Genomic DNA, 115,343 nt, shown 5'->3' with positions numbered 1-115,343 from the left:
GCAAACATTTTGCCAAACAAAGGCATAATGTATTTGAAATACAAAATATACATCTGGCGAAAACCAATCATCGTTGGTTGAGATGTTTCTAAACAAATCACTTTCCCGCCTGGCTTTACTACTCGCGTCATTTCTTTTAATACATGCATATAATCAGGAACATTACGTAATCCAAACCCAATTGTTACATAATCAAATGTATTATCTTCAAATGGAAGTTCCATTGCATTTCCATGCAGAAGCTCCACTTGCGTCAATCCTAATGCCTTTACCTTTTCTTTACCGACAGATAGCATATTTTCACTGAAGTCTAAACCATGTACCTCTCCGTTTGGACCAACAGCATTAGCAAGTGCAATTGTCCAATCAGCAGTTCCACAACACACATCTAACGCCTTATTTCCAGGTTGTACATCCATAATTCGCATCGTTTCTTTTCGCCATGCTTTATGCCTTTGAAAACTTATAACTGAATTCATTACATCGTATTTATCAGAGATTTTTTCAAATACGTCATGTACTCTTTCTTCCTTTGATTGTTGCATGCGCTTACCCTTCTTCCAATATAAAATTGCTTATGTTTTCAATTTATCTTTTAAAGCGGAAACTATCTCATCAATTTCTTTATGGCTTTGAAGAAATGATTTTTCTTGTTCATCCATTTTTTTCAACCACTCTGTAAAGACCGCTTCCACATTTCTGTCATCATCATTTGATAGAGTTGCTTGAACCGCTTGAAAAACAGGTGCAGTTTTTCTTTTAACATGCAATTGATACTCTTTTTGAAGACGCTTATTCCCTAGCATATATGCTATAAACGGTTTCCAATGTGATAAATGAAAATGATCACATGTTTTTTGTAAAAGTGCCGATTCGATTGTCATAACACTTTTGACTACTTCATCAGCTGTTTCATATGCCCTCTGATATAACATAATTTTATGTTCATTAATTTCTTTAATCCCTTCGGCAAGTGCACGAATTAATACAATATCACAATTCATTGAAAGTAAATAATAATACAGTCCACTATAGTAATCACCTGCAAGTACTGTAAGCTGACGACGCTTATGAAATCCACTTGTTTCTTCATCTGCTTTGTTTGATACTTTTTCATGTGTATCAAGAGCGATTTGTACAAGCATAATCGTTAAAACATAGTGATCAATTTGTTCTTTATGTAAATTTGCATTTTTTAAAGCAGCGTATAAAAGCACTACCTTTTCTTCATCAATAAATGGTTCTTCAATATAGTTTATAAAATAAGGATGGCGCAGTTTTGATAGCAACTGCTCCTTTATATCCGCATACCCTCCGTAGATGTCACACACAAAAAATCACCCTTGTTTTCTAATTCATAAAACCTATTATAACACATACATTCTATTTTCTATAACCAAAACTTGGGGAATCAAGATAAACTATACGTTAGATTTCTATTCATACAATACGCATAAAAAACAAAAACTCATTCACCTATAAGTTTATGGACAGCTATCAAAATATATGTAATTTTTTAAAGACTATATCTCTCACTCCATAAACACACATTAAAATGGAATTCTCATTTCTCCTTGCCATTATAAGAATTTAGATTTCACAGGCAGTAATCCCCACCTAGTTTTGTTGGATACAGACAGTATTTCCTACAAACAACCGGAATCAAAAGTAAAATAATATAAATAAAAAAGAAAAGCAGTTTCCCGCTTTCCTTTACTTTGCCTTAATAAAAGACAAAATTTCGCTACGTGCCGCTGCATCATTTTCTAACACACCGCGCACTGCTGTAGTTACCGTTTTTGCACCAGGCTTTTTCACACCGCGCATTGTCATACACATATGCTCCGCTTCAACAACTACCATAACACCATGTGGTTCTAGCACTTCCATAATAGAATTAGCCACTGTTGACGTAATACGTTCTTGAAGTTGTGGACGACGTGCAATTGTATCTACAGTACGAGCTAATTTACTTAAACCTGTTACTTTTCCACCACGTGGAATATATGCAACATGAGCAACTCCGTAAAACGGAACAAGATGGTGCTCACACATCGAATAAAATGGAATATCTTTTACTAATACAAGCTCCTCGTGCTCTTCTCCAAACACTTTATGCAAATGCTCCTTTGGATCTTCATGCATACCTGAAAATACTTCTGCATACATTTTCGCAACACGTTTCGGTGTATCAAGTACTCCCTCACGATTTGGATCGTCTCCAATTGCCTCTAGAATAAGACGCACTGCTTGCTCGATTTGTTCTAAGTTAACTTTTGCCATCCGCTTAACCCTCCCGAAAAACCTAAAAGTGATACGAACACATTCTAGCATATTTATGATTTTAAAAGCAAAAAGAAGAGTTTCCAAAAAGGAAACTCTTCTTCCCTGTTAATATGTAAGGATTATTTAACCGCATCTTTTAACGCTTTACCAGGTTTGAATGCAGGTACTTTACTTGCAGCGATTTCAATTTCCTCACCAGTTTGTGGGTTGCGTCCTTTACGAGCCGCACGCTCACGAACTTCGAAGTTACCGAATCCGATCAATTGTACTTTATCACCTTGTTTTAAAGCTTCTAAGATAGAATCAAAAACAGCGTCAACTGCTTTTGTTGCGTCCTTTTTAGAAAGGGAACTTGCTTCTGCAACAGCATTGATTAAATCTGTCTTGTTCATGCCATTCACCTCCTCCCAAAGATAAGACTGTATAATGATCATAAAATGAGTCTTACTTTCATTTGTAGGCAATTTTTACAAATTCTATACTACAAAGATGTAGATAAATCATTATCAACGCCTATATTATACGATTCTCCTGTATAATTCAATATTTTTAAAGAAATTGTTACCTCGAAAATGTGAAAAAACGATGAAACTTGACAATATGCTACAAAGTATTAGATAATGGCTATTTCTTTTCTCCTCTCCACCTATCTTCCTCACTTTTCTCTGAATCTTGAGACTGGAGTCTTACAGCCTGCAAATAGCGGGATAAAAAAGCAAAAACCCCCTGCTCGCAGGGGGGGCCTTATAAAATAATGGCAATCAATCCGCCAGATCCTTCGTTAATAATTCTTTCTAGCGTTTCTTTTAATTTGTAACGAGCATTTTCAGGCATTAAAGACAATTTTGCTTGAATTCCTTCTCGAACAATTGAACTAAGCGAGCGTCCAAAGATATCAGAATTCCATATAGAAAGCGGATCATCCTCAAAATCTTGCATTAAGTAGCGGACAAGCTCTTCACTTTGCTTTTCAGTACCAATAATTGGCTCAAATGTAGATTCAACATCAACTTTAATCATATGAATAGACGGTGCAACCGCCTTTAATTTCACACCGAATCGCGATCCATGACGAATAATTTCTGGCTCATCTAGGCTCATATCAGCTAAGGCCGGCGCAGCTACGCCATATCCTGTTTGTTTGACCATTCTTAAAGCCTCTGAAACTTGATCATACTCCGTTTTTGCATGAGAAAAATCAAGCATAAGCTTTAATAAATGATCTTTCCCTCTAATTTCTACACCTACAACTTCTTTTAATATTTGATCGTACAATTCATCTGGTGCATATAAATCAATCTCTGCAACGCCTTGCCCCATATCAATCCCAGCTAAACTCGCTCGATCAATAAACTCATATTGACTAAATTGCCAAACAACACGATCTACATCACGAAGCCTTTTTATATCTTTAACTGTCTCTTGAACAGCTTCTTGATAACTTTGACGTAACCAATGTCCCTCATTTAATACCATAACCCAGCTTGGTAGATTCACATTCACTTCCAAAACAGGGAATTCAAATAAAGCTTCACGAAGTACATTGTAAACATCTGTTTCTCTTAAACTCTCCACACTCATTGCTAATACAGGAATATCATGCTCCTCTGATAAACTTTGACGTAACTGTTCTGTATCTGGATGATACGGCTGTACTGTATTAATAATCATGATAAACGGTTTACCCACTTCTTTTAACTCATTGATAACACGTTCTTCTGCTTCTATATAATCTCGTCTTGGAATTTCTCCAATCGTTCCATCAGTTGTAATGACAACCCCAATAGTAGAATGTTCTTGAATCACCTTACGCGTTCCAATTTCAGCAGCCTCATGAAACGGGATGGGTTCTTCATACCAAGGTGTATTAATCATGCGTGGGCCATTCTCATCTTCATATCCTTTCGCTCCAGGAACCGTATAACCAACACAATCTACTAATCGAATATTTACTTCAAGACCGTCATCAACATGGATGGAAACCGCTTGGTTTGGAACAAATTTCGGTTCTGTTGTCATAATTGTACGTCCAGCAGCACTTTGAGGTAATTCATCTTGTGCTCGCTGACGATCTGAATCATTTTCGATATTTGGAATAACAACAAGCTCCATAAATTTTTTAATAAACGTTGATTTCCCTGTTCGAACAGCTCCTACAACCCCTAAATAAATATCACCGCCTGTGCGCTCAGCAATATCTTTAAAAATATCGACCTTTTCCAAGTGATTCCCTCCCTCAAAATTTTTGGGAATAATCCAATTTGTATTCACATACAATATCCTTCACTGATGTCTCCTATCATATGAAATAACATAAAAATATTCTAGAAGTGTGGACAATATATCATATGATTTTGTCCTAAATTCATATGACTATTTAAAAAAAACTTTTTGTTTGCATCATAAGTTGTAATACATGAAAAAACCTTTCTTCTAGAACTTATTCGCTAGAAGAAAGGTTCATGACTTATCATTTAAAAAAAATTGGTTCTCCGTTTCTTACTGTATACGGTAAAGAGTATGCGGGCACAAATGGTGTATCTTTTAAAAGCATATTACGAATATCTTCCCCCTCTTTCAACTTTTCTCCGTTTTTTTGTAACATTTCATATAAATCCATTCGATAATCAACAAAAATTTCCCCTTTTTCATTAATTACAAGCGGTAATCCTTTTCCAGAATATGGACTTGTCACTTGAGGCACATCTTTATATCCCATCTTTTTGAAATCTAGCTCATAAACACCATCTGCAATAACCTTTTTAAAAGGAGGATATTGATGTTCATCACGATACATTTGCAATTTCAACTTAACATCCCGAATTTGTTCTGCCATTCTTACATCGATTAATTTTACCGTTGGATTTGTTTCTACATCTACTAATACATATTGATATACACCACCACTTTCATATGCATTTCCAGGTGCTTCTTGTATATAACGTGGTGCAATTTTTTGGAAATCAATTGGATATTTTTGATAAATCGGTGTGCTCATATCACGCGTTTTAATTGGCAATAAACCATTATTTTGTTCCTTATATGTATTGACTGCCTTTTGTACAGCTTGCAGCTGATCTTCATAAGGGACAGCATTCTGTTTCATATTTTCTCTAGGATACATACATCCTGACAAAAGGCTTATACAACAAAATATTAAAATAATATAGTTTTTTTTCACAGACAATCCATCCTTTATTTTCTCGCTCACATCTATTAAATCTTGTTTATTCATTTCCACCTACCTCTCCACAATCTATTTGAAAACAAAGAGTGGCGATTATTCATTCTTATTGTTCGACTGGCCCACTAAATACAACGAGGAAAATAACAATCCCAGATACAACCATAAGTGTATAAGCAACCAGCGCTGTAATACCTTTCAAAATTTTATTCTTTATTTTATGCCTACTTAATAAAATAAAAGCTACTGCAATAAACATGAATCCCATTGCTCCTAAAGAAAACCACATTTTTATAAGTCCTTCAGACATATACACACCCCTTAATTATCAATCTATTTTTATACTATTTTAACAAATTAAAAATTTTAAACAAATAGAAAAATAATATATGACCATTCTTTTTAGCTGGTAAAGAGCATCCGACCATACATAGAAGCGGTTAGATCCTTTTTCTGCCCCATGCCAAGTAAAAACAAAAGGAGAAAGCGGGTGGAGACTCCCTTTTATTTTCACAGCTGAGACTTATATGTTGGAGAATATTTATGTATACGTACAAATTGAAAAAACGGCAGAAAGCGTTTCTTTTCTGGTGGAAGAGAGCATCCGACCATGCATAGAAGCGGTCCGACCCTCTTCCTGTCCATGCCAAGTGAAAACAAATAAATAAAATGAGTGTAGGTCACCTTTCGTTCTTCATAATGGCGAATTATATATTGGAAAATCAAAATGGATAAATGTAAATAAAAAACAAAAATAAAACCGAAGCGAATGTATCATCTTCGCTTCGGTTGACCAAATACGCCCACAAACAGCTCCAATCCCATTTCTTCATAGCTATCGTATGCAATCCTCGAACCCTTTGTTTCTCATGCTTTATTTTTTAAACATTTTACTTAACGAGCTAAAGTCTGTTGGCATATTATTATTAATAATCGCTTTTACAATTTGATCTTCTTGCTCTTTTGGTACCTCTCGCCCTGCCATTACTGCGACCTGATGGATTAATTGGCGTAGTACTTTCTCATCGCGTAAATTTGCATTTTGTACAGATGATGCTAATTTAAAAATATCGTCTTTATTTACTTTCGCTTCTTTTTCAATATTATTGAAAATGTTATTATCCATTTTCTTCACCCTCTCTTCAAGTTACAATCCATCGTATGCAAAAAGAAATAAATGGTGAAAAAACCCAGAAAAACAAAAAGCTGTATACGTGTTTTTTCACGCATACAGCTTTTATTTACAATAAATCAGGTATCGCTTCAACTTCATGTTTACGAACACGCCCCATCAATGACCCTACTGCATCTTTCACATTATTTCCATTGAATAGTACATCATATAAGGCTGCCGTAATTGGCATTTCAACTTTCATTTTCTCAGCCATCTCATATGCAGCTTTCGTTGTTCGTACACCTTCAACTACCATACCCATACTATCTAATACTTCTTCTAATGAATATCCTTTTCCAAGCATATTTCCCGCACGCCAATTTCGGCTATGGACACTTGTACAAGTTACAATCAAGTCACCCATTCCCGTTAAACCAGCAAATGTTAACGGATTACCACCCATCTTTCTTCCTAAACGAGCAATTTCCGTTAAACCACGTGTCATAAGAGCTGCTTTTGCATTATCACCTAATCCAAGGCCATCCGTTATACCCGCGGCTAGTGCAATAATATTTTTTAATGCCCCACCGAGCTCTACTCCGACAATATCAGGATTCGTATATACTCGGAAATAACTATTCATAAACAAGTCTTGTACTTCTTCAGCTGCTTCCATACGTTTAGCAGCTGAAGTAACAGTTGTCGCTTGACGAAGCCCTACCTCTTCCGCATGGCTTGGTCCTGATAGGACAACAACATCCCGAATAAGATGCACTGGAATTTCTTCTTCAATCATTTCTGAAATACGTTTTGAAGTTCCCGGTTCAATCCCTTTACTTGCATGAATCCAAGTAATTGGCTGTGAAACAATATCTTTCATATTTTTCAATACTTCTCGATACGCTTTCGTTGGCACGACTAAAAGTACTGTATCTACATCTACTAATGCCTCTTCTAAAGAAGAGTAGGCTACGATTGTGCTTGGCAATGTAATTCCTGGGAGATACCGGCTGTTCTCATGTTTCATATTGATTTCATCCATGAGCTCCGAACGATTTCCCCAAATACGTACATCATGACCATTGTCAGCTAATACCATCGCTAACGCTGTGCCCCAGCTACCTGCTCCTACTACTGTGATTTTTTTCATAAAATCACATCCTCTCCATTAGTCTCTTGCTCTAGAAATAATTCGAATTGGCGTTCCTACGAAGCCAAACGACTCACGCAAACGATTCTTTAAGAAGCGCTCATATGAAAAGTGCATTAATTCTGGATCATTTACAAATACAACAAATGTTGGTGGTTTCACCGCGACTTGCGTTGCGTAGAAGATTTTCAAACGTTGTCCATTATGCGTTGGTGTTGGATTCATTGCAACAGCATCCATAATCACGTCGTTTAATACGTTTGTTTGTACACGAATACTATGACTTTCATTAACTTCATTAATAACTGGTAATAATGTCTGTGTACGTTTTTTCGTTTTCGCAGATAAGAATACAATCGGTGCATAATCCAAGAATTGGAAATGCGCACGGATATTTTCTTCAAATGCTTTCATTGTCTTTTCATCTTTTTTAACTGCATCCCATTTATTCACAACAATAATTACTGCTCTTCCTGAGTCATGTGCATAACCAGCAATTTTTTTATCTTGTTCAATAATTCCTTCTTCACCATCTAAAACGACTAAAACAACGTCAGATCGTTCAATCGCTCTCAATGCACGAAGTACACTATACTTTTCAGTACTCTCGTATACTTTCCCTTTTTTACGCATCCCCGCTGTATCAATAATAACGTAATCTTGACCATCTTTACTATATGGTGTATCAACAGCATCACGGGTCGTTCCTGCTACGTTACTTACAATTACACGCTCTTGACCAAGCAATGCATTTACAAGTGATGATTTTCCTACATTTGGACGCCCAATTAATGAGAAACGAATTGTTTCGTCATCATATGCCTCTTCTTCAATCTTAGGGAAATGCTTTGCTGCTTCGTCTAATAAATCACCTAAACCTAATCCGTGTGTACCTGAAATTGGGAATGGCTCACCAAATCCTAATGCATAGAAATCATAAATATCATTACGCATCTCTGGATTATCAACCTTATTCACCGCTAGTACAACCGGCTTTTTAGAACGATATAAAATCTTTGCTACTTCTTCATCTGCAGCTGTTACACCATCACGGCCATTTGTCATAAAAATGATAACATCCGCTTCATCAATCGCAACTTCTGCTTGTTGACGAATTTGTGTCAAAAACGGCTCGTCTCCAATATCAATTCCACCTGTATCAATAATGTTAAATTCATGATTTAACCATTCTCCCGCACTATAAATACGATCTCGCGTTACGCCTGGGATATCTTCTACAATTGAAACTCTCTCTCCAACAATTCTATTGAAAATAGTAGATTTCCCTACGTTCGGGCGTCCTACTATTGCCACTACTGGTTTCGGCATATAATTTCATCCTTTCAACTTGCTTCTGTTTATTATGTAAAAAACCCTTCTTTGTGCAAGAAGGGATTTGCATTCCAGAATATTTCTCATCGTATCAAAACATCTCATATTATAGCACACGTTACTAATGTTTCACAATAATATATACATTCTCTTGTAAGCGGTGTGCGATACCGTCTAAAATCGCTTCTAAATTATTTGCTACAAATTCCATTTCTTCTTTTGAGTCACAAGTAAATAAAGGTGCCCCCCCAGCAAACTTTTCTGGCGTCGTTGTAATTACAGCAAGAATATAACTTTCTAACATCATCGTATATCTCCCCTTCCTTTTGGGGCCTCTGATGACATATGAACCGCACTTTCTAATGTTGGTACATTCCCTATTACTGCAATCGCTTTTTTTACATCTTGATCTTGCGGGAGTACAAATACCCCTACTCTTCCATCTTCTAAATCGCGCTTAGCTAAGGGGACTAACGCCGGGGTTCCAGAATCTCTAAATATGCCTAATGCAACCGATACATCATGTAAGATTGCTTGTCGTTGTCCAAGATTGGAAATTGTTATTCTTGCGTCAATAGACTTAGGCTTTAAAATAAAGCCCATTCCATACTTCATAATTTCTTCTTGCCTTGCGGGCAATCCAATATTCATAATATAAATATTATCAATATATAGTCCTGCTCCCTCAAAGCGGAGAGGGACATGCTCAATGTCTACAAGATCACGTAACCTTTTACCAGACATCAATATTTTGGCAATAAAGAATCCCGCTGTGCCAGCAACTACACCAGCTATCCACGAATGAAACCCTATATATGTAAATGTTGTCACAAATGCTGTTAACATCGCTAAATAGTTGCGACTTTCAAATACAAGAGCTATCCCCTCAATATATGTGTTTCCACGCGGTACAAGCTCATACCCATCTAATTGCTGCAGTGTATTCCTTTCCATATTTCGAACATCTCGAAATTGAGACGCAGCTAATGTTAAGAAAGTAATCGCTGAAAAATCCTTCTTCAAAATGGATGGAATAGCAATTGCTCCTAAAGCTGCTGCAATTAATCCCATAGCAATGTGAATGATTTTTCCATGTAAACGTGTCGGATACTGCCTCGTATCTGTACGAAGCATCAAAATTCGCGTTACTGTTCCAGCAATGACGCCACATAAAATGGCTGGTGTATATTCAGTCATGTATTACCCTTGCCTTTCTTTTACATGTTTTTTTCTAAATTGTCCTCTATACGCCGATAATTTTGCGATATAAGACATCATCATAACCAGTAGTGTAGAAACAGCAATGATATCAAAGAATGTCAAACCACCAAATTCGTATGGAAAATGAAGCCTGCGAAAAATAAATGTTACCAATATTTCTCCTTGTAGTGCTCCGGCATATAAAGAACATAGACGCAATAAACGATCTCGATGTAATAAAATTGATGCATATACAAGAGTACCGCTTAACATAAAAATCCGATCAATAACAATCCAAATCGGATCATACACCTCTAATAAATGAAAGCTTGTATATAGCATAGCAATGATAAGTGCCGACAATAAGGCATACATTTTTTTCCACACAGAATATAGAGCAATCCCCAAAAAGGAAATAATACCGAGTATAAGAGCGTTTATTGATACAGTGAAAGAAGCAATAGATACCGTTATCTGTGAACAAATAATAAATATTAATATAGCAGCACTAACTTTCCAACGAATTTCATCTTTTTTCAAAAAAAACGTTGTAACAACCCAGCCCACCCACGCTAAAAAATAAAAATAACTTCCATCCATATTTTCTCCTCCTATCATTTCCATTATGGGAACTTTTTATGAAAACTAATCCTTTTCTTCTTTTTGCATAGTTTTTCTTATAACAGCAACACTTTCTATTAAGGAGGTGTAGATAACGATGGGAAAAGACCGCCAAGAAAAGAAACTAAAACAATCGCGCCGTGTCGAGTCTGACCGCGACCAATCGCTGCAATATCCTGGAGCAACTGGGCTTGATACACCAGAGCAAGCTCGCAAGCAAAATCAGCATTAAACAAAATGAAAAAACAGCCGACATCGGCTGTTTTTTCATTTTCCCACAATTCATTATGTTATTAATCCATGCTCCAACGCTTTCTTTATTGCTTCTACACGATTAGAAACTTGGAGCTTAGTATATATATTGATAATGTGTGTTTTAACCGTTGAAATTGAAATAAAGAGTTTCTCACCAATCTCTTTATTTGTCGCTCCAGTAGCTAGAACAATTAACACCTCTAATTCTCTCTGACTTAGCACTGTATTTGTTACTTCTTCACTTTTAAAGATAGTGCTTTAAAAGTTTCATAGCACTTCGTTACTTTATCCACTTCAATAATCTTATTCATTTCATCTTCCCCTTTCCTCTTCATTGTACGAGGCGGGTACATAAAAAAAATCAACCGAACGGTTGATTCTTGCGGTTGATTTTTTTATTATTATCTTATTCTGATTTATAAATAACCTGCAAAAAAACTTAAAAAACATTACCTATTGCTATAGCACGTCGTATCAATCCCACGTTGCGATAACCAATGATACGTGTCACCCTTCACAATAAGCGGCACTCGCTGAAGCTCAGAGAGTGTTCTCGCTCCAAGAGCCGTCATTATAAATTGTAAATCCGTATGTAAAAGTTCTATTTCATCCATTAATTTCTGGGTACCATCATTCATCAATATACGTAAAAAATACCCAGCAAAAGCAGTCGCCCGTGCCCCTAATGCAATTGCTTTTGCTACATCAAGCGCAGTTTGTATACCGCCAGATGCAATAAGAGAGAGGTTTTTATTTGTAGAGGATGCTTCTATGATCGAAGCTACCGTCTGAATGCCCCAATCATTAAAATAAGAAAGCATTCGCTTCCTTCGCTCATTTTCAACTGCAGCAAAATTTGTGCCACCATAACCACCAACATCTACAGCCGTAACACCAACATTAGTTAGCTGCTGTACCGTTTCTTTACTCATACCAAAACCTACTTCTTTTACTATAACTGGAACCGGAGAACTTGTAACAATTTGTTCAATCCGCTCTAATACGCCTGTAAAATCCCGATCACCTTCTGGCATCGTTAGTTCTTGAATGACATTCAAATGAATTTGCAAAGCATTCGCTTCAATCATATCAACCGCTCGTTTTGCCTGTTCAACGCTCGCTTCACTACCCAAATTTGCAAAAACGATTCCATTTGGATTTACCTTTCGAACAATTCGATAAGAAGATGCTTCTTTTTCATCTTTTAACGCAGCCATTTGAGAACCGACAGCCATCGCAAGGTTATGATGCTTAGCCACGTGTGCTAACTGTTCATTAATATGTAATGTGTGATCTCCACCACCACCAGTCATCGCATTGATAAAAATCGGCGAACTTAATGAAAGTTCGCCGATTTCCGTTTCAAATGTAATGCTTTCATAACTTGAATTTGGCAAGCTTTGATGGACAAAAGCAATATCATGAAAGCCATGTATACGAGACTGTCCGGTGGAAAGAGCGTATTCAATATGTTCTAATTTTCGTTTTGCCCTTACCACTTGTACCCCTCTTTATTTCTTTAATTTTTTCAGTTGTTCACCAATAATATCACTAAATTGGAAAGTTGCAGACTCAGAAGTCGGCTCATATTTGCTATAATCTTCTGTTTCATTATTTTCTTCAACAGCTTCTTTTATACTTAAAGAAATACGTTTTTCTGCTGCATGTACTTCAAGTACTTTCACTTTCACTTCTTGTCCCATTTCTAATACTTCATTTGGATTTTTCACGTGACGATTTGCAATTTGTGATACATGCACAAGTCCTTCTACACCTGGTAAAATTTCAACGAAAGCACCAAATGTAACAATTCGTTTCACTATACCTTCTCGAATATCACCCGCTTTAACTTCAGCAGAAACGTTTTCCCAAGGTCCTGGCTGAGCCGCTTTAATCGATAAAGAAATACGCTGCGTATCTGCATCAACCGATAATACTTTGACTTTTACACTTTGTCCTTGTGTTAACACATCAGAAGGCTGTTCAACGCGGTCATGAGAAATTTGTGAAATGTGTACTAAACCATCTACATCACCAACATTCACAAAAGCACCAAAGTCAGTTAATCGTTGAACTGTACCTTCCACAACGTCTCCTTCTTTTAAAGAAGAAATCGCTTCTTTTTTCTTTGATTCTAATTCCTGTTCTACAACTGCTTTATGTGAAAGAATAACACGATTTTTTTCACGATCTAATTCAACAATTTTCACCGCTAATGTTTTTCCTTTATAATCAGTAAAATCTTCTACATAGTGCATTTCTACAAGTGAAGCTGGAATAAATCCACGGACACCAAGATCCACAACTAAACCACCATTCACAATATCTTTTACAGTAACATCAAAAACTTCACCTGAAGTGAATTTTTCTTGCAACTCTACCCATGCTTTTTCTGCATCAACAGCACGTTTCGATAATACAAGATCATCATCTTCTAATTTAATAACTTTTAATTCAAGATTTTGATCTAATTTTACAACATCGCTCGCTTTTTCAATATGAACGTTAGCTAATTCACTAATCGGAATAACGCCATCTGTTTTGTATCCAACATTTACAAGAACTTGTTTTTCTTCAACCTTTGTTACAGAACCTGTAACAACGTCACCCACTTGTAATGCTTTTGAATCCACAACTTCTTCATTCATTTTTTCTACCATGGAAATACCTCCCTACAGAATTGACAAAGCTTTTTTATGTATATACGAAATGAAAACAAATGTTTTCATTTGCATGTTATAAGAAATTTTTAGCATATACTCGCTTCCAATACATACAACAACCTATTTTTTGCTATACACTTCATAGAAGATATAGAAGCCTATATAAATAGTATACAGCAAAATCTCCTTGAATAAAGTATGTTTTAAAATATAATAGCGAATATATTCTGACAGTTTCTCTTCTTTTACTAACTTCTTACAAATTGACTTATTTGTCAAGGAAAGTGTTTCACTATTCTCTGTTATACTAATATTTTTAAAATAAAAAAAGAAAGAGGATTCCCTCTTTCTTTATTTTGCAAACGCTCCAGAAACAATATCCATGATTTTTTGGACAACTTCTTCAATTGATAACGAAGTTGTGTCTAACTCCAATGCATCATCCGCTTTTTTTAACGGAGAAACTTCGCGCTCTGAATCTAATTTATCACGCTTGGCAATTTCTTTTTTCAATTGCTCCAAACTAGAAGCGAAGCCTTTCTTCGTATTTTCAAGGTGTCTACGCTCCGCTCTCTCTTGAACAGAAGCAAGCATAAAAATCTTCACTTCCGCATTAGGTAGCACATGCGTACCAATATCACGACCATCCATTACCACCCCGCCCTTTTCTGCTAGAGCTTGTTGGCGGCGCACCATCTCTTCGCGAACAAGACGATGCTTGGCAACAATTGATACGCGATTTGTTACATTCGGTGTACGAATCGCTTCAGATACATCCTTGCCGTTTAAGAAAACTAGTTGTGTATTTTCACCTTGCTGAAAATCAATATTCACATTTTTTAAAACTTCCATTAAACTTTCTTCATTTTCAATATCTACATTTTGTTCCAGAGCAGCGTATGTAAGCGTACGATACATTGCACCTGTGTCAATATAGACATAAGAAAGTTCTTTCGCAACAACCTTTGCAACTGTGCTTTTTCCAGCAGCTGCTGGACCATCTATCGCAATTGAAATTCGTTTATCCACTGTAACACCTCATTTTTTTCACTTATAAAACAAAATGAAAAGCAGGTACAAATCCCCTGCTTCTCTACACTTGTTTCATACCGATTAAATCCTAAATTATTGTAGCACAATCCTTACTAGAAGAAAATGAAAACTACTTATTGACTTGTAAAATATCAGTTATATTTTCACTTGTAACGCCTTCATAATAAACGATTTTTGATAAATATTTCACTGTGGATTCTTGCATGAAAAGCAATTGAATAATGCAGAGACAAATAAATTGAATCAATAATATACGAATTAAAGCTCCCTCAATTTTTTTCAAAGAAATATCCTCTTTTCATTTTTCTCACTCATTCTAACAACTCACGATAAAAAAATTAAGGATCCATTCCCTTCAATTATTTCCAAAATAAAGTAGTCAACTTTATTTTCATTTCTAATACAAACTTTTATACATTTCCATTGTCGAATCTAGTAAAAACATGGTATGTTCTAAATGTATTTTTTGACTAGAAAGGGGTATAAGCATTGAAAAAAATCCTAGTTTTACACACAGGTGGAACAATCGCAATGGAGGAAGATAAAGAAACTGGGGTTGTACAACCAGGGGAACAAAATCCTCTTTTAAAATTCATTCCAAATTTAGCGGATGATATTGATTTAATCGTTGAAGATGTCTTTCATCTTCCATCTCCTCATATGACTCCTAGCGAGATGTTACAATTACAAATCATCATTGACGAAAGAGTAAAACATGAAGATATCCATGGCGTTGTCATTACACATGGTACAGATACATTAGAGGAAACTGCATACTTTTTAGATTTAACTGTACAAACGAACATTCCAATCGTTGTAACAGGTGCAATGCGCTCTAGCAATGAATTGGGTGCTGACGGTTTATATAACTTTTTATCAGCTGTAAAGGTTGCAAGTAGCAGCGAAGCGCTTGGAAAAGGTGTTCTTGTCGTGTTAAACGACGAAATTCACTGTGCAACAAATGTAACAAAAACACATACAAGTAATGTTGCAACATTCCAAAGCCCTCAATACGGACCAATCGGTATGGTGACAAAACGCGGCGTTGTCTTCCATCACGCTCTCGTAAATCATGAAACATACATGATTGGGCAAATTTCTAAAAATGTTGTTGTGTTAAAGGCATACGCTGGTATGGATGATACATTATTAGCAGCAATTGAAAACCTACCGGTCGATGGGATTGTAATCGAAGCACTTGGTCAAGGTAATTTACCACCACGAACGCTTTCTAGTTTACAACGCTTAATAATTAAAGGGATTCCAATTGTTCTCGTTTCTCGCTGCTTTAATGGAATTGTCCAAGACGTATATTCCTATGAGGGTGGAGGAAAACAATTAAAAGATATGGGAATTGTTTTCACATACGGTTTAAATGCCCAAAAAGCTCGTATTAAACTACTTGTTGCTTTAGAATGTACTCATTCTCAAGATAAAATCCAACAAATGTTTATGCACGATTAAAAAATAAGCTGTCGAAAAATTCGACAGCTTATTTTTGTTCTCTTGATACAACTGTTTGTGTAATTGCTCCACCATGAAATCTTCCATTCTCAATAAAAATTTCATTCGCATTATTTCCAGCTGCAATAACACCCGCAATAAAGATATTCTCCACATTCGTTTCCATTGTTTCTTCTGTAAATATCGGACGTCCTGTTTCTTTATCAATTTCTACTCCCATTTTTGTTAGGAAACTATGATCCGGGTGGTATCCCGTCATCGCAAATACAAAGTCATTTTGAATTGTAAATAACTCTCCGTTACTTGTATACGTAAGCGTATGTTCGGTAATTTCTTTTACGTGAGCATGAAACTGCATTTGAATCGTACCATTACGTACTAACGCTTCAAATTCAGGTAAAATCCACGGCTTAATACTCTGCGAATATTCTCCCCCGCGATATAACACCGTTACACGTGCTCCAGCTTTTACAAGTTCTAGCGCAGCATCTACACTTGAATTTTTCCCTCCTATTACAACTACATCTCTGTCAAAATAAGGATGTCCCTCTTTAAAATAATGAGATACTTTCTCCAATTTTTCTCCAGGAACGTTCATATAGTTTGGATTATCATAATATCCCGTTGCCACTACGATATATTTCGCAGCGTATGTTTCCGTATTTCCATCACGCTTCGTCGTACTTACTCTAAAGAAATTCCCATCTTTTTGCACTTGTTCTACGCGTTCAAATGCATTTACTCGCACACCTTTACGCTTTACCACTTCACGATAATACGCAAGCGCTTGATTACGAACTGGTTTGCGGTTTTCTGTAATAAAAGCAACATCACCAATCTCTAACTTTTCACTAGAGGAAAAAAACGTTTGATGAGTCGGATAATGATAAATCGCATTCACAATATTTCCTTTTTCAATTACTAGTGGATTGATTCCCTGTTGCTGCAGTGAAATCGCTGCTGCTAATCCACACGGTCCGCCCCCGATTATAATAGCTGTTTCTTTTTGCATACTCGGTTCACTCCTAGTCTTCTGCCTCAATCTCTATTTATTACAAAACAAGAAAAAACCTACTTTCAGCAGTAGGCACCTATCTTTATTGTATTCATTTTTCATATATTTGTCATCTAAACGATACGTACATTCGATAGACGTCCGCTAAAAATTGTCTAAATCGTATTCCTTGTTGTCCCAATACATTTTCTGGATCAATCTTCCTCGTAGGATCAAGTGTTTTATGAGATACAATATCCTTTTTAGGATTTAAATTGAATGTATGACATAAATAAGCATGGTACCATGTAAACCGCGTGTAAGAATCCCAAAAGTTAACATTACCTCCATAACACATTTCAACACCAATTGCTGCTTTGTTCGCATCATAACCAAACAAATCATTGTCTGTTGGTACATTATATCTTACATGATACGCTACCTCATCAATTGGGATAATTTCTAAAATGGTTGTATCATCTACAAAGGTATGCGCCGATGCTTTCGGTTGTATTTCGTTAAAGTAATCTCGATTTCCTATCGCATTGCTGCCAGGATTCCCCGTATCATGGCTTACAATGAACCTCACCTTCGAAAGGCGGATTCCTGGTCGGGAGCTTCCGTACCCAATATAATTTCGCTCTATAGGGAACATCACCATGTCTATCAACTCCGCTCTAGAAAATTACCTTTCTTCTTTATATATGTATTCAACCTCGATATCTATATAGCACATTTCTTACACAAAGAGAAAATCAAAAATATTCGAAGTAAATACCATAAATAATAAAATACTTACAGCCGTTCCATAAAACCCATAAAACCAAACACAGTCTTCTTTTGTATCTAAACCGAAAAATTTATTTACGGATTGTAACAAAGAGGAACGTTTTACATGTTTTTTTCGTAAAACCTCTACCCGTTCCATAACATCTGTTGGCATCATAAATCTTTGGTCTGCTGTCATTTTCATTATTAATCTCTCCTTATCTTGTTTCCGTTTTGTTTATCTAAAGAGAGCATAGCACAAACGTTCTGTTGGAACAAGTGTTCTTTTTTATTTTTTGTAATCGATCATCCATTTTTAACAATATTACACCTATTAACAGTAATTATTTAACCGAACCACTTTAAAAGTAATATTATAATTCCCCAGACGATAGCTATCACTGGCCCAACAATACATACTCCAAACAACAAAGACATAATTCCTTCTCCAAATATTTGCAGTACACTCGCCCTTTCACTAGAATTCCTTTTCTTTAACCTTTCTTCTAAATATACGATTCTCTTTTCCAATTCATCCACTCGCTCACTCACATCAATCTTCGTTTGCAATTTTATCTCCACCTTTTCTATGATCCTTATTATGTACTTCAATAAAAAAACGTGGTTTCCTTGAAGGAAACCACGTTCTCTCTAAACTCTTTATTCTATTATACCCAGCCTCTAAAGCGGCTAGCTTCTGCCATTTTACGTACACCAACCATATAGGCTGCTAAACGCATGTTCACTTTACGAACTTGTGATGTTTCGTAAATAGAATCGAATGATCTTACCATTACTTTTTCTAAACGTTGTTCTACTTCTTCTTCTGACCAGTAGTAACCTTGGTTATTTTGTACCCATTCGAAGTAAGATACAGTAACACCACCAGCACTTGCTAATACATCAGGAACAAGTAAAATACCGCGTTCTGTTAAAATTTTAGTTGCTTCTAATGTAGTTGGACCATTTGCTGCTTCTACAACAATTTTCGCTTTAATATCCGCAGCATTCTCTTCTGTAATTTGGTTCTCGATTGCAGCTGGAACTAAAATATCACAATCAAGTTCTAATAGCTCTTTGTTTGAAATTGTATTGTTGAACAATTTCGTTACTGTTCCGAAGCTGTCACGACGATCTAGTAAGTAGTCGATATCCAATCCATTTGGATCATGTAGTGCACCGTAAGCATCAGAAATCGCAATTACTTTTGCACCAGCATCATGCATAAATTTAGCTAAGAAGCTACCAGCGTTCCCAAACCCTTGGACAACAACGCGAGCGCCTTTAATATCGATACCGCGTTTTTTCGCAGCTTCGCGAATACAGATTGTTACACCTTTTGCAGTTGCTGTTTCACGCCCATGAGATCCACCTAATACAAGCGGTTTACCTGTAATAAATCCAGGCGAATTAAATTCATCGATGCGGCTATATTCATCCATCATCCATGCCATAATTTGTGAGTTTGTAAATACATCTGGAGCAGGAATATCTTTTGTTGGACCAACAATCTGGCTAATTGCTCGTACATATCCACGGCTTAATCTTTCTAATTCACGGAAAGACATTTCACGTGGATCACAAATGATACCACCTTTACCTCCACCATATGGTAAATCAACAATACCACATTTTAAACTCATCCAAATAGAAAGTGCTTTCACTTCGTTTTCTGTTACGTTTGGATGGAAGCGAATTCCACCTTTCGTTGGACCAACAGCATCATTGTGCTGTGCGCGATATCCTGTAAATATTTTAACAGTCCCGTCATCCATACGAACTGGAATTTTCACTGTCATCATACGAATTGGTTCTTTCAGTAATTCATATACCTCGTTTGGATAACCCAACTTTTCTAGGGCTTCGTTAATAACAATTTGTGTTGAATTCAACAATTCAAAATGTTGCTCCCTTTGTTGTGTTTGTGTTTGAGCTCCCTTTTCGGCTACCATAGTAAGTAAACCCCCTGTAATTTCACTTGTTTAGTAAACCTTCATTGCCTAGTATACACCGTTAAATTTGGAATGCAATAGAAAACGCTAACAAATGTATACAAACTATTCTTTATTGCAAGCGTTTTCACTATTATTATAGTCCTTTTATCGCTTTTAGAAAAGTAAAATACTTAAATATTTAAATGTTTTTTATATCACAATGTATTTTAGTCTATCTAATATCGCAAAATACTAACAAAACCTCAAGCTATTTCTACTAGCTGAGGTTTTGTTTTAAGACAAAATACTTGTATATTTGCTGAATTGCTTGAGAATCCATTAATTCTTTTCCATATTCCATAATACGATAAATTGTTGCTGTAGAAGAATTACCGTATTCTGCTAAAATCGCAATAATATCTGCCTTTAATAATGGTGTTTCTTCTTCCATCCAAAGATAAAAACGCCCATCCCATGTGTAGAGTTTCCCTCCGGTTACACCGAGATTATACAAACGATTTGCCAACGTAATCACATCTTCAAACGTTGCAAATTCATACAATATATGTTCACTCTCATCTAGAGTTACTTGCATCTCGATAAACTCATCACGAAACTCATCTTCTGTATCGGTTTCGTGATTTTCTTTTGTGACAATTACAACCATTCCTTGTGCTTGTAAAGAAAAAACTTCAACCGCAATTGGACCATCCGCTTCAAATCCAAGTTCTTTATTTGCTTCTTGCATCATATCGCGAAATAACTGTTGCACTTTCGGAGCATTTTTCCATAAATCCTCCTTCGTCAATCCTCGCTCAGATAAATCGTCAAACGTTAGGAAAATTTTGATTTTATTATAATTTAAACGTTCCAGCCTCATCTTGTAACCTCCCTACGTAACCGTTGTATCTAATTTTTATTATATGAAATAGAAAATAGATGGTTCTTTTCGAACAACTATTCCGACGTATTTAACCATTTATCCCATTCTTTTTTTGTATCACCAATGAACACATTTTGAAGTCCAATCTTGTCTTCATCTGAAACAAACTGACTTGCAAATCCAACAAGCCCTATGCAGATCTTTGAATTCTGACTTTGCAACTTCTTAATCAAATTTAGTGCGCCTTTCAAATATCGCTCTTTTGAACATGATATAAACACATATTTGGGTGCAAATTGCTTAATAACTGTATGAATCTCATCTTCCTCTAGGCCTGTCCCAAAATATGTTGCTTGATAGCCTTTCAAACGTAAATATATTGTGAAAACAAAAAGGTTTAATGTATTCAATTCTCCTGGTGCGCATATAGCCAAAGCTTTTGGCAAAATAAAATTAGTATGCGTATTATGATAAATCATTCCAATGCGTGAACATAAAAATGAATCTATATACCGCTCTTGTACAGCTGTTATCTCATCATTTCTCCGCATAGTCTCCAATTTATCAATAATCTTAACAAATATATGAGTGATTACTTTTTCTGTTGTATAAATAACAAATGCCTCGTTTAATAATTCACGGGCATGCTTTTCATCAAATTTTAACAAATAATGAAGGATATCGTCTACTAAAAACACTTCTGTACTGTACGCTACTTCAACTAAATTGTGATTTTGCAATCGATTGCTCTCTAATAACTGGACTGCTTGACCAATCGTAAATCCTTCATTCACTTTATACATTAACCATTTTAAAATTCTCACATGCTCTTCTGTATATAGGCGATGCCCAGCATCATTGCGCTTTGGAGCAATAATATGATATCGTCTCTCCCAAGCCCGCAGCGTACTCGGCTGAATTCCAAGCATATTCGAAACAGCTTTTATATTATATTTCCCTTTTAAAGTTGGCATGTTTTTCCCACCTTTAAACCGAACATCTTTTATTTTTTTCCTTGCAACGTAATTAAGTGCGTTTGGGCTGGAGCTCGAAAACGTAGTGGTATCAATGTCGTTCCATACCCATTACTCACAAATAAAGTTGTATTCGGATACTTATATACGCCGCCTTTTAGATATCGTTTAAAATGAAATAGACGAATTTGTCCCCCATGGGTATGACCACTTAATACGAGGGAAATTTGTTCTTGTCCAGACATTTTGTTTACAATAACAGGATTGTGACTAATAAGAATACGAAAGCCATTTTCTTGACAATCTGCTAGTGCCAAGTCTAAACGATCCCGTTCTAATCCAGCATCATCCACCCCTAATAAGCAAAGCTTGTCGCCAGAATCTGATTCAAACAGCACTCTTGTATTATCTAAAATTTTCACACCATGTTCTAGTAATAACGCATCTAGTTCATGATAGTCAATTTCATAATCATTATTTCCCCATACAAAATATATAGGACCAATTTTACTTAATGTTTGAACATTAGCAGCAATTTGTGATAACGATACACCTTTCTCAGCTAAATCACCGCCAATAATAACAAAATCAGCTTTTCCTTTTACATTTTCAATTAAAGAAGGCGAAACAATTCTCCTATGAATATCTGAAATGAAAAATATCCTGACCTTTCCAAAGCTTTCCGGGAAATTTACAAATGATAAAGTGTGTTCTAGCAATGTATTACGCAATGCTTCTCTATACATCATAAAAAGACAAATAAAGCCAATACATATGAACGTACCACCTAAAATCCACAACATATATTTTTCTCAACTTCCCTCTCAACAAAATGTAATTTTATCAAGCTATATTGCAATAAAGATGAATAAAATCTCATCCGATACAAAAGACTTCATTCACCTTTTCAACCACTCATATAACCATTATTTTACAGATACTATTCCTTCTCCGTTTTCTTTTTGACAGGAATTTTCAATTCTTTTCCCACTTCTAACTGATTGTCTTGTAAATTGTTATAGCGTTTAATGATTGTAGCCCCATCTTCATTGGGAAAATACTGTTTCCCAATACTTTCAAATGTCTCACCTGCTTTTACAATATGCGTTTCAAATTTTTCTGGCTGCTTCTTTTTTCCTTCACCATGTTTATTTGAATCGAAAAAAATCACTTCAAACGCATTTGTTCCAGGGACATCATTCTCTTTTGCACTTTTTACTTCGATATACTTATCCGTATACCATAAAATACTAAGTGGTAACAAAATAAATAAAAATGTTAAAACTCGAACAAAAAAGTGGTTAATCTTAAATTTAGATTTTTTCTTTTCTTTATTTCTATGAACCTCACTTCGCGGCGGTAAACCTTCTTCTGTTTGCTCTTCTTCCAATTCTTCTTCAAAATCGGGAATTTGTTTCCTCATGCTGTTCACCACCACCTTTCATTTATTTTCTTAATTGAAGTCCCATTATAAAATCAACAAGAAAGTGTGCAAAAATTGTTATAAACAAATTTCCTGTCCATTGAAACACATATCCAAATACAAAACTAATCATACATACAAAGCAAAATAAGAATGGCTTCATCACATATCGAATATGTAAAACAGCAAAAATAAGGCTAGCAATTACAAGTCCGAAATGCGTCTGTAACACACCCCGAAATAAAAATTCTTCAGCAAATCCAATAACAAACGTAATAGCTAATAATTGTATGACAGAAATCCCTTGGAACATCCGCTCATTAATTCCACCATCATCAAACCACGATTCTGGGAACACTTGCATTGCAATATAATCAAATAAGATGACACCACCCGCAACTCCACTACCTATTATAAGGATGGAAACAGGTTCCCATTTCCACAAATCATAAAATTCATTTCTATTTGGAAATAATATATAGGCTAATGCGCAGCCAACACCTATAATTATTAATTGTGTTATATAGAGGTTAAGCCGTATTTCTTTCGGACCTATGTCTTCAATACTACGCCTTTGAATGTCCATCATTCCTCCGTTCTCTCATACCAAAGAGCAATTGTAACTCCGCTTCCCAATTATAGTCGAAAATTGATTGTCTTGCTCGTCTTTTTTTATAATCTTCTTTGGAAATACCGCAGTAGTCACAGCAGTTTTTTACCTCAGCTTCCTTCTTATATCCAAATTGATGTAGCATTTGTTCCCGTCTACACCCTTTAAACTGGAGCCACGATTTCATATTTTCTAATTGCCTATATTTATTCCGAAGACGCCCGTCCACTTCTAACATCAATTTTTTCATTTTCTCATCTGACAAGGATTCCATAATGAGCTTCTTCTGTTGTATGATTTTCATCTTTTCTAAATGATAACGTACAAAACGCCAATGCTGCTCACTAAACCTTGCGGCATTATAACAAATTTCTTCCACATCTTCCATTGGCAATACTTTCGTTTGGAACATCTTCTCTTGTAGTAAGGAAAATAAAAATTGAATTTGCTGTTTATTTGGTAATTCATCCTCAATGATAGAAACTGGTAGATCATGATCCAATGGACTACAAAGTAGAATCGCAATACTCATCTCTCCATCTCTTCCCGCTCTACCGATTTCTTGTAAATAAGAAGCAATATTTGCAGGATAATGAAAATGAATAATATATCTTGTATTCGGCTTGTTTACCCCCATACCAAATGCACTTGTACATATAACAAGCTGCAGTTGATCATTCATAAATTGTTGCTGAATTAACATCCGCTCTTCATGTTCCATTCCACCATGATAAAATGCAACATCTGCTATACCTTTACTCCTTAAATATTCTGTCAGGCGCTCCGTCCAAGCCCTGCTAGAACAATAAATAATTCCTGGTCCTTGTAAATAAGTAACTTGCGTGAGAAGCGCTTCCTTTTTTTCTTCTATTGTTTGTACAAATTGTACTTCCATTGCAATATTTGGACGATCAATCGAATACACATGCTCTGCTACATTCGTAAGTTTTAAACTTTTTATAATATCTTGTAATACTTCTTTTGTTGCAGTAGCTGTTAATGCTAATACCGGAGGATGTCCAATAGCCGCTATAACTTGATCTAATTTTTTATAGTCTGTTCGAAAATCGTAACCCCATTGCGAAATACAATGTGCTTCATCAACGACAAATAGCGAAATATGAATCTTTTTTAGTTCTCTTATTATTGCTTCAGTTTGCAGCATTTCAGGCGAGACAAAGACAAATTTATAAGAAGATAATCTTTTTATCGCTTCTTTTTTCTCAGTTAATGTACGGAAACTATTAAACGCAATCACACGATCCTTTACTATATATTTAAGCTGCGCTACCTGATCTTCCATTAAGGATAGTAATGGAGAAACAATCAGTACTGTTCCATCTTGCATAAGACCTGGAAGTTGATAGCACATTGATTTTCCTCTTCCAGTTGGAAGCATCGCCACAACATCTTTTCCTTGCAACAAATCCACAATAACCTCTTTCTGTCCTTGACGAAATTCGTTATAACCAAACCACTTATACAGATAATCCTCAAGTCTCATTTACACCCTCCATCTGTGCTAACACAAGACGAATTTCAAAATAAGAAACTGTTTCTCCTACCGCTTGCTTTAATACACGCAACTTACGTGTTTGTAATGTTTCAATAATGCGCTGCACATGCTTAATTTTATTTTTCCCAATGAACATTTCAATAGAAAAATCTCGTTCTCGTAATGCAATTTCAACAAAATGATCCTCTATTGTTGCAACCTTTAAATTTCTAATCGTTGCAATTTCATCTAAAGAGAGCCCTTGTCTCCAAAGCTGATATGTTTTCTGCGTGGATAAACTAAACAAATCTGCCCTTTCATTCGGATAAGAAATAATTTTTGTTAATAACGGAAACTCTTTTTCATCCTCTCGAACAGATTGAATAAAGAAATGAATGGTACCCCAAAATAAGAGATAGATGCGAAATACATCTTGGTTTGTAATTTCTGCAAGTTGTTTTAATGTATATCCAATCCGTTCATACCCAGTTAGTCGATATGTAAAAATCGTTGCTTCTATTGGCAAAGTATCTTTCAACAGCATATGTATCTCTTTCCACAAACCTGCCGCAAGTTCACTTCTTGTATACGGTATCCCGATGAGGAACTGCTTGACCCACATCATGATCTCTGTATCTTGTTGAATAGGAATAAATTTCGCATTTTGCTGTTGTAAATTTGACACAGTTTGAATAATTAATGAAAGTCGTTTCCAAAAAAGCTCGCCAAGATCACCATAGTGTAAACCATGTAAATACTGTGGAAAAGAAAGTGTTTTTTTCCAAGTTTCCAGTTGTTCCTTTCCAGCATCAGTTAAAATGTACGTATTTTCATGTACATTCTGAATCCATTCTTTATGCAATACATGTTCAATTTCCTGATCATAATCAGAACGTTGTAATGATTTGTATATTCCAAACAGAAAAGAAATGTGAAATATATTTCCGTCTTGTAGTGTTTGTGAAGAACGTTTTCCTTTTAAAAGGTGATAAATGGAAGAAACAGTTCGTTCACCATTTAATTGTTTTATGCAATATAGTAAAGTATATTGTAACTGCATCACCGCTTCCACCTTTCAATTACATTTATCCCGCTATTTGCTGGCAGTAAAAGCCCGATTGGTGAAAGCTTTCTATCGATAGGGATGAAGAGAACCCCACTGATAGAAGTTTCACTTTATATTTTCTATTGTATCAAACTGTACAGCATTTAGGCATTTTGAAAATCTTGTGAAATAAATCAAAAATAAGTTGACACTCTAATTGATAAGCATTATCATTATAATTTTATGTTGAAAAGTTTGAAAAACCGTTTTACAATAAGGTTATAATTTTTATAGCGAATATTTTCACATACATATTATCAGGAGGGAAAAGAATATGGCAAAATATACAATTGTTGATAAAGACACTTGCATCGCATGCGGAGCTTGCGGAGCTGCTGCACCAGACATTTATGATTACGATGATGAAGGTATTGCATTTGTAACATTAGATGATAACCAAGGTATCGTTGAAATTCCAGATGTATTAATTGACGACATGATGGACGCATTTGAAGGTTGTCCAACTGACTCAATTAAAGTTGCTGACGAATCATTCGATGGCGACGCTTTAAAATTCGAATAGTCTTTTTATTAACTTCAAAAAATCCCCCTCATTTTATGAGGGGGATTTTTTGTTATTCATCTAACTTACAATTTAAAAAGCCATCAGCGATATTCTTTCCTCTGATGGCCAAAATTTCTATGCATTTTTCATTTTTGCAAATACCCATACTTTTAAACGTGAAAACAGCGCTACAAACACAACTGTTACAACAATTCCTTTAATTAAATTAAATGGTAGAATTGCCGCTACAATCATTTGTCGCATACCACTGCTAGACATAGCAGGCTGATTTAAAAACCAAGTGTACGCTGGTAAAATAATGAAATAATTTAACACACTCATAATGATAGACATAGCAACCGTTCCTAACATTAACCCTGTTGTTAAACTTTTTACTGTGCGATGCTTACGAAATAAGAATGCCGCTGGACCAATAAATAGACATCCCGCAATGAAATTAGCTACCTCTCCAACCGGAACTCCGGTTAAACTTCCTTGAATCCCATAGTGAAGGATATTTTTTATCCCTTCTACAACTACACCTGCAATCGGACTAAAAATAATCGCTGCAATTAAAGCTGGCACATCACTAAAGTCAATTTTTAAAAATGGCGGAAGTCCTGGAAATGGAAAATCCAACATCATAAGCAAATACGCAATACTACTAAGCATCGCTACACTCACCATTTGTACTACACTGTTTTTTTGTTTCATCATTCTCTCTCCTTTTCCATCGATCATCTCATGGAAAGTGGAAAGGTTCTGCTATGCCTATTTTTTCATGATACGAAAAAACCCTTTGTGGTTTACACAAAGGGAGAATTTTTAGGCACATCAAACAGACGTTCAAAGAGCTATCTTTTTTGAACGCTTGAACCTCCATCTTCTCCCATCCAGACTGTACTGTCGGCTTTGGAATCTCACCAAATCCTGCCTTAACGGCTCGCGGGCTTAGAACGAAAAGCAACTGTTCATCACCGCCGGTCGGGATTTTCACCCTGCCCCGAAGATAGACCGATATTCTATTTTCTTCACCATTATACAACAACATCATACAGTTGTGAATAAAAATGTTTATAACTTACGAATAGTAAGCATCGTTCTATATAAGATTTGTCTTATTAATACTCAATAAAAAAGCTATCGAATTATTTGACAACACAATCCATATTTTTTACAATCTGACTTTTTCCTGCGTAATTCCCTAGTCATTCATACAGAAAAGTGATAAGATGTTGAATTGTTAAGATAAGAGCATTTTCTTAATACGGAGGAAATGTCATGAAGAAAGAAAAAAGACACTCTATTCAAGAAACGATGAAAAAAAACTTAAGAAAAGAATACTTTTATTTAAAAAAGGAATTACTTTTCTACTGTCCAATTGATTTAGGCACATTTTCAAGAGAAACATACTATGCTACTTTTGACAAAGAAGGAATTAGTGTATATCAGTATGATAAAACAACAGAAAGTAAACTAAAGCTACGCGAGCGTCATCTGTGGAAAAGTTGGGATAAAGTGAAAATTGATCACTATTTAACAACATCACAATTTGTTTTCCAAGGAAAACGAAATTGGATTCTCTCTCTCTTTCATAAAGGGAAAGAGGCCCAAAAAATAATTAAAGAACATACTTCTTTACAAACAGAAGTTGTTTCCCGATCCTTTTTGAAAAAGCTTCCTGGTTTTCGTTCCAATACAACTTTAAACAAATATATAGGCAGCATTTGTTATACAGCACTTATTGCATTTTTATTAAAGTGGATAATTCCATTTCAAGTACAAGTTGCCTTGTATTCGTTTTCTATCGGCTGTATGCTCCTTGGTCTACTTTGCTTTACAATTGGACTAATCGAACCAACCATTGTATTATTTCGAACGAAGGAAAAAACAAGGACAAAGGTCTTTTATTATTATAGCTATTTAGCCATTTCTGGATTTATATGTGTCTTTATTTTTTGGTAAAAAAAGAGCTAGTCCTACTAGCCCTTTTTTTAATTCATATATAATTTTTGATTTGGATAAATTCGATCTTGTTGTAATGCATTTTTTACTTTTATCTCATGAACAGTCATGCCAAACTTACGGGCAATACTGACCAATGTATCCCCTTTTTGCACAATATACATCGATGATGAAACCACTTGATCCCTTTCTTCATTTAAAACAAACAATGGATTCATTGCATTTCTTTTCCCAAATGTCCAAGCACCTTTATGAACTTCTAAGTGCAGATGTGCACCTCGTGATTCACCTGTGTTTCCCACTTCACCAATTACCTCACCTCTTGTAATATGATTCCCTTGAAATACATATCTCTTATTTAGATGGGCGTAAACGGCCTCATATTCTCCATGCTTAATAAACACTACATTTCCATAACTATTTGAAAAATAGGATTTTGTCACCGTTCCACCTCGAATAGCTGCAATCGGTGTTCCGATTGCAGCAGCTATATCAATACCATAGTGTTTTCCATTTCTTGTTCCAAAATAGTCACTAATTCTTCCATCTACCGGCCATGTCCATCGTCCGTCCTCAGCATAAGCATATAATTGAGAACTAAAAAACAATCCAAAGACAAGTATCCCGACTTTTAAGCCTTTCATATACATCCTCCGTTTTTTAATAACCGCCACACTTTCTCTATTGTGGTATATTACGGAAAAAAGTATACAAAAAAGAAAGTGAATTACTCCACTTCCTTTTTACGAAAAACAATTGCACTTCGTTTATATTCAACATCTTTCACCATAAGGCGAGCATTTATCACCCTAGCTATTGCGAATAAATAATCAGATAATCGATTGACATATCGTAATACAACTTCATTTATTTCCTCTTGCTTTCCTAATGATACAATATAGCGCTCAGCTCTCCGCGTTACCGTACGTGCAACATGGGTCACCGCAGATGCTGGGCTCCCGCCAGGTAAAATAAAACACTCTAATGGTGGCGCTTCTTCTATGTAGTGATCAATTCGTCCTTCTAAATATATGACCATTTCTTCTGTTACTTTATAAGGTAATTTTTGCTGCACAATTGCTAAATCTCCACCGCAATCAAACAATTCATGCTGAATCTTTTCAAGCTCCTCATGTATGTCTTGAAAGCATTCTTCTTGAAGCATAGTCATCGCATATCCAATATGAGAATTCGCCTCATCAATTGTTCCATATGCTTCTACACGAATATGATCTTTATCAACTCGTCCACCTATAATACTCGTTTGTCCTTTATCTCCTGTTTTCGTATATAGTTTCAAATATTCTACACCTCTCTTTTAAATTTTTATTCATTACACGATCCATCAAATGTAAGTATACATTGAAAAAACGACTTAAACCTTTCTTTTTTTGATGGGAGAGAGCATCCGACCATGCGTAGAAACGGTCAGTACCTTTTAGCCCCATGCCATGTGAGAACAGAAGGAGAAAATGAGCGGAGACCTTCTTTTATTTTCATAGCCGTGACTTATATGCCAGCAAATCAACATGGATTTATTCTTTCCTTAGTCTAAGCTTCTTGTCTTTCAATCAACTTTCATAGAGAGACTACCATCTACAAATAGTACAATAAAACAAAAAGCTCTAATATTCTTCATTCCATTGAGAAAATATTATAAACTCAAAAAGAATAAAAAATACTAGAACTTCAGTATTGACTCACAACAATATCACTTATATTGATTGACCTGGTAAATATACAGAGAATATTGTTCCTTCTCCAACGACACTTGATATAGAAACTTTACCATTATGCCCTTGTACAATGTTTTTAGCAATTGCAAGCCCTAAACCAGTACCACCTGTTTTCCCACGTGTTCTTGCTTTATCAGCTTTATAAAAACGATCAAACAAGAACGGAATGTCTTCTTCAGGAATACCAGCACCTGAATCTTGCACTTCAAACATGAGTCCATTATTTTTCGTATCAATAATAAGCTCAACATGACCACCTGCATTTGTATGCCTGATTGCATTGTCAATTAAGTTCGTTAATACTTGCTCCATACGATCTGGATCAAACGAATGTTGCTCAATTGGATTACGGAAATCAACTGTTAACCGCACATTTTTTTCTTTTGCAATCCCTTGAAATTTGCGTCCAATCTTCTCAACAAATGGATGAATATCCACTTCAGATATATGCAATTCAACATGACCACTTTCCATACGCGCTAAATCTAAAAGCTCATTCACAAGGCGACCTAAACGAACTGACTCATCATAAATAATTTGTACAAATTCATTTATTTCTTCTTTTGTTTGAACAATATCATCCAAGATTGCCTCACTATACCCTTGGAGCATAACCATCGGTGTGCGCAATTCATGAGACACATTCGCAATAAAATCTTGACGCATTTTTTCAAGGCGACGTTCTTCTGTCATATCACGAAGCACCGCCACAGCACCGCGAATTTTTGTTTGATTATATAGCGGCGTCATAAGGACAACGTAGTTACCCTTTTGTAAATTAATTTCAATGACTTGCTGTTGCTCACTTTCTACTACAAGATGAAACAACTCAACAAGTTCCGGCGGTAAATTCCTACTTAATTCCAACTCTTTTTCTTCTTGCCAAACTTGTAAAAAATGCTCCGCCGGTGGATTGATAACAACAACCTCACACTCTTGATTTAGCGTTACAACCCCATCTGCCATACTGCTTAAAATACTAGAAAGTTGTTCTTTTTCTTGCTGTAGTGCATTAATATTAAACTTTAATTGTTTTCCCATTTGATTTAACGCCGTTGCTAGCTCTCCTATTTCGTCTTGCGAAACCATAGGTGCTTTCGTATCAAATTTCCCGCGCGCTACTTCAAAGGCCACTTCACGCATTTTACGAAGTGGAGCTGTAATTCGTGTCGATAAGAAAAATGCAAAGAACGTTGTTAAAATAATCGCAATTCCCGCTGATAAAAAAATAAAATCTGTCGCTTTTTCCATACCTTGTTTTGGAACTTGCAATGATTGATACACAAACACCGCACTATGATTTGATGATTGCAGCGGCTTGCCAACAATCATAATATCATTTTCAGAGTTCTTCTTCGTTTTGTCATCAGACACTTTTTTTATTTTTTCTTTATTTTCTTTTTTATCTATAAAAACAGCTGCTAAATCTTTATCCTTTTTCAGATCTTCTATTGTAAGATCTACCAATCCTTCTTGTTTCGGTGAAGAAGAAACTTCATGATCCCCTTTTACAATAATAATTCGTGAGAGCGGATCAGCAAACTTATACGCGATATTCTCAATCGTTTTTTCGTCTGCACCTTCTTCAATTAATTCCGAAACACTTGTCGCTACTTTTGTAAGCCTGTTTTCACTCATTTCAATATAGTAATTATCAAAAAACTGCGAAAGCAAAATGGCAACAAAGCCAAGAACAAATGAAACAAGAAGCAATATGGTCATCCATAGCTTTCCTACTACACTTCTCCAAAGCATCAGTCGTTCACAACCTCAAACTTATAACCAACACCCCATACAGTTACGATCATCTTCGCTGCATCAGCTGATTTTTTACTTAATTTTTCACGTAAACGCTTTACGTGCGTATCTACTGTACGCAGGTCTCCAAAGAATTCATATTGCCATACCTCTTTTAATAATTGCTCACGATCAAATACTTTATCAGGAGCCTTTGCTAAAAATAGTAACAATTCATATTCCTTTGGTGTTAAATTGACTTCATCACCATCAGCAGTAACGCGATGCGCATCGTTATCAATTGTTAAATGCGGGAATACAATAATATCTTTTGTTGTTGTATCTTGTGTAAAGAATGTTGTTGTCACAGAACGTCGCAAGACCGCTTTTACACGAAGGACTACTTCACGTGGACTAAACGGCTTTACGATATAATCATCCGAGCCAACTTCAAATCCTTGCACCCTGTTTACTTCTTCACCTTTAGCTGTCAGCATAATAATTGGTGTTGCTTTTTTCTCACGAATTCCTTTACATACTTCAATCCCATCTTTTCCAGGCATCATGATGTCTAATAAGATTAAATCATAATCATTTTGCAATGCTTTTTCTAAAGCTGTATCACCATTATCAGCCTCATCAATCGTATATTGTTCTCTTTCTAAATACATTTTTAATAAACGGCGAATACGATCTTCATCATCTACAATTAAAATTCTTGGTTCATTTTCCATTGCTTCCCGCTGCCCGTAAAAAAACATGACAACGGTTCACACCTACCTTTCTATGATGTAATACGATTTTTACTCTTATCTCATAATAGATAATTCTAAAATGTTAGTCTTCCACCTTAGACATTATACTTCACAAGAATAATAAAATTTGTTCATTTCTTTTCCAAAAATATGTATTTTTCTTGAACAGGACATTTAGGCCCCGACATCATTTTACAAAATCAGCCTTTATTTTGCCATGTTTTTCTCAAAAAAGAAAAGAAATTGACAAAAATAAAATAGGAAAGTGACAACCACTTTCCTATTTTATTACGCTTAACTGAACGGTATGTCCCCTCTAAAATAGAGAAAAAACCTTACGCATATGAGTGTAAACCAGCAATAATTAAGTTTACAGCTATAAAGTTAAACATTATAATGGCAAATCCAATTACCGCAAGCCATGCCGACTTCTCACCATGCCAACCTTTAGATAGACGTAAATGTAAAACTGCAGCATAAAAGAGCCATGTAATGAGTGCCCATACCTCTTTTGGATCCCACCCCCAAAAGCGCGTCCATGCAATTTGTGCCCAAATCATCGCAAAAATTAACGCTCCTAACGTAAAGACTGGGAATCCAATTGCAATAGATCGATATCCAATTTCATCAAGTAAATCACTGTTAACATTTTTCACTACTGGCTGAAGGGCCGCTGATACTCTTTTTCGTAAAATTAATCTTAATACAAGATATAGTCCCGTTCCAACAAGCAGTGACCAAATTACTGTATTTAATTTCTTTGCATTTATTATAGCAGGCATTTCTGCAATCGGTTCAAGTTTTCCAGTTGTTATTAACTTCCCTTCATGGGGTCCAACTAGTGCAGGCAGATTATATTTCATCTCGACTTTTTGTTCATTTTTATCCACCCATTGAAACTTTGCTTCATATTTCGTTGCCGAATAAACTGTTGTTACCGCTATGAATCCGACAGCGCAAATGAGTGTAAACACAACTGTTTCTAACCAAAATGTCCGTTTCGTCCTTTTTGACTGATCTACATTTTTAAGCAAATATATGACACCTGTAATAAAACTAATTGCTAAAATAGCTTGCCCAGCTGCGGCCGTTGTTACATGAATATGTAGCCAATTACTTTTCAACGATGGAATAAGCGGTGAAATTTCTCTCGGAAACATACTTGCATATGCAATTAACAAAAGGGCTACTGGTAAAGCGAATAATCCGACTATGCTTACACGATACATGAAATACATAACAATAAAAGCACCAACAAGCATCATGCCGAAGAATGTACCAAACTCAAAGAAATTACTTACTGGTGCATGCCCTGAAGCGATCCACCTTGTTACAAAGTATACAGTTTGAGCGACAAATCCTAAAATTGTTATGGTTATACCTATATTTGCCCACTTCCGACCTTTTTCTTTAATCGCCCCCCCGAAGAACAGTGTTGCAATTAAATAGAAGATGAAAGCGGCAAATAAGAAATTACTGCTGATTTGCACCATATATTCTCCCCACCTTAACTAATTTTTTGATCATTTACTTTGTCGTATGGTTGTGGAATTGTTGTTCCTTCAAGCACTTTCTCAATATCTTTCCGCAAGCCAAACCAGTTTTTATTTGTATGGCCAGCAATCCACCATTCATCTTTAACACGTTGTATCCAGATACGACGATGATTCCAATACATCCCTTGAATCACACCAACCATGAAGATAAATCCTCCGATTCCAAGAATCCATAGTGTCAAATCTTTTCTCACAATAAGCCCCGTTGCATTTCGCATTTCTACTCCTGCAAAGGTCATTTTATATTGATTATTTCCTTCTGGTTCTATGTTTTGTTGTATACCTACAAAACTCACTTCTCCTTCTGGCGTCTCTGGTGTAAACATTTTAAAAACGAAAGCTGGGTTGTTCGGAATCTTTGTTTTTGTATTGGGCTGACCATTCTCATCAAAATAAAAATCAGGAAAATAACTTAATAATTTTATAGAATACCCATCTCCTAAATCGTATGTTTCTTTTGGATTTTCTAAGTTAACTTTAATGGGTTTCCATTTTTTCTGATTGTCTTTTTTCTGTAAAGAAAAAGACATACTACCAAATTCATTTTCTTTAAAATCTAGTTGATATAGAGCAAACTGATCAAATTTTAACGGTTCATTCACTTTAATTTTAGATTCCTTTACCTTTTCTAACTTTGGTTTTTGTCCAGCTATATTTTCTTCTACAGCTTTATACAATACAGCATTTGTTTGGTAGTTTTTAGCGATCATTTTATCGCCTACACGCTCAATCGCATCATTAAATACTTTATCATCTTTACTCTTGTCATAAACTTCTTTTATAAACTTTTCATTCTTCAAATAATATTTCCCATCAGTTCCTGGGATCTCTTTTGTTTCCCCATCACGTAGCCACAGTGCTTCATCCACATACATACTCGGAAGAAAACGTAGCATTGCTCCGAATAGAAAAATGATAAGACCGATATGATTCACATATGGACCCCAGCGAGAAAATCTTCCTTTTTCCGCTAAAATATTTTCGCCTTCGACTCTTACATTGTAATTTTTTTTCTTTAAATTGGCTTGAATCTGTTCTAAATCCCCCTCTTTTGGAGAACCTGTCCCATACAATCGTTGTCTCTTTAAAAAACTTGGGTGTCTTTTTACACCCTGCTTTTTTAAAGCCTTATAAAGCGGAATTACACGATCTAAACTACATATCACAAGTGACACACCAATCGACGCAATTAAAATTATATACCACCATGAGCTATATAATTTATTAAAACCCAATTGGTAATATAGTTGTCCAAGAAAACCATATTCCTGTTCATAATATTCACTTGGTGTAACACCTGGAGGTATATACATTTCTTGCGGAAATATGGTTCCAACTGCTGATGCTAATAGAGTGATAACAATGAGCCATACCCCCACCTTTACGGAAGAAAAAAAACTCCAAACTTTATCTACTATCGTTCTCGTATGAATAAGAGAGCGCCGGGCACTCCCCTCATATCGCATATCTAATAACCTCGTATCTTCCTTGTTTTCAAAAGGTTTCCCGCAAGCTTCACAAAAAATTGTGCCTATTGGATTTACATGTCCACATTCACACTTTATCTGTTCCAATATTCTCACCGCCTCTTGTTTCTATTTATCATTGTATCTTCCAAACACAAGTTACCTAAATACTCAGAATTTTCAAGATAGGTACTAAGACGAAGCAAAGCACCTTCATCTATCAAACTCTTTTACTATTCGTTATGTAAAGGCTTTCTTTACTAAGGAGTAATTTTCTTTAAATATTCCTCCATTTGTTCCTTTGTTTGTGTACCAGTAATTTTCTCGATTACATTTCCTTCTTTATCAATTAAAAATGTTGTTGGCAGTGGACCAACGCCATATGTACCAATTATTTCTTGCCCTTTATCAATCGCAACAGGGAACTTTAATCCATATTGATTCACAAAATTTTTCACCGCAATATTCGTTTCATCTGCATCTAATGCGATGATTTCAACGCCTTTTTCTTTATATTTAGGATATAATTCATTCATATAAGGCATCTCTTTTTCACACGGTTTGCACCACGTTCCCCAAAAATTTAAAAATATCCCTTTTCCTTTCAGGTCATTTAGCTCGATTTTTTTTCCTTCTAAATCTGAAACAACAAAGTTAGGTGCTTTTTTCCCGATTTGCATTTTTTCCTTATCAACAAAAAAACCTTGATAAAGTGTGAATCCTACTGCCACGCTTAAAATAAGCAAAATGAGAATGCGAAATAGTAAGCGATTCTTCTTCATACTCTCTCCCCTCTCTTTGATGAATTTATATGTAAAAAATTTCTGTAACTACTAACTTGTCCTTTACTTCAAGCATTTGTTTATTTTAATATATATGCCTCCATAATCACTCACCAAAACGATCGGTTCAACTAATCATCCATAGGGGATAAAACTCCCCCCACGGATGGAAGTTTCACTTTACCACTTATCTCGGCTTTGTAGAAGCAAGCGCACGTAATTGTTTTACTTCATGAGGTGATAACTCTCTTGCATCACCAGGGCGTAGACTTCCTACTTCTAAGAAAGCATAACGTTCACGTTTTAATTTCATTACTTTACAGCCAAGCGCCTCAAACATACGACGAACTTGACGATTACGTCCTTCATGGATCGTTAATTGTACAATTGCCATCTCTTTACGCTTATCCCAAGAAAGGATTTTCACACGTGCTGGTGCTGTCTTTCCATCTTCTAATACAACACCTTTTTCTAACATGCGAATTTTCTCTCCTGTTAATGGGCCTTTTACTTTTGCAACATATGTTTTCTCAACTTTATATTTTGGATGCATCAATATGTTTGCAAAATCACCATCGTTTGTCATAAGAAGTACGCCAGACGTATCATAGTCTAAACGACCAATTGGGAATAGGCGCTGTGTGATTTCAGGGAAAAAGTCTGTAACAACTTTTCTTCCTTTGTCATCTGATACGCTCGAAATTACGCCAGTTGGTTTATATAGTAAGAAATAAATAGGTTCTTCTTTTTCAAGAGGGATATTATTTACTTCTACTTTATCTTGAGGAGTTACCTTCGTTCCTAACTCAGTCACTACTTTACCGTTAACTTTAACTTTTCCTTGCTGAATAAGTTCTTCAGCTTTTCGTCTTGATGCAATTCCTGCTTGCGCAATCACTTTTTGTAATCGTTCCATTTCCATTATTCACCTCAAATTTATCTTACCTTCATTAGAAGGAGTTGGCAACCGCCAGAACATATAGCAGCCAGCCTAACATATCGTAAACAACATAGCTACGTTTCTAAACTTATAAAGGCCGAATTCGGTTTCAATTCTTTATTATTGTTTACCCTCATATAGTTGTTCACAACAAAAGTTCATTATTTTGTCAAAAATATTCCACAAAAAAACCACTATTAAGCCTACCCTTAATAGTGGTCGTATACGTATTATAAGCGAATTAACTCAAAAAATGAATACCGATTACTGAAACAATAAAGAAACAAACACAATAGAACAAATAATCCCAATTAAATCTGCAAACAACCCTACCTTTAAAGCATCACCCATTTTACGAATACCAACAGCTCCAAAGTACACTGTTAAAATATAAAACGTTGTATCTGTACTTCCTTGCATTGTGGAAGCGAGCCTACCAATAAATGAATCTGGTCCATATGTAGCAATTAAATCTGTAGTAATACTTAATCCTGCCGAACCAGAAATGGGGCGTATGAGCGCAAGTGGTACAATTTCTGCTGGCACGTGAATCATATCCAACATTGGCTTCATTACAGAAATCATGGCATCTAAAGCCCCAGATGCCCTGAAAATAGAAATGGATACGAGCATCCCCACCATAAATGGTAAAATAGAAATAGCAATTTGGATTCCTTCTTTCCCACCTTCTACAAATGATTCGTACGTTGGAACTTTTTTTATCGTGCCATATAATAGAATAAAACCAATCACACAAGGTATCACCCATAATGAAATTGTATTAACAATACTCACTTTTTCCGCCCCTTTCTACTCCGTCTGCGGTAAAAATAGCGGTCAATCCAAATAGCCCCAATCATCGATAGTACTTGTGCAATAAACGTAACACCAACAATTTCAGTCGGATTCGCCGATTCATACGTCATTCGGATTGAAATCACAGTAGTCGGTATCAATGTAATTGCGGATGTATTCAAAGCTAAAAATGTCACCATAGAACGACTTGCTGAATCCTTTCCTCCATTCAGTTCCTTAAGTTGTTCCATTGCTTTAATACCAAGTGGCGTCGCTGCATTTCCTAACCCAAAAAAGTTTGCCATCATATTTGACAAAATAAATCCCATCGAAGGATGATCCTTTGGTACTTCTGGAAACAATCTTTTTACAACTGGCATAAAAAATGAGACTAATTTCTTTAATAAGCCCGCTTCTTCAGCAATCTTCATTAACCCTAGCCAAAAGACTAAAACACTAATCAGCCCAATACAAATGGTTACTGCATCTTTTGACCCTTCAAAGACTGCTTTATTCACTTCCTCCATCGTTCCGTTTATCATCGCATATACAATCCCAATAACCGCCATCGCCACCCATACGAGGTTAACCATCTGTTCCAACACCTAACATATGAGAGAAGATTTCTATCACATCATTCCAATATACTCCAGTTGTAGCAACCAACTTTCGCTTACTATAAAACAGATTACGTTCCCCTACTTTTTCTTCATTAATATAAACTATTGTCTTACCGACTTTCTCTCCATCTACTAATTTTGCACTCCTATCAAGTTCAACCTTTAGCATAACCTGTTTCTTCTCATCTTTCGTTAGCGGTATAGCGAAATCATTTTTTATATAAACATGATTTGTATACTTCTTTTCCTGCAGTCCAGAGAGCGCTCCTTGCCCTAGAACCTTCGTTAACTCATATTGCTTAAACCCTTGATCAAACAAATACATATGGTCGTCCCAATCATTAGACGCATTAAGTGTCACTACAATTAAATCTAATCCATCTTTCGAAGCTGTTGTAACAAGTGTACGCCCTGCTTTTTTTGTAAATCCCGTCTTGCCTCCTGTTGCAAATTCATAATAAGAAGTTACAAGTTTATGCTTGTTTTTCCATGGATAATCCCACATTTTCGATTGATATGTTTTTGTTCCAAAAATTTTCCGAAACGTTTCATTTCCCATTGCATAACGTGTTAAAAGTGCCATATCATATGCAGACGAATAGTGCGTTCCATCCCCATCTAGACCATGTGGATTTGAAAAATGTGTATCTTTCATTCCTATTTGTTTCGCTTTTTCGTTCATCAAATAAACAAACCCCTCTATGCTTCCCCCAACATTTTCAGCAATTGCTTGTGCTGCATCATTACCGGAACGAAGCATTAAACCATAAACTAAATCCTCTAGCGGTACTTTTTTTCCAGGTTGTAAATAAATTGCCGACCCCTCTACTCGAACAGCCTTATCGCTAATAGGTACAACTTCTTTCATTTTCCCTGATTCGGCAGCGAGTAAGGCAGTCATAATTTTCGTGATGCTAGCAATTTTTTGTGATTCATGTTCTAACTTTCCATATAACACACGTCCTGAATGTTCTTCCATCAATATGGCATTATGGGCGCTTACATCATTCATTTGTGCATATGTATGAATCGGTATAACACTTGCACACATTATAATAAGTGCAATTACAATCCAAGTTCGTCTCATATTCCCCCACGTCCTTTTGGCACTTTTTGTACAAGTGTATGCTTGGCCCCTTAAAATATGAACGAAATATTCTTTTCTATACCAGCAAAAAAGACGCACAAATATGCGTCTAATACGGTGTCCACTCAAGCTGTTTCGCACTTTCAAATCGCTTTTCCACATCGGACCAATTCACAACATTCCACCAATTTTTAATGTACTCATCTTTCCGATTTTGGTATTGCAAATAATATGCATGTTCCCATACATCAAGCACAAGTAGCGGTATCGTATCCCACTGTGTGAATAATTGATGAAGGGTACTTTGTAAAATTTCTAATCTTCCCGAACGAGGTACCCACACAAGAATAGCCCAGCCAGATCCTTCTACCTTCGATGCAGCTTCTGTAAAATGCTTTTGAAAACGTAAAAAACCCCCAAAATCTTTCTCGATTTCTCGAGATAATGCACCTCTTGGACTTCCCCCTCCATCTTTTTTCATGTTATTCCAAAATATCGTGTGCAAATAATGACCTGAACCGTGAAAAGCCGCTTCTCTTTCCCAATGCTTGATTAAATCAAACTTATTTGTTTTCCTTGCTTCTTCCATCATTTTTTCTGCTTTATTCAGCCCTTCCACATAACTCCGATGATGTTTATCATGATGTAGCATCATAATCTCTCGAGAAATATATGGTTCCAGCGCATTATATGGATAGGGTAACGGAGGAAGCGTGTGACCCCCAATTGGAACAGATCTCTCAGTATACGTTCTTTCATATAACTCATATTGCTCATTTTCTTGCATAAATACTTCTTGTAAATGATTCTGGATGTGTTCCACATCATCACTTATCTCATACAGGAATTCAGCATCTGTTTCATACTCATTTTCTTTCATACGGTCTAATAGCATTTGAATTTTATAAGCAAGCATATGGACGTCATAAACTTCAGTTGCACGACTATCTAATACGTGAAGAACGCTTTCACACCAATTTTCTACTTCATGAAAATAATCCGTAAATACACCTTGCTGATTCATACGACACCTCCTCTATGCTATCCACTTTAACTATATTCAGCGCCCGCATCGTATATACCGTACAAAACAGCAAAAGAAGCTAGTCTTTCTCTAGCTTCTTTGAGTATTCTCTAATACTTATATAAAACATATACTAGAGCTATTCATCCCTACAATCAAAGACAGTAGTTCCCTCATCCTATTATATACATCCATTTTAATTCCCCAACATATAAGTCGCGGCTATAAAAATAAAAAGGAACCCCTACTCACTTTCTCCTTTTGTTCTCACTTCGCATGGGGCTGAAAAAGGATCTGACCACTTCTATCCATGGCCGGATCCTCTCTCACACCTAAAGAAAATGGTTTTATTAATACTTGTGTAACATCTTTGTTTGATAGTCCGTTTCGTAATATTCCAGCTCCTCACGCATTGTTTGAAACTTTCCTTCTAATTCTTGCATTACTTTTTCAATTGAGCTAGGCGGTATTTGTTGAAAAGCAATGGAATTTTTCCCTGTATATGCCGAGCGACTATTTTCATACCACTGATCACTTTTGGGCGAAAAGAATTCAGCAATTACTTGATGATAGATTTTATATAATGTTCTCTCAGCAGCCGTTTTTCGAAATGGTTGACTACTCAATAAAACAAGGCACGCATCCAAGCCTTCTTCACAAAATACAAGGAGTCGTCTTAATGATGATAATAAACCTTCATAATAATGTTTATTCCCTTCTGGTGACTCTTCTAATAAAGAAGGTAATGTATGATAATTAACAAAATCAGTCATTAAATCAATAACTTCTTCTAAAAATTCAGAAACTTGATGCGTTTGATTTTCAACCATTGAATTAGACATATCCTTTTCTCTCCTTTTCCATTTTACGCTATTTCTACTTTTTTATTTTTATGTAACTCAGCCATTATGTCTTGTACTTTTACCACTGTTTTATCATCAAAATTTTTTTGAAAATCTTCTATCCTGTTAATATATACACGCTTTTGCCCACGAAATTCTTTATTTTTAATAAAACAAGCTAGAGCAACGATATCACGTAAATATATGTCTTGTTCTTCTATTTTAAAAACTGGATTTCCTTCAAACGGAGTAATTCCTTGTAAAATTTCTTCAAAATAACGGACATATAATACAGAAAATGTTTTTTCTTGTTCACCCAAAATATAAGTTACTTCGGATCGATTAAAGAAATCTTCTGATGTATTAGGTTGTGCTTTTTCTAGCTCATGGCCTGCGTAACCTACTATAACCATCCTCTTTCCCCCTCTTCCTTATTTCGTTCCATTTTAACTCACTTTTCTGAATAAACAAAACTTTAATTTATTATTAATTCTTAGCAAAAAAATATATAACATTTCTATATTTATATAAAAAATAGTTTTTATATCCTGCAATTTACCTTTTTATTTTTCATGAAGTTTGTCATAATAAGAATATTGTCTCAGTTTTCTTATGCAAGGAGAGTTGTATTTATGTCGTTTTCGTGGAAACGTTTCTTACAAATCGGAAAAATTATTTTCCCATTTGTTGTCTTGACAATTGTATTCTTTCAAGCTCGGAAAGAATTGTCAGGTATTTCATTTCGAGAAGCAATTGAAACAATTAAAAACATTCCGACTGGAGGAGTCTTTTTAGCTATTACGCTCGGTGCGTTTGCTGTTTCAACAATGTTCTTTTATGACTTTGTTATGCTCCGCTATTTAAAAGCAGATGTACCTGTTCAAAAGATTTTCCGTGTTTCTTGGATTGCTAACACCTTAAATGGATTTATCGGTTTTGGTGGACTTGTTGGAGCAGGTATACGGACAATGTTATATCGCCCTCACGTAAAAGAGAATGGTAAACTTATCAAAAGCATCGCTTGGATGACAACTGCTTTTATAAATGGATTATCCCTTCTCTCATTCCTCGGTCTTATAGGAATACTAGATACAAGTTTTATTTTACATGAAAAACCTTGGCTATGGCCTGTCCTCATCTTTTTTGCTCTTTTTGTACCGCTATATATTGGATTTTCCAAAATTAAAAATCGGAAAAAGCAACACATAGAAGGACAGGAAGAAATCAAAGAGAAGAACCCAACCGTTCTATATTCACTTGTTTCATTAGTGGAATGGCTTTCTGCCGGCATCGTCATGTATGTTATTTTAATATTATTTGGAATTGACATCGATTTCCGGAAATTTTTAGGGGTTTATGTTATTGCAGCATTAGCAGGGGTTGTTAGTCTTGTACCCGGTGGTCTTGGTTCCTTTGACCTTGTCTTTTTAACTGGATTAGGACAATACGGTATCGATACAGGCGTATTATTACCTGCCATGTTATTATACCGCCTCGTATACTATATTTTACCATTTTGTCTCGGGTTAATTTTTGCCGCTTTTGAAATGACCGGAGCTGCCCTAAAAAAGATTGAAGATAAACCATTTATTGCACCCGCCTTAGAAACAACAGGTGTCATTTGGACATTACAACGTGATTTTTTAGGAAAGCTAGGTCCATGGGCATCAGCTGCTTTAACAGTCTTTACGGGCCTAATGGTCATCTTATCGACCATTTTACCGACGAGTATAAATCGTGCTCACGCATTACACATTTTAGCTCCAAAACATCTTATTCAATTTTCTTTTAGCTTATCATTAACATTTGGAATTCTGCTCCTTATTCTATCAAGAGGTATTTATTATGGAACAAAACGTTCCTACTATATGACTATTGTTTCTTTAATTGGAGCAGCCATTTTTAATACACTGAAAGGAATCGATATTGAAGAAACCTTTATTTTACTAATCGTGCTAGCCGTATTATATATGCTTCGCAAAAGATTTGTACGTGAAAAAATGTCAGTTTCGCTTTCCGATGTAGTAAAAGTATTTATATTTTTACTACTAACATTATACTTGTATAAAAACTTAGGCATCCTATTCGCAGGAGCAAAAGAAGCTTTCAAGCCCGATTTTGTCGTTCGTAATATTACGCAAGTAAAGAGAAGTGCACTTGCAGCTGCTTTCTTTGTTCCAACCTTTTTACTCATCGGTTCTCTTATCGCGAATCGCTATCGTAGTGTATTCCCTGAGCAATCAGCAAACGATAAACGTCTGCAAAACTTCTTAGATGAATATGGCGGAAATGTACTAAGTCATTTAGGTTTTTTAGGAGATAAACAGTTCTTCTTCAGTAGTGATGGAAAAGCACTTCTTTTATTTTCAACAACAGGAAAACGACTTGTTGTACTCGGCGATCCAATTGGGGATCCGTCTTCTTTCCGTAACGTACTACAAGAATTTTTAGCTGAAGCGGATCGATTTGGATATATTTGCGTTTTCTATCAAATTGAAAGCAAATGGATGAGTTTATACCATGATTTTGGCTATAACTTCTTTAAACTTGGTGAAGAAGCTGTTGTTGATTTAAATACATTTACTATATCAGGGAAAAAGCGTGCTGGATTACGTGCAACTTTTAACCGTTTTGAACGTGAAGGTTATACCTTTTCCATTCATCAACCACCATTTTCAGACGAGTTATATGAAGAATTAAAAAATGTTTCAGACGCTTGGCTTGGGGGAAAAAAAGAAAAAGGCTTTTCTCTTGGATACTTTGATCGTGAGTATATAAGTCGCGCCCCTATTGCAACTTTATCTGATGCTGAGGGAAAAATCATTGCATTTACAACTTTTATGCCTGTTTACCAAACTGGTGAACTTTCTATCGATTTAATGCGTTATTATCCAGATGCACCTGGCGGGATTATGGATGCAATCTTTATTCATTTATTCCAATGGGCAAAAGAAAACAGTTATCATTCCTTTAACATCGGTATGGCCCCGCTCTCTAATGTTGGTTTATCCACACAATCCTTTTGGTCTGAGCGCGTCGCTGCAGCAATTTTCAATAACGTTCGTTATACATATAGTTTTAGTGGTTTACGGCATTTTAAAGAAAAATATAAACCGGCGTGGAGTGGAAAATATTTAGCATTCCGGAAAAATCATTCCTTGCCAATTACAATGCTTGCCGTAACAAAATTAATAGGAAAACGAAAAAGCAGCTAGCATCACTAGCTGTTTTTTCGTTTCTGAACTTGGAGTATAAACTCTTTTTCATACTTTTTTCCGTTTATATAAAATGTTCCCCATATTTTATACGTCCCTTCCTCTGGGAATGTAATACGATATTGCAATTGCTCTTCTTCATTTACAGGGACTGCATATAAAAAATGTTCTCGTTTTTCATCGATTATATAAAGCGTCGCTTGTTCTCCAGTATTGGAATTAAATTTCACACTTTCTCCTTTTTTTATTTGCAGCTGAAATGTCAATGTAGCTGCTTCATTTGGGTGTAGCGCTCCAAATAAAAGCGACATTTGGTAATCACCAATTTTTTTGGTGAGCACTGTATCTTCTATTACATTCTTTTGTTTCTTCTCTTTTTCCTCTTCCCCAAAATTCTTCCTAGAAAAGAACTGTTCTGTTTTACCATGATCCTCATATAAGAAAATCGTATATGCTTTATCTTTCGTTTTGCCTGAGGATAGCTTATATGAACCATTTCCAGCAAATGCAGGAGTGATTCGCTGAATTCTCTTTAACTGCTCGTCCACGATAATAGCTCTAATACGATCATTAACTCCACGAATTTCGTTGTTATTTTTATTAAACAGTTGAAATGTAATATCTATTTTTTCATTTCCCTTTCTATTTTTTATATCCCATTTTACCTCTCGAATGTCCCCTACTGTTTCTGTCGTTCCTTTATACTTTTGCATGTAAAATCCACCAGCTACAATAAATAGTAACGCAATTAGCCCAATGACAAGATTTTTCAAACAATCACCTGCCATACTTTTTTTATAAATTGTAACATAATTCTGACTATTACACCTATAAAAAGAACATTGCTACATCTTCTTTCTACATATGTCCATTTTGATTTTCCAACATATAAGTAGTTGCTATGAAGAATAAAAGGTGATCCGCACTCGTTTTCTCTCTTTGTTTTTACTTGGCTTGGGCAGGAAGAGGATCTGACCGCTTCTATGCATGGTCGGATGCTCTCTCCCCCCTAAAAAGAAAAGGTTTATATCGGTTTTTCAACTTGTATTTATATATTTCTTTTTTACAAAAACCCCCTATGTAATAAATAACAACCTATTGAAAACGTTGAATCTTGCATATACTACAAATAAGAAAAAGATTTTAATTGGTAGGATTCCTAGTGTATAATGCAGGTGATGTTGATTTATATCTATACATAACAAGGAGGATTTTTATGAGCGTTCATATTGAAGCAAAACAAGGTGAAATTGCTGAATCTATTTTACTACCTGGTGATCCACTACGTGCAAAATATATTGCAGAAACATTTTTAGAAGATGTAACTTGCTATAACAATGTACGTAGTATGTTAGGATTCACTGGAACTTATAAAGGAAAACGTGTCTCTGTTCAAGGGACAGGCATGGGTGTTCCTTCTATTTCTATCTATGTTAACGAATTAATCCAAAGCTATGGAGTGAAAAACTTAATTCGCGTAGGTACATGTGGTGCGATTCAAAAAGATGTAAAAGTACGCGACGTAATTATTGCAATGACGGCTTGTACAGACTCTAACATGAACCGTTTAACATTCCCTGGATTTGATTTTGCACCAGCTGCAAACTTTGATCTTTTAAAGAAAGCATATGATGCAGGAACAGAAAAAGGATTACATGTTCGCGTTGGTAATGTTTTAACGGCAGATGTATTCTACCGTGAAAGCATGGACATGGTGAAAAAACTTGGTGAATACGGTGTGTTAGCTGTAGAAATGGAAACAACTGCTCTTTATACATTAGCAGCGAAATACGGTGTAAATGCATTATCTGTATTAACAGTAAGTGACCACATCTTCACTGGAGAAGAAACAACATCTGAAGAGCGTCAAACTACATTTAATGAAATGATTGAAATCGCTTTAGACGCGGCAATTCAACAATAATGTACAAAAGAACTTGTCATACGTCTGGCGAGTTCTTTTTATTGTTTTCTAAATCAAATAATTACTTTATATGACTTTTAATAAAAAACTATTCCAGATAGAGACAGATTTTCAGCATCTACTTTCTTTTATCGTTTGTTATAATAGAGAAAATATTTATGCGAGTATTCTTTTATGAGGTGAAGAAGTGAAAAAAAGAAGCATTGTCTTTAAACTATTTTTATTAACATCAACATTATTTACTGTTACCTTCCTCCTTTTTTTCGTTGGGCAATCATTGTTTTTAGAAACATTTTATATTAATAAAAAGGTTCAAACTGTCCAAACTGCCTTTGAAAAGTTTTTATCAAGTTATGAAAAGAGTGAGGGAACATTTGAGGAAATAAGAAAACTCAAACAAGAATTTCATGAAAAAACAAATGCCGAGGTTGTTTTATTAGATCCAAATGGAATTATAAAAGATGAAAATAATTACTATATTGAGATTGTGGATAAATCAAATAAATCGTATTCCATTCCACTCAACAATATTTTAACAATCGATGAATATACGAAATTTATGAATTTACAGTTAAAAAACAATGATATCATTCGCATAGATGGACTTTTAAAAAAAGACGTAATTATACCTGTTACGATTACCACTCGTTATAATACATGGAAAAATGATAACATCATTTCTGACTTTGAATTATTCAATATTGATTGGCCAAACGCTAAGAAAAATAAATATGCAAAAGACACAAGACCTGGCGTCCAGAAATTTGAAGGGATTGTATCCAAAATACACCTTCCTTCCAAAAACGACCTTCGTCTCGCAAATAATTTAGAGACATTACAAGGAATTCAGCATTGGGAACTATCTGTAATGCTAGGTAAAACAAATTCAAATGAATTGACAACATTTACAATCGGAGAAGAGGAGAATGGAAAAAGTCAAGTTTTTGTAAAGCCAGTTATCGAAAACGGTAAAATTAAAGAATTTGCTTTTGCGATGACCTCCTTACAGCCTGTTAATGAAGCAATGCTCGTTTTAAAAGATTATTACGTTTATGCCTTAATTATCGTATTTCTCGTCATTATTTTATTATCCTTTTATTATTCAAAAATCATTGTTAAACCGCTTATTAAAATGAACCGAGTCACCAAAAAAATGGCTAATTTTGATTTCACCGAAAAGTTACCCGTTTCAGTAGATGATGAAATCGGCGGTTTATCTAGTAGTATTAATACATTATCAGTAAACTTAAAAGATCGAATTGATCGATTAAACATTGCGAATACAAAATTACAGCAAGATATCGAACGAGAACGCCAATTAGAAAAAACTAGAAAAGAATTTATTTCTGGCGTATCTCATGAATTAAAAACACCACTAAGTGTTATTAGAAGCTTTGCAGAAGGTATTAAAGATGGCGTCAGTAAAGATAACACATACTATACGGATGTGATTTTAGAGGAAACAGAAAACATGAATCGACTCATCGTAGAAATGCTAGAATTAGCAAAACTAGAATCTGGCACGTATAAACTAGAAATGAATACTTTTTCACTTGGTGAACTTGTCCAACAAGTGTATACGAAGCTATTATTTAGTATGGAAGAAAAACAATTACAAGTAGAAATCGATGCAAATCCCTCTATATATGTTGAAGCAAATCGCAATCGCATTGAGCAAGTTGTTGTGAATTTACTCAGCAATGCAATTCGCTATACACCTGATGGTAAAGAAATTCGTATTCGTGTTATAGAAAATGAAGAAAAAGTAAAAGTGGAAATTGAGAACACCGGTAATCCAATCCCAGAGGAAAGTTTACAAAAAATATGGGATCGCTTCTATCGTCTAGACGCTTCCCGTAGCCGCCATACTGGAGGAACTGGACTTGGTTTATCAATTGTAAAAAACATTTTGGAACTTCACCATGCCAAATATGGTGTATATAATACCAATGATAGTGTCGTCTTTTATTTTGATTTACAAAAAATAAAAGACGTCAAATAATTTGTCTTAATTTCACGAGGAGTTCACATGAAATTCACACTCTCCCTTTATAGTAGTAAACAAGTTAATCCTTTCCTTTACACATATAAAAGAGGAGAGTGCGTGAAATGAAACAAGCAGGACAACCTATTCAAAACGAAAAACAATTAGAAAAAATCAAAAATATACTTTTACAATCTTCGAAACGTGATGGCTTATTATTCGTATTAGCTGTAAATTCCGGTCTAAAAGTAAGCGAGATTTTACAATTAAAAGTCGGTGATGTCATCGATGAAAACGAAAATGTTCGTCACTCCATTTTATTTTACAATGAAAAAGTAAAAAAACATAAATGGTTCGCTGTAAACGAAGACCTACAACAGGCCATCGAAGATTATATGAGAGAACGTAAAACATGGAAACGAAATGAACCATTATTAAAGTCTCAAAAAGGTACAAAATCTATTACAAGACAGCATGCATGGTATATTTTAAACAAAGCTGCAAAAGAAGTTGGTTTAGAAGGGATTAGCTCACATACACTTCGAAAAACTTGGGGATATTGTGCATACAAATCTGGTGTTGATATTGCATTTTTACAACACTTCTTTGATCATAGTACCCCATCAAAAACTTTAAAATATATTGGTATTGCATAAAGTAAAACTTTAATGTAGGGATTCTCTTCATCCCCCACTAATTATTAGCCCTCACCAATCGGGCTTTTACGGGTAGTTAATGCGGAATAAAAAGCAAACATGGTTCTTAAACATAAAAAAGGTTACCAACTTTAAACTTGGTAACCTTTTTTATGTTTCATATTCTCTTTTCTTGTTTCTCCTATTTTGTAGTGGTACTCTAGTAATAAGGGGGAGAAATTATGAACACACTAACAATTGAATTACCAAAAGAAACAGCAGAAAAACTCGGCTTATTAAAACAAGCGTATCAAAAGAAAACAGGTGCTACAATCTCAGAAAGCACTCTTGTTCAATCACTTATCTCAAGGGAGTTTATTCAAGAAATAACTCCATTTGATTTACAACAATATGTAAATGAAAAAGAACAGCGCTAAGCGCTGTTTCTTCTTTATTTCCCCTCTTTCTCTACACTTTGATCTTATCCTTAATCTGAATACTACTGATTCTTTTCTAAAATAAGTAAAGTTTTTTATTTTATTTCTGAAAAACCATTGACAATGATAATGATAACTATTATCATTTATTAAGAAGCCAACAATTGATGAATCAACCAAACGCTCAGTAACATTGTTACCCCTCTTTTTCATATAGAAAAACACTGTACATTCCCCCTGTTTGTACAGTGTTTTTCTTTTTTGCGTTTATTCAAATAAATTGAGTTGCTCCGGTTTTGGTTCGCCGTATGTAATATGCATCATCTCCATGAGTTGTTTTGCATTATCAGCAGCATCCCCGCCTGAATTATTATTAAATAGTACATATATGTTTTTTGTCTTTTTCTGCAATGTATGTAATCGCTTTGTCCATTCTTCTAGCTCTTGTTTATTATAACGATATAAGCAGCGAACTGCTCTCCAATTTTCTCCTTTATCAAGCCATCCATGAATATTACGACCATGAAAGCGTATCAGTGCCATTTCAGGATGAGTTGCTTCTAATACAAGTGGAACAGAACCAATGCCAGCTTGTGGTTCATCACAGATCGTATGAATCCATTCTTCCTGTTCTAAAAATTGCAATGTTTTATCATGCATACTAGGATGAAACCACGTTTGATTTCGGAACTCTATGGCACACGGTAAGCCTTCCATCTTTTCTTTTGTATAACGAAGTAAATCTACATTTTTCTTCTGACAATCAAACCAAGGTGGATATTGGAATAATATCGCCTTTAATTTATGCGCTTCTTGAAGCGGAATAATCGATTGTTTAAATATTTCAAACATCTCATCAATATTTGAAAATGGAATCTCTCCTTGCATATGTCCCGTCATCCCTTGATACGCTTTAACAACAAACGAAAATTTTTTTGGCGTTTCCCCCGCCCATTTCATATAATTTCGAACCGGTTGCATAGCATAAAATGAACTATCTACTTCAACAATAGGGAAATACTCACTATATGTTCGCAATTTATTTCTATTTTCATAGGAATCTGTATATAAAGAATCATGATCTCCCCATCCTGTTAATCCAATAGAAATCACCTTTTCCCCTCCTTATCCCATTTCTATAAATCCGTACACACCTAATTAACAAAGTTTCAATCTTCTTCAAGAGCATCTTTATAAAATATGATATACTAGATGGAAGAATTTTTAAATTGAGGAGTTATTTATTTATGATTCAAGAGGATACTACTTTATCTCATGAAAAGCAAATAAAAGAATTAGAAAGAAAAGTACAGTTTTATGAGCAGTTGGTGAATCAACTACCACATCATTTTACATATAAAAACTCACAACTAGGTTTACAGTTACATAAAAAAGGGACTTCTCATTCCATCAATCGCATACCAAAGCAAGAAAGAGAATCAAACCTTGTACTAACTTGCGATTCCTTATTTCTATTTGAGCAACTTGAAAAGCACTTTGTTCATATTTTTGATGCATTTTCGCATCATGTCACCTTTATTGACAATAAAGGCATCATTACATTATGTAATCAATCTGCAACAGATGATTTCGGAATATCACGGAGCGATATCATCGGCAAACCGATTCAACAGTTATTAAACCTACCTGAAGAAAAAATTAAGGCATTAGAAACATTAAGAAGCGGAAAAGAAATTTATAACGAAGAGGTGTTAGATACAAATTATGGAATTTCTAATAACCGAATTATTCGTGACTATAATGGAGAGATCTTCCGTGTGATTAGTGTCTTTCATTATTTAAATACCGAACGTGATGCCGAAAAACTTGCATTAGCAGGTCGAATTGCAGCCGGAATTGCACATGAAGTTCGTAATCCACTTACAACAGTACGCGGTTATTTACAATTTTTACAAGAAAGTGTTTCACCTTCTAATAAAGAGCTTTTTCAAAATTTACTCATTCCTGAATTAGATCGTGCCAATAGTATCATCACGAAATTTTTATCTATTTCAAAAGCACACGAATTTAAAAGAGAACCATTTCCCATCAATACTTTTTTACGTGAATATATCCAACAGCTACTAGCTAGTGAAGTATTTTTGCATAACATTTCTATTGAATATAATTTATCCTCCGATTTAGAAGACATATTAGTGAATATTGATCGACATGAGCTCGTTCAAGTTTTCCTAAACTTATTTCAAAATGCTGTGGATGCAAAAAGTGATAAACCTTTGTCCATTCAAATCACTAGTCATCGTTTGGATAATTTTGCTCGCATTACTTTCCAAGACAATGGAACTGGTATTCCTCCAGCGATTCAAGACTATATATTTGATCCATTCTTCTCTACAAAAGATGCAGGAACTGGACTCGGATTATCAGTAACAAGAAAAATCATTCAAAATCACAATGGAACTTTAAAAGTTTCTAGTAATGAAAACGGAACAACATTTATCATCTCAATTCCATTAGCACAAAAAGGGGCTGGCTTATAGCATCTCCCTAAAAATAATCAGTGGGGATGAAGCCCCACTGATATAATCAAATAAATATATTCAAAATATACGATTTATAAACTTTCAGCACACGTCATTAGCTCCTCGCCAATCCATTCCCCTAAGCAATATGTATTATCTCTTCCTTTTCCTCTTTCATGAGAAATGCCACAAAGCTTAATTCGTTCGATGTCTATTCCTGTTTCTTTTTTCACTTTTCTAACTGCTGTCTCTTCCTCCATTCCAAATCTAACATACATACACAGTAAGAAATAACTAGATGCTATTCATCTCATCTTAAATATTTGATTTCCTTCTTTACGTTTCTTTACTTCAAATTTACTCTAGCTTAACGCTTATTTTGTATGATAGATAAAGAAGACAATGATATGAAAGAGGGATGAAAATGAAAGTCTTATTGTCAATACGCTTTTGGATTTCCCTTATGTCATGTATATTTTTATGCTCAGCATTCTTTTTAACTTTAGAATATACGGCTACATCAAAAGCAGCAGAAAACAGCAATATAGCTCCATATGAGCTACTATATGCAAAACAAAATACAGTCCCTCTATCCTCTTCCTCATCTAAAGAAAAAAAAGTTATCAAAGGAATGATTATTACAGAAGCTGCTTCCCATCATGACCTGAATCAGATTGCTAAAAAAATTAAAGAACAATATAAAAATCGGAAAATCGATGAAATCACATTATCCATTCACAATAAAAATATTGGAAAATACGAAGAAGACCTACCTTATGAGCCAATTAGCAAAGGAACAATTTCCATTATTTACACTTCACAATCCCATTCCAACGTAATCATTCGTCTTAACGAACAATAATACACTTGCTAAAAATTTTTTTCCCTTCATAAAAAAAGAGACGAATATAATCATTCGCCTCTTTTTATTTTTACAAAAATGGAATCCACTCTTTTACTTTATCAATCCATTCTTTTTGTTGTTCTCTTCTCTGTTTTTCTTCTTCTTGACGCTTTTTCTCTTCTTCTTTTCTTCTCTTTTCTTCTTCAATTGTCTTTAATTGTTTCGAATAGTCAGCCTCTGATATAAGTGATAATTGAAATGCTTTTTGACTAGGGTTTTCATCAGCTTTTTTCATAATATCTCGAAACATTGTCGTTGTAATTTGACTACCACCTGGCACATAATGCTCACTGTCTGTTTTATCATATCCTATCCAAATAGCTCCCACTAAATCCGGTGTATAGCCAACAAACCAAGAATCTTTCGCTCCGCTGCTTGGACCATCCACAAGCTGAGTGGTTCCCGTTTTTCCAGCAGTATCAATATTTTTCACCTTTGCTTTTTCACCCGTTCCTTTTTCAACAACACCCTTTAATAAGTACGTCATTTTTTGAGCAACTTTCTCACTCGTTACACGGGTTTCTTTTTTATACCATTTCCCAACTGTTTCTCCCTCAGCATTCTGTATTTCCCGGATTGCATGCCCTTCAACTTGTACACCATCGTTAGCAAAAGTAGCATAAGCTTGAGCCATTACAAACGGAGAAGTTCCAGTATGCATTCCCCCTAAAGCAATAGGAAGAGTACGGTCTTCTGCTTGTAGTGGAATACCAAAACGCTCTAATGACTTCAAACCTTTTTCCAATCCAATTTGTTCTAACAACCAAACAGCTGGTACATTATAGGACTTAGCAATCGCTTCATACATTGTAACATCACCATGAAAAGCATGATCACTATTTTGGGGCGCATAATCTTTTATATTAAGCGGCTCATCTTTTAAAACATCATACACTTCATATCCTTGTTCTAATGCTGGTACATATACGGCAAAAGGTTTTAGGGTTGAACCAGGTTGCCTTTTTAATTGCGTTGCATGGTTAAATTGCAAAAATTGATACGTCCCCCTCCCGCCGACTAGTGCGGGTACACCACCAGTTTTCGGGTCCATCAAAACAACGCCCGTTTGCATAAGCTGATCAGCGTTACTCCCTTGGAAATAATTATCATTATTCACAACATCTTCTACTGCTTGTTGTTTTTTCGGATCAAGCTCTGTATAAATACGATATCCACCAGCTAAAATTTCATTTTGCGTCAATTCATATTTCTCCATTGCCTCACGTACAATATAATCCACATACTGCGAATATTTTCCTTTATACTTATCATCAACACCTCGTCGTAATGCAAGGCCTGTCTCTTGCTCTTTCTTGTATTGATTTTCTGTAATATACCCTTGCTCTTTCATTAGTGCTAAAACAACATTCCGTCTTTCAATTGACTTATTAAAATTTTTATATGGTGAATAGGTTGATGGTGCCTTAATTAATCCTGCTATTGTCGCAGCTTCTGCTATTGTTAAATCTTTTACTTCTTTATCGAAATATGATTTCGCTGCTTTTTTTATCCCCCAAGCTCCTTCACCAAAATAAATTTGATTCATATACATTTCAATAATTTCATCTTTTGTATACATACGCTCTATCTTCTTCGTCAAAAAATACTCTTTAAACTTACGTGAAAATGTACGTTCTTGTGTTAAAAATACATTTTTCGCAAGCTGTTGTGTAATTGTACTGCCACCAGCAACTACTTCTCCCGCCATAATATTTTTTAATAGGGCACTCATAATCCCACTATAGTCAATACCATGATGGCTAAAAAACTCTTTGTCCTCTACTGCTACAACCGCTTGAATCATAATATCGGGAATATCTTTTCTTTTAATACCTTCCGCCTTGGAAGAAGATAGCTTTGCTGCCACTTCTTTATTTGCATCATAAATAAGTGTTGGCTGCGGAACAGCCTGTTTTAATGCAGATATGTCTTGAATGGAGATCATTATATTTACCGCAATAAATAGGGTAACGAAAAAACCGCCAAAAATTAATAATATATTGCGCAATTTCTTCCTCTTGTTGAACCACTCAAGCATTTTCTTGAAATGAGTGTTGTTCAATTTCATTTATTCACTTCCTTCATTTATTTACACTTTCATCAGAAAAAGGAAGAAACTCCCTCCTTTTGAATTTATTATAATAACGTAATAGTTCTTCAAGTGTAAAGTATTTCTTTCTCATTCATACTTTTTGCAAGAAAAGGACATTCTACAAGTAAGATATTCATTAGTCGTTATTAATATTATTAATGCATCAATATGTATTATGTTAAGTTTTTGTAAACTTTTCGATAAAATGTTTTAAAAACCGACAGTTTTTTGTTAGAATTGACTAGCCAATATATTTTACATATATTACTTTTCGTGGGGGTAACAATAATGGTATTTAAATCTAAAAAAGATAAATTTTCTGAAATGTTAATGAATGTTTCTGAAAATTTAAAAGAAGGCGCGCAATTTTTCGTGGAGTATAAAATTAAAAATGCTAGCGATTTAAAAGAATTTTCTATGCGCATGAAAGAATATGAGTCAAAAGGTGACTCATTTATTCATGAAATCATTATGGAGCTAAACAAAGCGTTTATTACTCCTATTGAACGTGAAGACATCCTGCAACTTGCAATGAGCATGGATGATGTACTAGACGGATTAGACCACAGTGCAGGTTTATTCGAAATGTATTCTATTACAGAGGCAGATGAATACATGATTAAATTTGTGGAGGCAATTAATCAATGTGCGATTGAAATTGCAAATTCCGTTGAACTTATGTCGAATAAGAAATTAGTGGACATTCGCACAAATGCAATTAAAATTAAGGATTACGAATCACAGTGTGATGATATTCGTCGTCACGCCATTAAACATTTATTCTCTCGTGAAAAAGATCCGATCAAGATCATTCAATTCAAAGAGATTTATGAAGAGCTAGAAGAAGTTGCTGATAGCTGTCAAAGCGTTGCAAACGTATTAGAAACAATTATTATGAAGAACGCGTAAGGAGTTTGATCATGGATACAGTCTTGATTTTAACTGTTTTAATAGTCATTTGTGCTTTAGCTTTCGACTTTATTAATGGATTCCATGACACAGCGAACGCCATTGCGACAGCTGTTTCTACCAAAGCTTTGAAGCCACGACAAGCCATTATCATGGCAGCTATTATGAACTTTTTAGGTGCAATGACATTTACAGGTGTAGCAAAAACAATTACAAAAGACATTGTTGATCCTTTTGCTTTAGAACATGGATCATATGTTATTTTAGCCGCTCTGCTTGCTGCAATTGTTTGGAACTTAATTACTTGGTACTATGGAATCCCAAGTAGTTCTTCGCATGCAATTATTGGTGCAATCGCAGGTGCTGCAATTGCTGCTGCTGGTCTAAGTGCAATTAATTTCAAAGGATTTATTAAAATTATTGAAGCTTTAATTATTTCACCAATCGTTGCATTTGTTATTGGTTTTATCGTGTATAGTATTTTTAAAGTTGTCTTTAAAAACTTTAATTTAACGAAAACGAATCAAAACTTCCGTTTATTCCAAGTGTTTACCGCAGCACTACAAGCTTATACACATGGTACAAACGATGCTCAAAAAGCAATGGGTATTATTACAATGGCATTAATGACAAATGGCCTTCATAATTCTGGAGATATTCCTTTATGGGTTCAATTCTCATGTGCTCTTGCAATGGGTCTTGGTACTTCTGTCGGTGGATGGAAAATTATTAAAACTGTTGGGGGACAAATTATGAAAATTCGTCCTGTAAACGGTGTAGCTGCTGATTTATCATCATCTCTTGTCATTTTCGGAGCAACATTTATTCATTTACCAGTTAGTACAACGCACGTTATCTCTTCTTCTATTTTAGGGGTAGGTGCTTCACATCGTGTAAAAGGTGTAAAATGGGGAACTGCAAAGCGCATGTTAATTACATGGGTGATTACACTTCCAATTTCAGCTTCATTAGCTGCTCTATTCTATTATCTATTACATTTAATTTTCTAATCAAAAGTCGTCTTCCTTATTTTTCTAGGAAGACGACTTTTTTGTGAACAATCTTATTTCTTTTCAAAAAGTGTGTATAATGAATGTTGGATTAGTTATACAGAGGAGTTGGCAATTTTGGAATATATCATGTTACTTTTCATTGGATTAATCGCAGGAACAGTCGGAAGCCTAGTAGGACTTGGCGGAGGAATTATCATCGTCCCTTTACTAATTGGACTGCATAGTTTATCACCACAACTCGCAGTTGGAACATCAATTGTGACCGTAGTTTTCACTGGTCTCTCCTCTACTCTTACTTATATGAAACATAAGCGAGTAGATTATAAAAGTGGACTTATTTTATTTATAGGGAGCGGTCCTGGAGGGATTATTGGATCGTGGGCAAACAAATTTTTGAATCAGGATTCTTTCTCTTTATATTTTGGAATTTTCCTTATTTTTGTATCTATCCTTCTCTTGTTACGTGATAAATTGAAACCTCTTTCCCTCTCAAATGCAACTGTTATTAAACGATCTTTCACGGATTCTGAAGGTAAAACCGTTTATTATCAATTCCCACCGTTTCTTTCGATTATTATCGCATTTGTAGTTGGTTTCATATCTGGATTATTTGGAATTGGTGGCGGTGTATTGCTCGTTCCAGCAATGATGCTTCTTTTTGCATTCCCTGCACAAATTGCTGTTGCAACTTCAATGTTTATTGTCTTTTTATCAGCAATTGTAAGTTCTTTGACTCATATTTCTCTTGGCAATGTAAGCTGGATTTATGCATTGATTCTTATTCCAGGCGCTTGGATTGGCGGAAAAATCGGAGCTTACATTAATACAAAATTAAGCGGTAATGCGATTATCAACTTATTGCGTATCACATTAATTATTCTTGGAACCAAACTGATTATCAGTTCTTTCCTCTAACGCGTTCTTTTTAGAATGCGTTTTTTCATACGCAGGAATACAAAAACATCCCTAAAATAAAACATAATACTGTACACACACACAACAACATCAAATTTGAAACATGTAATTTGTCCATGGTGATCACACTCCTATAGCTGGGCTGTTACCCCTATGATAGCGAAAAAAAAGACACTTTGCCTTTACAATATGCTAACAATGCAAAATCAATTATTACAAACTTTATCTATTTATTACATAAATTCGTATAATCAATCGATTCAACAAAAAAAAGATGTCATATTGACATCTTTTAGTGAAGGAGTGACCACCCCATAAAATCTTCATGGACTTGACGTGCTCGTTTATCATTTCTATCATACAATTCAGCGTAGCTATCCGTTTCTTCGTCATAAGCCATTGTATAAATAATTTGACCATTTATTTCAACTGATAGAACGACTCCACCTTTCATCTCTTCCACATGTATGACAGCATTAGCTGGAATTTTCATATCAGTCATTTTCGCATCTAACAATATACTAAACCCCCTACAGCGTATTCATTGCTAGTACTATTACACACTAAATAGTATACTACTGTAATAGCATACGTTTCGTCAATAAAATTGCTGTTTATAACAATATAAATACAAATTGAAAAACTGACATAAAACCTGACATAAAACCTTTCTTTGTAAGTGAGAGAGATCATCCGACTATGCATAGAAGCAATCAGCCCCTCTTCTTGCCCCATACCAAGTGAAAGCAAAGAGAAAAACGAGTGCGGTCACATTTTGTTCTTCATAGCAACGATTTATATATTGGAAAATCAAAATGGATATATACATCACCTTTTGTATTTAAATTTATATGTATATCACTTACAATAAACTAATAGAACTAAATAATGGGGTGCTAACATTGATTCTACATAAAGGGGATATACTATTTCGTCAAGGTGAAGAAGGACCTTTATATTTTATTAAAACTGGTCTATTAAAGGTCGTTCGGTTACAAGAAGACGGAACACCATTTTTATTTAATATTATCGTTCCTGGTGAGACAATTCCTCACCATTCTTTAATTTCACCGAAAGAATATCATGGTACAGCCATCGCTTTAATTAAGACAGAGGTCCAGCCCATTGTATGTAATACATGGTACGAAAAACTACAGGAGAATCCAGAATTATATGCTGACATCGCCATGCAACTACAAACGAAATTGCGAATGATGCAGCAACGAATCGATCAATTAACAACTGTTTCTCCAAAAGAACGTCTCCACCGTCTACAAGAGTGGTTCGCACTCTATTTAGGAGGAATTCCCATTTATGAAATATTAACACAAACAGAAATTGGACAACTTATCGGTGTACGTCGTGAAACAGTAAATCGCTTGTTACGAGAACAAACAAAAAACGAGGTAAACTAACACCTCGTTTTTTTGTTTGCCTTATGATAAGCTTGCTGCCGGTCCGAAAAATTCATAATGAATGTGTTCAGGTGAAACTCCCCATTCTACTAAAGCCGCATTAATATGCTTCATAAATGGTACCGGGCCACAGAAGTAAAATTCTGCTTCAGACGTAGGAATGATAGATTGCAGCCAATCTAAATCAATGAAACCTTCTTTATCAAAGTTTTTCATTTGTAGGTCTTGTTCTGTTGGCGAAGAGTAACAAGTGTATGCTTCTACTTGTTCATAGTCGCTCTCTACTTGCTGTACATACTCTTTCATCGCATGCACATTGCTATTTAATGCTGCGTGAATAAAGTATACCTTACGATTTGAAGCTTGCTCAATTAATGTATTTAACATACTCATCATCGGCGTAATACCAACACCGCCACTGATTAACACAACCGGTAAGTTTGAATCCATATTTAATACGAAATCTCCTGCTGGTGCACTTAATGGAAGAATATCTCCTTCTTGGATGTGATCATGTAAATAATTAGATATCTTTCCATCCGGTGTCTCTGTAGCTGTTTCTCGTTTTACACTAATACGATAATAGTCTTTGCCAGAAGCATCTGATAAGCTGTATTGACGATTATGTGTATATGTTTCACCCTCTATATTTAATTGGATCGTTACATATTGACCAGGTAAGAATGAAGATAGCTTCCCTCCATCTTCTGGTTTTAAGTAAAATGATGTGATTACGTCGCTCTCTTTCTCTTTTTTTACAACGATAAAGTTACGGAAATCTTTCCATCCACCTTCTTTTTCCGCTGCCTCTTCATACATTCCTGCTTCGACACTAATAAATGCATCAGCAATTACACCATACGCTTCTCCCCAAGCATCTAACACTTCTTGTGGTGCTTCTGCAACCTCTTTAATTGCTTGTAGTAAACATTTCCCTACAATTGGATAGTGTTCAGCTTTAATTCCTAAACTTCTATGTTTATGAGCAATTTGTTTTACAACAGGAATAATAACTTCTAAATTATCAATATACGTTGCTGCTGCATACACTGCGCTTGCTAAAGCCTGTTGCTGTCTTCCTTTTTTCTGATTTGTATGGTTAAAAATATTTAATAATTCTGGATGTTCCGAGAACATAATTTGATAAAAGCGTGTCGTAATTTCAACACCTTTTTCTTGTAATAATGGTACTGTTGATTTTACAATTTCCATTGTTTTTTCACTTAACATTGTATCCCACTCCTCTATTTCCTTGTCTATTGTTATTGTAAACGAAGCCAAAATGGAAGGTTGTGATTTTAATCACTATAAACACGGTGTTTTTGTGAAAAATATATGAACGATTTAGATTTATCCCGCTATTTGTTACTAAACTAACGAATTAAATATACTCCTTTATATTTTTCCAAAAAAGAAATAAGCTAACCAAAATTTTGGATAGCTTATTTCTTTTTTTGTAGAGCGTGTTCAATTATTAAAAATGACGTTTATTTCATCCAATTTTAGCCAAAACTAATAACGAAAGGAGGTAGACAAAAATGAGATTACAATCTTTCATGATTAGTGCCCTTTCTTTTTTAGCTTCGGCATTAATCTTTTATACAGTTGGCTATGTCTTACTATTAGATTTGTTACCAAAGCATCTCTTTATTATTCTTATTATTCTTTCTGCTCTTATGATTTCCTATCTTATTACACGAAAATCGTTAAATGAGCCGTCTACCAAAACAAAATAATAGAGTGAACCTTTTAGGTTCACTCTATTATCATTTCCTAGGAAAGTTTTTGACTATCTTTGCAAATTCATTTTTTCACCATACTCTTTTACAATTTGAATAATATTTTGAAACGTACCTACTTTTTCTTTTTTATGATTCAATACTTGTAAATCATAATGATCATAATAAGTTTCTAATGCTTTTAACTGGGAAGTTGATGCCCCCTCTATAGGTACAGTAAGATTCACTTCATATTGTTTATATCCTTCTCTAACTTTTTCTCCTTCAATAGTTTCACTCATTTTCTTTCCGACTACCTGTTGCATTTTTTCAGGAAAGATCAATTGAAAATAATACTCCCCTTCTTTTTCTAAAGTTTTATATAAAGAATCCGAGATTGTATAAAATACTGTGTATTTTATTTTTTTCTCATCTGTTTTAATATGAAAAGCAGTAATTTGCATGTCCTTTTTTGTCACTTCTATTAAAGCGTTCACTTTTGTATCATCATTTTGTTGCTCAGTAGCACCTGGAAGTATAGATAAAAGTTGCTCTGTATCAGATTTTGTAAGCATATACGTCTCTTTTTCATCCTGCAGCCACCCTTGGCGAGATTCCCCTCTTAGCCATGCACGATATATTTTCTTCTTTCCGTTTTTCTCAATTTGGATTTCGTACTCTGGTTCTCCAAAACCTCCTGTTATTTGTTGTTTCTTAGCTTTATTAATAATATCTACCACTTTCTTTGCTTCCTCTTGCTTTAAAACCTTTTCAAGCTTTCCTTTTTGTATAATTGTTACTTGTATACTTTCCTGCATAGGATTCACCGTCTCTTCTACTTGTTTTTTCTCCTTTTTTTGTTCAACTTGACTACACGATGCTAATAAAAAAAATAGTAAGAAAAACATCCATTTTCTTTTCAACTTTTTCCCTCCTATCTAGAACAATAAGAAAAGCTTATTGTTCTTGAAAATGAAACAAAAACGTTATGTATGATGAAATAAGATATACTAAATACGAAGGGAGGTTTTCACATGTCCATTAATTTTCATGATGCTCATAATAAGTACACCTACGCCACGCGAAAAGCAGATTCCTCTTGGTGTGAAATGATTCAAAATATAATTGATGTAAGTGGTAAAAACATAATTGATATCGGCTGCGGTGGTGGTATTTATACGAAAGAACTGGCTCTTATGAGAGCTAGCAAAGTCATCGGCTTCGATTTCTCAAAAAAAATGTTGCAAGCGGCAACAGAAAATTGCGCTTCCGTCCCAAACATCTCATTTATTCATGGTGATGCCCACCATATGCCATTTGCTAATGAAACTTTTGATATTGTGATTTCTCGTGCTGTTATCCATCATTTACAAGACATCCCGAAATTTTTACAAGAGGCCTCACGTATCTTAAAGAAAAATGGAATGCTCATTCTTCAAGATCGTACCATTGAAGATTGTACAATTCCAGGAAGCCCAGAACATATTCGTGGGTATTTCTTCTCCATCTATCCTAAACTCATTCAAATAGAGGAAAAGCGAAGACCAAAAGCAACGCACATACAACAACTAATCGCACAAAACGGCATGTATCCACTTCCCCTTCAAACAATGTGGGAAGTGCGAAAAATCCATGATTCTATTGAAACATTATTACAAGATTTATCACCACGCACAGGCCGATCCATTTTATACGAATTAACAGACAATGAACTTTCTCAATTACTCCATCACATTCACTCTAAACTAAACAATATAGCTCCGATTATTGAACAAGATCGTTGGACTATTTGGAGTGCCACAAAATTTTAAGAAAGCCCCACATAATTTTGTGAGGCTTTCTCCTTTCATAACCTAATTTTGCAACATTCTTGATACCCTCCACTTCTGGCCTGTGCACTTCCACACTTTGGACATACTAAGTATCTGGATTGACTTGTCAACAAACTTCCTTTTTGAAAAAGTAACACTTCTGCTTGTTTAAATGACCGCGAATAATATAACCATATGAAACCACAAATTACTATAATTCCGAACAATACACCCATCGCAAGCATTTCCGTCACCTCTTTTTGGTTTGTTCTTTCCAGCAAGTGGATTGTAGTATTATTCTCTATTAATAAAAAAGATTCCTGCCTTCCTGTTCTAATTGTCATATTTCTCAAAAAATTTTTACATAACCTCTATACTTTTACGTACTTTTTACAAAAGATTCCCTTCCACTTCTCATACAATAAAGTGAAACGTCCATCAGTAAGGCTTTTCTTCATCCCTCACTGATTATCAACTCTCACCAATCGGGTCTTTACGGGCAGTAAGTAAAAATCCACACCCTAAAATAATTTTAATTGAGGAGTGTCAATATGAACTATTTCTTATTACTCCCTTTTCTTATCAAACTAATTTTTTCTTTTCTATCCCCTTCTTCTCCACCTACCGACGTATCCGTGCAAATTCTCGGCCTCAATGATTTCCACGGCCAATTAAATACGACTTCAGCGTTGCACGATAAAGCTGTAGGGCGTGCTGATTACATATCTGCTTACATTCAATCCTACCGCGATAAAAACCCTAACACCTTACTTGTTCATACAGGAGATATGATTGGTGGGAGTCCTCCGATTTCAGCACTTTTTCATGATGAACCAACGATGGAGTTTTTAAATAATCTTCAATTTGATGTTGGTACAATAGGAAACCATGAGTTCGATAGGGGGCCCATTGCTCTGCAACAACTAATTAATGGCGAATCCGTTACACAAACAAGTTCATTTTCAGGTAGCTCCTTTCCTTATATATCCGCAAATATTGTATACAGTGAAACGAATCAACCACTCTTCCCCCCCTATATAATTAAATGGATTGATGGGATTCCAATCGCCTTCATCGGCGTTTCTACAAACGATACTCCTTTTTTAACAATGTACAACGATATGTCTTCTATTCGTTTTTTAGATGAAGCTTCTTCGATTAATCTTTATGTGTATCAACTACAAAAGAAAGGCATTCATGCATTTGTTATTCTTGCCCACCTAGGTGGTAATACGACAGAAAGTAATACAAATGGACCTTTAGCTGATTTAGCTAATCAAATAGATCCTGATGTTGATATCATTTTTGGTGGTCATACCCACTCCTATATAAATGGAAATGTGAACGGCAAATTGCTTGTTCAAGCCTACTCATACGGAAAAGCATTTTCAAACGTCACCTTTACATTAAATCGTAAAACGAAAGATATTACGAAAAAAGCTGCAACAATTGTCCCTGTCTATCAAAATGCAATTTCTCCTGATTTACACACAAGAAACTGGATAGATTCTTACGCCTCAAAAATCCAATCTAAAGTAGAGGAACAACTCGGAATAACGGACCATGAGTTAACTCGTAATCAAAATGAACACGGCCAATCAAATTTAGGAACAGTTCTCGCAATAGCCCAGCGCCAAACTATGCAGGCGGATATTGCTTTTGTAAATCCTGGGAGCATCCGGCATAATTTAAAAAAAGGAACAATTACATGGGAAGATACCTTCCTCATACAACCATTCGGCAACAAATTAATTAAAATGTATTTGTCTGGAAAAGAAATTCGAAACGTCTTGCAAGAGCAATGGAAAGAAGAAACTCGCATGCTACAAATTTCAGGGATTCGTTATAGTTGGAAAAATAACATCGTCCAAACAATTTCATTAGATGACGGAACACCATTACGCGATGATCAAATATACTCTGTAGTAGTCAATTCTTTCTTAGCAAATGGAGGAGATAAATTTTTGACATTTAAAGAGGGCAGAAATCGCTCCGAAGGCCCGACAGATCAGGAAGCTTTTGCAAATTTTATTCGTTCTATTTCTCATATAGATACACTCCCTCAAAATTTTTTACAGAAAATCTATTGACTTTATGAAAAAAACATGTAAAAATACTGTCAGAATACTTGAACAAAATTCATTGACGAGAACGAGTACGTTATATAAAGCTGTTCCCCAGAGAGTTGGCATCTTGCTGAAAGCCAACGTTCAGCTCGTAACCGAAAATCATCTCCGAGAAGTAGAACCGAAGGATGTAGTAAGTTCTTACCGGTCGTCCCCCGTTACAAGGAACACGTATCATGTTGTACGTTGCAAAGCCGCATACATATAGATGTATTTCTACGTGTATGAACTAGGGTGGTATCGCGGGTAAATATAACTCGTCCCTTTTTAAGGGGCGAGTTTTTTGTGTTCTTACGAATGAATTTTTATAAAAGGAGGAAACACAATGAACACTGTATCAAAAAAACATGTTTTTTTCACAGGTCTTATGCTATTTTCTTTATTTTTTGGAGCAGGTAATTTAATTTTCCCTCCAATGCTTGGACAAAACGCTGGTGAAAACTTTTGGCCAGCAATGCTCGGGTTTTTACTAACAGGAGTTGGCTTACCGTTATTAACTGTTATTGCAATCTCTCTTTCAGGAAATGGAATGCAACAACTTGCAAGTCATGTTCACCCTTTATTTGGAATTTCATTTACAGTAGTTGTATATATTGCAATTGGCCCTTCCATGGGAATTCCACGTGTCGCTAACGTCGCTTACGAAATGGGTGTTAGTTCTTTCTTACCAGAAACAATTCGTACTAGTAGCTTATCCTTATTTATATATACGGTCATTTTTTTCACTATCGTATTTTGGCTTAGCTTAAATCCTTCTAAACTCGTTGATCGTATCGGAAATGTGCTAACACCTATTTTACTATTCTCTATTTTCTTATTGTTTGTAAAAAGTGTTTTCACACCACTCGGAAATTCAGGTCCATCGATGCAGGAGTATCAAACTTCTCCTATTTTCAAAGGATTTATGGAAGGATATTTAACAATGGATACGATCTCGGCACTTGCATTTGGGATTATCGTCGTGAATGCAATTCGCTCAAAAGGTGTAGAAGATCGTAAAGCTGTTGCAATTGCAACGACAAAAGCAGGACTTATTGCAGCTGCAGGGCTCGTACTCGTATATGGAGCACTTGGCTGGCTAGGTGTAACTAGTGTTTCACTTGGATATGCAAAAAATGGCGGTCAATTACTTACTGTTATTGTACAACAGTTATTCGGCCCATATGGCCTTGCCTTATTAGCGGTTATCGTTACACTGGCTTGTTTAACAACATGCGTTGGACTTGTATCAGCATGTAGCCAATATTTCTCAACATTATTTGCGAAATTTTCTTACAAAGAGCTAGCAGGTATCATTTGTGTATTAGGACTTCTAGTAGCAAACCTAGGCTTAACAAAAATCATTGCAATCTCTGTTCCAATTTTACTAGTTGTATATCCAATTGCTATCGTACTCGTACTATTATCATTACTCCATAAGTACTTTGGTGGTTACCGTTCTGTTTATGTTGGTGCTTTAATCGGGGCTGCAGTAATAAGTATGTTTGATGGACTAAAGAAAGGAAATGTATCTGTTACATTCATTACCTCTTACTTTGAATTTATTCCATTTTATAATGAAGGAATTGGTTGGTTATTACCAGCGCTTGCTGGAGCAACAATCGGTCTTGTAGTCGCAAAATTAAAGGGCACAAAACCAATACCACTAACGGAAACTCCTTCTGAACCTAAAGCATCTTAGTGAAAAACTCCCGATTAAGGGAGTTTTTTACACTTGGTAGGAAGTATGACTGAAACTACTTATTTTATACGCTTTCGTATAATACTCAAGGTTTGTATCAACTGTTTCTACTTTCACAACATCATAGCAATCTGTTTGTTTTACTAGAAATAAATAATATTCTTCTGTCGCTTCAATTATCGCAATACAATCTGTTTCGATATCGTATTGCTCCTTAAGTGCTTGCAATGCATTCACGTAGTTTTCTAACTTTTTATTTTTACCCATTTCAAATACTGTTTGAACTAACATACACAATCTCCCCCTTTGTATGTACTATTTCCAACCGAATGATAACGCTTACAAACGAATGCGTCAATAACGTAAAACTTTAATCAGCGGGGTTTTCTTCATCCCCCACTGATTATTAACCCTCACCAATCGAGCTTTTACGGGCAGTTGCTCCATCCCCTAACCTCTTTGCTTTCACTGAATTTTGAGGTAGAGATCTTACTGCCCGTAAATAGCGGGATAAAGACAACTTCCACCAATGAAACAAGTCATATACAGTGGAAGCCACATTTTATTTCGTTAATTGATGTCGAAATGCATAAATAACAGCCTGTGTACGATCACTTACATTCAACTTGTTTAATATATTACTTACATGTGTCTTTACGGTTTTTAATGCAATAAATAAATCATCCGCAATTTCTTGATTACTCTTTCCCTCTGCAATTAATAATAAGATTTCAAACTCTCGTTCTGTTAAATCTTCATGAAGTGGCTGTTCTTTCTTTTGACGCATACGGGACATCATTTTCCCAGTAACTTTCGGCTCAAGTACTGTTTCCCCATCATAAGTCGCTCGTACTGCATCTGCGATATCGCTCGCTCTTGATGTTTTTAATAAATAGCTCGTTGCACCTGCTTCAATAACAGGATATAGTTTTTCATCGTCTAAAAAACTTGTCACGACAACTATTTTTGCTTCCGGCCATTCTTGAATAATGGCACGCGTTGCCTCAACACCATCCATTTCATCCATAACAAGATCCATTAAAATAATATCTGGCTTTAATGCTAATGCTAATTCTGAACCTTTTCTTCCATTTTCAGCTTCGCCAACCACTTCGATATCCGGCTGAGTTGATAAATACGCTGATACACCCATCCGCACCATTTCATGATCATCTACAAGCAGTACTTTAATCATGCTACTCCCCCTCTCTCTCTATTATAATTGGTACTTTCACTTCAATTTGTGTACCTTTATTCGGAAAACTTAGTACCTTTAGTGTTCCACCAATTTCATGAACACGCTCTTGAATAGACCTCAGACCATATGATCCAGCTTTATTGACACCTACTTCAAACCCAACACCATCATCAATGATTTTTAAAATTGCATATTGATCGATTTGACGAAGACGAACTTCCGTTTTCTTTGCCTTCGCATGCCGTAACGTATTGGATAAAGCTTCTTGCACAATACGGAATAAATGATCTTCCACACCTTTTTTCAATTGAATTGGCTCAATCAACCATTCAATTTTCATATGCTGTTTTCTTGAAAGCTCTGTTAGTAACTCTTCTATACCTTCTGTTAATTTTTTACCTTCAAGTTGTACAGGACGTAAATGAAGCAGCAATGCTCTCATTTCTGATTGTGCATTTACGACCATATTTTCCACAAGCTGCAATTGCTTTTTTGTTGTTTCTGGAATTTGAGCTACCTGTTCATTAATAGCTGACATCATCATAGACATTGCAAAAAGCTGCTGACTCACTGAATCATGCAGTTCTCTAGCTAATCGATGCCTTTCTTGAGAAATAGCTTCTTGTCTCATCTCTTCATTCCAATGAGCTCGTTCATTCGTTACTTTTTGAAATAATCCGGCTTGTTCCTCTAATCGCTTAGCAAGCGCAATTACTTTTCTCTCTACTTCATGAAATTCATCCTCTGCAGTAAACGAAACGTCTTTTGGAAAATTACCTCGCTCTACTTCAAATAAAAAAGTATTTAAACCTTGAATACGCTGCTGCATATAGTAACCAATTGCATATCCAACAATTCCCCCAATAAGAAGACTTGTGCTCATAATGAACAAGCTAATTGGAACAGAAGCAATGGATTCTTTCCACAATAAATCGTATACATCTTCTCTACTTTTCCATACATATACAATCGTACAAATAATTGCAATACTAACAGAAGATAACATAGAGTAACGAATATACATCCATGAAATATTCTTTTGCTTTTTCATTATACTTTCCTCACTTCCGTATCGCCTACGACAAGCGAAGAAATTATTTTAATACGCCGAGGAGCTTCCCTATACTGTTCTGTTTTGAATGTAACATTTCGATTAAATCCTGTCTCTTCATGTCCTGGAAGTAGTACTCTACCAACAATAACAGAATGATTTAAAGATAATTCAATATCGTACGGAACATACAAACGAATGTTACCAATAACGCCACGAATAACGATAACCGTTTCTCCTTCAGGAATCATCGCCGTCGTCAAGTCAATTTCAACATCACCGACTCCGTACTGGACATTAATATCCTCTAATTCATAAATATGATCCATCATTCTTACGTTACCTACCATCATATTTTTAAGATATGGTTCTGTACGATAGATTTGTTTTTCTTCATCTATATATCCTTTTTCCTTAATTTCTACCTGTACAGTTTTTGGCTTCTGCTGTCCTTGTATAAGCTGATAACCGATGAAAGCTAAGCAAGTAACTACAACAAGCACGAAGGCTGCTGATGAAAACAGAAAGAATAAAAAAATAAGTCCTCCGACAAATAAAAACACATTACCTCTCACATAGCGATTCTTTTTCCGATAATGCCTTCCGAACATAATCATAATAAATGCAAAAATAAGAGCACCCGGTTCAAAATGTCCGAGAATCATATCAAGAAAAAGACCAAATCCAAATATGATGAGGAGCATCCCCACTAGTTGTGATTTTGAAAATTGTTTCTTCATTTCAGCTCCCCTCCTTCTTGTCACATATAAATAGAAGAAAAAGGTATTGCTTTCCAACACCTTTTCTTCTATCACTATATCATAAGCTCGTTTTATAATGTACTACAATTATTTTGTTACTTCTTTTGTTAAGGATACTTCATCCTTTTCTTTCATTTCACGCTCAAGCTTTGCAATTTTCATATCAAATGTATCACGCTCATGATCTTCATTCATGCGAAGTTCTAAATCACGAATGTGATCTTCAATTTCTTCAAATCGTAAGAATGGGTTGTTCTCATCCATTTTATGAAGAGCTGTATTCATGCGACGGTTCGCATGAGCCATGTTTTCACGTGCCATTAATTCCATACGCTTTGCATTCATTTCTTTTAGTTTATTTTTCATTTCAGAAAGACTGCGTTCTAACTCATCAATTTGCTCCACTACACCTGCATACATTTCTTCTAGTCGAGCTACTTGCCCTTCATAATATGCTACTTCTTCTAATGCACGTTCATGCAATTGCATTTCCCCTGCTTCTTGTGCAATTATCGCCTGTTTTGATCGCTTATTTACGAAATAACGAGCCTGCTCAAGTTCCCGAGCAAAATTAGATTTTAGTGTTTTATGACGCTGAATTAACTTTTCAATTTTTGTTACTTCACGCTCGCTATCGCGTAAATATTGATTTAACATAGCGATTGGATTTTTTCTTTCTTTCTCATCTAAAACATTATGAAAATCTGCTAAAATTGCATCGCGTACACGTCCGAATAAAGATTGTTTCATTATAATCTTCCTCTCTTCTACTTTATGATTTAAATTGTTTTATATTAGTTTTTCATTAACTTGTTCCACTCATCTTCAAAGTTGCTATATCGTTTAGAGCCTTCTGAAGCAGAATCAACTACTACATCTTTTTCTTTTTTCCACTCACGGTATCCATAGTATAGAACTACTAATGCTACGATACCGATTAATGCTGGAGAATGGGAAAGGGCAATTGACAAGCCGATTAAACCGACAATACCCCAAGCTAACTTTCCAAAAAATGATTGTGCTCGCACAAATGATTTATAGCTCCAGTACACAATCCCTGCTCCAATTACGAATCCTACAATACCAGCAAGACTACCAAGAGCAATCAAAGCCAAAATACCGGCCGCGATAAACGCTAAAAATTGTTTCATCTTGTGCTTGCCTCCCTTCGATTTGATACTCTTATCTTAACTATTTTTTTGACTTTCCATAACGAGCTTAAGAACCGTTTTCGAATCAGACTTAAGACCTATTCCGGGTCAGCCCTACATTAAGATGCATATAAAGTTAAACAAAGCAGGTTGGAAGTAAGTATATACGCTTCATAAAGAAAAGAGGATGCCTTATATAAGACATCCTCTTTTCTTTATGCTGTTTTATGATATTGCTTTTTTTCCGCTACCTTTGAAAATCTTGGAAAACCTATTAAGATAGAAATGATACCACAAACTCCAACTAAGATTGGATAAAACGCATATGGCAACAATTCAACCGGTGACAATGCCGCAAATCCTGCCGCCGTTAACATTTGAGCACCATATGGAACTAATCCTTGTACACAACATGAGAAAAGATCCAATACACTCGCTGATTTTCGTGGATCAATTTCATATTGATCGGCAATATTTTTTGCAAGCGGTCCTGTGAAAATAATAGAAATTGTGTTATTCGCTGTACACATATTCGTCATACTCACTAAACCGGCGATTCCAAACTCCGCGCCTCTTTTCGAACGAATATTACGTGTTAATATATCCATTAAATATTGAATACCACCATTATATTGAATGAGTTCAACCATTCCACCGATTAAAATTGCTAGTAATACTAACTCCATCATACCGCCAATGCCAGTCGTTACACTTTTAAAGAAACTCGCTAATGTATAACTTCCATCTATTAGGCCGATAATGCCAGATAATACAGTTCCACCTGTTAATACGATGAGCACATTCCATCCAAGCAACGCTGTAACAAGTACACCTGCGTATGGTAAAATTTTCACCCAATCAAACATATGAGCTTTAATTTCTGTATGATTCCCTAATGTAATAACTACTAATAGTACAATCGTTATAATTGCAGCTGGCAGTACAATTAAAAAGTTCGTTTTAAACTTATCTTTCATTTCTGTTCCTTGCGAACGAACAGCTGCAATTGTCGTGTCAGAAATAAATGATAGATTATCACCAAACATTGCCCCACCGACAACTGTTGCCATCGTTAACGCAATAGAAATATCTGTTTGCTGGCTAATCCCTACAGCAATTGGTGCTAACGCTGCAATAGTCCCCATCGAAGTTCCCATCGCTAGTGAAATAAAGGCCCCTATAACAAAAATCCCAGCAACGATAAACCCTTGCGGTAAAATAGATAGTGCTAAATTAACTGTAGAGTCAACTCCACCCATTCCTTTTGCTGTTTCAGAAAACGCACCAGCAAGTACAAAAATCAACACCATAATCATAATATCCGGATTACCAGCCCCTTTGGCAAACCGTTCAACTTTCACTGTAAAGCTTTCCTTACGATTCATCACTAACGCTGTTCCTACAGCTATTAAAATCGCAACAAGTATCGGCAATTTATAGAAATCACCTGTAATAATGCCAGAACCAATAAATAGCCCCAAAAATATTCCAAGCGGTAATAACGCCAAACCATTCCCTCTCGTTTGTTTCAAAATAACATCTCTCCCTATTTCTAAACCTTTTCTATTCAATAACAAAAGACCTCTTCCGAAAAGAAGAGGTCTTATAATTCTATAAGAAACACTCTCCTCATCTTTCAAGCACATGCTTGCTGGATTTGGCACAGCACTCCATCGTGAGTCCGCTGCCGAGGCATCGTAGGGCCAGTCCCTCCGCCTCTCTTTATAAGAAGGTTTCATATTTTATTTTTAATAATAATTTCTTTCCTAACTTTACTCGCTTACAAATCAAAAGTCAATTATTATTTGTATAAAAACAGTTGGTATTTTTTTGATATTTATACAAAAACACGAATAAATCAGCATAAAGAAAGGAAAATAGTCATTTTAATTTTTGAATTTCTTTTTCTAAAATTGCAATCCAAGGAAGCTTTTCTTTTTCAATTTCCTCCATAAGCCATTTGGCCGTATCCCACGCTACATTATGTTCTTCTTCAGAAATATCTCCAGCTATATACGCTTCTTCTAATTCATCTTCATCCAGTAAATATACCTCACCATTAGGTAATAACACTACATCCAAATATAAATCGTCGAAATAGGGCATACCTCGCCCATCTATTCTAAATTTTTTTGCCACATCAATATAATACTGCACTAAGTTCTTCTTTTCATCGAGCATAGCTGTAATCGCGAAGTTCTTATCATTTATAAAATACTGCACCCATGTGTATCCATCATTTACAATGCAAAGTTCTTGATTATTATATTGCTTGTAACTAGGCTCTGTCACTTTGGGCGTATGCAGTATCCCTAACATTCCTTGCTCTATGATCTTCACTTCATATGTTTTCTCTATTAGCCGTTCCCAGGACGAACCATCTCCGTATTTCCGTTTCATTATTCTCTCTCCTTTACTATACAGAAAAGCCCCCACATCTTATGTGAGGGCTTTTACGACAATTATTACGCTGCTTGTTTCTCTGAAATCTCTTTTAAATAGGCTTGTCCTTTTGCATCGTCATATTGACCTTCCCACTTAGACATAACAACAGCTGCTAAAGAGTTACCTACAACGTTAACTGCTGTACGAGCCATATCTAAAATACGGTCAATACCTGCGATAAATGCTAAACCTTCTGCTGGAATACCTACTGTACCAAGTGTCGCTAATAGTACAACGAATGATACTCCTGGTACACCGGCAATCCCTTTAGATGTAACCATTAATACAAGTAATAATGTAATTTGTTGTGTAATGGATAAATCAATACCGTACATTTGCGCTAAGAAAATTGCCGCAATCGCTTGGTATAGCGTCGATCCATCTAAGTTAAACGAGTAACCAGTTGGAATAACGAAAGATGTAATTGCTTTCGGACAACCGAATTTCTCCATTTTCTCCATCAGTTTCGGTAAAACCGTTTCTGAGCTCGCAGTAGAATACGCTAAAATCAGCTCATCTTTTAAAATTTTGAAGAATTGGAAAATATTAATCCTGAATAATTTTGCCGTAAGTCCTAATACAACTACGACGAAGAAAATCATGGATCCATAAACGACGATTACTAATTTCCCTAACGGAATTAATGAAGCTAAACCAAATGTAGAAACTGTAACACCGATTAATGCGAATACACCAAATGGTGCGAACTTCATAACTTGGTTTGTTACGTAAAACATTGCATCTGCTACGCCTTGGAAAAATTGAAGAACCGGTCGTCCTCTTTCACCAACCGCCGCAACTCCTAAACCAAATAGTACAGAGAAGAAAATAATGGCAAGCATATCGCCATCAACCAATGATTTCATAATATTCGTCGGAACGATATTTACAAATGTATCTGCAAACGAATGACTTTGCACTTGAGCTGTCGTTTCTGCATATTTAGAAATATCAGTCTTTGTTAATTGATCCATATTCACGCCTTTTCCTGGTTGAAAAATATTCGCTACCAGTAGGCCAACAACAATCGCAATCGTTGTAATAATTTCGAAGTAAATAATTGTCTTTCCGCCTAATCGACCTAGCTTTTTAACATCACCAACTCCTGCAACCCCAACAATGATGCTCGCTACGACGATTGGTACAACAATCATTTTAATTAATCGGATGAAAATATCACCAATTGGTTTTAAGTATCCTACCACTGTGCTATCGCCATAAAAAATTGCCCCAACTGCAATACCAAGCGCAAGACCTATTAAAATTTGCCATGCAAGTCCTATCCTTTTCATACTTGCTGCAACCCCCTTCTTAGATGCATTAACTCTCCCCTTCTCTCGTTCTATGAAACTAAGAAATTAAGAGTATTACATATTATTCGACAATTCACTACATTTTGTCCCTGTTAAAAATCATAAATCAAAAAATGAAATCTGACAACAAAATAAATTTGTGTGAATACAAATAATTTTCTTGACAAAAATAAAACTCATGTCAGAAAACCTAACATGAGAACGATTCCTCACTATTCACTTATAGATTTTAAAACAAAGCTTTATTGTGTAAAATGAAATCATTTTTATTCATTTTACGTGCTGCTAAAATTAAAAAATTCGATTCTTAATACCAATTTCAACTTTACAATTAGACGACAAACTCTCCTAAAATATTCTTAATTCCGACAATACTTAGCAATTTTATAAAATTTTCTTTACAGTATGATTACAACAATAGACACCCTGCTTCTTCTTATGATATATACATTCATAGGGAAAGGAGCTAGACAACAATGAAAAAATTTGCAACTTTCAGCGTTTTAGCAGCAGGAACTATTTTTGTTTCTCCGTTACTTTCACCAGTACACGCGGAAACAAATCAAGATAAATTATCTACAATTGAATCAGAATTAGAAGGACAACAAAGCGACTTACAAAATAAATCAGCAGAGAAAGAACAAATTGAAAAAGAAATACAAGAATTACAAAAAAAGATTGATGAACTAACTATTTCTATTAATAAAAATGAAGCTGATTTAAATGATACAAAGAAAGAAATTAGCAAGACTCAACAAGTCATTGCCGAGAAAAAGAAACATATTGAGCAATTACAAACAAACATAGATACACGTCAAGATGTCATTAAACAACGACTGCAATCTATGCAAGAAAAACCTCGCACAAATATCATTACGGAAGTGTTAACAAATTCAAATAACATCGCAGATCTTGTTGACAATATATATTCCGTAAGTTTGATTTTAAATAATGATACCGATATTGTAAAAAAACAAACAAGTGATCAAGAGGCTGTAACAGCAGAAAAAGAGGCTGTTGAGAAAAAGGAACAGCAATTAGAGGAATCCAAACAAAAATTAGAACATAAGCAACAAGAATTGCAAGCGAATCAACAGCAGCAACAAGCGCTCATTAACGATTTACATACGAAAGTATCCAAAGTAGATTCTGAGATTGAGGGATTAGAAGAATCCAAAAGCATTTTAGAAAATCAACGACAAGCGGTTCAAAAAGCAATTGAAGAAGAAAAACGAGCGGAAGAAGCTCGTAAAGCTGAAGAAGCACGTAAGGCAGAGGACGCAAAAAAACAATCTGCACCAACACCGCAAGATACGAACAAAGGTGGATTTATTAAGCCAGCCGCTGGTTCAAAAACTTCTGGATTCGGCGCTCGTTCCCTAGATAATCATAAAGGCATTGATATCGCAGCCGCTGGAACAGTTCCAATTATCGCCGCTGCAGACGGTGTTGTTATTCGTTCCGAATTATCATCCAGTTATGGAAATGTCGTTTACTTATCACATCGTATAAACGGAAAAACTTATACAACAGTATATGCACATATGAGCAGCCGTTCTGTATCTAATGGACAAACTGTAAAACAAGGTCAACAATTAGGATTTATGGGAAACACCGGTCAATCTTTCGGACAACATTTACATTTTGAACTTCATATTGGCGAATGGAACGTGGGTAAAACAAATGCAGTTGATCCTTCTAGTTATATCGGATTATAAAGTGAAACTTTAATCATTGTTTTTTCCTCCGCATGTGGAAATTTTGAGGCATGGGTTTTACTGGCGGATAAATAGAAGACTCGGTACATACCGAGTCTTCTATTTATCCCGAAAGCAATGGTTTTGTCCCCCAAATTTTTTTAACACTTTGTAGGCATTTTACATAAACTAAAACAAAATGCCTATTCATCTAGGGGGGATACACATGAATACAGAACAACAAGCAGAACTACAAGAAGCCCAAGAAACATATGTTGGCCGATTATTTACGCTTGGTAGTGCGATCCTATTTTTAATTGGTTCCGTTATATCAATTGCTACAGCTTATAAAACATATACTCGTTTATTAAAAACATCTACATCACAATAAATTGAAACTTTAATCAGCGAGAGTATTACTGTCCGTGAATAGCGGGATAAAATAAAAAAGGCAGGGGAATCTCCCCTCGCCTTTTTATTTTGCAAACATCTTAAATATACCAATTGCATTTAAAAATACGATTACTACTGTAATTGGAATTATATAACGTAGTAAGAAAAACCAAATGTTAAATAATGTTTTTCCCTTTGTTTCTGTAACTTCTAATTCTTTCATTAGTAAATCTTTACTCATTTTATTCGGTACAAACAATGAAATTGCTAGTACCCCTAACGGCAGCAATACATTACTTACCGTAAAGTCCACTAAGTCAAAAAATGTTTTTCCGAAAACTTTTACATCACTCATAATTCCAAATGATAGTGCAGATGGAATTCCAACCGCAAAAATTAGTAATCCAATAACAAATGATGCCGAAGGACGTTTTTTCTCATTATCTTTCGCTACAGATGCAACAACAATTTCAAGCATCGAGATTGCAGAAGTTAAGGTTGCAAAGAAGAATAAAATTAAAAACATAATAAAGAAAAATTGTCCGAATGGTATTTTCGCAAATACAGCTGGAAGAATAATGAACAATAAACCTGGTCCTTCTGTCGGTTTAACCCCTAATGCGAAAATCGCCGGGAAAATTGCTAGTCCCGCAAGCACTGTAATAAAAATCGTTAAGCTTACAATTGATGTTGCTGATTTCGCTAAATGCTCCTCTTTCTTTAAGTATGAGCTGTATGTTACCATTACCGAAGCACCTACTGTTAGTGAAAAGAAAGATTGTCCCATCGCATATAAAATCGTATCGGCTGTTAGCTTTGAAAAATCCGGTTTTAAGAAAAACTCTACACCAGCCCATGCACCATCAAGTGTAAGAGCACGAATAATAATAGCAATAAACAAAATAAATAATAGCGGCATCATATACTTACTTGCCTTTTCGATTCCTTTTTCTACACCTTTACTTACAACAAAAATAGTACAAAGCATAAAGATTAACTGAGCACCTACTGCGCTAGCAGGATTCGAAATTGTTTGTTCAAACAATTTTCCATATTCAACTGCCCCACTCCAAAAGCTTCCTGTCACACTATAATATAAATATAATAAAATCCATCCACCTACGACGCTATAAAAGGATAATACACTAAAACAAGTGACAACACCCATACGACCAATCCATGGATATAATTTACTATTTGGTACTAACAATTTATATGCAGTAACCGCTTCTTTTTGTGTACTACGACCAATAACAAACTCTGCTAAAAGAAGAGGCATACCAATAAATAAAGTTAATAATAAGAAAACTAGAAAAAACGCTCCCCCTCCGCCATTACCTGCAACGTACGGAAACTTCCATATCGCTCCAAGTCCTACTGCGGCTCCGGCTGCTGCGAGTACAAAACCTATTTTCGATGTCCATTGCTGTGTTTCTTTCATTGTAAATTCTCCTTTTCTGAATATTTCCACTTTTCTTAATTATACACTTTCATTTCATACTCGCACACCTCCTTTAGAAAATAAAAAAGCCCCCTACACGCTACTATGCATGTAGAGGACGATATATGTAATAATACCGTGGTACCACCTCGATTGGATTAAACAATCCCACTTGTTCAGGTACAGGAAAAATTCCGATACCCTATCCTTGTAACGGCGGAACCCGGGGTGCCTACTAAATAGTTCAGCATACCTCTCGCAAGCCCATTCTGTATATTTTATCGTACCAGGCTCACACCTTATCCCAGCTCTCTGAACGCATCAAATATACGTACTCTTCTTGCTCATCGATTTCATCTATTGAAGTTACTTGTGATTATAGAGTAGATTGCTATATTTGTAAAGAGGAATTTAATTTGTCCGGCTATATAAAAGGATCTGACCGCTTCTACGCATGGTCGGATGCTCTCTTCCACTTAAAAAGAAAGGTTTATCTCAGTTTTTTAATTTATATTTTAAGCAATACGTGTATTCTATTCTACACATACTCTTTCAGCTAACTCTTGTAAAAACCTTCCTCTTTTCTGCTGGTTTTGAATATACTCAAGCTTCAACACTTCTTGCAATAAAATATTCTGTTGTCTTTTTTCTAGTCTTAATTGTTTCACCTTCATCCTTACTTCATATAAGAAATCAAGATAGTCTTCATATGTCTCATCATATTTCATCGCAATATCATCCCGAATTTTTTTCGCAAGTTTTGGACTTGCACCTTCAGTAGAAACGGCAACATTGAGCTTTCCTCTATGCATAGTTGCTGGAAAATGAACATTTCCACTTTCAGGATTAGTAATCACATTCACAAGCTGGTTTAATGATGCATCTTGTGCAATATGCTCATTTAATATTGCATTACTTGTAGCTGCTACTACTAAAAATGCATCTTCTAGATCACTTTTTTCATAGTCTTTTTGAAACCAGCGAATTTTCTTTGATTCTACAAGCTTCATTAAACTCTTATCTAAACCACGACTCACTACTACTATATTCGCTCCTTCTTTTAGTAAAGGCGCGATTTTATATGATGCCACTCGGCCACCACCAATGACAACAACTCGTTTATTTCTAATTCGAACTGTAAGTGGGTACACCACGCACATCTCCCCTTAAAATTTCTTCCGTTTTCTGAATCAACATTTCTTGAAATACATGATTTTTCCCCAAATAAGGACATACATGTATACTCGAATAACTATAATTGCGAATCTCTCGTTCAATATGTTTCATTAACAATCCTGTAAATAGTAGGTAAGGAAGAACAACGATGTTCTCATTAGCTCGGTTTACAACTACTTTTAACTTTTCCTCAAATCGCGGCTCCGCTGCAGCTAAATAACATACTTCTACCTTTCCAACTTTCTCTTCTTGTTCAAACAAAGAAACAATATGCTTAATATCTTGTAACGTCTCAGGATCACTACTCCCCCTTGCAACAAGCAATAGGGTCACTTCATTTTCATACTCTTTAATGCCACTTCCCTTATACGCAGCCGATACGAGTGATTCCGAAACACCAAACGGATTCCCGTAAGTCATTACAATGTGAGGATATTTATTTTTCATTTTTTTTAACTCATTTGGGATATCTTCTTTCACATGCCCTGCTGCTAATAAAAAGACCGGAACAACAACAATTTCTGTTGCGCCTCTTCTTACGCAAGCAGCAAAGCCTTCTGAAATAAAAGGCTTTGCTAACTCTAAAAAACACAGCTCTTGAATAGGAGCTGATACACGATTCATACAAGAAGAAACCAAGTCTATCGCTTCCTCTTTCGCCTCTCGCAACCTACTTCCATGGCATATATATAACACAGCTTTCATTTTATAACACTCCGCTTACTGGATACGTAATGTCAGCCTGACGTTCAAACCAATGAATTTTTTCACGCAAACGAACAACTTCTCCAATCACAATCATACTCGGATTTTGAATCCGCTCTTTTCCAGCAATCGTTACAATTGTTCCTAACGTTCCTGTAATGGTTCGCTGAGATGATGTAGTTCCCCACTCCACAATAGCAACTGGCGTATCTTCTCCTTTTCCATGTTTCAAAAGCTGTCCACATATATAAGGAAGATTGCTTACTCCCATATAAACAGCAATCGTGTCAACACCTTTCGCTAAGTTTTCCCACTTCACTTCTTCTTCAGCCCCCTCTTTCCGATGCCCTGTCACAACAGCGAAACTTGCGCTCGCGTCCCGATGTGTAACAGGAATACCAGCATATGCTGAAGCAGCAATCCCAGCTGTAATACCAGGTACAATTTCAAACGGAATACCATGCTTTGCTAACGCTTCCGCTTCTTCACCACCTCTTCCGAATACAAATGGATCTCCACCTTTTAAACGGGTTACAATTTTTCCTTTTTTCGCATATTTAACAAGAAAAGCATGAATCGTTTCTTGTTTCATGGTGTGATAGTTTGGTAGCTTCCCACAATATATTAAGTCTGCATCTGGCTTTGCATAAGAAAGTAATTCCTTATTTACAAGACGATCATATAAAATGACATCCGCTCGTTCGATACACTTTACCCCTTTTACAGAAATTAACTCTGGATCTCCCGGCCCCGCACCAACGATATATACTTTTCCCATCATCTCTCCTCATTTCTACTATAAGGTGAAACTTCCATCCCTATTACGAATAGAAGTTACTATATAAATCCATTTTGATTTTCCAACATATAAATCACTGCTATAAAGAACAAAAGGTGACCCGCACTCGTTTTCTCTCTTTGTTTTCACTCGACATGAGGCAAGAGGAGGAGCTGACCGCTGCTATGCATGGTCGAATGCTCTCTCCCACCTAAAAAGAAAGGTTTGATATCGGTTTTTCAATTTGTATTACACTGTCTCCTGCTCACGAATGACAAATGCTGCACCTTTTCGAATCTTCTTTTTTTCATATAGAGAGATTTCCTTCACTTCTGGAAGCGGTAAAAAATACTTCTCTAATTCTACTTCCACAAGTTTAAACGCCTGTTCTTCACTTTGCGCAACAACCACTACAGGAACAACACCATTTGCCAATACTGCTTCAAAACGATACAAATCCATATTGCTCCCTCCTAAGATGCAATCACTTCTTCTAAAATATGGTTTAAGGCCCCTTGTAAATCTTCTATACCAACGCGTCCTACAAACTCATAAAATGTTTCAGCTGGCAGTTTATGTTCTTTAAAATATGTTAAAAACGATACAAGAACATTGGGAAGGTCTTCTCCATCAATCTTTCCTTTTAATTTTTGGTTATAGACACCACCATCTAATAACGTACCACCTACATAAATTTCAAATGCTTCAACAATTCCTTTTTCTTTCGTTTTCAATTTCACCCCTTGCAAACCAATGTCCGCAATTTGTCTTTGTCCACATGAATTTGGACATCCTACCATATGAATACGAACCGGAACATCTAAAGCAAGCTGTGTATCTAAATAATCTGCAATATTACGTAGTCTTTCTTTCGTTTCTACTAATGCAAGGTTACAATACTCAATACCTGTGCATGATACCGCATATCCGATGAAAGATTTTGGACTTGCAGAAATAGATTCAAATAAAGGTTCTTTTAACAGTCCTTCTATATTACCTTTCGGAACATTCGGAATAATGAGGTTTTGTGAGTTGCATGTACGAATTTCACCATTTCCGTACTGTTTCGCAATTCTAGCAATTTCAAAGAACTCCTCAGAGTGTAAGCGACCAACCGGTACGTTAAAACCAACGTATGATAAATCCCCTTGTTTTTGCTTATGAACACCGTAGAAATATCCCGCATTCCATCCTTTTAAAGCATCCTTCCCCTTATCATGTAAATGTCCTGTATATTCTAATAATTTTTCTTTGAATTTTTCCGGTCCCCAATCCGCAACTAAGAATTTCAAACGTGCCAAATGTCGTTTTTCACGATATCCAAAATCACGGAAAACAGTAGCAATTGCAATCGCAACTGTTTTCACTTGCCCAGGAAGTATGAATAAATCTAGTTCTTGTGCTAAATACGGACGGGCAGATAACCCCCCGCCTACTCGTAAATGAAATCCCTCCACCGTTTTTCCATCAATCTCTTTTGTAGCCGGAATGAAGGCAGCACAGTTAATTTCAGCATTTGCTGCATTATATACGTTTGTGCTGATCGACATTTTAAACTTTCGAGGTAAGTTTGAAAATTCTTCATTATGTTGAAAGAAATCATATACCTCTTTTACAATTGGCGCTGTATCAAATAGTTCATCACCATCAATACCAGCAAGGGGGTTCCCAATAATATTTCTTGTAATATCACCACAAGCTCCCGCTGATGATAATCCTACTTTTTCTAAGCGGTTAAAAATATCTGGTATTTGACCAATTTCAAGCCAATGGAATTGAATCGCCTGTCTTGTAGTAATATCAAGAACATCACGACCATAATCTTCCGCAATTGAAGCCAATACCTCCACTTGTTCATTCGTTAAAATACCAGAAGGAATATTAACGCGCATCATAAAATACCCTGCCTCTTTTGGACGTTGTAAATATAACCCCGCCCACTTAAATGAATCCCACTCTTCTTTCGGAATAGAATCAAATCCATTTTCAGCATAATACGGAATAGCTTTAAAGATTTCTAAGCCATCTTTTTCTAATTTCTTTTTCTCTGTAGCATTTAACTTTTCATTGTTTGCCCACACTTTGTCATAACTCATTTTTATTCCCCCTATATAAAGCTACGCTCTTGTAAGTAACCGATGATTTGTTCTGCACATTGTTCAATCGAATAAAGATGCGTTTCTACAACCACTTCTGCTCCAAACGGCTCTTCATATGGCGAATCAATGCCGGTAAATTGCTTAATATCGCCTTGCCTCGCTTTTTTATAGAGCCCTTTCGGATCACGTTTCTCACATTCTTCTATTGGACACTTTACAAACACTTCGAGAAATTCGTCCTTTTCAAGAATATCCCTTACTTGCTGGCGATCCACTCGAAATGGAGAAATAAATGCTGTTAATACAATTGTCCCTTGATCTACAAATAACTTCGCCACTTCACCAATACGACGAATATTTTCTGTCCGATCACTTTCGGAAAATCCTAAATCTTTATTTAAACCATGACGAATATTATCGCCATCGAGTACATAATTACCAATATTTTTTTCAAATAATTTTCGGGCAACCGCATTTGCTACTGTTGATTTTCCAGAAGCTGATAAGCCTGTGAACCAAAGGACAAAACTGTGGTGACCACTTTTCTTTCGTCTTTCCTCTTTTAAAACAGATGCTGTATGCCAAGTGATATTTGTTTCCATCCTACTCTCTCCTTATTTTGTAACGACTTCTTTTTGTAAACCACGAATTAATATTTCTATAACTTCTTTACGGCTAAATTCACTTGGTGGAATTTCTCCATTTCGCAACATTTCTCTTACTTTCGTCCCTGATAAAATAACATGTTCTTCTTTACTGTGCGGACATGTTTTTGTAGAGGCCATCGCCTCACATTTTGTACAGTAAAAACTATGTTCAAAGAAGAGTGGTGCAATCCCTAACTCTTCTACTGTAAAATTCGTAAAAATCTCTTGCGCTTCGTACGTACCGTAATAATTTCCTACCCCAGCATGATCACGTCCCACAATGAAGTGTGTACAACCAAAGTTTTTTCTAACCAGTGCGTGAAATATCGCTTCACGTGGTCCCGCATAGCGCATTGCTGCTGGAAAAACACTTAAAAAGACACGGTCACTCGGATAATAATTTTTCAAAAGCACTTCATAACTTTCCATACGTACATCAGCTGGAATATCATCTGATTTCGTTTCACCAACGAGCGGATTTAAAAATAAGCCATCTACAATTTCCAGTGCAGACTTTTGAATATATTCATGTGCACGATGAACAGGATTTCTCGTTTGAAAACCTACCACTGTTTTCCAGCCACGTTTTGCAAACTCTGCACGTGTTTCACTTGGATCTAAATGATAAGAAGCAAACTTATCATTTTCACAACGCTTCACAAGCGTAATTGTTCCTCCAACATAAACATTTGGTCGATCATATAACTTTTTCACACCTGGATGGGTAGTATCAGTCGTTTTATAAACAAGCAATGCTTCCTTGTCTTTATCCGGTGTAAAAATATCTTCTATTTGAATCACACCATATGTGGTCCTTTCTTTGACAAGACGAACCTCTTCACCAATTTTTAATTGCTTCGCCTTCTCTTCTGTTATTGGTAGTGTAATAGGTATACTCCATACATCACCACTTACTAAACGCATGTTTTCTATAACAGATTGATAATCTTTCTTCCCTAAAAATCCAGTAAGCGGGCTATAACCACCTATTGCAATAAGCTCTAAATCACTTAAAGCAATTTTGTCCAATTCAATTTCTTTTGTAATCCCCTTTATTTCATATGTTTCATCAATACGATTTACTAATATTTTGGTTTTACTCATTCCCCTGTCCGCCTCTTTCACATATATTTAAAATCAACCATGTTCTTATTGATCATGAAGGCCACATTCCGTTTTCATCTTTCCAACCCATCGTCCATCCCTTGAATCTCGCCCCTCTCCCACAGGCAACGTACATTTTTCACACCCTATACTTGGGTAACCCATGTCGTGCAATGGATTATAAGGCAAATCATGCTTATATACATAACGCCACACTTCCTTCCACGTCCAATGAATAAGCGGACAAATTTTAATAGATTGGAAGCGGTGATCCTGATTTATAAACCTTGTATGTTTACGCGTTTCAGATTGTTCCCTTCTTAGCCCTGATATCCACGCTTTTCCATTCGATAAAGATTCTTCAAGTGATAAAATTTTCCTTAATTTACAACAAAGATTCGGATTATGTTCCCACAAACGATCCCCATGCTTTTTTGCTTGCTCCTCAAGCGTTAGCGAGGGTTGCTTTTCAATAATTTCAAGATCTGGAAACCTTTCGCGCACCCGCTTAATTAAATCGTATGTTTCTTGAAAATGAACGTTTGTATCTAAAAATACAACTTTTGCAGATGGATTTACTTGGTTTATAAGATGTAACAACACCATCCCCTCTACACCAAAGCTACATGCGTATACAATTTCGTTTTCATAATGTTTATAGGCCCACTCTAATACTTGTAACGCTCCTTTTGTTTCATCTTTCTCAAAAAAAGAAACGAAATCCTCTTTCCACGTTTCATACGTCAGCATGTTCTCCCCCCCTGTAACGCAAAAAGACGGTTTTAACCTAATAAAATAGATTAAAACCGCCTCTAGTTTTTCTAGTCAGCGCTTTTTACTTTAAGCGTACCTTTTCACTTTTTTCAAGCTGAATCACTTTTCCATCTTGCACAACAATTGTAATAGAACCATATTTCATATCCGCAAGCATCGTTTGAATTTTCTCAGCTACTTCGTCAAAATGTCCACGCACTCCCACGAACAGCCCCCCTTTTTATTCATAAAAAAAATCTTTTCCATTTCGAAAAGACTGTTCGGTAATATATTTACCTTATCTTTCAAAATGGATGCCATTTTGCTGGACTTAGCACCTTGCTTCTTATAAGCAGGTTGCTGAGCTTCGTAGGGCCAGTTCCCTCCGCTTCTCTTGATAAGCTTTGTATTTGTATTTTATCATAATTCTGATTTTTTCAATCCTAGTTTTCCGATATATTTTATATTTTTTAAAAGGGGTTGCTCTATTTGAACAACTCCTTTTATCATTACACAAGCTCTTTTATACGTATGCGATCGTTCCCAATTATATTTTCATATGTTTCACGTTCAACAACAATTTGTGATGCCCCGCCTTTTGCAAATACTACAGCCGGTCTGCGAATACGATTATAATTATTAGCCATAGAATATCCATATGCTCCTGTACAAGAGATCGCTAACAAATCTGCTGTAGCAACTTGCGGCAGTTCTATATCCCAAATAAGCATATCTCCACTCTCACAACACTTTCCAGCAATTGAAACAACTTCTTCAGCCTCTTCTTTCCCTCGATTTGCTAGCATCGCCTCATAACGAGCTCCATATAAAGCTGGTCTTAAATTATCTGTCATTCCCCCATCGACTGACACATATTTACGAATGCCAGGGATATCTTTTACAGCTCCTACTGTATAAATTGTTGTTCCTGCATCCCCAACAATACTACGACCTGGTTCAATCCATATTTCAGGAAGTGGATAATTATTTCTTGTAAATTGTTCTCTCACTGCATCTGTTACAGCATGCACATATGTTTCAAGGGTAAGTGGTGTATCAGCTTCCGTATAACGAATACCAAAACCTCCACCAACATTTAACACCGTTACAACATAACCAGTCTGCTCCCTTATCTCTTCTAAAAAATTATGCAATACTTCAACCGCTCGAACAAATCCTGCTGTTTCAAAAATTTGTGACCCAATATGTGAATGAATACCTAACACATTATAATTTGATTTCTCTAGCGCTATTCGAATCGCCTGCATTGCCTGACCAGCCGAAACTCCAAAACCAAATTTCGAATCATCTTGCCCTGTTGTAATATATTCATGTGTATGCGCCTCTACTCCAGGTGTAACTCGAATTAATATATTTACAATTTTTCCATACTGCTGTGCTAAGTCATGTAATATTTCCATTTCAAAGAAATTATCTACCACAAAGCAGCCAACATCTGCTTGCAGCGCCATGACAATCTCTTCTTCGGTCTTATTATTACCATGAAAATGAATGCGTGATGCAGGAAAACCAGCTTGCAAAGCAGTATACAATTCGCCCCCAGAAACAACATCTAAAGACATATTTTCTTCACGAGCTACTCGGCACATCTCCATGCACAAGAACGCTTTACTTGCATACGCTACTTGGTAAGAGAATCCACTTTCCTGGAAAGCACGATGAAACGCGCGGCATTTTTCCCGAATAGAAGCCTCATCGTATACATAAAGTGGGGTCCCATACTGTTTAGCTAGCTGCGTTGTATCGCATCCTCCAATTTCTAAGTGTCCTTGCTCATTGATTCGGCTTGTGCCGTGTAAATACATTTGAATTCCTCCCTTATTTCCTCTAAAACTCATAACCCCAATCTTCTTCTATTCATTGCAGCGCGTTTTTAGATAAAGTGAAACTTTAATCAGTGGGAGTTTCATCCCCAATGATTATTAGCCTTCACCAATCGGGCTTTAACGGGCAGTTGATCCTCCACCTAACTTCTTTGTTTTCTCAGAATGTTAAGATATGAGATCCTACTGCCCGTTAAAGCGGGGTAAACAAAAAACGCGCGGAACAATGTTCACACGCGTTTCTTATTAGGAATAATGTATCATGAAAAAATAAACGAGTTGTTATCTTCTCAAATAAGAAACCGCATCAACATCTCCAAATAGCTCTCCATAAAATAAAATCTTATGACAGTACTACATTTATTCAATGCAGTCCCAATATATGAATGACGTGGTCACTCTTATATTTCGGCAATAGTCCCTTTCAGTCTATGATCACAGATTCCACTAAATCTCCCATAGCTTACTCTTTCCTATCGCGGCCTCTACCTTTGAGAGTAGATGAGGTAAGTCTATTTAATTTTCAAACATCTTATATTGGTATTAACAATACCAAACGAATAAATTATTTGTCAAACAATTTTTCACATTGTTTTTTTACAATTTAATTTCGTATCATCTGGTAAGCGCTTTATATCTATTTTTTTCACAGTCCATTCTCCCTCATCATTATTAAACGTAATTCTTATTTTTTCGAATGGCGGAAGTACTTTCCCACCTATGGCTTCATATTTCGTCACTTCAATTACCGCTTGAAATAAATATGTACCACTATACATTTTTTTCAAACTAACAATCTTCGGGCATTCATACGGTTTTTGTTTCCCATAATGCTTCTCAATCGCTACATTTATTTGCGGAAACAAAACGGAATAAAGAGCATCTTCTAATAATGGCGCATCATATTGTGCAGCAAAAACTGTAGGGGTAGAAAAGAATAAAAAACCACTACATATGAAACAAAATAACTTTTTCATCATAACCTCCGTATCAAAATGCGATATGGTTATTGTCTCCGTTTTCTCTTTTTCTAACCAATTCTTATAAAAATTATCCACAATTCTGCTTTGTTTTCGTATAATAGTACATAAAGATATACGACTGTTCGTATATTTAAAGTGAAACTTCTATCATTAGAACTACAATCACTAGAACCGTCACTTACAGTAGGAGAGGAGTATGTTATGCTACAACATTTGTTTCCAAAATTACGATTTGCACTTGTTGCAGTCGTTTTATTATGGATAAAAACATATATAGTGTACAAGCTAGCCTTCGATATCAAAATTGATAGCTTCTTTGAAGAAATGATGCTTTTGTTTAATCCAATTGCTTCATTGCTTTTATTTTTTGGTCTAGCTTTATTAGCATCAAAGTATCGAAATCGAATTATTATTGGAATCAGCTTTTTGCTGTCATTTATTTTATTTGGAAACGCGATGTTCTACGGTTTTTATAATGACTTTGTCACATTCCCTGTTTTATTCCAAACAAATAACATGGCTGATTTAGGAACCAGTATTAAAGAACTATTTACGTACAAGACATTACTTCTATTTGCGGATGCAATTATTCTAATGTTTATTTTACGTAAGTTCCCGAAATTTTGTGATAATACGCCACTATCCCGCTCTGAAAAACAAAGCTTTTTTAGTGGTATAACAGCTCTGTTAGCATTGCAAGTTATTGTTTCTGTCGTTCATAAACCGCAGTTATTTTCACACTCTTTTGATCGTCAAACCGTTGTGAAAAATCTAGGTTTATACACATATCATCTATTTGACATTACACTTCAGTCTAAATCTTCTGCAGAGCGTGTATTTGCAAGTGGAGACGGTTTTTCTGAGATTAAAAACTACGTGAATTCAAAAGATAAACAAGCTGATAAAAGTTTATTTGGAGTTGCAAAAGGAAAAAATGTCATTTTAATTTCAATGGAATCCACACAAAATTTTGTTATCAACAAAAAAATAAATGGAAAAGAAATTACTCCATTTTTAAATCAATTTATAAAAGATAGTTATTACTTCGATAACTTTTATCATCAAACTGGACAAGGAAAAACATCCGATGCCGAATTTATTGTAGAAAATTCATTATATCCATTAGACCGTGGCTCTGTATTCTTTACACATGCAAACAATGAGTACACAGCAACTCCTGAGCAGTTAAAAAAATATGGATATTATTCCGCAGTCTTCCATTCGAATGATAAAACTTTCTGGAATCGTGATGTAATGTATCCAGCACTCGGATACGATCGTTATTTTAACCTAAATGATTATACAGGAACAGAACAAATGTCTGTTGGATGGGGACTAAAAGATAAAGAGTTCTTTGAACAATCGATCTCCAAGCTTAAATCTTTACCACAACCGTTTTATACAAAATTTATTACATTAACAAATCATTTCCCATTTCTTTTAAATCCAGACGATCAATATATTAATGAGTATAATTCTGAGAGTGGTGTACTAAATCGTTATTTCCCAACCGTTCGCTATACAGATGAATCTCTGAAACTATTTATCAATCGATTAAAAGATGAAGGGTTATACGATAACTCAGTTATTGTTATTTACGGAGATCATTACGGTATTTCTGAAAATCATAATGCTGCTATGGCACAATTTCTCGGTAAAGAATCCATAACTCCATTTGATTCGATGCAATTGCAACGTGTACCACTTATTATTCATGTACCTGGTCAAGAAGGAAAAGTTATTTCTAAAGTATCTGGACAAATCGATATAAAACCAACATTGCTCCATTTACTTGGTGTCAAAACAAACCAATCCATTGAGTTTGGTACCGATTTATTTGCAAAAAATGAGCATCCACTTATGATTATGCGTGATGGTAGTTTCGTAACAAACGATTATGTTTATACAAAAAATATGTGCTATAAAAAAAGCACAGGTGAATCTATTGATTTAGCAATTTGCCAGCCATATATTGAAAAATCAAAAACAGAATTAAGTTATTCTGATAAACTTATCTATGGCGATTTATTACGATTTGATCCTAACAATAAATACAAAACGGGAACAATGATAACTAAATTTGAATAACCCTAAAAGCAACCTTAAATGATAACAATTTAAGGTTGCTTATTTCTTAATTAAATTTTTACCCTTTCATAAACATGATGATCTTATCTAACAAAATCTCTCCCCCAACTCAAAGCTCAGTAGAATTGAACTCCCCCCCACCTTCACTTCGTTTAGAGGAGGGGGTCTTCTCGGTTAAAATGATAAAAAAGTTAGACAAGGGATAAACTACTCATGAAAGCCTGCCTTAATGAACCACATCACTGAATACGATTTCACTTGATGAAATCTTTCACAAAATGGGAATTTTTTCGTACGTGGAAAGAAATTTATGTTATGATAAAACAAGTAAACTTTCATACACTAATTAAGAATTTATTACAGAAAGCAAGGGATCAGATTTTGTATAGAGCAGCAATTCCAAACTTATTTACGCTCGGAAATTTATACAGTGGATTTTTATCAATCGGCTATGCATCTTTAGGGTATTATAAACCAGCTGCTATTTTAGTACTAATCGGGATGATGTTAGATAGTCTTGATGGTCGGGTTGCTCGTTTATTGCGTGTTGATTCACAAATGGGAAAAGAACTTGATTCACTCGCAGATGTTGTAACATTCGGTGCTGCGCCTGCAGTTTTAATGTACTACACTTCCTTTTCCAATTACGGAATTATCGGACTATACATAGCAGGCCTATTCCCTCTGTTCGGAGCATATCGCTTAGCAAGATTCAATGTAACGCCTTCCTCTACTTCTATGAAATATTTCACTGGCGTTCCTATTACTGCAGCAGGAGGACTTGTTGCCTTCTTAACATTGTTTTCACATACCATTCCAAAAATTGTCCTCATTACAGTATTTGTAACGTTTGCATTTTTAATGGTAAGCCGTATTCGCATCCCAAGTTTAAAAGATGTGCCAATTCCACGATACAGTATCATTGTTACACTATTTTTAATTGGCAGTATTTATACAATGTATAAAACAAGTTTTGGCAACATTTCAGTATTTCTATTCATTGCTATTCCACTTTATATTTTGTTTATGTTATCTCAATTTATTAGGCAAAGACCTTCTCATAAAAAACGAGCAAATAAAGAAAAATAGAAAGAACCCTTCCAGTTGGAAGGGTTCTTTCTATTTTGTAACAAATTCCTTTTGGTTTACAGGTGTTAATGGTTCTTCTCCTTCTAATACAGCTAAAATGTTACGCACTGCCATTTCAGCCATAGCGTCACGAGTTTCAAATGTTGCGTTTCCAACATGCGGAGTAAGGACAACATTTTTCAGTCCCTTTAATCTCTCTGTAATTTTCGGTTCAAACTCAAATACATCAAGAGCTGCCCCTTCAATTTCATTTGTCTCTAACGCATGAGCAAGCGCTAGTTCATTCATAATTGGACCACGTGCTGCATTTATAATATATGCAGTTTTCTTCATCATTTTAAATTGTTCTTCATTAATCATATGATGAAGACTTGGATTATACGCACAATTAATCGTAATAAAGTCTGCTGTTTGTAATAGTTCTTCTAATGTTACATATGTTGCTTCTATTTCACTTTCTGTCTCATACTTACGGTTTGGACCTGTATAAATCACATTCATTCCAAATGCTTTTGCACGTTTCGCAACTGCTTTTCCAATTTCACCAAGACCGATGATTCCAATTGTTTTCCCATATACTTCTCGGCCGAGGAAAAAGAGTGGTGCCCAGCCATTAAATCCCACTGTACGACATAGTGTATCTCCTTCTGGAATTCGTCTTGCAGCCGCTAAAAGAATAGCAAATGTTAACTCTGCTGTTGCTTCTGTTGAAACTTTCGGTGTATTTGTAACTACAACTCCTTTTTCTGCTGCATACTTGTAAGCAATATTATCGTAACCTGCACCATAGTTGGCAATAATTTTCAAATTTGATGCTGCATCAATCACTTCTTTTGTTACCTTTGTAGAAAGTAAACTTAACAGTGCATCTTTATCCTTAACTCGCTTTGCTAATTCTTCGGTACTGATTAACTCTTCTTTGTCATACATTTCTATTTCATGATTTTGTAATAACTGTAATCCGATTTCTGGAATATTTCCTGCTACTAATATTTTCGCCATTACTAAGCACCTCTTCTATTTAAAAATGAGAACTTCCTTACATTTTATTGTAAGAAATCTATGTCAAAAAAGCCAAGAAATTTGATTACAGTTTTGAAAATCGACACTTTTTCTCATAAGAAAAGGGGAGATGGATATCTCCCCTTTTACTTATTGTTCTTCACTAGATTGTTTTCCCAGCTTTGCATCAATCGTTCCCTCTGCTACCGTATCACTAATTTGTTCTTGTACTACAGAATCAACTTCCTCGTTTGTTTGGGAAGTATAACTTTGATTCGTCACTTTCATACTCTGTTTATTATTTTGTTTTACCATTTAAAACCCTCCTTTATCATTCTTTCTTATTTTGAGCAAAAAGAAAGGTTTTCATCACGAAATCATGTTTTACTTTGAAACAATTACCGATTCTTCTTCAAGCAGTTGCATCTTCCTCACCCGTTTTTCAAATGTAGCAACATGAGAAATACCATGATTACGTAATGTTTTCACATTTTCTTGGACATAATTTCCTAAATCATTTGGGTAATGAGCATCTGATGAAAGAGTAATTGGCACTTTATATTTTGCCAACACTTGTAAATAAAGTGGACTTGGACACATCTCTCGAACAGGATAACGATAATATAATCCAGCATTTACTTCCGTTGCTGTATTTGTTTCTATTAATGCCTTAGCAATTCTTTCGTAATGTGGAATCTGTACATTTTCATCTAATCGATAATTAAATACTTTTATATTATCAAGATGCGCTACAATATCAAACACTCTCGAACGAACGGCCTTTTCAACTGTTGTGAAAAATACATCATACAATGTATTTAGCTGATGGTTTTCGAAATATTCTTTCGTATCTGGGTTATCAAATCCCCATCCATCAATAAAATGCACAGAACCAATTACGTAATCCCAATCTCCTAATGCCAATAATTTTTGTAATTCATCTTCCCCACCCATAAAATAATCAGCTTCAATCCCTAGACGCAGTACTACTCCTCTTTTTCTCCAGCGCTCCTTTGCCTCTTGGATTGCTTTTGTAAAATCAGAAATCGATGCTACTCGTACTTGATCTAGCCATTCTTTCTGCAGACGACCGAGCTTTGACTCACTAATGTCTACATATTTCTCATAATATTCCTTCGCCTCATAAAAACGATATAAGTGATCAACAATACCAACTTCTTTTATTCCTTTTCGCAGTGCTTCTTCTAAATAGAAATCAATCCACTCTATTGTAAATGGACCCTCTTGTACTCTTTTTTGCAAGCGTTCTTGTGTTTTCATAAGCCATTCAATCGAATGCCGCTCTTCTTCTAACGGTTGATAATATTCTATTGATTGATTTATTCTCGCCAACCACCCTAGCGAATACGGCCCCTCTTCTAAATGAAGGTGATAATCCACTTTCATAGTTTCCCCCCCCTTATAACGTATCAATTTCTTTACGCTCTCCTGTTTTTGAGAGCTTTCCTTGTCTCTCTTTCACTTCTTCTAACACATCTTCTAATGGAATATTTTTTGCGGCTAGTAAAACAAAGCAGTGATAAATCACATCGACCATTTCTTTTATAAGTTCTTCTTTATCATCATTTTTTGCAGCGATTACCACTTCTGTACACTCTTCCCCTATTTTTTTTAAAATCTTATCTTCACCTTTTGTAAATAAATAATTTGTATATGATTCCGAAATTGGACTTTCTTTACGCTGCTCGATGGTTTCATATAAAGACTTCAGTACGTCTTCCATCCTCAGGTCCCCCTATATGATTTTATAATGAAAGCATGTTTTCTCTCCTGTATGACAAGCTGGTCCTACTTGCTTAACAATAATTACAATCGAATCTTGATCACAATCTAAATAAAGAGACTGAACATACTGCATGTGCCCAGACGTTTCTCCTTTGTTCCATAACGCTTGCCGCGAACGTGAATAAAACCATGTTTTCTTCGTTTCTAACGTTTTTTTATATGCTTCTTCATTCATATATGCTAGCATCAAAACTTCTTTTGTTTCTTCTTCTACCACAACAGCTGGCAACAATCCCTTGGAGAAATCAGGTGTCATATTCTCACCTCAATTTTCGCTTCTTGTAATTTTCGCTTCACCTCTTGCACTGTTGCCTCACCATAGTGAAAAATAGAGGCTGCTAATGCTGCATTTACCGATGTTTTTTGAAACACCTTTACAATATGCTCTGCGCTTCCACATCCTCCTGACGCAATAACTGGAATCGAAACAGCTTCTGAAATTGTTTCTGTTAAACGAATATCATAGCCATCCTTCGTCCCATCTGCATCCATACTCGTAAGTAAAATTTCACCAGCTCCTAACTGTTCTATCTGTTTTGCCCATTGTACAGCATCGATTCCCGTATCAATCCGTCCACCGTTTACATATACATTCCATTTATTTTCTTTTACTTCCCTTGCATCAATTGCGACCACAATACATTGAGAACCGAAATGTTCGGCACCTTCCTCAATTAAATTTGGATTTCGTACTGCCGCTGAGTTAAGTGAAATTTTGTCCGCGCCTGCTCTTAGCAAGGCATACATATCTTGAACAGTTGCAATCCCGCCACCTACTGTAAGCGGAATAAACACTTTCGACGCCGCTCTCTCTACAACATCTATAATTGTTTTTCTCCCCTCATGCGTCGCCGTAATATCTAAAAAAACAATTTCATCTGCACCTGCTTTATTATACAAAGCAGCTATTTCAACAGGATCACCAACATCTTGTAATCCTACAAAATTCACGCCCTTTACAACGCGGCCGCCTTTCACATCTAAACATGGAATAATTCGCTTCGTTAACATATCTTTGTCACCTGCAATGCCTCTTCTAAATCAATTGTTTTTTTATATAGCGCTTTTCCAATAATAACGCCATATACATTCATATCGTTTAACTTCTGTACATCTTGCAATGAGCATACGCCGCCCGATGCAACAATACGGATTGCCACCGCCTTCTGTAGTAATTGCAATTGCTCAAAGTTCGGACCCTCTAACGTACCGTCTTTTGCAATATCTGTAAAAATGATTGTTTGTACGCCGACACTTTCCATTTTCTTCGCAAGGTCGATATAAGAAATTCCAGACACATCTAACCAGCCTCTCGTTGCAACGTAACCGTTTTTCGCATCAATACCAACAATAATGTTTTCTCCATATAAACGAACTGCTTCTTCTAAAAAAGGACGATCATACAATGCTGCCGTTCCTAAAATGACTTTTTTCACTCCTACTGACAGTAACATTTCAACCGTTTCGAGAGAACGTATTCCTCCGCCTACTTGAACCGGAATTCGAACTGCTTTACATATATCCTCAATTACGGAAAGATTCATTGATTGACCTGCAACCGCTCCATCTAGATCAACAATGTGCAATGTTCTTGCTCCTAATTTTTCAAACAATAATGCTTGAGCAACTGGATCTTCATTCATAACTGTTTCTTTATTAAATTCTCCTTGATAAAGCCTAACACACCGTCCTTGTTTTAAATCGATAGCTGGGAAGATTTCCATGATTCTACCACTCCTTTAAAATTTCTTAACATTTGTATTCCGATATCACCGCTTTTTTCAGGGTGAAACTGTGCCCCAAATATATTTCCTTTCGCAACAATCCCTGGAATATCAATCTTATAGTCACTACTGCCACATACAATCTCACTTGGACAATCTGCATAGTAGGAATGAACGTAATACACAAATGAACCATCTTCTACTTCATTCCACAACTTAATTTCTCGTTTCTTCTTTAATTGATTCCAGCCCATATGCGGGATTTTATAAGGAACTTTCAGCTTTCGAATTAGTCCTGGCAACAAACCTAATCCTTTCGTTCTCTCTATTTCTTCACTTTCTTCAAATAAAAGCTGCATCCCTAAACAAATGCCAAGGAGTGGTTTTCCTTGCACTCCAATTTCTTGAATCACTGAAACAAGATCTTTTTCCTGCAAAGCGATCATCGCTTTTGGAAAAGCTCCAACTCCTGGTAAGATCACACCGTCACTTTGTAATATCCTCTCTTTATCATCTGTTACAATATGCTCAGCCCCAATACGTGTTAACGCTTGTTCAACACTGCGAATATTCCCCATTCCATAATCTACAATTGCAATCAATTACAACAGTCCTTTCGTAGAGTTTACACCAACAATTTTGTCATTTTTGTCTACCGCTTCGCGCAGTGCACGTCCAAACGCTTTAAATAATGCTTCAATTTTGTGGTGGGTATTACTGCCATATAAAATGTGAGCATGTAGTGTTATATTCGCCGCATGAGCAACCGCTCTGAAAAACTCTTCTGTCAGTTCTGTATCAAAATCTCCTAACTTAGGGTTTTTCAATTCACCTTGAAAGACAAGATAAGATCGTCCACTTATATCAATCGCTACAAAACCTAATGCTTCATCCATTGGTACATATGCTGCTCCATAGCGGTTAATACCTTCTTTATTTTGCAATGCTTCTTTCAAACAGTTTCCAAGCACAATCCCAACATCTTCAACAGTATGATGAGCGTCAACAAACACATCACCTTCTGCTTCAATTTGCAAACCAAATCTGCCATGCTTCGCAAACAAAGTTAGCATATGATCAAAGAATCCAACCCCTGTTTGAATTGAAACGTTTGTACTTTCATCTAAGTGTAAACTCAGTTTAATTTTTGTTTCTGTCGTTCCCCGTACTTGACTTGCCTCACGCATTATTTCTCCTCCTCAAATCGAATTTGAATTGCTCTCGCGTGCGCGTGTAATCCCTCTTTATCGGCGAGCGTTGTAATATGGTGTTGAACGTTTTGTAACGCTTCTTTTGTATATGATACAAAGCTCGATTTTTTCACAAAATCATCAACTGATAACGGCGAAAAGAAACGCGCTGTTCCGCTTGTTGGCAGTACATGATTCGGTCCTGCAAAATAGTCTCCAAGAGGCTCTGGGGCATACGGTCCAATAAAAATCGAACCCGCATGCTGAATATATGCCAAGGCATTCATCGGCTCATTTATATGCAACTCTAAATGCTCCGGTGCTATTTCATTCGACAATTGAAACGCGTGATTTAGCGAAGGAACAACGAGAATTGCTCCGTTTCTTTCTATCGACTCACGAGCTATTTCACTTCTTGGTAATACTCGAAGTTGCTGCTTTATTTCTCTTTCTATCTCTTTAGCAAGTTCTACACAAGTTGTAATACAAATCGCTGTTGCCCTCACATCATGCTCAGCTTGAGATAATAAGTCTGCTGCGATAAAAGACGCATTTCCAGTTTTGTCAGCAATTACAACGATTTCAGATGGTCCAGCAATCATATCGATATGAACAGCTCCAAATACCTCACGTTTTGCAAAAGCCACATATATATTCCCTGGACCGACAATTTTATCGACTTTCGGAATCGATTCCGTCCCATATGCTAATGCCGCTATAGCTTGTGCACCACCTACGGTATAAATTTCATCTACACCGGCAATTTCAGCAGCTGCTAAAATATGTGGATCTATTCCCTCTTTCCCTGGTGGTGTTACCATTACAACTTTCTGAACACCGGCAATTTTAGCAGGTAATACATTCATGAGTACCGATGACGGATAAGATGCAGTTCCTCCTGGTACATATACACCAACTGTTTGCAATGGTCTAATCAGTTGCCCACGAATCACACCTTCGTTTTCACAATCTAAAAAGGATTGCCTTTTTTGTTTTTCATGGTATGAGATGATGTTTTTCTTTGCGCATTGCAATGCTTCTAGAAATGAAGATTCTACATATTCACTCGCTTTTTCAATTTCTTCTTTTGCAACACGTAACTTTTGTAATTCAATTCCATCAAAAGTTTTTGTATAAGAAAATAGCGCCTCATCTTTCCTTTCTCTCACCCGCTCAACAATTTCTCTTACGCGTATCTGTACAGTTTCTTCTATTATATTAGCCTGTTCTCTTAACTGTTTTATTCTCTTCAGCGCTTCCGTGTAGTTTTCAGATATTACCTCCACCCAGAGTCCCTCCTTTATTTATCTGCAGTGATTACACACTCCATATTATTGATAATATCGAATATTTCGTCTTTTTTTGTTTTTAAAGCAGCTTTATTTACAATCATGCGAGCTGATATTGAATACATTTCTTCAAATACAATCAATCCATTTTCTTGTAATGTTTTTCCCGTCTCTACAATATCAACAATCGCATCTGCTAATCCAAGAAGTGGAGCGATTTCTACCGAACCTTCTATTTTAATAATTTCTACATCTTCTCCCTTATCACGAAAATAAGTGGAAGTAATATGCGGATATTTTGTAGCAATTCTCTTTTTCCGATAGCCATTCGGATTATATGTTGGGATAGAAGCGACACAAAACTTACAACATCCTACTTCTAAATCCACCATTTCATATATATCTTTCTCATATTCCATTAAAATATCTTTTCCAACAATACCAATGTCTGCAACACCATGTTCCACATAAGTTGCAACATCTACTGCTTTCACTAGAATGAATGAAACATTCCTACTAGCGCTTTGGAATACAAGCTTTCTTCCTTTATCCATCAGTTCCGAACAATCAATCCCAATCTTTTCAAACAGTGGAATGACATGTTTCTCAAGCCTCCCCTTTGTTAACGCAATTTGAATGTTACGCATGAAGTTTCCCCTTCTTTCTGTATCACCCATTTTTCTTTCCACACATATTCCACTAATGCTTTTCCAGTCGCTTCGATCACTTTTATAATCCCTTTCTTCTTCGCAAACTGAAATGTATCTTGCAAATTCTCAAACATAGATAATTCCACTTTCCACCCATCTTTCTGAAGTAAACCACATAGTCTTTCTGCTTCTGCTATCCTATCCAAAGAATAATGAATGATCATATCTAATTTTTTTCGTTTGAATTGTTTTTGCTGTTCTTGTAATGTCCGGACAATTTGATTTACTTGTACAGCCAAGCCGACTGCTGACATCGGTTCTCCAAAATTACCAAGCAATTCATCATATCTTCCGCCACTAACAATTTCTCCCCCAACATCATATATATAACCTCTAAAAATAACTCCTGTATAATAATGCAAATGTTGAATCATCCCAAGATCAATTGATATATACGAACCATATCCTAATTTTTCAATCGTTTTATAGATTTCTTTTACCCGCGCGATTGCTTGCTTCATCTCATAGTTTGAAGCAAGCTTTTCCGCTTCTTCAATTACTTCGAGTTTTCCGAATAATCTTGGTAATTTTTCAAGTAACTGTACAGTTTCATCACGTCGATCTAAATTCTTTTCTTGTAAAAAACGGAATAACTCTGCATAATTTTTACTTTCAATATACGTACGTAAGAGCGACTCCTCTTCTTCTCCAAATGACAGCTTTTTAACAATACATTTGTATAACTGAACTTGCCCTAATTCTATTGTAAAAGCCTGAATCCCTACAGCCTGAAGAGCATGAATTGCACTTACGATACATTCAATTTCAGCACGTATATTATCAATCCCGATTATTTCAATACCTGTTTGAATGATTTCATTGTATTTTCCAGATAGTGATTCATTCGCTCGAAACACGTTCCCGCTGTATGTTAATTTTACAGGCGCTTCCTCACCGTGGGTTCCTATTACTCTTGCAAGTGGAATTGTCATATCAGGCCTTAACACGATAATGCGTCCCTGTTGGTCAAAAAACTTATACATTTTCTCTTCATCTATCGGCCGATTCCGAAAAGAAAAGACATCATAAAATTCAATCGTAGGCGTTCGTATTTCCTCATAGCCTCTTTCTAAAAAAGTACGTCGTAATTTTTGTTCAACTTCTTCTATTAATGTACACTCTTCAAATACATAATCTCTTGTTCCATCTGGATTTGCTCGTTTCCATTTTGTCATACTGCTTTACACTCCTTTCAATTCTGTTCACCAAACTTTCCCCTTCTAGTGTATGCACACTAGAACAATCACGAACAAAATAAAAAGAGCCTTGTAGAAAAAATACCTACAAGGCCCCTTCATAGGGTGTAGGTACAACGGGAATAACCCTTGTACCTACACGTTGTTCACGCTAGGTTCAAGGGTTTATGTATGATGATGTAGTTGTGTAAGCATATTGATAGATTGTAATGTAAACATTATCCTTACTCCCTTTCTCCTCTTATTTTCACATAGTATATAACACAGAATTCAGAATGTAAACAAAATCCAAACCTTTTTTTGTTTTTTATTACAGCTCACTAAACAAATTAGCGAGCTGTTTCTCGTTCATATTCTTCAATGTTTTGTTCATATTGAAGCGTGATTCCGATTTCATCTAAACCACTTAATAGCTTTTCTTTCCACATCTTTTCGATTGTAAAATGAAAACGATGTAGCGGAGTTGTAATCACTTCATTCTCTAAATCAACTTCTATCACATCTCTTGGATCCACAGCTGCTAGCTTTTCACGCATTTCCTTTTCCATAATGATAGGAAGCATACCATTTTTCGTACAATTCATATAAAAAATGTCTGCAAATCCCCCCGCGATAATAACACGAAATCCATAGTCAGCAAGTGCCCATGGCGCATGCTCTCTTGATGAACCACAGCCGAAATTTTCACCTGTAATTAATATGCTTGCTCCTTTTCGCTCAAGTGCATTTAGTGGGAAATCTGGATTCTCTTTCCTGTCGTCCTCATAACGCCATTCATCAAATAAAAATTTCCCAAAACCAGTTCGTTCAATCCTCTTTAAATACTGTTTTGGAATGATTTGATCTGTATCAATGTTATCGTTCATTAGTACAGCAACAGTACCTTTATGAATATGAAATGCCTCCATCATAACTCTCCTTTCTCACATCAACGAAATGACCATAAAGCGCTGCTGCGGCCGCCATCGCAGGGCTGACTAAATGTGTTCTCGCACCCTTCCCTTGTCGTCCTTCAAAATTCCGATTGGAAGTAGATGCACAATGCTCTCCCTCAGGCACTTGATCTGGATTCATCCCCAGACACATAGAACACCCAGGCTCTCTCCATTCAAATCCAGCTTCTTCAAATATACGATGCAGTCCTTTTTCCATCGCTGCTTTTCGTACTCGTTTGGATCCTGGTACAACAAGTGCTCGCACTCCTTCTTTTACCTTCTTTCCTTTTACAACAGCTGCGGCAATTTCTAAATCTGATAAACGGGAATTTGTACAGGAACCAATAAATACATGCTGAACTGGAATTTCAAATGCACTTTGTCCTGACTGAAGCCCCATATATGCAAAAGCTCGTTCATCATTTTTATCACGTGTTTCTGGTAACTGTTCATCAATACGCATACCCATACTCGGGTTTGTTCCCCATGTTACATATGGCGCTAGTTCAGCAACATCTACCAAAATATAAGTATCATATATTGCATCTGGCTCAGTATAGAATTCCCTCCAATTCGCCACTGCCAAGTCAAACTCTTCCGGCGCATACTCACGCCCTTTTACATAAGCAAATGTTTTCTCATCCGGCGCAATAATCCCTGCTTTTGCTCCACCTTCAATCGCCATATTACAAAGTGTCATACGCTCTTCTATTTCCATATTTGTAATTGCTTCTCCGTAAAACTCCATCACATATCCAGTTCCAACTGCTACCCCATATGTAGCTAGAAGGTGTAAAATTATATCTTTTGCATATACTCCTTTAGGTAATTTCCCTTTTAATTCAATCCCCATCGCTTTCGGCTTGCTCTGCCACAATGTTTGAGTTGCTAATACATGCTCGACTTCACTTGTACCAATCCCAAACGCCAACGCTCCAAAGGCTCCATGTGTTGCCGTATGACTATCGCCACATACAATGGTCTTTCCCGGTTGTGTAAGTCCTAGCTCTGGACCAATAACATGAACAATCCCTTGATTTTCATCATCAATATCCGCCAACGGAATATTAAATTGCTTACAATTTTCACGAAGCGTATCTAATTGTTGCTTAGCAATACGATCTGTAATGTTCCAAACATCTTTTGTTGGAATATTATGATCCATCGTTGCAAATGTTAAATCTGGTCTCCGAACATTCCGATTTGCAAGCCGCAAGCCCTCAAAGGCTTGCGGTGATGTTACTTCATGCACGAGATGAAGGTCAATATATAATAAATCTAACCCATTTTCATTTGTTGTAACAACGTGTCTCTCCCACAGTTTATCTAGTAACCTTTTTGCCATTATCTCCCTCTCCCTACTAGCGCTTGTTCTTCCATTTCTTGTAGTACATATTTTGTAAAAGACGATGTTGTTTCATTTCCACCTATATCAGCTGTACATTTCCCCAATCGGAGAACAGCAGAAATTGCTTCTTCAATCGCTTCTCCTTCTCTTCTTAAATCAAAAGATTGCCCAAGCATCATTGCAACTGAACGCATCATTGCAATTGGATTCACTTTATTTTTCCCTGCAATATCTGGTGCTGATCCGTGAATTGGTTCATATAGCGAAGGTCCATTCTCTGCATGACTCGCCGATGGAAGCATCCCTAAAGACCCTGCTAATACAGAGGCTTCATCACTTAAAATATCCCCAAATAAATTCTCAGTTACTATGACATCAAACCGGCCCGGATTACGAATCAACTCCATAGCAGCTGCGTCTACTAAAATATGTTCAAGTTCAATATTCGGATAGCGAAGTGCTACTTCTTCTGTTACTTCCCTCCAAAGTTTACTCGACTCTAAAACATTTGCTTTATCAATGGAAGTAACTTTTTTACGACGTTTACTTGCCAATTGAAAAGCGTAAGAAACAATGCGCTCAATTTCATGACGATGATAAGTAAGTGTATCTGTTGCTACCTCTTCTGTTTTTTCTTTTGGAAAGGAGAAATAAATCCCTCCCGTTAACTCACGAACGACAACAAAATCCACCTCATCAGCCGCCTTCAATGGGGATAAATGAGCAGTTGCTGCATCTACAGTGACAGGACGAACATTAGCAAATACACCAAGCCCTTTTCGAAGCGCCAGCAATCCTTTTTCCGGTCTTTCTTTCGCTTCGTCCCAGCGAGGTCCACCAACCGCACCTAGTAATACAGCGTCACTCGCTAAACATGCTGCTAATGTTCTTGACGGCAATGGTTGCCCAAACGAATCAATCGCAGCGCCTCCAAATTGTTCATCTTGTAAATAAAAACGGTGACCATATAACCTTTCTACCATGTGTAAAACTTCCTTGGCACTCTCCATAATTTCTGGTCCAACACCATCACCCGCTAAACAAACAATACGTTTTCCCAATGATCAGCACCCCTTTTTTATAATTTTACTGATTATTCAGAATTCACTTTTGATAAGTAGGAGTATCCCCCACTTATCAAAACATTACTTTGCAAGGAATAACAAAGCCTTTAGTTTTCCCGCTGCATGTACATAAGCTCTAGCTGATGCTTCTAACACGTCTTGCGCAACACCAAAACCTGCAACTTGATGTGTTCCTTCTTTCAATTCAACATGAACATGAGCAAGTGCATCCTGTCCCTGTGTAATGGATTGAATGCGATAATCGGCTAACTCACACTCAAGTCCTAGAATTCTTTGAATTGCATTATAAATCGCTTCAATACTACCTGCTCCTGTTGCTGCATCTTCGTACACATTACCTGCCTCATCCTCCAGTGCAACTGTTGCACATTGTGTACTGTTGGATACAAAATGCACTTGTAATTGTTTAATGTTATACTGCTGTGTTGAAAATGCTGTTTCTCCTAGTACTAATGCACGTAAATCTTCTTCTGTAACCTCTTTTTTACGATCTGCTAATCTCTTAAATGCACTAAATGCTATATCTCGCTCTTCTTCCGTAAACTCATAACCGAGTTCTTTCATTTTTTCAGTAAAAGCGTGGCGACCAGAATGTTTTCCAAGTACAAATAAATTTTGTGCTTCTCCAATTAGTTCTGGCTCAATAATTTCATATGTCGTTACTTCTTTTAATACACCATCTTGATGAATACCTGATTCATGCGCAAATGCATTCGCTCCAACAATCGCCTTATTTTTTGGAACTACCATACCCGTTAACCGGCTTACTAATGTACTTGTTGCTTTAATCTCTTTTAGTGTTATAGAAGACTCGGCTTCATAATAGTCTTTTCTAATGTACAAAGCAACTGCTACTTCTTCTAAAGCAGCATTACCTGCACGCTCTCCAATCCCATTCATCGTCCCTTCTATTTGCAGTGCCCCACCTTCAATGGCTGCCAATGAATTTGCTACTGCCATACCAAGATCATCATGACAATGACAAGAGAAAATAGTTTTTTCATAAGAAGGAACATATTCTTGTAAATATTTAAAAAGAGAATAATATTCTTCTGGATTTGTATAACCTACTGTATCCGGAATATTAACAACATCCGCTCCAGCTCGAATCGCAACTTCCACAGCTTCTGCTAAAAAAGGGCGAGCCGTTCTCGTTGCATCTTCTGCCGAAAATTGCACTGTAGGAAATAAAGATTTCCCTAAAGTTACAGAGCGATGAATACTATCTAATACATCCTCCTTTGACATACAAAGCTTATATTTCATATGAATATCACTCGTTGCCAAAAAGACGTGTAACCGCGGAGATGCTGCACCTTTCAATGCTTCATACGCTCTCTGAATATCACTTTCCTTCGCCCTTGCTAGACTCATAACGGAAGCATTTCGAATCGTTTCCGCAATTCGTTTTACTGAGCGAAAATCACCTTCAGAAGCTGCTGCAAATCCTGCTTCCATCACATTAATCCCGAGTTTTTCTAACTGCCTGGCAATCTGTAACTTTTCTTGTTCATTTAAATTGACTCCGGGTGATTGTTCGCCATCACGAAGCGTCGTATCCATGAACAAAATCTGTTTCATATTATTTAACCCCCGCCTTTACTTTCGGTTGTACAAACGGCATCATTTCACGTAATTTACGCCCAACAACTTCAATTTGATGTTCATTTTCCTTAGCATTCGTTGCATGGAAATGCGGTCTTCCTGCTTTATGCTCTGCAATCCACCCTCTTGCAAATGTGCCATCTTGAATTTCTTTTAACACTTCATCCATCGCTTTCTTCGTATGTTCTGTTACAACGCGTGGTCCTGATACAAAATCTCCCCACTGTGCTGTATCAGAAACGGAATATCTCATATTTTCAAGTCCGCCTTCATACATAAGATCAACAATGAGCTTTAGTTGATGTAAGCATTCAAAATAGGCAAGTTCCGGCTGATAACCAGCATCTACTAATGTTTCAAATCCCGCCTTTACAAGTGCAGTAACACCTCCGCAAAGTACAGCTTGTTCTCCAAATAGATCCGTTTCTGTTTCTTCTTTAAATGTAGTTTCTAATACTCCAGCCCTTGTTGCTCCAATTCCATCTGCATAGGATAATGCTTTTTCAGTGGCTGTTCCTGTTGCGTCTTGATATACAGCAAATAACGCTGGAACCGCTCCGCCTTCAGCAAAAGTCCGACGTACTAAATGTCCAGGTCCTTTTGGTGCTACTAGAAATACGTCTACATCTTCTGGTGGTGTAACTTGATTAAAATGAACGTTAAATCCATGAGCAAACACAAGTGCATTTCCAGCTTGTAAATTCGGTTCAATTTCTGTTTCATACACTTCTGGCTGTAGTTCATCAGGCAAAAGAATCATTACTACATCCGCAGATTTTGCAGCTTCTGCCACTGAATATACAGAAAAACCATCCTCTTTCGCCTTTTCCCATGACTTTCCTTTCCGAAGTCCAACTACTACTTCAAAACCATTATCACGTAAGTTTTGTGCATGAGCGTGACCTTGTGATCCATATCCAACAATCGCTATTTTCTTCCCCTTTAATACATTTACCGCTATATCTTTCTCATAATAAACTTTTGCCATATTCTTTCTCCCCCTATATTAAAATGATTAATGAATTAACATAATTTGTTTATCTTGTTTTTTCATACTCCGCGTAAATGCAGTAACACCTGTTCTTGCAATTTCTTTTAAACCATATGGACGCATTAGCTCTATAAGAGCTTCTACTTTTTCTTGTGTACCCGTTACTTGTACGACGATGGAATCCTTCCCAACGTCTATTACAGCGGCTCGGAATGGTTCAATTAAACTATATAATTCTGCTCTCGATACACTTGTTGTCGCTACTTTAATAAGAGCCAACTCTCTTGCAATCATTGCTTCTTCTGTTATATCAGATACTTTTAACACATCAATTTGTTTATGAAGTTGCTTGATCAGTTGCTCCACTTGTTGCTCGTTTTCAACATGAACAACAAATGTCATCCTTGAAATATCAGACGACTCTGTATGTCCAACCGAAATACTTTCAATATTAAAATGCCTCCTGGTCATAACACCCGTAATCCGATTCAGAACCCCACTTTGATTTCGAACTGTCGCCGTAACAATCCTTTTCACTGTCCCTTCACCCCCTCCATTTGATGAACTCCTTTTCCAGGAGCAACCATCGGCATAACTTTTTCAGACTGTAGTACCCTGCAATCAATTACAACAGGCTCTTGCAAATCAATCGCTTCTTGCAACTGTCCCTTCGCAAGTAACGGATTTTCAATTCGCACCCCTTTTATGCCGTATGCATGGGCAAGCGCTACGAAATCCGGTTGACAAGAGAGCAACGAGTGAGAATATCTTTGATTATAAAATTCGTCTTGCCACTGTCTTACCATCCCTAAAGCTTCATTATTTAAAATCAAAACTTTAACCGGTAAGGAATGTTCTTTCAATACACTAAGTTCTTGTAATGTCATTTGAAAACCCGCATCACCAACAATCGCTACAACTAATTCTTTTGGTCTGGCAATTTGTGCACCAATGGCAGCTGGAAATCCAAATCCCATTGTGCCAAGCCCTCCTGATGTTACCCACTTATCTGGGTCTTCAAGTGGATAATATTGAGCAGCCCACATTTGATGCTGACCAACATCCGTCGTGACAATTGCTTTTCCTTTTGTAATTTCATACAACATATCAATTGCTGATTGTGGTTTAATCACTTCAGAATCTTGATCATAGAAAAATGGATATTGTTCTTTTCTGCTTTTTAAAAGCGATAGCCATGCACTATGATTTTCTTTTCCTCTTTTACAGGAGAGCAGTGCCTCCAAAGCATGTTTCGCGCTAGCCACAATCGGAATTTCTGTAGGAACGTTTTTTCCAATCTCTGCTGGATCAATATCGATATGTGCAACTGTAGCCTCTTTAGCAAAGTACTCTAAATTTCCTGTAAGACGATCGTCGAATCTTGCTCCGATATTTATGAGTAAATCACACTCATACAAAGCCATATTCGCTGTATAAGAACCATGCATTCCTCCCATTCCAAGAAATAATTTATCATTTGGCGGAAATCCACCTAGTCCAAGAAGTGTATGAACAACAGGTATACGATACATTCGTGCAAAATCTGTTAATTCTTTTGCAGCTTTCGCATGAAGTACACCTGCTCCGGCTAAAATCAACGGTTTTTCAGCAGTATCAATCGCTTGTAATAATTTGTTGATTTGCAATGGATTCGCCTCATAATTTGGTTGATATCCCGGTAAATCCATTTGCACGTTACTACATCGCTCACCTTTTTCTACTACCATATTTTTAGGAAGATCGATAACGACCGGTCCTGGTCGACCCGTTTTCGCAATATGAAATGCCTCTTTAATAATTCTTGGTAAATCTGATGCCTTGCGCACTTGATAATTATGTTTTGTTACCGGCATCGTAAGTCCCATAATGTCCGCTTCTTGAAAAGCGTCACTTCCAATCAACGTTGTAGCTACTTGACCTGTAAAAACAACAAGCGGTAAAGAATCAATCATTGCATCTGCAAGACCAGTAATCACATTTGTCGCACCTGGACCACTTGTTGCAATGACAACGCCAGGTTTTCCTGTAATTCGCGCGTATCCTTCTGCTGCATGAATCGCTCCTTGCTCATGTCTTGTTAAAATATGAGGAATTTCGCAATCATAAATTGCATCATAGAGCGGCAATACAGCACCTCCTGGATAACCAAAAATAACTTCTACATCTTCCTTTCCTAACGCTTCTAACAACAGCTGTGCACCAGTTGCCATCTTTTCTTCCGTTTTTGAAGACATTGCTCTTACGAACCTCCTTTAAAATTGTTTTTTTACAATAAAAAAATCCTACGTCCACACTCCAGCTATGTGCTGAAGGGACGAAAGATTTCGCGGTACCACCCTTCTTCGCAAGAATACTTCTTGCCTCAGTGACTCGGGGATGAGTCTAGCTAATAACGGAGCTACCGTCTAAACCTAGGCAAATGCTTCAGTTTAGCACTCAAGGGCGATGTTCGTCGATGTGAACCATCGGTTTCCAGCAACCACCGACTCTCTGTGAGGCTTCACAATCAACTACTCCTCCCTATCAACGCTTTACAACTTTATAATGAGTTATCATCCAACTTTATTTTCTTCGTAAATTTTCTCTCCATCTTCTACAACTAATTTACGAAACTCTTCTAATAAACGATTTGTATGTGGACCCGTTTTCCCAAGCCCAATCGTTCTTCCATCAACTGTCGTAACTGCAATAACTTCAGCTGCAGTTCCTGTTAAAAACACCTCATCAGCTACATATACATCGTGTCTTGTAAATAATTCTTCTCTTACGTCATATCCAAGCTTTTCTCCAATTTCCAAAATAGCGTTTCTTGTAATGCCTTCTAATGCCCCTGCAGAACTTGGTGGTGTAATTAATTTATTTCCTTTTACAATGAACACATTATCGCCAGACCCTTCTGCAACATAACCTTGTTCATTTAACATAAGTGCTTCTTGCACACCAGCAAGCTTCGCTTCAATTCGAACTAAAATATTATTTAAATAGTTTAAAGACTTTACTTGTGGTGTTAATACGTCTGGGCGATTACGACGTGTGGCAACTGTCACAACCGGTATACCTTTTTCGTAATATTCCGACGGAAATAAAGATAACTGTTCCGCAATTACAACTACATTCGGTTTCGAACAAGAATCAGGATCTAGCCCAAGATTCCCAGCACCTCGTGATACAACTAAACGAATGTATCCGTTAGATAACTTATTTTGACGAATCGTTTCAACAACAATATCTGTCACTTCTTCTAACGTATATGGAATTTCCAACATAATGGATTTTGCTGACTCGTATAAACGAATAAGATGTTCTTTGAGCCTGAAGACATTGCCACTGTAGACACGAATCCCTTCAAACACTCCATCGCCATATAAATAACCATGATCATATACTGAAACTTTTGCTTCGTCTTTTGGAACAAATTCTCCATTTAAGAAAATCCATTGCTCATTCACTTAAAAGCGCCCCCTATGTTCTATGAATTTTTTATTGTTTCCTAGTTTACTCTCCTTTTTAAATAAATCAAGACAATTTTTAGAAAATTTATAATTTTTAATTTATATACATCCTTGTTTATATTGATTTATCAACATTGTTAACGTTTACAAAATGTCAAAAATTTTTTTCGCCATTTTTCATCCTAAAAAATATTTGCTTAAAAGAAGGAGTTTTGTCAAATGATGCGAATCTATTGTATTCAATAAACGAACGTCCGATTTCATATATTCGGGAATAAAAACGACTTTTGATTGAAAAGGAGGAAAATAAGCAAAATAACATTGTATAAAAATAACAATCATATTTTTCATGCAGCTTTCATAATCCTATTTTAAAAAACAAATTGTCAAATGAAGGAGGAAAATAATATGGCATGTGTACAAATTAAAGGAACGAGACAAGAGGTAGTAGAAATGTTACAACTATTTGATTTAATGGATACGAAAGGTTTGTGCAAATTTAACAATTACGTAGAGGTATCTCCAAATGAAGAACAGAATAACAACTTCACTGCCTCAATTGACATTCAATCAAATGATGAATCTGCTCAAGATCAATTAAATGATCAGTTTGTAAGTCAAATGCTCACAGGTGTATATAACGACTAATACATTACGTATTTTTTCTTCCCCTCTCTAATCGGGCTTTTCTGAGCAGCTATCCCCCACCTCTTTGTTTTAGGAGGTGGATTTCCCTGTTCGTAAATATTAAATACATCAACATTTCTACCATATTTTCCTTAAAAACATAAATATTTCCTAAAAAATGGAGCATATTACTAGATGGTAGGAGGTGAAGAGTATGGCGAAAATTGGTGTTGAAAATTCTTTAACCGATGTTCAACAAGCTTTAGAACAACAAGGACATGAAGTAATTTCACTACGTTCTGAAAATGACGTGCAAGGGTGCGATTGTTGCGTCGTAACTGGACAAGATTCTAATGTAATGGGAATTAGTAATGCAGTAATAAAAGGGCCCGTTATTGAAGCAAGTGGCTTAACAACCGATGAAATTTGTCAACGAATTGAAAGTAGTTTATAAAAAAAAGAAGCCTCCTTATAACAAGGAGACTTCTTTTTTTATATTCACCTAAACGGGAAAGTAACATATACTGGATGAAAGCCCTACCTCTCTCTCATCAACACGGTTCCTCTGACCGCTCCTGATACACTAGCATGTGTATAAGCTTACAAATACAACTTTTTGGGTCTATTCACAAAAGTTGTTGGTAAAATTACCCGATCTTTCGCAAATTTTTCATATTGCATTTACAAGAAATATCCAATATATACTAGCTGTAACCGAGACACGAAATATCATCATAACACTTAAAAATAAATTCGTCAATATTTATTTTAACAAATTAAAAACAGACATCACAATCTGTCTGTTTTAGAATGGAGCCTTTTCTTTTACTACATACACAACAAATCCGCTTACTAACATACATAAGCCGACAGCAAAATTCTTGATGTTAATCATAACTACCTCTCCCTTATTTCATAAATCATATATATTTACATTCCAATTATATTTGTCGTTTCTGAACACACTTTTTCTAATATATCATAATTCCTAAAAAATGCAAGTTTACTTTTTAACGACCGTTTACAAACTTATCTATAGTACTTGGAACTGTACTCAAAGCCTTTTCAATCAAGTGTGTGCCACTATGTAAATGTAACACTTGTACACCACTAGATCCTACTACTAAAAACGCAACAGGATCAATTGAAACTCCTGCACCACTTCCACCTCCAAACGGATGCCCTTGTTTCGCCTCTTTTTGTTGTCCTTGTCCTGCCAAACTTTTCCCTACAGACGTTTCCCCTTTAAAATCGCTTCCCCCTGCGCCAAAACCAAAGGCAACTTTTGAAACAGTTAAAACAACCTTTCCGTCCGCTGTTGAAACAGGGCTTCCGACAATTGTATTTACATCGACCATCTCTTTTAAATTTGTCATTGCCGTTTTCATTAAGTTTTCAATTGGATGTTCCATCATTTAAACCACCTTTTTCCTCTTAATTCTTTTTTATACTTTCCAAAATAGAGGAACTCATACCAAGTTTTACAATTCATGAAAAAACACTGTTCCATTATCAGCTTTCTTCAGCTTAGAATCTAAAAACAATATACATATCCTTCACTTCAGTCTGATAAAGTGAAAATTTAATCAGACTTTTACGGGCAGTTTATCTCTCACCTAACTCCTGTGCTTTCACTGAATTTTGAGGTGGGAGTGTTACCGCCTGCAAATAGCGAAATAAAGTAATGATATGCCTATCTATTTCTTGCCGGATAAAAAAGAAAAAGATATACATACTACTAATGAACCTTGCTATGAAAGGAGACATTACGTTGACTGATAAAATTAATGAACAACATAGAACCGAAGAAGGGGACTATAAAGAAGAGTACGCAGCAGAGGTTGCTCCTCAGCGTATCAACTATAACGATAAAGACGATGTAAAATCAAAAACAGCAGGATCCACAGCAGGGTTTATCGCTCTTGCTCTTGCTGTATTATCACTCTTTACATTTCCTACACTCTTCGGACTTGTTTCTGTTTTACTAGGTATTTATGCCTATAATCGTGGAGCTACTGTAACCGGTGGCATCGCTGCTATTGTGGGCGGCATTGCTGCAATTGTTGCTCTGTTATTCCGCGCCGCAATCATCGGTTTATTGTTCTCACTTTTTTAAAGAAAAAAGGTATCTCGCTTTTTGCGAGATACCTTATCCTGTGAAAACATCTTCTGATGGGTATCGAATTTTTTGTTTAGCTGGTCGCGCTAGAGAGAATACAAGCGTTAACGGACCAATTAACCCACAAAACATAACAAACATAATGATACATTTTCCAATTACAGATAACTTAGCCGTAATTCCCATTGATAACCCCACTGTACCAAACGCTGAAATTGTTTCGAATAAAAGTTGAATAAAACTAAAGTTTTCTGTAAGCATTAATAAAAATACTGCTGTAAAAATAAGAATTTGACTGGCAACTACAATCGCTAACGCTCTCGTTACCGTTGACATTTTGATTGTACGATGAAATAAAACAAAGTCTTCCTTCTTTCTAAAAAAGGAAATAACCGATATAATTAAAATAACAAATGTTGTTAACTTAATTCCGCCACCTGTCGACACACTTCCTGCACCGATAAACATTAAAATCATCGTAAACAATATTGATGATTCTTCCATTCCTCCATAATCAACCGTATTAAATCCTGCTGTACGCGGTGTAATCCCCTGGAAAAATGAAGCCCATATCTTTTCACCTAAAGATAGTGATCCTAATGTTTTCACATTATTATACTCCACTATAAAAATTACAATCATCGCAATAACATTAAGTGCTACTGTTCCAACAATCATAATTTTCGAATGAAGTGATAGTTTCTGAAAACTACGGCTATACCATATATCAATTAACACCGTAAAACCTAAACCACCTATAACAATTAAAGAACAAATTCCAATATTAATAATAGGATCTCCTACATATCTTGTTAAATTATCTGGCCATAGTGCAAATCCCGCATTATTATAAGAGGCGATAACATGAAAAATACTATAATATAAACCTTTGCCGAAACCAAATTCCGGGATAAATCGAATGGATAAAAAAACAACTCCTACTAACTCAATACAAATAGAAAAAATAAAAATACGCTTCACTAATTTTACAAGACCGCCAATATTCGTTTGGTTAAACGCTTCTCCAATTAATAATCGATGACGTAAACCAATTTTTTTTCCTAACACCCATACAATTAAAATTGCGATTGTCATTAATCCAAGACCACCTGTCTGAATTAACAACATAATGATAATTTGACCAAACATTGTAAAAGTACTAGCAGTATCTACAACTCCTAAACCGGTTACTGTCGCTGCCGAGGTTGCTGTAAAAAACGCATCTACCCAACTAATTGATTCTTTTGTCGCGAATGGTAGTTTCAATAACATTCCCCCGACAACAATTAAACAAAAAAAGCCCATTGCTAAAATTTGCGGCGGACTTAATCGTATAAAACGATTATAAAATCCTTGTTTTTTTGTTGCTTCCATATCACTAACTCCCTTAATAAAGTAAAACCTCTTTCCATACGCTAATCGTTCGTTTTGACCAGACCAAATCTTACGGAAAGTAATTTTCCACCTAAGTTTTTTCAATTCCTCATACTTTTAGAGCAAACTCATTATTTTGGATAAATCTTTATACTCTCATAATATAGTTGAGCATAATCCTTTTTTCCATAGATTTCAACTGAAAAATTCCCATACCTTTCACTTCGAATTCACATTGAAGTCACACCTATCTTTTATATTATATCTATCGAAGCTGTTCCTCCCTAATAATGAGACATTCCCCAGTGTCTCGAACAGCTTTCCATCCCTAATTAAAATTGACATAAATTATTCCCTTCCATGGCCATCTTGTATTAACGAGATGGTCTATTTTTTATCCACTACTCATTAGACTGTGGGACCTCTAACTATGTTCTACCTTCCCTCTATTATTTAAAAAGAGGGAAATTTTTAAAATTCCCATACCTTTCACTTCAAGTTCACATTGAGGTCACATCTATCTTTTATATTATATCTATCGAAGCTGTTCCTCCCTAATAATGAGACATTCCCCAGTGTCTCGAACAGCTTTCC

The 115,343-nt window shown here is 35.9% G+C and carries 122 protein-coding genes, 1 pseudogene, 4 riboswitches and 3 other annotated features (1 of these 130 running past the window's edge); of the genes and pseudogenes, 26 read left to right on the top strand and 97 right to left on the bottom strand.

Translation table 11 applies throughout. From position 1 onward, the window contains the following. The 13 genes and pseudogenes from JDS96_RS07165 to JDS96_RS07105 form a co-directional block, all read right to left on the bottom strand. Positions 1-545: the 5' portion of a demethylmenaquinone methyltransferase gene (locus JDS96_RS07165; RefSeq protein WP_199666454.1), read on the bottom strand. Its footprint begins 169 nt before the window's first position; the window shows 545 of its 714 coding nt (coding positions 1-545); the start codon lies at positions 543-545; the stop codon falls past the left edge of the window. Between the two features lie 30 nt (positions 546-575). Next, positions 576-1,331 carry a heptaprenyl diphosphate synthase component 1 gene (locus JDS96_RS07160; protein WP_018764273.1) on the bottom strand — a complete coding sequence of 252 codons (756 nt, stop codon included), beginning with the start codon at positions 1,329-1,331 and terminating at the stop codon, positions 576-578. 382 nt (positions 1,332-1,713) lie between these two features. Beyond that, positions 1,714-2,283, bottom strand: a complete 570-nt coding sequence (gene folE / locus JDS96_RS07155) for a GTP cyclohydrolase I FolE (RefSeq protein ID WP_003206523.1) — start codon at positions 2,281-2,283, stop codon at positions 1,714-1,716. Positions 2,284-2,405: 122 nt separating this feature from the next. Next, positions 2,406-2,678, bottom strand: coding sequence for an HU family DNA-binding protein (locus JDS96_RS07150; RefSeq protein WP_001043860.1), 273 nt, complete (start codon positions 2,676-2,678; stop codon positions 2,406-2,408). Positions 2,679-3,030: 352 nt separating this feature from the next. Further along, entirely contained in the window at positions 3,031-4,509 is a 1,479-nt protein-coding gene (gene spoIVA / locus JDS96_RS07145; protein ID WP_016114091.1) for a stage IV sporulation protein A, read from the bottom strand. Positions 4,510-4,756: 247 nt separating this feature from the next. Then, positions 4,757-5,467, bottom strand: a complete 711-nt coding sequence (locus JDS96_RS07140; RefSeq protein WP_026008435.1) for a hypothetical protein — start codon at positions 5,465-5,467, stop codon at positions 4,757-4,759. A 109-nt stretch (positions 5,468-5,576) separates the two neighbouring features. Further along, on the bottom strand, positions 5,577-5,780 hold the full coding sequence (locus tag JDS96_RS07135; RefSeq protein ID WP_016114089.1) for a DUF2768 domain-containing protein: 204 nt from the start codon (positions 5,778-5,780) through the stop codon (positions 5,577-5,579). 564 nt (positions 5,781-6,344) lie between these two features. Continuing rightward, positions 6,345-6,596: a stage VI sporulation protein F gene (locus tag JDS96_RS07130; protein ID WP_000369751.1), complete on the bottom strand. Its 252-nt coding sequence runs from the start codon at positions 6,594-6,596 to the stop codon at positions 6,345-6,347. A 115-nt stretch (positions 6,597-6,711) separates the two neighbouring features. Next, positions 6,712-7,734, bottom strand: a complete 1,023-nt coding sequence (locus JDS96_RS07125; RefSeq protein WP_098610069.1) for an NAD(P)H-dependent glycerol-3-phosphate dehydrogenase — start codon at positions 7,732-7,734, stop codon at positions 6,712-6,714. 18 nt (positions 7,735-7,752) lie between these two features. After that, entirely contained in the window at positions 7,753-9,063 is a 1,311-nt protein-coding gene (der, locus tag JDS96_RS07120; RefSeq protein WP_003206531.1) for a ribosome biogenesis GTPase Der, read from the bottom strand. 124 nt (positions 9,064-9,187) lie between these two features. After that, positions 9,188-9,373 carry a capping complex subunit for YIEGIA gene (locus JDS96_RS07115; protein WP_016114087.1) on the bottom strand — a complete coding sequence of 62 codons (186 nt, stop codon included), beginning with the start codon at positions 9,371-9,373 and terminating at the stop codon, positions 9,188-9,190. Continuing rightward, positions 9,370-10,263 carry a YIEGIA family protein gene (locus JDS96_RS07110; protein ID WP_003196321.1) on the bottom strand — a complete coding sequence of 298 codons (894 nt, stop codon included), beginning with the start codon at positions 10,261-10,263 and terminating at the stop codon, positions 9,370-9,372. The genes JDS96_RS07115 and JDS96_RS07110 overlap by 4 nt, the downstream gene beginning before the upstream one ends. Beyond that, positions 10,256-10,866, bottom strand: a pseudogene (locus tag JDS96_RS07105) (YphA family membrane protein). Before JDS96_RS07105 ends, JDS96_RS07110 begins: the two are co-directional and overlap by 8 nt. Before the next feature lie 118 nt (positions 10,867-10,984). Here JDS96_RS07105 and JDS96_RS07100 point away from each other — a divergent pair. After that, the gene (locus JDS96_RS07100) at positions 10,985-11,119 is read left to right on the top strand and encodes a YpzI family protein (protein WP_003206535.1); all 135 of its coding nucleotides are present in this window, start codon (positions 10,985-10,987) and stop codon (positions 11,117-11,119) included. A 53-nt stretch (positions 11,120-11,172) separates the two neighbouring features. Here the strand turns inward: JDS96_RS07100 and JDS96_RS07095 are convergent, their stop codons facing one another. From JDS96_RS07095 to JDS96_RS07075, 5 genes are all read right to left on the bottom strand, one after another. Then, on the bottom strand, positions 11,173-11,364 hold the full coding sequence (locus tag JDS96_RS07095) for a response regulator transcription factor (protein ID WP_080740238.1): 192 nt from the start codon (positions 11,362-11,364) through the stop codon (positions 11,173-11,175). Between the two features lie 227 nt (positions 11,365-11,591). After that, entirely contained in the window at positions 11,592-12,641 is a 1,050-nt protein-coding gene (fni, locus tag JDS96_RS07090) for a type 2 isopentenyl-diphosphate Delta-isomerase (RefSeq protein ID WP_199666453.1), read from the bottom strand. Positions 12,642-12,653: 12 nt separating this feature from the next. Continuing rightward, positions 12,654-13,802 (bottom strand): 30S ribosomal protein S1, encoded by a 1,149-nt coding sequence (gene rpsA, locus JDS96_RS07085; RefSeq protein ID WP_199666452.1) that lies wholly within the window; start codon positions 13,800-13,802, stop codon positions 12,654-12,656. A 354-nt stretch (positions 13,803-14,156) separates the two neighbouring features. Continuing rightward, complete coding sequence (cmk, locus tag JDS96_RS07080; RefSeq protein WP_097794222.1) at positions 14,157-14,834, bottom strand: (d)CMP kinase; 678 nt, start codon at positions 14,832-14,834, stop codon at positions 14,157-14,159. 133 nt (positions 14,835-14,967) lie between these two features. Further along, entirely contained in the window at positions 14,968-15,141 is a 174-nt protein-coding gene (locus JDS96_RS07075) for a DUF5359 family protein (protein ID WP_003196311.1), read from the bottom strand. Between the two features lie 206 nt (positions 15,142-15,347). On the opposite strand from JDS96_RS07075, the gene JDS96_RS07070 reads away from it, so the two are divergent. Beyond that, positions 15,348-16,322: an asparaginase gene (locus tag JDS96_RS07070; protein ID WP_199666451.1), complete on the top strand. Its 975-nt coding sequence runs from the start codon at positions 15,348-15,350 to the stop codon at positions 16,320-16,322. 28 nt (positions 16,323-16,350) lie between these two features. On the opposite strand, the gene JDS96_RS07065 is transcribed toward JDS96_RS07070, so the two are convergent. The 12 genes from JDS96_RS07065 to JDS96_RS07010 all read right to left on the bottom strand — a co-directional run bounded on the left by JDS96_RS07065 (position 16,351) and on the right by JDS96_RS07010 (position 26,463). Then, positions 16,351-17,334: a YpdA family putative bacillithiol disulfide reductase gene (locus JDS96_RS07065; RefSeq protein ID WP_003206546.1), complete on the bottom strand. Its 984-nt coding sequence runs from the start codon at positions 17,332-17,334 to the stop codon at positions 16,351-16,353. 112 nt (positions 17,335-17,446) lie between these two features. After that, positions 17,447-17,977, bottom strand: a complete 531-nt coding sequence (locus JDS96_RS07060; protein WP_003206547.1) for a peptidoglycan recognition protein family protein — start codon at positions 17,975-17,977, stop codon at positions 17,447-17,449. Between the two features lie 78 nt (positions 17,978-18,055). After that, positions 18,056-18,292, bottom strand: coding sequence for a DUF3961 domain-containing protein (locus tag JDS96_RS07055; RefSeq protein WP_026008432.1), 237 nt, complete (start codon positions 18,290-18,292; stop codon positions 18,056-18,058). A gap of 140 nt (positions 18,293-18,432) precedes the next feature. Next, positions 18,433-18,654: a hypothetical protein gene (locus JDS96_RS07050; RefSeq protein WP_033798763.1), complete on the bottom strand. Its 222-nt coding sequence runs from the start codon at positions 18,652-18,654 to the stop codon at positions 18,433-18,435. 98 nt (positions 18,655-18,752) lie between these two features. Further along, positions 18,753-20,036, bottom strand: coding sequence for an NAD-specific glutamate dehydrogenase (gene gudB / locus JDS96_RS07045; RefSeq protein ID WP_003196304.1), 1,284 nt, complete (start codon positions 20,034-20,036; stop codon positions 18,753-18,755). A 259-nt stretch (positions 20,037-20,295) separates the two neighbouring features. Then, entirely contained in the window at positions 20,296-20,898 is a 603-nt protein-coding gene (locus JDS96_RS07040) for a genetic competence negative regulator (protein WP_006094247.1), read from the bottom strand. Positions 20,899-20,975: 77 nt separating this feature from the next. Then, the gene (locus JDS96_RS07035) at positions 20,976-21,875 is read right to left on the bottom strand and encodes a MerR family transcriptional regulator (RefSeq protein WP_003206552.1); all 900 of its coding nucleotides are present in this window, start codon (positions 21,873-21,875) and stop codon (positions 20,976-20,978) included. Positions 21,876-21,904: 29 nt separating this feature from the next. Then, entirely contained in the window at positions 21,905-22,678 is a 774-nt protein-coding gene (locus JDS96_RS07030) for a metallophosphoesterase (protein ID WP_199666450.1), read from the bottom strand. 137 nt (positions 22,679-22,815) lie between these two features. Further along, positions 22,816-23,298 carry a LysM peptidoglycan-binding domain-containing protein gene (locus tag JDS96_RS07025; RefSeq protein WP_006094243.1) on the bottom strand — a complete coding sequence of 161 codons (483 nt, stop codon included), beginning with the start codon at positions 23,296-23,298 and terminating at the stop codon, positions 22,816-22,818. A gap of 22 nt (positions 23,299-23,320) precedes the next feature. After that, positions 23,321-23,884, bottom strand: a complete 564-nt coding sequence (locus JDS96_RS07020; RefSeq protein WP_199666461.1) for a CPBP family intramembrane glutamic endopeptidase — start codon at positions 23,882-23,884, stop codon at positions 23,321-23,323. Continuing rightward, positions 23,865-25,412: a RecQ family ATP-dependent DNA helicase gene (locus tag JDS96_RS07015; RefSeq protein WP_033796012.1), complete on the bottom strand. Its 1,548-nt coding sequence runs from the start codon at positions 25,410-25,412 to the stop codon at positions 23,865-23,867. The genes JDS96_RS07020 and JDS96_RS07015 overlap by 20 nt, the downstream gene beginning before the upstream one ends. After that, complete coding sequence (locus JDS96_RS07010) at positions 25,402-26,463, bottom strand: YpbB family protein (protein WP_142308392.1); 1,062 nt, start codon at positions 26,461-26,463, stop codon at positions 25,402-25,404. The genes JDS96_RS07015 and JDS96_RS07010 overlap by 11 nt, the downstream gene beginning before the upstream one ends. A 319-nt stretch (positions 26,464-26,782) precedes the next feature. Between JDS96_RS07010 and JDS96_RS07005 the strand changes: the two genes are divergently transcribed. After that, a complete protein-coding gene (locus JDS96_RS07005; protein WP_003206564.1) occupies positions 26,783-27,031 on the top strand; it encodes a ferredoxin in 249 nt (82 codons plus the stop codon). Positions 27,032-27,148: 117 nt separating this feature from the next. Here JDS96_RS07005 and JDS96_RS07000 read toward each other — a convergent pair whose 3' ends face one another. After that, positions 27,149-27,727, bottom strand: coding sequence for an ECF transporter S component (locus tag JDS96_RS07000; RefSeq protein ID WP_033796014.1), 579 nt, complete (start codon positions 27,725-27,727; stop codon positions 27,149-27,151). 163 nt (positions 27,728-27,890) lie between these two features. After that, a riboswitch (FMN riboswitch) is annotated at positions 27,891-28,028 on the bottom strand. A 266-nt stretch (positions 28,029-28,294) separates the two neighbouring features. Between JDS96_RS07000 and JDS96_RS06995 the strand changes: the two genes are divergently transcribed. Next, the gene (locus tag JDS96_RS06995) at positions 28,295-28,978 is read left to right on the top strand and encodes a hypothetical protein (protein WP_003206567.1); all 684 of its coding nucleotides are present in this window, start codon (positions 28,295-28,297) and stop codon (positions 28,976-28,978) included. 29 nt (positions 28,979-29,007) lie between these two features. On the opposite strand, the gene JDS96_RS06990 is transcribed toward JDS96_RS06995, so the two are convergent. From JDS96_RS06990 to JDS96_RS06925, 14 genes are all read right to left on the bottom strand, one after another. Further along, positions 29,008-29,622: a peptidoglycan DD-metalloendopeptidase family protein gene (locus JDS96_RS06990; RefSeq protein WP_199666449.1), complete on the bottom strand. Its 615-nt coding sequence runs from the start codon at positions 29,620-29,622 to the stop codon at positions 29,008-29,010. Between the two features lie 83 nt (positions 29,623-29,705). Beyond that, positions 29,706-30,278: a cob(I)yrinic acid a,c-diamide adenosyltransferase gene (locus JDS96_RS06985; RefSeq protein WP_018764255.1), complete on the bottom strand. Its 573-nt coding sequence runs from the start codon at positions 30,276-30,278 to the stop codon at positions 29,706-29,708. A gap of 415 nt (positions 30,279-30,693) precedes the next feature. After that, on the bottom strand, positions 30,694-32,469 hold the full coding sequence (locus JDS96_RS06980; protein WP_003206574.1) for an ATP-binding protein: 1,776 nt from the start codon (positions 32,467-32,469) through the stop codon (positions 30,694-30,696). Then, complete coding sequence (resD, locus tag JDS96_RS06975; protein ID WP_026008430.1) at positions 32,469-33,185, bottom strand: DNA-binding response regulator ResD; 717 nt, start codon at positions 33,183-33,185, stop codon at positions 32,469-32,471. The genes JDS96_RS06980 and resD overlap by 1 nt, the downstream gene beginning before the upstream one ends. Before the next feature lie 356 nt (positions 33,186-33,541). Then, the gene (gene ccsB, locus JDS96_RS06970) at positions 33,542-34,699 is read right to left on the bottom strand and encodes a c-type cytochrome biogenesis protein CcsB (protein ID WP_199666448.1); all 1,158 of its coding nucleotides are present in this window, start codon (positions 34,697-34,699) and stop codon (positions 33,542-33,544) included. Positions 34,700-34,713: 14 nt separating this feature from the next. Next, positions 34,714-36,339, bottom strand: a complete 1,626-nt coding sequence (locus JDS96_RS06965; RefSeq protein ID WP_097794242.1) for a cytochrome c biogenesis ResB family protein — start codon at positions 36,337-36,339, stop codon at positions 34,714-34,716. 149 nt (positions 36,340-36,488) lie between these two features. Then, positions 36,489-37,010, bottom strand: a complete 522-nt coding sequence (gene resA, locus JDS96_RS06960; RefSeq protein ID WP_003206580.1) for a thiol-disulfide oxidoreductase ResA — start codon at positions 37,008-37,010, stop codon at positions 36,489-36,491. 187 nt (positions 37,011-37,197) lie between these two features. Next, entirely contained in the window at positions 37,198-37,926 is a 729-nt protein-coding gene (gene rluB / locus JDS96_RS06955) for a 23S rRNA pseudouridine(2605) synthase RluB (RefSeq protein WP_018764251.1), read from the bottom strand. Between the two features lie 288 nt (positions 37,927-38,214). After that, on the bottom strand, positions 38,215-38,745 hold the full coding sequence (spmB, locus tag JDS96_RS06950; protein ID WP_033796016.1) for a spore maturation protein SpmB: 531 nt from the start codon (positions 38,743-38,745) through the stop codon (positions 38,215-38,217). Next, the gene (gene spmA / locus JDS96_RS06945) at positions 38,742-39,338 is read right to left on the bottom strand and encodes a spore maturation protein SpmA (protein WP_016114058.1); all 597 of its coding nucleotides are present in this window, start codon (positions 39,336-39,338) and stop codon (positions 38,742-38,744) included. Before spmA ends, spmB begins: the two co-directional genes overlap by 4 nt. Next, on the bottom strand, positions 39,331-40,452 hold the full coding sequence (locus tag JDS96_RS06940; RefSeq protein WP_006094225.1) for a D-alanyl-D-alanine carboxypeptidase family protein: 1,122 nt from the start codon (positions 40,450-40,452) through the stop codon (positions 39,331-39,333). The genes spmA and JDS96_RS06940 overlap by 8 nt, the downstream gene beginning before the upstream one ends. Before the next feature lie 109 nt (positions 40,453-40,561). After that, positions 40,562-41,476: a superoxide dismutase gene (locus JDS96_RS06935; protein WP_003206588.1), complete on the bottom strand. Its 915-nt coding sequence runs from the start codon at positions 41,474-41,476 to the stop codon at positions 40,562-40,564. A gap of 350 nt (positions 41,477-41,826) precedes the next feature. Then, positions 41,827-42,318, bottom strand: a complete 492-nt coding sequence (locus JDS96_RS06930) for a DUF3907 family protein (RefSeq protein WP_018764247.1) — start codon at positions 42,316-42,318, stop codon at positions 41,827-41,829. Positions 42,319-42,341: 23 nt separating this feature from the next. Further along, a complete protein-coding gene (locus JDS96_RS06925; RefSeq protein ID WP_003196277.1) occupies positions 42,342-42,731 on the bottom strand; it encodes a hypothetical protein in 390 nt (129 codons plus the stop codon). Between the two features lie 219 nt (positions 42,732-42,950). Here JDS96_RS06925 and mprF point away from each other — a divergent pair, with 219 nt between their 5' ends. Then, on the top strand, positions 42,951-45,533 hold the full coding sequence (mprF, locus tag JDS96_RS06920) for a bifunctional lysylphosphatidylglycerol flippase/synthetase MprF (RefSeq protein WP_003206592.1): 2,583 nt from the start codon (positions 42,951-42,953) through the stop codon (positions 45,531-45,533). Between the two features lie 5 nt (positions 45,534-45,538). Here the strand turns inward: mprF and JDS96_RS06915 are convergent, their stop codons facing one another. Beyond that, entirely contained in the window at positions 45,539-46,321 is a 783-nt protein-coding gene (locus JDS96_RS06915) for a hypothetical protein (RefSeq protein WP_199666447.1), read from the bottom strand. Positions 46,322-46,749: 428 nt separating this feature from the next. Here JDS96_RS06915 and deoD point away from each other — a divergent pair, with 428 nt between their 5' ends. The 4 genes from deoD to JDS96_RS06895 all read left to right on the top strand — a co-directional run bounded on the left by deoD (position 46,750) and on the right by JDS96_RS06895 (position 50,513). Then, on the top strand, positions 46,750-47,457 hold the full coding sequence (gene deoD, locus JDS96_RS06910) for a purine-nucleoside phosphorylase (protein ID WP_199666446.1): 708 nt from the start codon (positions 46,750-46,752) through the stop codon (positions 47,455-47,457). 187 nt (positions 47,458-47,644) lie between these two features. Beyond that, entirely contained in the window at positions 47,645-49,459 is a 1,815-nt protein-coding gene (locus tag JDS96_RS06905) for a sensor histidine kinase (protein WP_199666445.1), read from the top strand. Positions 49,460-49,566: 107 nt separating this feature from the next. Beyond that, complete coding sequence (locus JDS96_RS06900) at positions 49,567-50,097, top strand: tyrosine-type recombinase/integrase (RefSeq protein WP_097836236.1); 531 nt, start codon at positions 49,567-49,569, stop codon at positions 50,095-50,097. Positions 50,098-50,318: 221 nt separating this feature from the next. Further along, positions 50,319-50,513, top strand: a complete 195-nt coding sequence (locus JDS96_RS06895; protein ID WP_026591246.1) for a DUF3924 family protein — start codon at positions 50,319-50,321, stop codon at positions 50,511-50,513. Between the two features lie 267 nt (positions 50,514-50,780). Here JDS96_RS06895 and JDS96_RS06890 read toward each other — a convergent pair whose 3' ends face one another. Further along, positions 50,781-51,626 carry a DUF72 domain-containing protein gene (locus JDS96_RS06890; protein WP_199666444.1) on the bottom strand — a complete coding sequence of 282 codons (846 nt, stop codon included), beginning with the start codon at positions 51,624-51,626 and terminating at the stop codon, positions 50,781-50,783. Positions 51,627-51,760: 134 nt separating this feature from the next. Here JDS96_RS06890 and JDS96_RS06885 point away from each other — a divergent pair, with 134 nt between their 5' ends. Next, complete coding sequence (locus JDS96_RS06885) at positions 51,761-53,014, top strand: ATP-binding protein (RefSeq protein ID WP_003196267.1); 1,254 nt, start codon at positions 51,761-51,763, stop codon at positions 53,012-53,014. 74 nt (positions 53,015-53,088) lie between these two features. On the opposite strand, the gene JDS96_RS06880 is transcribed toward JDS96_RS06885, so the two are convergent. Further along, entirely contained in the window at positions 53,089-53,256 is a 168-nt protein-coding gene (locus tag JDS96_RS06880) for an ADP-ribose pyrophosphatase (RefSeq protein WP_199666443.1), read from the bottom strand. A 164-nt stretch (positions 53,257-53,420) separates the two neighbouring features. Between JDS96_RS06880 and JDS96_RS06875 the strand changes: the two genes are divergently transcribed. Continuing rightward, positions 53,421-53,858, top strand: a complete 438-nt coding sequence (locus JDS96_RS06875) for a hypothetical protein (protein ID WP_033796000.1) — start codon at positions 53,421-53,423, stop codon at positions 53,856-53,858. Positions 53,859-53,928: 70 nt separating this feature from the next. Here the strand turns inward: JDS96_RS06875 and JDS96_RS06870 are convergent, their stop codons facing one another. After that, on the bottom strand, positions 53,929-55,968 hold the full coding sequence (locus JDS96_RS06870) for a transglycosylase domain-containing protein (RefSeq protein WP_199666442.1): 2,040 nt from the start codon (positions 55,966-55,968) through the stop codon (positions 53,929-53,931). Between the two features lie 312 nt (positions 55,969-56,280). Between JDS96_RS06870 and JDS96_RS06865 the strand changes: the two genes are divergently transcribed. From JDS96_RS06865 to JDS96_RS06855, 3 genes are all read left to right on the top strand, one after another. Then, on the top strand, positions 56,281-56,901 hold the full coding sequence (locus JDS96_RS06865) for a DUF47 domain-containing protein (RefSeq protein WP_000231447.1): 621 nt from the start codon (positions 56,281-56,283) through the stop codon (positions 56,899-56,901). 11 nt (positions 56,902-56,912) lie between these two features. Next, complete coding sequence (locus JDS96_RS06860) at positions 56,913-57,911, top strand: inorganic phosphate transporter (protein WP_006094199.1); 999 nt, start codon at positions 56,913-56,915, stop codon at positions 57,909-57,911. A 117-nt stretch (positions 57,912-58,028) separates the two neighbouring features. Next, on the top strand, positions 58,029-58,829 hold the full coding sequence (locus JDS96_RS06855) for a sulfite exporter TauE/SafE family protein (protein WP_018764237.1): 801 nt from the start codon (positions 58,029-58,031) through the stop codon (positions 58,827-58,829). 292 nt (positions 58,830-59,121) lie between these two features. Here the strand turns inward: JDS96_RS06855 and JDS96_RS06850 are convergent, their stop codons facing one another. After that, entirely contained in the window at positions 59,122-59,346 is a 225-nt protein-coding gene (locus JDS96_RS06850) for a hypothetical protein (protein WP_199666441.1), read from the bottom strand. Between the two features lie 385 nt (positions 59,347-59,731). On the opposite strand from JDS96_RS06850, the gene JDS96_RS06845 reads away from it, so the two are divergent. Then, positions 59,732-60,244, top strand: coding sequence for a Crp/Fnr family transcriptional regulator (locus JDS96_RS06845; RefSeq protein WP_018764236.1), 513 nt, complete (start codon positions 59,732-59,734; stop codon positions 60,242-60,244). Positions 60,245-60,265: 21 nt separating this feature from the next. On the opposite strand, the gene hmpA is transcribed toward JDS96_RS06845, so the two are convergent. Further along, entirely contained in the window at positions 60,266-61,474 is a 1,209-nt protein-coding gene (gene hmpA / locus JDS96_RS06840; protein ID WP_199666440.1) for an NO-inducible flavohemoprotein, read from the bottom strand. Between the two features lie 308 nt (positions 61,475-61,782). Here hmpA and JDS96_RS06835 point away from each other — a divergent pair, with 308 nt between their 5' ends. Further along, complete coding sequence (locus JDS96_RS06835; RefSeq protein WP_016131282.1) at positions 61,783-61,980, top strand: hypothetical protein; 198 nt, start codon at positions 61,783-61,785, stop codon at positions 61,978-61,980. Positions 61,981-62,033: 53 nt separating this feature from the next. On the opposite strand, the gene JDS96_RS06830 is transcribed toward JDS96_RS06835, so the two are convergent. Next, complete coding sequence (locus tag JDS96_RS06830) at positions 62,034-62,885, bottom strand: YhfM domain-containing protein (RefSeq protein ID WP_199666439.1); 852 nt, start codon at positions 62,883-62,885, stop codon at positions 62,034-62,036. Positions 62,886-62,996: 111 nt separating this feature from the next. Between JDS96_RS06830 and JDS96_RS06825 the strand changes: the two genes are divergently transcribed. Continuing rightward, complete coding sequence (locus JDS96_RS06825; protein ID WP_199666438.1) at positions 62,997-63,773, top strand: class I SAM-dependent methyltransferase; 777 nt, start codon at positions 62,997-62,999, stop codon at positions 63,771-63,773. Positions 63,774-63,808: 35 nt separating this feature from the next. On the opposite strand, the gene JDS96_RS06820 is transcribed toward JDS96_RS06825, so the two are convergent. Further along, positions 63,809-64,018: a hypothetical protein gene (locus JDS96_RS06820; protein ID WP_016114037.1), complete on the bottom strand. Its 210-nt coding sequence runs from the start codon at positions 64,016-64,018 to the stop codon at positions 63,809-63,811. Between the two features lie 306 nt (positions 64,019-64,324). Between JDS96_RS06820 and JDS96_RS06815 the strand changes: the two genes are divergently transcribed. Both JDS96_RS06815 and brnQ3 read left to right on the top strand, forming a co-directional pair. Then, positions 64,325-65,863 (top strand): bifunctional metallophosphatase/5'-nucleotidase, encoded by a 1,539-nt coding sequence (locus JDS96_RS06815; protein ID WP_018764232.1) that lies wholly within the window; start codon positions 64,325-64,327, stop codon positions 65,861-65,863. Between the two features lie 43 nt (positions 65,864-65,906). Beyond that, positions 65,907-66,167, top strand: a binding site (T-box leader). Positions 66,168-66,224: 57 nt separating this feature from the next. Next, positions 66,225-67,580: a branched-chain amino acid transport system II carrier protein BrnQ3 gene (gene brnQ3 / locus JDS96_RS06810; RefSeq protein ID WP_199666437.1), complete on the top strand. Its 1,356-nt coding sequence runs from the start codon at positions 66,225-66,227 to the stop codon at positions 67,578-67,580. 27 nt (positions 67,581-67,607) lie between these two features. Here brnQ3 and JDS96_RS06805 read toward each other — a convergent pair whose 3' ends face one another. The 9 genes from JDS96_RS06805 to gltP form a co-directional block, all read right to left on the bottom strand. Next, a complete protein-coding gene (locus JDS96_RS06805) occupies positions 67,608-67,871 on the bottom strand; it encodes a DUF3992 domain-containing protein (protein ID WP_088094147.1) in 264 nt (87 codons plus the stop codon). A gap of 271 nt (positions 67,872-68,142) precedes the next feature. Beyond that, positions 68,143-68,775 carry a response regulator gene (locus JDS96_RS06800; RefSeq protein WP_016114033.1) on the bottom strand — a complete coding sequence of 211 codons (633 nt, stop codon included), beginning with the start codon at positions 68,773-68,775 and terminating at the stop codon, positions 68,143-68,145. 1 nt (position 68,776) lies between these two features. Beyond that, on the bottom strand, positions 68,777-69,829 hold the full coding sequence (locus tag JDS96_RS06795) for a sensor histidine kinase (RefSeq protein WP_003196236.1): 1,053 nt from the start codon (positions 69,827-69,829) through the stop codon (positions 68,777-68,779). After that, positions 69,829-70,569 carry a cell wall-active antibiotics response protein LiaF gene (liaF, locus tag JDS96_RS06790; RefSeq protein ID WP_016114031.1) on the bottom strand — a complete coding sequence of 247 codons (741 nt, stop codon included), beginning with the start codon at positions 70,567-70,569 and terminating at the stop codon, positions 69,829-69,831. Before liaF ends, JDS96_RS06795 begins: the two co-directional genes overlap by 1 nt. 108 nt (positions 70,570-70,677) lie before the next feature. Beyond that, positions 70,678-71,340 carry a PspA/IM30 family protein gene (locus JDS96_RS06785; protein ID WP_199666436.1) on the bottom strand — a complete coding sequence of 221 codons (663 nt, stop codon included), beginning with the start codon at positions 71,338-71,340 and terminating at the stop codon, positions 70,678-70,680. Positions 71,341-71,384: 44 nt separating this feature from the next. After that, complete coding sequence (locus JDS96_RS06780) at positions 71,385-71,741, bottom strand: lmo0954 family membrane protein (RefSeq protein WP_016114029.1); 357 nt, start codon at positions 71,739-71,741, stop codon at positions 71,385-71,387. 215 nt (positions 71,742-71,956) lie between these two features. Further along, positions 71,957-73,273 (bottom strand): Na+/H+ antiporter NhaC family protein, encoded by a 1,317-nt coding sequence (locus JDS96_RS06775; RefSeq protein WP_199666435.1) that lies wholly within the window; start codon positions 73,271-73,273, stop codon positions 71,957-71,959. Positions 73,274-73,367: 94 nt separating this feature from the next. Beyond that, positions 73,368-73,472, bottom strand: a riboswitch (SAM riboswitch). A gap of 150 nt (positions 73,473-73,622) precedes the next feature. Then, positions 73,623-74,141, bottom strand: coding sequence for a ribonuclease FAU-1 family protein (locus JDS96_RS06770; RefSeq protein WP_018781009.1), 519 nt, complete (start codon positions 74,139-74,141; stop codon positions 73,623-73,625). Between the two features lie 65 nt (positions 74,142-74,206). Continuing rightward, positions 74,207-75,478: a glutamate/aspartate:proton symporter GltP gene (gene gltP, locus JDS96_RS06765; protein WP_003196226.1), complete on the bottom strand. Its 1,272-nt coding sequence runs from the start codon at positions 75,476-75,478 to the stop codon at positions 74,207-74,209. A 497-nt stretch (positions 75,479-75,975) separates the two neighbouring features. Here gltP and JDS96_RS06760 point away from each other — a divergent pair, with 497 nt between their 5' ends. Continuing rightward, positions 75,976-77,217 (top strand): murein hydrolase activator EnvC family protein, encoded by a 1,242-nt coding sequence (locus tag JDS96_RS06760; RefSeq protein WP_003196224.1) that lies wholly within the window; start codon positions 75,976-75,978, stop codon positions 77,215-77,217. Between the two features lie 205 nt (positions 77,218-77,422). Further along, positions 77,423-77,587 (top strand): hypothetical protein, encoded by a 165-nt coding sequence (locus JDS96_RS06755; RefSeq protein ID WP_003206306.1) that lies wholly within the window; start codon positions 77,423-77,425, stop codon positions 77,585-77,587. Between the two features lie 84 nt (positions 77,588-77,671). Here JDS96_RS06755 and JDS96_RS06750 read toward each other — a convergent pair whose 3' ends face one another. From JDS96_RS06750 to JDS96_RS06695, 12 genes are all read right to left on the bottom strand, one after another. Continuing rightward, entirely contained in the window at positions 77,672-79,030 is a 1,359-nt protein-coding gene (locus tag JDS96_RS06750) for a sodium-dependent transporter (RefSeq protein ID WP_018764225.1), read from the bottom strand. A 111-nt stretch (positions 79,031-79,141) separates the two neighbouring features. Further along, positions 79,142-79,387: a binding site (T-box leader), on the bottom strand. Positions 79,388-79,563: 176 nt separating this feature from the next. Further along, entirely contained in the window at positions 79,564-80,181 is a 618-nt protein-coding gene (locus JDS96_RS06745) for an NAD(P)-binding protein (RefSeq protein ID WP_199666434.1), read from the bottom strand. Further along, the gene (locus JDS96_RS06740; RefSeq protein ID WP_199666433.1) at positions 80,156-80,911 is read right to left on the bottom strand and encodes a sirohydrochlorin chelatase; all 756 of its coding nucleotides are present in this window, start codon (positions 80,909-80,911) and stop codon (positions 80,156-80,158) included. Before JDS96_RS06740 ends, JDS96_RS06745 begins: the two co-directional genes overlap by 26 nt. Before the next feature lies 1 nt (position 80,912). Next, complete coding sequence (gene cobA, locus JDS96_RS06735; protein WP_199666432.1) at positions 80,913-81,689, bottom strand: uroporphyrinogen-III C-methyltransferase; 777 nt, start codon at positions 81,687-81,689, stop codon at positions 80,913-80,915. A 249-nt stretch (positions 81,690-81,938) separates the two neighbouring features. Further along, entirely contained in the window at positions 81,939-82,151 is a 213-nt protein-coding gene (locus JDS96_RS06730; protein ID WP_003196212.1) for a DUF3906 family protein, read from the bottom strand. A gap of 11 nt (positions 82,152-82,162) precedes the next feature. Continuing rightward, the gene (locus JDS96_RS06725) at positions 82,163-83,785 is read right to left on the bottom strand and encodes a nitrite/sulfite reductase (RefSeq protein ID WP_199666431.1); all 1,623 of its coding nucleotides are present in this window, start codon (positions 83,783-83,785) and stop codon (positions 82,163-82,165) included. An 11-nt stretch (positions 83,786-83,796) separates the two neighbouring features. Further along, entirely contained in the window at positions 83,797-84,390 is a 594-nt protein-coding gene (cysC, locus tag JDS96_RS06720; RefSeq protein ID WP_003196208.1) for an adenylyl-sulfate kinase, read from the bottom strand. A 12-nt stretch (positions 84,391-84,402) separates the two neighbouring features. After that, complete coding sequence (sat, locus tag JDS96_RS06715; RefSeq protein ID WP_199666430.1) at positions 84,403-85,539, bottom strand: sulfate adenylyltransferase; 1,137 nt, start codon at positions 85,537-85,539, stop codon at positions 84,403-84,405. 45 nt (positions 85,540-85,584) lie between these two features. Beyond that, entirely contained in the window at positions 85,585-86,289 is a 705-nt protein-coding gene (locus JDS96_RS06710; protein ID WP_199666429.1) for a phosphoadenylyl-sulfate reductase, read from the bottom strand. Between the two features lie 85 nt (positions 86,290-86,374). Next, on the bottom strand, positions 86,375-86,518 hold the full coding sequence (locus JDS96_RS06705; protein WP_003196202.1) for a YezD family protein: 144 nt from the start codon (positions 86,516-86,518) through the stop codon (positions 86,375-86,377). 69 nt (positions 86,519-86,587) lie between these two features. After that, positions 86,588-86,696: riboswitch (SAM riboswitch) on the bottom strand. A 105-nt stretch (positions 86,697-86,801) separates the two neighbouring features. Continuing rightward, positions 86,802-88,118, bottom strand: a complete 1,317-nt coding sequence (gene lysA, locus JDS96_RS06700) for a diaminopimelate decarboxylase (protein ID WP_033795979.1) — start codon at positions 88,116-88,118, stop codon at positions 86,802-86,804. A gap of 331 nt (positions 88,119-88,449) precedes the next feature. Next, positions 88,450-88,632: riboswitch (Lysine riboswitch) on the bottom strand. Between the two features lie 88 nt (positions 88,633-88,720). Then, a complete protein-coding gene (locus tag JDS96_RS06695) occupies positions 88,721-89,113 on the bottom strand; it encodes a DUF3888 domain-containing protein (RefSeq protein WP_018764216.1) in 393 nt (130 codons plus the stop codon). A gap of 207 nt (positions 89,114-89,320) precedes the next feature. On the opposite strand from JDS96_RS06695, the gene JDS96_RS06690 reads away from it, so the two are divergent. Continuing rightward, the gene (locus JDS96_RS06690) at positions 89,321-91,207 is read left to right on the top strand and encodes an LTA synthase family protein (RefSeq protein ID WP_199666428.1); all 1,887 of its coding nucleotides are present in this window, start codon (positions 89,321-89,323) and stop codon (positions 91,205-91,207) included. A 381-nt stretch (positions 91,208-91,588) separates the two neighbouring features. Beyond that, the gene (pssA, locus tag JDS96_RS06685; RefSeq protein ID WP_026008425.1) at positions 91,589-92,296 is read left to right on the top strand and encodes a CDP-diacylglycerol--serine O-phosphatidyltransferase; all 708 of its coding nucleotides are present in this window, start codon (positions 91,589-91,591) and stop codon (positions 92,294-92,296) included. Positions 92,297-92,326: 30 nt separating this feature from the next. Here the strand turns inward: pssA and JDS96_RS06680 are convergent, their stop codons facing one another. The 20 genes from JDS96_RS06680 to ilvE all read right to left on the bottom strand — a co-directional run bounded on the left by JDS96_RS06680 (position 92,327) and on the right by ilvE (position 110,626). Further along, complete coding sequence (locus JDS96_RS06680; RefSeq protein WP_003196192.1) at positions 92,327-93,298, bottom strand: 2-hydroxyacid dehydrogenase family protein; 972 nt, start codon at positions 93,296-93,298, stop codon at positions 92,327-92,329. Positions 93,299-93,448: 150 nt separating this feature from the next. Next, the gene (locus tag JDS96_RS06675; RefSeq protein ID WP_003196190.1) at positions 93,449-93,613 is read right to left on the bottom strand and encodes a DUF4025 domain-containing protein; all 165 of its coding nucleotides are present in this window, start codon (positions 93,611-93,613) and stop codon (positions 93,449-93,451) included. Positions 93,614-93,682: 69 nt separating this feature from the next. After that, positions 93,683-94,705, bottom strand: coding sequence for a histidinol phosphate phosphatase domain-containing protein (locus tag JDS96_RS06670; RefSeq protein WP_098160712.1), 1,023 nt, complete (start codon positions 94,703-94,705; stop codon positions 93,683-93,685). Positions 94,706-94,718: 13 nt separating this feature from the next. Then, entirely contained in the window at positions 94,719-95,042 is a 324-nt protein-coding gene (gene hisE / locus JDS96_RS06665) for a phosphoribosyl-ATP diphosphatase (protein ID WP_006094152.1), read from the bottom strand. Positions 95,043-95,054: 12 nt separating this feature from the next. After that, complete coding sequence (hisI, locus tag JDS96_RS06660; protein WP_016114006.1) at positions 95,055-95,360, bottom strand: phosphoribosyl-AMP cyclohydrolase; 306 nt, start codon at positions 95,358-95,360, stop codon at positions 95,055-95,057. Then, positions 95,357-96,115 carry an imidazole glycerol phosphate synthase subunit HisF gene (hisF, locus tag JDS96_RS06655; protein ID WP_018764211.1) on the bottom strand — a complete coding sequence of 253 codons (759 nt, stop codon included), beginning with the start codon at positions 96,113-96,115 and terminating at the stop codon, positions 95,357-95,359. Before hisF ends, hisI begins: the two co-directional genes overlap by 4 nt. After that, the gene (gene hisA / locus JDS96_RS06650) at positions 96,109-96,828 is read right to left on the bottom strand and encodes a 1-(5-phosphoribosyl)-5-[(5-phosphoribosylamino)methylideneamino]imidazole-4-carboxamide isomerase (protein WP_199666427.1); all 720 of its coding nucleotides are present in this window, start codon (positions 96,826-96,828) and stop codon (positions 96,109-96,111) included. The genes hisF and hisA overlap by 7 nt, the downstream gene beginning before the upstream one ends. Next, entirely contained in the window at positions 96,801-97,430 is a 630-nt protein-coding gene (gene hisH / locus JDS96_RS06645) for an imidazole glycerol phosphate synthase subunit HisH (RefSeq protein ID WP_098160715.1), read from the bottom strand. Before hisH ends, hisA begins: the two co-directional genes overlap by 28 nt. Beyond that, positions 97,431-98,015: an imidazoleglycerol-phosphate dehydratase HisB gene (gene hisB, locus JDS96_RS06640; RefSeq protein WP_199666426.1), complete on the bottom strand. Its 585-nt coding sequence runs from the start codon at positions 98,013-98,015 to the stop codon at positions 97,431-97,433. Then, the gene (gene hisD, locus JDS96_RS06635) at positions 98,015-99,304 is read right to left on the bottom strand and encodes a histidinol dehydrogenase (RefSeq protein WP_003196174.1); all 1,290 of its coding nucleotides are present in this window, start codon (positions 99,302-99,304) and stop codon (positions 98,015-98,017) included. The genes hisB and hisD overlap by 1 nt, the downstream gene beginning before the upstream one ends. A 14-nt stretch (positions 99,305-99,318) precedes the next feature. After that, complete coding sequence (gene hisG, locus JDS96_RS06630) at positions 99,319-99,954, bottom strand: ATP phosphoribosyltransferase (protein WP_199666425.1); 636 nt, start codon at positions 99,952-99,954, stop codon at positions 99,319-99,321. Next, on the bottom strand, positions 99,930-101,192 hold the full coding sequence (gene hisZ / locus JDS96_RS06625; RefSeq protein ID WP_199666424.1) for an ATP phosphoribosyltransferase regulatory subunit: 1,263 nt from the start codon (positions 101,190-101,192) through the stop codon (positions 99,930-99,932). The genes hisG and hisZ overlap by 25 nt, the downstream gene beginning before the upstream one ends. Before the next feature lie 350 nt (positions 101,193-101,542). Continuing rightward, on the bottom strand, positions 101,543-102,121 hold the full coding sequence (gene leuD / locus JDS96_RS06620; protein WP_199666423.1) for a 3-isopropylmalate dehydratase small subunit: 579 nt from the start codon (positions 102,119-102,121) through the stop codon (positions 101,543-101,545). After that, positions 102,099-103,493 carry a 3-isopropylmalate dehydratase large subunit gene (gene leuC, locus JDS96_RS06615; protein ID WP_199666422.1) on the bottom strand — a complete coding sequence of 465 codons (1,395 nt, stop codon included), beginning with the start codon at positions 103,491-103,493 and terminating at the stop codon, positions 102,099-102,101. Before leuC ends, leuD begins: the two co-directional genes overlap by 23 nt. After that, positions 103,493-104,557 (bottom strand): 3-isopropylmalate dehydrogenase, encoded by a 1,065-nt coding sequence (gene leuB, locus JDS96_RS06610; protein WP_033797712.1) that lies wholly within the window; start codon positions 104,555-104,557, stop codon positions 103,493-103,495. Before leuB ends, leuC begins: the two co-directional genes overlap by 1 nt. 84 nt (positions 104,558-104,641) lie before the next feature. Further along, positions 104,642-106,162 (bottom strand): 2-isopropylmalate synthase, encoded by a 1,521-nt coding sequence (locus JDS96_RS06605; protein ID WP_199666421.1) that lies wholly within the window; start codon positions 106,160-106,162, stop codon positions 104,642-104,644. A gap of 1 nt (position 106,163) precedes the next feature. After that, on the bottom strand, positions 106,164-107,174 hold the full coding sequence (gene ilvC, locus JDS96_RS06600; protein ID WP_199666420.1) for a ketol-acid reductoisomerase: 1,011 nt from the start codon (positions 107,172-107,174) through the stop codon (positions 106,164-106,166). Between the two features lie 27 nt (positions 107,175-107,201). Continuing rightward, on the bottom strand, positions 107,202-107,714 hold the full coding sequence (ilvN, locus tag JDS96_RS06595) for an acetolactate synthase small subunit (protein WP_016113993.1): 513 nt from the start codon (positions 107,712-107,714) through the stop codon (positions 107,202-107,204). Next, positions 107,711-109,411 (bottom strand): acetolactate synthase large subunit, encoded by a 1,701-nt coding sequence (gene ilvB, locus JDS96_RS06590; protein ID WP_003206333.1) that lies wholly within the window; start codon positions 109,409-109,411, stop codon positions 107,711-107,713. Before ilvB ends, ilvN begins: the two co-directional genes overlap by 4 nt. A 73-nt stretch (positions 109,412-109,484) precedes the next feature. Further along, positions 109,485-109,713: a binding site (T-box leader), on the bottom strand. 16 nt (positions 109,714-109,729) lie between these two features. Beyond that, positions 109,730-110,626 carry a branched-chain-amino-acid transaminase gene (ilvE, locus tag JDS96_RS06585; RefSeq protein WP_003196156.1) on the bottom strand — a complete coding sequence of 299 codons (897 nt, stop codon included), beginning with the start codon at positions 110,624-110,626 and terminating at the stop codon, positions 109,730-109,732. A gap of 411 nt (positions 110,627-111,037) precedes the next feature. Between ilvE and JDS96_RS06580 the strand changes: the two genes are divergently transcribed. Together JDS96_RS06580 and JDS96_RS06575 are read left to right on the top strand one after the other, a co-directional pair. After that, on the top strand, positions 111,038-111,277 hold the full coding sequence (locus tag JDS96_RS06580) for a DUF3911 family protein (protein ID WP_016113990.1): 240 nt from the start codon (positions 111,038-111,040) through the stop codon (positions 111,275-111,277). Positions 111,278-111,470: 193 nt separating this feature from the next. Then, positions 111,471-111,710 (top strand): YkuS family protein, encoded by a 240-nt coding sequence (locus tag JDS96_RS06575; protein ID WP_003196153.1) that lies wholly within the window; start codon positions 111,471-111,473, stop codon positions 111,708-111,710. Between the two features lie 351 nt (positions 111,711-112,061). Here JDS96_RS06575 and JDS96_RS06570 read toward each other — a convergent pair whose 3' ends face one another. Next, positions 112,062-112,151: a hypothetical protein gene (locus JDS96_RS06570; RefSeq protein ID WP_016113989.1), complete on the bottom strand. Its 90-nt coding sequence runs from the start codon at positions 112,149-112,151 to the stop codon at positions 112,062-112,064. 115 nt (positions 112,152-112,266) lie between these two features. Further along, positions 112,267-112,668: a GerW family sporulation protein gene (gene ytfJ, locus JDS96_RS06565; protein WP_018764198.1), complete on the bottom strand. Its 402-nt coding sequence runs from the start codon at positions 112,666-112,668 to the stop codon at positions 112,267-112,269. Positions 112,669-113,009: 341 nt separating this feature from the next. Between ytfJ and JDS96_RS06560 the strand changes: the two genes are divergently transcribed. Continuing rightward, positions 113,010-113,372, top strand: a complete 363-nt coding sequence (locus JDS96_RS06560; RefSeq protein WP_097833843.1) for an imidazole glycerol phosphate synthase — start codon at positions 113,010-113,012, stop codon at positions 113,370-113,372. Between the two features lie 33 nt (positions 113,373-113,405). Here the strand turns inward: JDS96_RS06560 and JDS96_RS06555 are convergent, their stop codons facing one another. Continuing rightward, positions 113,406-114,749 carry a TrkH family potassium uptake protein gene (locus JDS96_RS06555; RefSeq protein WP_199666419.1) on the bottom strand — a complete coding sequence of 448 codons (1,344 nt, stop codon included), beginning with the start codon at positions 114,747-114,749 and terminating at the stop codon, positions 113,406-113,408. Between the last annotated feature and the right edge of the window lie 594 nt (positions 114,750-115,343).

This window comes from Bacillus cereus group sp. N21 (assembly GCF_016483395.1).
GTDB classification, from domain to species: Bacteria; Bacillota; Bacilli; order Bacillales; family Bacillaceae_G; genus Bacillus_A; species Bacillus_A pseudomycoides.
The sequence above is the reverse complement of the archived record's forward strand: the minus strand, read 5'-3'. Positions and strand labels throughout refer to the sequence as shown.

What these genes read in the sequence shown, in the direction of transcription:
- JDS96_RS06785 (WP_199666436.1), bottom strand. Translation starts at nt 71,340, where the DNA reads ATGAAACAATCTTTATTCGGACGTGTACGCGATGCAATTTTAGCAGAT.
- JDS96_RS06870 (WP_199666442.1), bottom strand. Translation starts at nt 55,968, where the DNA reads ATGAAATTGAACAACACTCATTTCAAGAAAATGCTTGAGTGGTTCAAC.
- JDS96_RS06980 (WP_003206574.1), bottom strand. Translation starts at nt 32,469, where the DNA reads ATGCTTTGGAGAAGTGTAGTAGGAAAGCTATGGATGACCATATTGCTT.
- JDS96_RS07060 (WP_003206547.1), bottom strand. Translation starts at nt 17,977, where the DNA reads ATGGTGATGTTCCCTATAGAGCGAAATTATATTGGGTACGGAAGCTCC.
- JDS96_RS06770 (WP_018781009.1), bottom strand. Translation starts at nt 74,141, where the DNA reads ATGAAACGGAAATACGGAGATGGTTCGTCCTGGGAACGGCTAATAGAG.
- JDS96_RS06680 (WP_003196192.1), bottom strand. Translation starts at nt 93,298, where the DNA reads ATGGCGAAAATATTAGTAGCAGGAAATATTCCAGAAATCGGATTACAG.
- leuD (WP_199666423.1), bottom strand. Translation starts at nt 102,121, where the DNA reads ATGGAGGCATTTCATATTCATAAAGGTACTGTTGCTGTACTAATGAAC.
- rluB (WP_018764251.1), bottom strand. Translation starts at nt 37,926, where the DNA reads ATGGAACGATTACAAAAAGTGATTGCGCAAGCAGGAATTGCATCAAGA.
- JDS96_RS07020 (WP_199666461.1), bottom strand. Translation starts at nt 23,884, where the DNA reads ATGGACATTCAAAGGCGTAGTATTGAAGACATAGGTCCGAAAGAAATA.
- lysA (WP_033795979.1), bottom strand. Translation starts at nt 88,118, where the DNA reads ATGTATTTACACGGCACAAGCCGAATCAATGAGCAAGGACACTTAGAA.
- hisE (WP_006094152.1), bottom strand. Translation starts at nt 95,042, where the DNA reads ATGGAAGACGTACTGAAGTCTTTATATGAAACCATCGAGCAGCGTAAA.
- JDS96_RS07100 (WP_003206535.1), top strand. Translation starts at nt 10,985, where the DNA reads ATGGGAAAAGACCGCCAAGAAAAGAAACTAAAACAATCGCGCCGTGTC.
- folE (WP_003206523.1), bottom strand. Translation starts at nt 2,283, where the DNA reads ATGGCAAAAGTTAACTTAGAACAAATCGAGCAAGCAGTGCGTCTTATT.
- JDS96_RS06835 (WP_016131282.1), top strand. Translation starts at nt 61,783, where the DNA reads ATGAGATTACAATCTTTCATGATTAGTGCCCTTTCTTTTTTAGCTTCG.
- JDS96_RS06575 (WP_003196153.1), top strand. Translation starts at nt 111,471, where the DNA reads ATGGCGAAAATTGGTGTTGAAAATTCTTTAACCGATGTTCAACAAGCT.
- JDS96_RS06815 (WP_018764232.1), top strand. Translation starts at nt 64,325, where the DNA reads ATGAACTATTTCTTATTACTCCCTTTTCTTATCAAACTAATTTTTTCT.
- leuC (WP_199666422.1), bottom strand. Translation starts at nt 103,493, where the DNA reads ATGGCAAAAAGGTTACTAGATAAACTGTGGGAGAGACACGTTGTTACA.
- JDS96_RS06605 (WP_199666421.1), bottom strand. Translation starts at nt 106,162, where the DNA reads ATGAAACAGATTTTGTTCATGGATACGACGCTTCGTGATGGCGAACAA.
- hisZ (WP_199666424.1), bottom strand. Translation starts at nt 101,192, where the DNA reads ATGACAAAATGGAAACGAGCAAATCCAGATGGAACAAGAGATTATGTA.
- JDS96_RS07000 (WP_033796014.1), bottom strand. Translation starts at nt 27,727, where the DNA reads ATGAAACAAAAAAACAGTGTAGTACAAATGGTGAGTGTAGCGATGCTT.
- JDS96_RS06555 (WP_199666419.1), bottom strand. Translation starts at nt 114,749, where the DNA reads ATGGAAGCAACAAAAAAACAAGGATTTTATAATCGTTTTATACGATTA.
- ilvB (WP_003206333.1), bottom strand. Translation starts at nt 109,411, where the DNA reads ATGTCTTCAAAAACGGAAGAAAAGATGGCAACTGGTGCACAGCTGTTG.
- JDS96_RS06900 (WP_097836236.1), top strand. Translation starts at nt 49,567, where the DNA reads ATGAAACAAGCAGGACAACCTATTCAAAACGAAAAACAATTAGAAAAA.
- JDS96_RS07115 (WP_016114087.1), bottom strand. Translation starts at nt 9,373, where the DNA reads ATGATGTTAGAAAGTTATATTCTTGCTGTAATTACAACGACGCCAGAA.
- JDS96_RS06805 (WP_088094147.1), bottom strand. Translation starts at nt 67,871, where the DNA reads ATGTTAGTTCAAACAGTATTTGAAATGGGTAAAAATAAAAAGTTAGAA.
- JDS96_RS06710 (WP_199666429.1), bottom strand. Translation starts at nt 86,289, where the DNA reads ATGCTGACGTATGAAACGTGGAAAGAGGATTTCGTTTCTTTTTTTGAG.
- JDS96_RS07035 (WP_003206552.1), bottom strand. Translation starts at nt 21,875, where the DNA reads ATGCCAACTTTAAAAGGGAAATATAATATAAAAGCTGTTTCGAATATG.
- ccsB (WP_199666448.1), bottom strand. Translation starts at nt 34,699, where the DNA reads ATGGTGCAAATCAGCAGTAATTTCTTATTTGCCGCTTTCATCTTCTAT.
- JDS96_RS06880 (WP_199666443.1), bottom strand. Translation starts at nt 53,256, where the DNA reads ATGGAGGAAGAGACAGCAGTTAGAAAAGTGAAAAAAGAAACAGGAATA.
- JDS96_RS06860 (WP_006094199.1), top strand. Translation starts at nt 56,913, where the DNA reads ATGGATACAGTCTTGATTTTAACTGTTTTAATAGTCATTTGTGCTTTA.
- hisB (WP_199666426.1), bottom strand. Translation starts at nt 98,015, where the DNA reads ATGCGTGAGGCAAGTCAAGTACGGGGAACGACAGAAACAAAAATTAAA.
- JDS96_RS07005 (WP_003206564.1), top strand. Translation starts at nt 26,783, where the DNA reads ATGGCAAAATATACAATTGTTGATAAAGACACTTGCATCGCATGCGGA.
- JDS96_RS07010 (WP_142308392.1), bottom strand. Translation starts at nt 26,463, where the DNA reads ATGCAGTTACAATATACTTTACTATATTGCATAAAACAATTAAATGGT.
- JDS96_RS07150 (WP_001043860.1), bottom strand. Translation starts at nt 2,678, where the DNA reads ATGAACAAGACAGATTTAATCAATGCTGTTGCAGAAGCAAGTTCCCTT.
- JDS96_RS07130 (WP_000369751.1), bottom strand. Translation starts at nt 6,596, where the DNA reads ATGGATAATAACATTTTCAATAATATTGAAAAAGAAGCGAAAGTAAAT.
- JDS96_RS06995 (WP_003206567.1), top strand. Translation starts at nt 28,295, where the DNA reads ATGAAGAAAGAAAAAAGACACTCTATTCAAGAAACGATGAAAAAAAAC.
- JDS96_RS06925 (WP_003196277.1), bottom strand. Translation starts at nt 42,731, where the DNA reads ATGGTTATAGTAGGTTACGCAGGCCATGAGCTAGAAAAAGCACAACCT.
- JDS96_RS06800 (WP_016114033.1), bottom strand. Translation starts at nt 68,775, where the DNA reads ATGATTAAAGTACTGCTTGTAGATGATCATGAAATGGTGCGGATGGGT.
- cobA (WP_199666432.1), bottom strand. Translation starts at nt 81,689, where the DNA reads ATGGGAAAAGTATATATCGTTGGTGCGGGGCCGGGAGATCCAGAGTTA.
- JDS96_RS06755 (WP_003206306.1), top strand. Translation starts at nt 77,423, where the DNA reads ATGAATACAGAACAACAAGCAGAACTACAAGAAGCCCAAGAAACATAT.
- JDS96_RS07025 (WP_006094243.1), bottom strand. Translation starts at nt 23,298, where the DNA reads ATGAGGAAACAAATTCCCGATTTTGAAGAAGAATTGGAAGAAGAGCAA.
- JDS96_RS06825 (WP_199666438.1), top strand. Translation starts at nt 62,997, where the DNA reads ATGTCCATTAATTTTCATGATGCTCATAATAAGTACACCTACGCCACG.
- hisI (WP_016114006.1), bottom strand. Translation starts at nt 95,360, where the DNA reads ATGACACCTGATTTCTCCAAGGGATTGTTGCCAGCTGTTGTGGTAGAA.
- JDS96_RS07065 (WP_003206546.1), bottom strand. Translation starts at nt 17,334, where the DNA reads ATGCAAAAAGAAACAGCTATTATAATCGGGGGCGGACCGTGTGGATTA.
- JDS96_RS07040 (WP_006094247.1), bottom strand. Translation starts at nt 20,898, where the DNA reads ATGAGGCTGGAACGTTTAAATTATAATAAAATCAAAATTTTCCTAACG.
- brnQ3 (WP_199666437.1), top strand. Translation starts at nt 66,225, where the DNA reads ATGAACACTGTATCAAAAAAACATGTTTTTTTCACAGGTCTTATGCTA.
- spmA (WP_016114058.1), bottom strand. Translation starts at nt 39,338, where the DNA reads ATGGTTAACCTCGTATGGGTGGCGATGGCGGTTATTGGGATTGTATAT.
- JDS96_RS06670 (WP_098160712.1), bottom strand. Translation starts at nt 94,705, where the DNA reads ATGAAAGTGGATTATCACCTTCATTTAGAAGAGGGGCCGTATTCGCTA.
- JDS96_RS07015 (WP_033796012.1), bottom strand. Translation starts at nt 25,412, where the DNA reads ATGAGACTTGAGGATTATCTGTATAAGTGGTTTGGTTATAACGAATTT.
- JDS96_RS06695 (WP_018764216.1), bottom strand. Translation starts at nt 89,113, where the DNA reads ATGAAAAAGTTATTTTGTTTCATATGTAGTGGTTTTTTATTCTTTTCT.
- JDS96_RS06740 (WP_199666433.1), bottom strand. Translation starts at nt 80,911, where the DNA reads ATGAAAGCTGTGTTATATATATGCCATGGAAGTAGGTTGCGAGAGGCG.
- JDS96_RS06990 (WP_199666449.1), bottom strand. Translation starts at nt 29,622, where the DNA reads ATGAAAGGCTTAAAAGTCGGGATACTTGTCTTTGGATTGTTTTTTAGT.
- deoD (WP_199666446.1), top strand. Translation starts at nt 46,750, where the DNA reads ATGAGCGTTCATATTGAAGCAAAACAAGGTGAAATTGCTGAATCTATT.
- gltP (WP_003196226.1), bottom strand. Translation starts at nt 75,478, where the DNA reads ATGAAAAGGATAGGACTTGCATGGCAAATTTTAATAGGTCTTGCGCTT.
- resD (WP_026008430.1), bottom strand. Translation starts at nt 33,185, where the DNA reads ATGGAAAATGAACCAAGAATTTTAATTGTAGATGATGAAGATCGTATT.
- rpsA (WP_199666452.1), bottom strand. Translation starts at nt 13,802, where the DNA reads ATGGTAGAAAAAATGAATGAAGAAGTTGTGGATTCAAAAGCATTACAA.
- JDS96_RS06580 (WP_016113990.1), top strand. Translation starts at nt 111,038, where the DNA reads ATGGCATGTGTACAAATTAAAGGAACGAGACAAGAGGTAGTAGAAATG.
- ytfJ (WP_018764198.1), bottom strand. Translation starts at nt 112,668, where the DNA reads ATGGAACATCCAATTGAAAACTTAATGAAAACGGCAATGACAAATTTA.
- JDS96_RS06750 (WP_018764225.1), bottom strand. Translation starts at nt 79,030, where the DNA reads ATGAAAGAAACACAGCAATGGACATCGAAAATAGGTTTTGTACTCGCA.
- JDS96_RS06560 (WP_097833843.1), top strand. Translation starts at nt 113,010, where the DNA reads ATGAAAGGAGACATTACGTTGACTGATAAAATTAATGAACAACATAGA.
- der (WP_003206531.1), bottom strand. Translation starts at nt 9,063, where the DNA reads ATGCCGAAACCAGTAGTGGCAATAGTAGGACGCCCGAACGTAGGGAAA.
- JDS96_RS07125 (WP_098610069.1), bottom strand. Translation starts at nt 7,734, where the DNA reads ATGAAAAAAATCACAGTAGTAGGAGCAGGTAGCTGGGGCACAGCGTTA.
- JDS96_RS06820 (WP_016114037.1), bottom strand. Translation starts at nt 64,018, where the DNA reads ATGCTTGCGATGGGTGTATTGTTCGGAATTATAGTAATTTGTGGTTTC.
- JDS96_RS06865 (WP_000231447.1), top strand. Translation starts at nt 56,281, where the DNA reads ATGGTATTTAAATCTAAAAAAGATAAATTTTCTGAAATGTTAATGAAT.
- JDS96_RS06780 (WP_016114029.1), bottom strand. Translation starts at nt 71,741, where the DNA reads ATGAAACAATTTTTAGCGTTTATCGCGGCCGGTATTTTGGCTTTGATT.
- hisG (WP_199666425.1), bottom strand. Translation starts at nt 99,954, where the DNA reads ATGCGTAACATTCAAATTGCGTTAACAAAGGGGAGGCTTGAGAAACAT.
- cysC (WP_003196208.1), bottom strand. Translation starts at nt 84,390, where the DNA reads ATGGAAACAAATATCACTTGGCATACAGCATCTGTTTTAAAAGAGGAA.
- JDS96_RS06730 (WP_003196212.1), bottom strand. Translation starts at nt 82,151, where the DNA reads ATGGATTTGTATCGTTTTGAAGCAGTATTGGCAAATGGTGTTGTTCCT.
- JDS96_RS07110 (WP_003196321.1), bottom strand. Translation starts at nt 10,263, where the DNA reads ATGACTGAATATACACCAGCCATTTTATGTGGCGTCATTGCTGGAACA.
- JDS96_RS06760 (WP_003196224.1), top strand. Translation starts at nt 75,976, where the DNA reads ATGAAAAAATTTGCAACTTTCAGCGTTTTAGCAGCAGGAACTATTTTT.
- liaF (WP_016114031.1), bottom strand. Translation starts at nt 70,569, where the DNA reads ATGAAGAAACAATTTTCAAAATCACAACTAGTGGGGATGCTCCTCATC.
- JDS96_RS06940 (WP_006094225.1), bottom strand. Translation starts at nt 40,452, where the DNA reads ATGAGACGAACTTGGATTGTAATTGCACTTATTATAATGTGTGCAAGT.
- gudB (WP_003196304.1), bottom strand. Translation starts at nt 20,036, where the DNA reads ATGGTAGCCGAAAAGGGAGCTCAAACACAAACACAACAAAGGGAGCAA.
- JDS96_RS06690 (WP_199666428.1), top strand. Translation starts at nt 89,321, where the DNA reads ATGCTACAACATTTGTTTCCAAAATTACGATTTGCACTTGTTGCAGTC.
- JDS96_RS06725 (WP_199666431.1), bottom strand. Translation starts at nt 83,785, where the DNA reads ATGAGTTATGACAAAGTGTGGGCAAACAATGAAAAGTTAAATGCTACA.
- JDS96_RS06930 (WP_018764247.1), bottom strand. Translation starts at nt 42,318, where the DNA reads ATGTCTAATTCAATGGTTGAAAATCAAACGCATCAAGTTTCTGAATTT.
- mprF (WP_003206592.1), top strand. Translation starts at nt 42,951, where the DNA reads ATGTCGTTTTCGTGGAAACGTTTCTTACAAATCGGAAAAATTATTTTC.
- sat (WP_199666430.1), bottom strand. Translation starts at nt 85,539, where the DNA reads ATGAGTAAAACCAAAATATTAGTAAATCGTATTGATGAAACATATGAA.
- JDS96_RS06915 (WP_199666447.1), bottom strand. Translation starts at nt 46,321, where the DNA reads ATGGCAGGTGATTGTTTGAAAAATCTTGTCATTGGGCTAATTGCGTTA.
- hisF (WP_018764211.1), bottom strand. Translation starts at nt 96,115, where the DNA reads ATGTTAACGAAGCGAATTATTCCATGTTTAGATGTGAAAGGCGGCCGC.
- JDS96_RS06675 (WP_003196190.1), bottom strand. Translation starts at nt 93,613, where the DNA reads ATGGTAAAACAAAATAATAAACAGAGTATGAAAGTGACGAATCAAAGT.
- JDS96_RS06895 (WP_026591246.1), top strand. Translation starts at nt 50,319, where the DNA reads ATGAACACACTAACAATTGAATTACCAAAAGAAACAGCAGAAAAACTC.
- JDS96_RS07135 (WP_016114089.1), bottom strand. Translation starts at nt 5,780, where the DNA reads ATGTCTGAAGGACTTATAAAAATGTGGTTTTCTTTAGGAGCAATGGGA.
- ilvC (WP_199666420.1), bottom strand. Translation starts at nt 107,174, where the DNA reads ATGGCAAAAGTTTATTATGAGAAAGATATAGCGGTAAATGTATTAAAG.
- hmpA (WP_199666440.1), bottom strand. Translation starts at nt 61,474, where the DNA reads ATGTTAAGTGAAAAAACAATGGAAATTGTAAAATCAACAGTACCATTA.
- JDS96_RS06795 (WP_003196236.1), bottom strand. Translation starts at nt 69,829, where the DNA reads ATGAAAAAGCAAAAGAATATTTCATGGATGTATATTCGTTACTCTATG.
- resA (WP_003206580.1), bottom strand. Translation starts at nt 37,010, where the DNA reads ATGAAGAAGAATCGCTTACTATTTCGCATTCTCATTTTGCTTATTTTA.
- JDS96_RS07030 (WP_199666450.1), bottom strand. Translation starts at nt 22,678, where the DNA reads ATGTTGTGGATTTTAGGTGGTACGTTCATATGTATTGGCTTTATTTGT.
- JDS96_RS06935 (WP_003206588.1), bottom strand. Translation starts at nt 41,476, where the DNA reads ATGAATCAGCAAGGTGTATTTACGGATTATTTTCATGAAGTAGAAAAT.
- JDS96_RS06570 (WP_016113989.1), bottom strand. Translation starts at nt 112,151, where the DNA reads ATGATTAACATCAAGAATTTTGCTGTCGGCTTATGTATGTTAGTAAGC.
- JDS96_RS06885 (WP_003196267.1), top strand. Translation starts at nt 51,761, where the DNA reads ATGATTCAAGAGGATACTACTTTATCTCATGAAAAGCAAATAAAAGAA.
- JDS96_RS06875 (WP_033796000.1), top strand. Translation starts at nt 53,421, where the DNA reads ATGAAAGTCTTATTGTCAATACGCTTTTGGATTTCCCTTATGTCATGT.
- hisA (WP_199666427.1), bottom strand. Translation starts at nt 96,828, where the DNA reads ATGGAAATCTTCCCAGCTATCGATTTAAAACAAGGACGGTGTGTTAGG.